Source organism: Sphingomonas sp. CFBP 13714, from assembly GCF_014842205.1.
GTDB lineage: Bacteria > Pseudomonadota > Alphaproteobacteria > Sphingomonadales > Sphingomonadaceae > Sphingomonas > Sphingomonas aerolata.
The window spans coordinates 57,672-172,298 of record NZ_JACYVG010000004.1 but is presented as its reverse complement, the minus strand read 5'-3'; the positions used below and the strand labels follow the sequence as shown (position 1 = coordinate 172,298).

Sequence of the window (114,627 nt, the reverse complement as noted above, 5' to 3'; positions counted from 1 at the left end):
AACTGCCCGTCGAACGGTGGCGGTCAGCCGAGCCGGCCGAGCCGGTGATACAGCGCGCTCAGGCGGCTCAATTTGACGTCGTCGACCGAAACCTTGGTGATCAATTCGCCAATCGCTTCCTTGAGCAATTCGAAATCTGCGGTCGAGAAAACGGCGCGGGCGCGCATTGGTTCGGTCGTCATGCCCATCTCCTTCATGGCGAATGTGTCTCCCCGTTTACAAACTCGAGCAGCCGGGGCGGCGATGGCATCATAAAGCCTGAGGTTTGCGGGGTTTGGAAGCATGATCGGCAGCCTGGCCGGGTTGTGCTGTCGTTGGGCGTTGCGCGGACCCTGTCTCTCTGTAACTATCGTGACAAGGACGGGGAGGCGGAATGGCCGAGCGCAAACTACTGGCAGGGCACGCGATCAGGCGGCTGCGACGCGGTGCCGGACTGACCCAGGCCGCGATGGCGGAGATGCTTTCGATCAGCCCGAGCTATCTCAATCTGGTCGAGCGCAACCAGCGGCCGATTTCCGCAACGCTATTGATCAAACTCGCGGAAAGCTTCGACTTCGATCCGCGCACCCTGGCTGCGGCCGAACCGGGCGGCGGTTCGGAGGCGATCCGCCGCCGTCTGGCGCATCCCATGTTCGCCGACCTGGCGATCGACCGCAACGAGGTCGAGGAATGGCTGGCCAGCGCGCCCGGTGGTGCCGAGGCCTTTGCCCGCGTGTTCGACCGGATGGGGGAGGGGGATGGTACGATTGCCCCGTCCGACGACCCGGTCGCGCTGGTGCGCCGCGAGATCGAGCGGTGGCGGAATCACTTCGCCGATCTCGACGCCGCCGCCGAAGCGCTGGCGGACGAGCTGCGGCTGGGTGCCGGCGACCTTTACGGGGCGATCACCGAGCGTCTGCGCGCCAAGCATGGCATCACGATCCGCGTCCTGCCCGCTGACGTGCTGCCCGACACGCTGCGGCGGCTCGATCTCCATGCCCGGCAGCTGCAACTGAGCGAGGTGCTCGATCCCGCCTCACGGACGTTCGCGGTCGCGTTCCAGCTTGGCCAGATCGAGGCGCAGGCGGAGATCGATGCGCTGGCCAAGGCCGCAGGCTTCACCGACCGGGCCGCCGAGCGGCTCTATCGACGCCATCTGCTGAGCTATTTCGCGGCGGCGGTGATGATGCCCTATGCGCGGTTCCTGCGCGGCTGCGAGGCGACCGGTTACGACATCGAACTGCTGCAGCGACGGTTCGGCGCGGGGTTCGAACAGGTCGCGCACCGGCTGACGACGTTGCAGCGGGTGGGCGCGCGGGGGCTCCCCTTCTTCATGATCCGGATCGACCGCGCCGGGCAGGCGTCGAAGCGCTATCCCGGCGCGAGCGGCGCGGCACTGGTCGAGGCGGAAGGCCGGTGCCCGCTGTGGCAGCTCCATCACGCGTTCGATCGTCCGGGGGACCTGGTCGTACAGCTGGTCGAGATGGAGGATGGTGCGCGCTGGCTGACGATGGCGCGGACGGTGCGTCCGCAGGGGCGCCGCTTCGGGGCGGTGCGCGCGGAGTTTGCGATCGGACTGGGGGTCGAGGCGGCACTCGCGCGCGGGCTGGTCGCTGCGAGCGGTATCGATCTGACGGGCGCGGCTATGCCGATCGGCATCGGCTGTTGCGGATGCTTCCGCGCGGATTGCCCGCAGCGTTCCGCAGCCCCCGCAGGCCGCGCGTTGATCGTCAACGAACGCGAGCGTCGCACCTCGGCCCTGACGTTCGTCGGCGACTGAACGGCCGATACGGCTGGACGCGCCAGGAATGCGACAGGGCGCATGTGATGCGACGAAAATCGGCGTCGGCGATGCGTCCGAATTCGCCGCCGACCGTTCATAGCGGGTTCGCGCCTCACGCGTCCCGACCTGCCTCAGGCGGACCGATCGTGAGCCGACCCTGAATTTGTGTATGGGGTTTCCATTGTTCGCACCGCCATTGATCAGACGCCCCGCTGTGGGGATCGTTCTGATTGTCGAAGATCATCTGCTTGTTCAAATCACCGCAACGGCGCGGATCGAGGATGCCGGACTGTCGACGCTCGTCGCAGGCGATGCGGACGAGGCGATGGCGATTCTCACGTCGCGTGACGATGTCGCGGCGGTCTTTACCGATATCGACATGCCGGGCTCGATGGACGGGCTGGCTCTCGCCGCGATCATTCGCCGGCGCTGGCCGCAGATCCAGGTCGTCGTCACGTCCGGCCAGCGGCCGAGCAAAGCCGCAGGTCTGCCCGACGGCGTCGCCTTCTTCCAGAAACCCTACGACTATTCGAACCTGGTGAACCATTTCCGCTGAGGCATAGACCGCGCCCGGTCACCCGGGCGCGGGACGCATCACGCCCCCGCCAGAGTCAACGCCGAAAGCTGCGCATCCGAAAGCTCAAGCGTCATCGCGGGCAGCAGATCCTCGATCTGACGCGCGCTGGTCGCACTCGCGATCGGTGCGGTGATCCCGGGTTGTGCCAGGAGCCACGCGAGCGCGACCTGCGCGTGGCTGGCGCCCGTGTCAGAGACGACCGCATCCATCGCCTCGAGGACCGCCTTGCCCTTTCCGTCGAGGAGGTCGCGCATGCCACCGCCGCGAACGCTTGCGCCCAGATCGTCGGGCGTGCGGTATTTGCCGGTGAGGAAGCCCGATGCGAGACCGTAATAGGGAAGAACGCCAATATTCTCGGTCACGCAATAGTCCTGCAATTCGCCTTCGAACTTCTCGCGGCTGACGAGATTATATTCGGGCTGGAGGACATGATAGCGCGGCAGGTCACTGGTCTTTGCGGCGTCCACCGCGGATTTCAGGCGTGCGGCGTGGAAGTTCGACGCACCGATCACGCGCACCTTCCCGGCATCGACGAGCTTACCGAAGGCCTCGAGGACAGCCTCCTGCGGCACCGTGTCGTCATCCTGATGCGCGTAATAGAGATCGATGCGATCCGTGCCGAGACGCCTGAGCGATGCTTCGGCCGCTGCCGCGATGCGCGCCGGCTGGAGTTTTTCGCCACCTTCACCCGGCAACATGCCGACCTTGGTCGCGATCAGCACGTCATCGCGCCTGCCGCTCGTCCGCAGCCAGTCGCCGATCATCGTTTCGGATTCGCCACCCTCATGACCGTCCACCCATGACGAATACATGTCGGCGGTATCGATCATCGTCCCGCCACCCGCGACGAACGCATCGAGGACCGCAAAGCTGGCGGTCTTGTCCGCTGTCCATCCGAACACGTTCCCCCCGAGAACGAGGGGGGCGATCTTGAGATCGGTCGAGCCGAGGCGGCGATTCATCATTGGAGCTGGTCGCTTTGCGAAGGGGAGGGGGACGGTGTCTTGCCGTTAGCGGTCGAGTTGCCAATAGGGGGCGGGCCGTCGGGGCGCATGCTGTTCGCATCGAGCATGGTCGCGGCATCGTTGAGTTGCGCTGCCTCGTCCCGCGTAACCGCGCCGGGTTGTTCCGGAGTCGGGGAACAGGCGCCCAGCAGGGCCAGAGACAGAACCGCCCCGAGCCGGCCGCCAGACGCGAATCCCGTCGATAGTCCGCGTCCCGACCAGGCAGGCCGGGAGCGTAGGACCATCGACCGGATCGCGGTCGAACGACGCGGTGCGGGGCGATCCGTGACGGGGATCAGTCCTTGATCGCGTTGCCGGCGCGGGTCAGTGCGTTACCCGTGGCGTCTGCTGCGCGATCGGCACTGTTGTTGATCGCAGCACCCGCACGGTCTGCATTGGCCTCTGCGCGCTCACCGGCGCGGTCGGCACTGGCGTCAAGACGGTCAGCGGCGTTGTCCATGCGCGCACCGGCATTGTCGAGCGATGCTTCAGCCGAGCCGAGCGCACGATCGCTGGCGGCATCGACATCGGCAACCGCATTCTGGGTCGTTGCGCTTGCGTCGGCCGCGATGGCGTTCGCCGCTTCCGCGGTCTCGTTCTGCGCATTGTTGCTGCACGCTGCGAGGCCGGCCGTCAGGACCAGCGCGGGGATCAGAAACTTCTTCATGAATAACACTCCCATCATCAAATTCGGCGTCGATCCGGACGGACCTGGCGCTTGTGAGCCGGATGCTTTCCAGTTCATCGCGTGTTCGAACGCGGACCAAGCGTTTCCGATCCGTCGACGTTGGGACGACCCTGGGGTCAGCATTCCTCCAGCGACACGCTACGGCCTGCGTTGACCTCATATAAAGAATTCTTTATATGACTGCCCATGACGATGGCGCTCGAAATCTTCCGTGCGATGGCGGATGCGACCCGATTGCGTATTCTCGCGCTTCTGCGTCGCATGGAGCTGTCGGTCGGCGAACTCGCGCAGGTGCTCGGGCAGAGCCAGCCACGCGTGTCGCGCCATGTGAAGATCCTGTGCGATGCCGGTCTGGCGGAGCGTCGCAAGGAGGGCAGCTGGGTGTTCGTCGCGCTGGGGCGCAGCGATGTCGTCGACCCTGTCGCCACCGCTCTCGATAGCTGGGCCAGGGCAGAACCCGATCACTGGGCGGTTGCCGACGCGGCACGGCTTGCCGCGGTGCGCGCCGATCGGGCCGCGAGCGCGGCGGCGTGGTTCGAGGGGCATGCCGACGAGTGGGATGCGATCCGTTCGCTGCACGTCGCCGAAAGCGAGGTCGAGGCGGCGATGGCGGCGATGCTCGGCGATGCGCGGGTCGGTACGTTGATCGACATCGGCACGGGGACGGGTCGGATGCTCGAGCTGTTCGGTGGACATGCCCGACTGGCGCTGGGAATCGATCGCAGTTCGGAGATGCTGCGTCTGGCGCGCGCCAAGCTGCACGACATGGCGCATGCCGAATTACGGCAGGCGGATCTGTACGCCCTGCCGCTCGACGACGGGGCGGCGGACGTCGCGATCCTGCATCACGTGCTCCATTTCGCGCAGCAGCCGGGCGCCGCGGTCCGCGAAGCGGCACGCGTGCTGGCGCCAGGCGGCCGGTTGCTGATCGCGGATTTCGCGAGCCACGACCGCGAGGAATTGCGGTTGAGCGATGCGCATACGCGTCTCGGCTTTGCCGACGATCAGATGACGGCTTGGTTCGACGCGGCCGGTTTGCAGACCGCGCGCGTCGAGACGCTCGAGGGCGGTGAGCTGACGGTGAAATTATGGCTCGGCCGCAGGATTGGCCTGAGTTTGCGTGAGGTGAAGGCGGCATGACGACAATCACTATTCCCCAACTGGCTGAGGCGCGGCGTGCGCTCGAAGAACCGCTCTTTGCCGACCTTGCAGGCGACGTGGGGATCAGTTTCGAATTCTTCCCGCCCAAGAGCGACAAGATGGACGCCCAGCTTTGGGACGCGATCCGTACGCTCGAGCCGCTCGGTCCCGATTTCGTGTCGGTGACCTATGGCGCGGGCGGGTCGACGCGCGAGCGGACGCACGCGACCGTTGCGCGGATCCAGCGCGAAACGTCGATGAACGCCGCCGCGCACCTGACATGCGTCGAGGCGACCAAGGCCGAGATCGATCAGGTTGCCGAGGAATATTGGGCGGCAGGCGTACGGCACATCGTCGCGCTGCGCGGCGACATGCCGACGCTGGGTCAGCCCTATCAGGCGCATCCCGGCGGGTATGAGAATGCGGCCGCGCTGGTCGCCGGACTGGCGCGGCTGCACCCGTTCGAGATTTCGGTCGCGGCCTATCCGGAATGCCACCCCGAATCCGGCGGGCATGACGTCGATCTCGATAACCTCAAGCGGAAGCTCGATGCGGGCGCGACTCGGGCGATCACGCAGTTCTTCTTCTCGCCGGAAGCCTATTTCCGGTTCCGCGACCGGGTGGCCGCAGCGGGAATCACCGCGCAGATCCTGCCCGGTATCCTCCCGGTCTCGAACGTCGCGCAGACGCGCAAGTTCGCGAGCGCGTGCGGGGCGGAGATCCCGGCCTGGATGGACCGGCTGTTCGAGGGGCTCGATGACCACCCTGCGGCACGACAGCTGGTCGCGGCGACGATCGCGGCCGAGATGTGCCGACGGCTTTATGCGGGGGGCGTGAAGGATTTCCACTTCTACACGCTCAACCGCGCCGAACTCGCCTATGCTATCTGTCACATGCTCGGCGTCCGCGCGAAGCCGAGCGAAAAGGTCGCCGCGGCATAATTCATCACCCCTCCCGCAGCCGGGAGGGGCCGGGGGTGGGCTCGCGTTCGCCCCCAACGATACCGCCCGAGGATAGCGGGCGCCCACCCCCGACCCCTCCCGCTTGCGGGAGGGGGGAGTCCAATCGATGACACCACGTGAACGTTTCAACGCGGAAGCCGCCAAGCGCATCCTGATCACCGACGGCGCGTTCGGCACCGAGATCCAGAACTGGAAGCTCGACGAGGCGGCCTATGCTGGCGACCTTGGCCTGAGCCACGACCAGAAGGGCAACAACGACATTCTGGCGATTACCAGGCCGGACGTGCCCCAGACGATCACGCGCGAATATCTCGACGCGGGGTCGGACATCGTGTCGACCAATACGTTCAGCGCGAACATCATCAGCCAGGCGGATTACGGTGCCGAGCATCTGGTCCGCGCGATCAACGTCGAAAGCGCGAAGATCGCACGGGCGCTCGCGACCGAATATGAAGCAAAGGACGGCCGGCCGCGGTTCGTGGCGGGTGCGATCGGGCCGACCAACAAGACGCTGTCGCTGTCCCCCGACGTCAATGATCCGGGCTATCGGGAGATCGACTTTGATTATCTGAAGGGCGTCTACCGCGAACAGATCGACGCGCTGCTCGAAGGCGGCGAGGGGGTCGGCGTCGATTTCATCCTGATCGAGACGGTGTTCGATACGCTCAACGCCAAGGCCGGGATCATGGCCGCGATCGAGGCGGGCGACGATCTCGGGCGCGACGTGCCGATCATGCTGTCGATGACGCTGACCGATCTGTCGGGCCGCAACCTGTCGGGGCACACGGTCGAGGCGTTCTGGCACGCGGTGCGGCATGCCAAGCCGATCACGATCGGGCTCAACTGCTCGTTCGGTGCGGAGCAGCTGCGGCCGCATGTGAAAACCCTGTCCGGCATCGCCGACACGCTGATCATGATCTACCCGAACGCCGGGCTGCCCAACGAACTCGGCGAATATGACGAGATGCCGGCGACGACCGCCGGGCTGGTCGGCGAATGGGCGGTGGCCAAGCAGGTCAACGTACTCGGCGGCTGCTGTGGCTCGACCCCTGCGCATATCAAGGCGATGGCGGACGGTGTGCGCGGGCTGGAACCGCGCGCAGTCTCGCGGCCCGAGGTGCGGACCAAGCTCGCCGGGCTCGAACCGTTCACGATGGCGGCATAGTCACTGCTCCCTCTCTCCGCCGGGGAGAGGGCCGGGGTGAGGGGCGCCGCGAGCGCTGCCCTCCCCAACGACCCCTCACCCCAACCCTCTCCCCGGAGGGGGGAGGGGGCCAGAAGAATGAACCGATGACCACTCCCTCCTCCACGTCCTTCGTCAACATCGGCGAGCGTACCAACGTCACCGGCTCGGCCCGCTTCAAGAAGCTGATCATGGCGGGCGACTATCCCGCCGCGGTCGAGGTCGCGCGCCAGCAGGTCGAGAGCGGCGCGCAGGTGCTCGACGTCAACATGGACGAGGGGCTGCTCGACGCGCACCACGCGATGACGACGTTCTTGAAGCTGATCGCCGCAGAGCCTGACATCGCGCGCATCCCGTTCATGGTCGACAGCTCGAAATGGAGCGTGATCGAGGCGGGACTGAAGTGCGTTTCGGGTAAGCCGATCGTCAATTCGATCAGCATGAAGGAGGGCGAGGAGCAGTTCCTCAGCCAGGCCAAGAAGTGCATGGCATACGGCGCCGCGGTGGTCGTGATGGCGTTCGACGAGGTCGGGCAGGCGGACACCAAGGACCGCAAGGTCGAGATCTGCGAGCGCGCCTACAAGCTGCTCGTCGGCATCGGCTTTCCGCCCGAGGATATCATCTTCGACCCCAACGTCTTCGCAGTCGCGACGGGGATCGAGGAACACGACAATTACGGCGTCGACTTCATCGAGGCGTGCCGCGAGATCAAGGCGCGCTGCCCGCACGTCCATATCTCGGGCGGACTATCGAACTTCAGCTTCTCGTTCCGCGGCAACGAGCCCGTGCGCCGCGCGATGCACAGCGTGTTCCTGTATTATGCGATCCCCGCGGGGATGGACATGGCGATCGTCAACGCCGGGCAGCTCGACATCTACGACGATATCGATCCCGAGCTGCGCCAGGCGGTCGAGGACGTCGTGCTCAACAAGGATCCCGAAGCGGGTGAGCGGCTCGTCCAGCTCGCCGAGCGCTATCGCGGCACTGATGTCGTCGCGGAGAAGGCGGCCGCCGAATGGCGGTCGCTGGGTGTCAACAAGCGGCTCGAATATGCGCTGGTCAAGGGCATCGACCTGCACGTCGTCGAGGATACCGAGGAAGCGCGGCTGATCATCGACGGCAATGGCGGTCGTCCGATCGAGGTGATCGAGGGCCCGCTGATGGACGGGATGAACGTCGTCGGCGACCTGTTCGGCAGCGGCAAGATGTTCCTGCCGCAGGTCGTGAAGTCGGCGCGCGTGATGAAGAAGGCGGTCGCGCATCTGCTGCCGTACATCGAGGCGGCGAAGGAGCCCGGCGCGCGCGGCAAGGGCAAGATCATCATGGCGACGGTCAAGGGCGACGTGCATGACATCGGCAAGAACATCGTCGGCGTGGTGCTCCAGTGCAACGGGTTCGACGTGGTCGATCTGGGCGTGATGGTGCCGTGGTCGAAGATCCTCGAGGCCGCGAACGAGAATGACGCGGACATGATCGGGCTGTCGGGCCTCATCACCCCGAGCCTCGACGAGATGGTGACGGTTGCCGAGGAGATGAAGCGCGCGGGCATGACGATGCCGCTGCTGATCGGCGGGGCGACCACCTCCAAGGTCCACACCGCGCTGCGTATCGCGCCCGCCTATGACGGCCCGGTCGTGCATGTGCTCGATGCGAGCCGCGCGGTGGGTGTCGCGTCGACGCTCGTCAGCGACACGATCCGCGACGAGTTCGTGACGAAGACCGCGGACGAATATGAGGCGGTGAGGGTGGCGCGGGCCAACAAGGGCCAGAGCGAGCTTATCCCGATCGAGACGGCGCGCGAGCGTGGGTTCGTCGCGGACTTCGCGTTAAAGCCCGGGGCGCCCGCGAAGCCCGGCGTCCATGTGTTCGCGGACTGGGACCTGACCGATCTGCGCGACTATATCGACTGGACGCCGTTCTTCCGCGCCTGGGAGCTGGCGGGCAACTTCCCGGCGATCCTGACCGACGAGGTCGTCGGCGAGAGCGCGAGTTCGCTCTATGCGGACGCGCAGGCGATGCTCGACACGATCGTCGCGGAAAAATGGCTGACGCCGCGCGGGGTCGTGGGGCTGTGGCCGGCGCGGCGCGAGGGGGACGATGTGGTCGTCTCGCACACGCGCGGCCACGACATGCCGCACGAGGACGTGCGCCTGCCGATGCTGCGCCAGCAGATTTCGAAGCGCGAGGGGCGCGCCAACATGTGCCTCGCCGATTTCGTCGATCCCGCGGGCGATTGGTTCGGGGGGTTCGCAGTCGGCATCCACGGGATCGACGAGCATATCGCGCGGTTCAAGGCGGGGCATGACGATTACAACGACATCCTGCTGAAGGCGCTCGCCGATCGCTTTGCCGAAGCCTTTGCCGAACGGCTGCACAAGCATGTCCGTCAGGAGCTGTGGGGCTATGCGCCCGAGGAACAGCTGACCAACGATGCGCTGATCAAGGAGCAGTATCGCGGCATCCGTCCCGCGCCGGGTTATCCCGCATGCCCCGATCACAGCCTCAAGCCGATCCTGTTCGACCTGCTCGATGCCGAGACCGCGACCGGGCTCGAACTGACCGAGAGCTTCGCGATGTTCCCGACCGCGGCCGTCTCAGGCTTTTATTTCGGCCACCCGCAGGCGGAGTATTTCGGTGTCGCCCGCGTCGGCCGCGACCAGCTGGAAGATTATGCGGCGCGGCGCGGCGTCGACCTGCCGATCGCGGAGCGCTGGTTGCGTCCGAACCTGGACTGAACCCCGAACCGTGACGTCACCCCGGCCTTCGCCGGGGTGGCGCCATGCTTATGGCTGTCAGGCGCTACGCCCGACCAATGCCGCAAGCTTCTTCAATTTCGGTGCGACCATTGGCACGGTCAGCATCGTGCTCGCCAACGCCATCAGCAGCAGCGCGGTGAAGGTTTCGTTGGTGATGATCGCCTTGTCGAGCAGGATGTTGACGAAGATGATCATGATCAGCGCCTTGGTCTGAAGCAGCCAGCCGATTGCCGACGCCTCGCCCGGGCGCCATTTGAGGATCCGCCCGGCGGCGTGGACCCCCGCCAGCTTGCCGCCGACAGAGGCGAACAACAGCAAGGCCGCGGCGGCGAACACCGCAATCCCGCCGACCGCCCATTGCGTCTTCAGGCCGGTCGACAGGAAGAACACCGGCATCACCGCGAGCAGCACGAAGCGGCGGAAGTCGTCCATTCGGACCTGGTCGAACCATTTCGCGTCGAGCACCGCGCCCGACAGGAACGCGCCGACCATGAAATGCAGCCCCGCCCAGTCCGCCGCGAACCCGCAGCCGGCGAGCCAGATCAGGCTGACATACCAGCGATCGCGCTCCGGGATCCGCGCCATCAGTCGGCGAACCAGCAGGGTGGCGACCGCGAAGCCGACCAGAAAGCCAGCCTGCCGGCCAACCCGCTCCCAATCGAGCAGGATCAGCGCGAGCACGCCCCAGATCGCGATATCGTCGAGGCTGGCATAGCGGAGGATGCGCTGGCCGATCGGCTCCCGCAGGACCTCGAGCTTTTCAAGGAACAGTACGAGGATCGGTAGCGCGGTGACCGCGCAGGCCATGCCGATGCCGAGAATGACCTGCCACTGCGCGCCCGACACGCCCGCCCAGCCTGGATAGCGCAGCATCAGCACGGCAGCGATGCTGCCGGTCGCGAGCGGCACCGCCAGCGCGAGGCCGGCGGTGACCGCGGTCTCGCCGCGATGTCGCCATGCCGCACCGAGATCGAGTTCGATCCCTGCGACCCACACGAACATCATGACCGCCCACCAGGCGACGCCGTTCAGCGATCCGATCGTCGCAGGGGTGAAGATCGTCGCGTAATACTCAGGGAAGAGCGCGCCGAGCACGCCCGGTCCGAGCAGGATGCCGCCAAAGATCTGCACGACGACCAGCGGTGCCCAGTAATCGGTCCGGCCCAGCCGCCAGACCAGATAGGGGACGCTGAAGATGATGAGCATCGCAAGGAGGAAGACCTCCGTCGGTGTCATGGCGTGCATGCATTCCCCCTCTCGCGCGGTCGGGGCCCCCCCGCCGGCTCTATGCTGCGGGGTGGTATGCGGCCGGGCAGGCGGCGGCAATATGCTTCGCTACGGTCGAACCGGAGTCGATCCGTTTGCAGGCTGCGCCATTGCGGGACGCGGGGCGGGCCCCCGCTATCGGCAGCCGGGGCGCATCCGCGCTAAGGACGGGGCGTGGCGGCGCAATCATGGCTGGCCGATGAGGGAGTGCCCTGCTTGAACCGATCGCTCTTATTGCTCGTGCTGGTCGCCGCGTCCGCCTCGGCTCAGGCGCCGGTGAGCCGCGCGGCGCCCTTCACCGTCGACGGGCAGGGTTTTGCGACGCTGCAGGAGGCGGTCTCATCGATCCGGCTCGGCACCGCGACGATCCTAATCGCGCCCGGCACCTACCGGCAATGCGCGGTGCAGGCGGGCGGGCGGATCACCTTCAAGGCGCTGAAGCCTGGCACCGCGATCTTCGAAGGCGTGGCGTGTGAGGAGAAGGCGGCGCTGGTGCTGCGCGGGCAGGGATCGGTCGTCGATGGCCTGGTCTTTCGCGGCTACAGCGTTCCCGACGGCAATGGCGCGGGGATCCGCACCGAGATGGGCGACCTCAGCGTCGTCAACGCGATGTTCCTCGACAGCCAGGAAGGCATCCTCGGCGGCGAGCCAAGCGAGCAGCGGATCACGATCGACCGGTCGACCTTTTCGGGGCTAGGCCAGTGCGACCAGTCGCCGAGCTGCTCGCATGCCGTGTATCTGGCGAACCAGGGCAGCGTGACGATCACCCGCTCGCGGTTCGAGCGCGGGACCGGCGGGCATTACGTCAAACTGCGCGTGCCGACCGTCTCGATCACCGACAACAGCTTCGACGACAGCGCGGGGCGCAAGACCAACTACATGATCGACCTGCCCGAAGGCGCGACCGGGCTGATCGCGCGCAACACCTTCGTGCAGGGGCGGAAGAAGGAGAACCACACCGGTCTGATCGTCGTCGCGGCGGAGGCGAAGACCTATCGCTCGACCGGGTTGCGCGTCGAGGACAATGACGCGCGACTGGCGCCGGGCGATGCGACCAGCCCGGCGTTCCTGGCGGATTACAGCCATGACCGGCTGGCGCTGGGGGCGAACCGGCTGGGGCCGGGGTTGCGGGCGTTCGAGACGCGGTAGTTGGGCCACCGCGATCGGAGGCGAGCGGGTCGATAGCGCGGGCGCCTGAAACCCCGTCACCCCAGCGAAAGCTGGGGTCTCCCTGTTGGGACAGCGAGTGGCCGTTACGGGAAGATCCCAGCTTTCGCCGGGATGACGGAAGGTGCGGGGAAGCGGGCCCCCTCAGCTCGGGCAGGTGCTCGCCGCGCCCGCGTCGAGGTCGAGGCAGCGGCCGTCGAGCCCCGATACCGGCAGGCCGATTGTCGCGGCGAGCGTCGGCACGATGTCGACGGTTTCCACCGACAGCGGCTGTTCGAACCCGGCGATCCCCTTGCGCCAGAACAGCATCGGCACGCGGCGATCATAGTCCCACGGGCTGCCATGCGTTTCGACGTAGCCGCCGGCGGGCGACACGATCGTCGTCACGCGCGGCTTGAGGAGCGTGACGAACTGGCCCGAGCGGCCCTCGGCAAAGGAGGCGCGCGCGCGTTCGATCAGCGTCCAGGTCTCGGGCGGGGTGGTCGGCATCGGCGTCGCCATGATCTCGGCAGCCGAGAAGGCAGCGGCGACCTGCGGCAGCGCGCGATAGCGGCGCAGCGCCTCAGTCAGCACCTTGGCGCGTGTCTTGGCGGGCAGCGCATCGTCGATATAGACGTCGCCCTCGGTCCCGAGCAGGACGCTGCCGGGCAGGCCCAGATCCTTGGCGATCGCGGTGCCGACCTGCTTGGCGAGCACATTCTCGTCCATATGCGCCTCCATCGGCATCGCGCGCTGCTGCTGCCGCTCGGTCGCGTCGTGCGCGCCGTGATCCGCGGTCAGCACGACCTCGTAATCCACGCCGGTCTCGTCCAGCACCGCGAAGAAGCCGCCGAGCGTCTTGTCGAGCTCGGCCATCTGGATGCACATCTCGGACCCCTGCGTGCCGTAGGTGTGGCCGATATAATCGGTCGCCGACGCGCCGATGTCGATGATGTCGGTCTGCGGCCCCTGGCCGAGCTTCATGTCCTGTACCAGCGCCGCCGCCATCGCGAACACCGCGGCATCGGACGCCGGCGACACGCGGAAGCCCTTGGCGTCGCCCGCCTCGCGCTCGAAGCGGCCCTGGCCGTACGTCTTGCCTGCGATCACGATCGGGTGGTTCACGCCCGTGCAATAACCGGGCAGCGGCAGCGCGGCCTGGGGCAGCGCGATCAGCCCGGCGACAGCGGTGCGCGTGCGCTGCACCGCCGGCGGTACCGCGCGGCCCGCATAGGAGACATAGGTCTTGCCGTCCCACCACCAGAGCTCGTCGACCTTGTGGCCGCCCATCATCACCGCCGCGCGATCCTTGCCCGCGACCGAGACCGAGCGGGTGCGCGGATCGCGCGCCTTCATCATCTCGCCAAGCGTCGGCACTTTCAGGTGCATGTCGGACACGGTGTAGCTGTCATGCGTGCTGCCGGCGACGCGCTCGTCCTCCGAGCAATAGACGATCTTGTCGGGGCGGCCGGCGCGCTGGTCGACCCAGTTGTTCGCGATGATCCCGGTATGCGCGGGACGCATGCCCGTCAGGATGGTCGAGTGGCCGGGGCAGGTCTCGGTCGCGGCATGGCTCTGATAGCCGCTCGGAAACACCACGCCGTTCAGCAGGCGGGTGAAGCCGCCGGTGAAGTGGTTGCGATATTGCTGGAACAGGTCGGCGGCGAACTGGTCGACCGAAATCGCCACGATCAGCTTGGGCGGCGTGGCGGGGGTCGGTGCCGCAACCGCGGGGGCCGGGGCCGGGGACGGAGCGGTCTGCGCGGACGCGGTCACGGACGCGGCCGGGGTCAGGAGCAACGCGGCGATAAGTGCTTTCACGGACAGTCCTTTGACGAGCAGCGGCATGACTGCTTTCGGATGTAATGCGGTGTCGTCCTCGCTATGGCTGTGGCCGATGAACGAAACAAGGATGGCCATGCGCAGTTTACGTTGCGTCCTGATGACGATGCTGCTCGCGCTGTGCAGCCTCGTGGCGACGCCGGCGCTGGCGGACTCGCTCGACGGGTCGAGCCGGCATCTGAGCATGCGCCTCGTTGCCGAAAGCGACCATCCGAAAGCGGGCGCACCGCTGACCATCGCGATCGCAACGACTCCCGATACGGGCTGGCATGGCTATTGGGCCAATCCGGGCGATGCGGGGTTTCCCGCGACGTTCGACTGGACGCTGCCGCGCGGGGCGACGGCGGGGCAGCCCGAATGGCCCGTCCCGACGACGCTGCTGATCGCGGGGCTGATGAACTATGTCTACGAGGCGCCCTATGCGCCGCTCGTGACGATCCAGGTGCCGGCGGGGCTGGCGGCGGGCGCCAAGCTGCCGATCCGGCTGAAGACGTCTTATCTGGTCTGTTCGGCGACGATCTGCGTGCCCGAGGAGCAGGCGCTCTCGCTCGACCTGACGATCGGTGACGGCGCGCCGTCGCAGGCGAGCGCCTTTGCCGACTGGCGGCGGGCGATCCCCAAGCCGCTCGATGCGGGCGCGACCTATGCGGTCGACCAGGGCGTGCTGCGTGTCGCGGTGCCGTTCCCCGCCGGGGCCAGGGCAAAGGACGCCTATTTCTTCCCCCTCACCACCGGCGTGATCGACAATGGCGCGCGCCAGACCGTGACGCGGTCGGGCGATACGCTGACGATCGCGACGCGACTGGCGGCCAATGGCAAGGCCAATGCGCCGATCGAGGGTGTGCTGCGGATCGGCGACGCGCAGGGGCTCGCGGTCAGCGCCGCGCCCGGGGTCGTTGCGGCGGGGCCATCGGATAATGCGGGCGGGGTGTGGGCGACCGCACTGGTGGCGTTTGCGGGCGCGGTGCTCGGCGGGCTGATCCTCAACATCATGCCCTGCGTCTTCCCGATCCTGAGCCTGAAGGCGCTCAGCCTCGCGCGCGGTGGCGCCAGCGAACGCGAGGCGCGGCACGAGGCGCTCGCCTATACCGCGGGCGTCGTGCTGGTGTGCCTCGGCCTTGGCGCGGCGATCCTCGCGCTGCGTGCGGGCGGGTCTGCGGTCGGCTGGGCGTTCCAGTTGCAGCATCCCGCGGCGATCATCGTGCTGCTGCTGCTGAGCACCGCGATCGCGTTCAACCTGGCCGGGCTGTTCGAGGTGCCGACGCCCCGATTCGCGGGCGAGAGCGGTGCGAGCGGCGCGTTTGCGACCGGCGCGCTGGCCGCATTCATCGCGACGCCGTGCACCGGGCCGTTCATGGGTGCAGCGCTGGGCGCGGCGCTCGTGCTGCCCTGGCCCGCGGCGATGGCGGTGTTCGCCGGGCTGGGACTCGGGCTGTCGCTGCCGTTTCTCGCAATCGGCTTCGTACCCGCGTGGCGGCGCTGTCTGCCCAAGCCCGGCGTCTGGATGGAGACGTTCCGGCATGTCCTGTCGGTGCCGATGTTCCTGACCGCGATCGCACTCGCCTGGGTGCTGGGCCGCCAGACCGGCGTCGACAGCCTGACGCTCGCGCTCGTCGCAGTGCTGGCGATCGGCGCGGTGCTGTGGGTTGGCGGCACCCGGCAGCGCAAGGGCAAGGCGTTCGGCGCAGCGACGCTTGCCGCGCTGGCGATCGTGTTCGTCGGCAGTGCGGTCGTCATCGCCCGCGCGCCGCCGGCCGCGGCCAAGACGGCGGTCGCCGGCGACGAGGCGTTCAGCGAGTCGAAGCTTGCCGCGCTGCGCGCCGAGAAGCGCGGTGTGTTCGTCTATTTCACCGCCGACTGGTGCCTGACGTGCAAGGTCAACGAGAAGGCGGCGATCGAGACCGCCACGGTTCGCGACGCGTTCGCCAAGAACAAGGTCGCGGTGCTGATCGGCGACTGGACCGATGGCGACCCCGTTATGGGCCGCTTCATCGAGGCGCATAACCGCGCCGGCGTGCCGCTCTATCTCTATTATGCGCCGGGAGCGGCCGAGCCGACCGTCCTGCCGCAGGTGCTCACCCCGGCGCTGCTGGCGGGGCTGGGCGTCTAATCCGGCTTGTGCAGCGCGGTGAAGCGTTGCAGCATGGAACCGCAACGCTTGATGGGGAATTTACCATTTCGATGGGGAAACAAGCGTTCGACGAAATCATGGGGGCACCGGGTGATACCCGCGTCCGTCCCGAACTGGCCGCTCTGGGCCGCTGGATCGAGGAGACGCCCGACGCCGAGTTGCGGCGTCGTCAGCAGGCGGCTGAAACGACGTTTCGGCAGCTCGGCATTACCTTTGCCGTCTATGGCGAGAACGAGGCGGCCGAGCGGATCATCCCGTTCGACATCGTACCGCGGGTGTTCCTGCATGACGAATGGACGCGGCTGTCCGAAGGGCTCGTCCAGCGCGTCGAGGCGATCAATGCGTTCCTCGAGGATATCTATGGCGAACGGCGCATCCTGAAGGAAGGGATCCTCCCCGAGGATCTCGTCATGGGCAATGCGCAGTTCCGTCCCGAAATCGCCGGGATGCGCCCGCCGCACGGGGTTTGGGCGCATATCTGCGGGATCGATCTGGTACGCACCGGGCCCGACGACTTCTTCGTGCTCGAGGACAATGCGCGGACGCCCTCGGGGGTCAGCTACATGCTCGAGAATCGCGAGGCGATGCTGCGGCTGTGCCCCGAGCTGTTCCGCGAGTTCCGCGTCGCGGCGGTCGACAGTTATCCCGATCGGCTGCTCGAGACGATGAAGTCGGTCGCGCCGCACGGCGTCAGCGCACCGACCTGCGTCGTGCTGACGCCGGGGCATTATAACTCGGCCTATTACGAGCACAGCTTCCTCGCCGATACGATGGGCGTCGAACTGGTCGAGGCGGCTGATCTGGTCGTCGACGACGATGTCGTGTGGATGCGGACGATCGCGGGCCGCGTGAAGGTCGATGTGATCTATCGCCGGATCGATGACGATTATCTCGACCCGCTCGTGTTCCGTCCTGACAGCGCGCTTGGCGTGCCGGGGCTGATCGCTGCCTATGCCGCGGGCAATGTCGCGATCATCAACGCGCCGGGCAACGGCATCGCCGACGACAAGGCGATCTACAGCTACATGCCCGACATCGTGAAATTCTATTCGGGCGGCGAGTGCAAGCTGCCCAATGTCGAGACGTGGCGGTGCCGCGAGCCCCAGGCGCTGAAATATGTCCTCGACAATCTCGAGGACGTCGTCGTCAAGCTGGTCGACGGTTCGGGTGGTTATGGCATGCTGGTCGGACCGACCGCGACGAAGCAGGAGATCGAGGATTTCCGTGCTGCGCTGATCGCCGAGCCGCATCGCTATATCGCGCAACCGACGCTCGCGCTGTCGACCGTACCGACGATGGCCGAATCCGGGCTGTGCCCGCGGCATGTCGATTTCCGGCCGTTCGTGCTGACCGGGTCGAAGGGCGTTCAGGTCGTGCCTGGCGGGCTGACCCGCGTCGCGCTGAAGCAGGGATCGTTGGTTGTGAATTCAAGCCAGGGTGGCGGCACGAAGGACAGCTTCGTCCTGATGGCGGATCAATCGCAGCGCATGGGGGGGGGCGGCATGACGCAGACGCTGGGCGGGATGACGCAGACCCTCGGCGAAGGCATGCCCGGGCCGGAGGCACAGTCCTGATGCTGTCGAGGACCGCCTCGTCCCTCTATTGGCTGGGACGCTATTTCGAACGTGCCGATTTCATCGCGCGGTTGGTCGAGGCGACGGTGCGCCTCGACGTGCTGTCGTCGCAGCCTGCGGGCGAGGCGGCCTGGGCATCGGCGCTGGCGGTCACCGAGACCGACGAGGCCTTTGCCAAGACCGGGGTGCCGGTCGGGCAGCGCGACGTGGTGCGCTTTCTGACGCTCGACGCCAGCCATCCGGGATCGATCGTCCGCTGCCTCGACATGGCGCGCAACAATGCCAAGGCGGTGCGGACCGCGCTGACGCGGGAATCATGGACCGCGATCAACCGTGCGTGGCTGTTGTTCGAAAACCGCGCGACCCCCGGCAGCACGACCGCGCAGCTCAACCTGGTCGAGGCGGTCAAGACCGAGACGCGCGGGTTCGAAGGTGCGATCCACCGCATGCTGCGCAATCAGACGACCTGGTTCATCCGGCTCGGCCAGGCGGTCGAGCGCGCGGACAACACCGCGCGGCTGCTCGACGTCAAATATCATATTCTGCTGCCGGAGGGACAGAAACTGGGCGGCGCGATCGATCGCGACCAGTGGACGACCATATTGCAGACGGTGTCGGCGGTGACCGCCTATCGCTGGATGTACAATGACGGCCTTCGGCCGGCCGACGTGATCGATTTGTTGCTGGCGCGCGCGGAGTTGCCGCGTAGTCTTGCAGCCTCGGTCGAGGAGACGGTGGACGTGCTCAATCTGCTTGCGAAACGCACCGGCCAGCATGGCGAGGCGGACCGGATGGCGCGGCTCCGTGCCTCGCGGCTGGGGCGAACCCGATCCGGCGAGGTGATCGCATCCGGCCTGCACCAGTATCTGCAGGCCTTCATCCAGGAAAATGCGCTGCTCCACGGCGCGATCGGCCGGCAGTTCAAGTTCCTTTGATGCGGTTGTCGGTCGATCACCGCACGATCTATCGCTTCACCGAGCCGCAGAGCCGCCTCGTCCAGATGCTCCGCATGACCCCGCAGAACACGCATGACCAGACGGTCGCGCAGTGGCGGATCGATATCGACTGCGATGCCCGGCTGCGGCAGGGGCGCGACGGGTTCGGCAATGCCATCACGATGCTCTACATCGACGGGCCGATCGACGGGATCGAGATCGATGTCACGGGCGAGGTGTTGACCAGCCATTCCGACGGCGTCGTCCACGGCGCTTATGAGGTGCTGCCGCCGGCGCTGTTCCTCCGGCCCACCGAGACCACCGCGCAGGACAAGGCCATTGCCGACTTCGCTGCACGCGTCGCGACGCCCGCGCAGGGCCGGATCGGCGCGCTGCACCGGGTGAACGAGGCCTTGCACGAACGCTTTGCCGCCAATCCCGGCCGTCCCGAGCCAAACCTCGGCGCGGCGGCGGCGTTCCGGCTCGACAGCGCCACCTCGCGCGACTTTGCGCAGATGTTCATCGTCGCCGCGCGTTCGCTGGGGGCGCCGGCGCGCTATGTGTCGGGCTATCTTCTGACCGAACGCGAGGATGATCACCGTCCGACGCCGCATGGCTGGGCCGAGGCGCATGTTGACGGGCTGGGCTGGATCGGTTTCGACCCGTTCACCGGCGACTGTCCAGAAGAGCATCACGTCCGGGTCGCGGTCGCGCTCGATGCCGCAGGGGCCGCGCCGGTGGCAGGCTCGCGGCTGGGCGAGGGCGGCGAGCGGTTGGAGGTCGATGTCGTCGTGTCGCGGGACGGCCAGTAACCGTCGGCGACTAGTCCTCGCGCTGCCCGGGGCCCGGCCCGGGGGCGGCCGCCAGCAGGTCCTCTTCGCTCAGGCGGCTCCATCCGCCCGGGCCAAGCGCCTCGATCGGGCGGTACCGTATCTTGTATTCCATCCGGCCCGATCCCTTCACCCAATAGCCCAGATAGACATAGGGTAGCCCCGCACCGCGTGCGCGCAGGATGTGGTCGATTATGATGTAGTTGCCGAAGCCCGGCCGCGATGCGTCGTCCGCTGCGAAGAAGCTGTAGATCATCGACAGTCCGTCGGCCTGGCGATCGGTAAGGCAGGCGCCGACCAGCCGGCCCGGGGCGCCGCCGATGCCCGGTTCGCGATACTCGACGATCAGCGAGTCGACGGGCGAATGCTCGACCATGTCGGCATAATCGTCCTCATCCATCCCGGCCATGCCGCCGTCCGGGTGACGCGCCGACAGATAGCGGCGCAACAGCTGGAACTGCTCGTCGGTCGCCCATGCGCGGCAGATGGTTGCGGTGATGTCGCCGTGCCGCTTGAGCATCTTGCGCTGCGTCGCGTTGGGCGTGAATTCCGGCGTCACGACGCGCACCGATACACAGGCGCTGCAGCCGGTGCAGCTCGGCCGATAGGCGACGCCCTGGCTCCGTCGAAACCCGATCCGGCTCAGCGCGTCGTTGAGCTCGACCGCATGCGGGCCGTTCAGCTCGGTGAAGACCTTCCGCTCCTCCCGATCGGGCAGATAGGGGCAGGGGCCGGGGCTAGTGACGAAGAACCGGGGAAACCGAAAAGGCGCAGTCATCGCGAAGTGCCCCTCTCTCGGCTTCAGCGCTCTCAAGGCGCGGGCGGTATATGATTCCTGTGCGGGCCGCTGGAAAGTGGGGCGGCCCACGGTGGTAAAAGAAATTCCGGCGGCGTTGGCCGGGGATCAGGCCAGTTCGACGGTGCTCGTCTCATAGCCCGCCGCCTTCAGCGCGGTGACCAGCCGATCGAGATGCGCACGATCGCGGGCCTCGCATTCGATATCGGTGATCAGCCCCTTTGCCGGCAGCGTCGTGAAGACGCGCTGATGATACACCTCGATGATGTTCACCCGCTCCTGATCGAAGATCCGGGCGACGTTGTACAGCGCGCCGGGCTGATCCTGCAGGCGGATGCGCAACCGTGCGAGCCGGCCCGAGCGTGCGAGATCGCGCAGCAGGACGTTGGCGAGCAGCCGCGTGTCGATATTGCCGCCGCACAGGATGATCCCGACGGTCCGCCCCTTGAAGCGCTCGGGATGCTGGAGCAGCGCGGCGAGGCCGGCGGCACCGGCGCCCTCGACCACGGTCTTCTCGATCTGGAGCAGCAGGCTGACCGCCATCTCGAGGCTGCGCTCGCTGACCAGGACGATGTCGTCGACGAGTTCGGCGACCATCTTCGAGGTGATGCCGCCGGGCTCCTTGACCGCGATCCCCTCGGCCAGCGTGTCGCCGGCGCAAGGCATCGTCGTCCCGTTGATGCGGTTGTACATCGACGGGAACAGCTCGGCCTCGACGCCGACCACCTCGATCGCGTGACCGCCCTGCGCGGCATTCGCCCGCGTCACGGTCGCGACGCCCGAGATCAGGCCGCCGCCGCCGATCGGGACGACCATCATGTCGATGTCGGGCACGTCCTCGAGCATCTCGATCGCGGTGGTGCCCTGGCCGGCGATGACGCGGGCGTCGTCGAACGGATGGACGAAGGTGAAACCGCATTCGCCCTCGAGGATGCGGGCATGCGCATAGGCGGCGTCGAAGGTGTCGCCGAACAGCACGACCTTGGCGCCATGCCCTTCGGTCTGCGTGACCTTCACGGTCGGCGTGTTGGTCGGCATGACGATCGTCGCGGGGATTCCGAGCCGGTTGGCGTGATAGGCAAGACCCTGTGCGTGATTGCCCGCCGACGCGGCGATCACGCCCTTTGCGCACGCTTCGGGCGACAGCTGCAACAGCGTGTTGAGCGCGCCGCGTTCCTTGTAGGCCGCGGTGAACTGAAGATTCTCGAACTTCAGATAGACCGTCGCGCCGGTCATCTGGCTCAGCGTGCGGCTGATCAGCGTCGGCGTGCGGACGATCGAGGCGCGGATCCGGTCATGCGCGGCGCGAACGTCGTCGATGGACACGGGAAGGGTGGGTGCCGCTACGGCAGCGAGGGTAGCCATAGGCGTTGCGCTAGACCATCTGGCGCGCAGGGGAAACACCGCTTATGCGCTTGATCCATGGCAAAACTGGCATTCATCGGGACTGGCGTGATGGGCGCGCCGATGGCGGGGCATCTCGTCGCGGCAGGGCACGACGTCACCGTATATAATCGCTCCCAGGCCAAGGCTTTGGCATGGGCCGATAAATATGGCGGATCGGTCGCGGGCACGCCTGCTCTGGCGGCGCGCGATGCGGATGCGGTGTTTACCTGCGTCGGCAATGACGATGATCTGGCGGCAGTGACATTGGGTGAGGACGGCGCGTTCGCGGCGATGCGCGACGATGCGGTGTTCGTCGACCATACGACCGTCTCCGCCGCGATCGCGCGCCGCTTGGCGGACGCCCGCGCGCTTGTGGTGGATGCGCCGGTGTCGGGCGGGCAGGCGGGGGCCGAGAACGGCAAATTGTCGATCATGTGCGGCGGTTCCGCCGACGCCATGGCGAAGGCCGAGCCGTATATGCAGGCCTATGCCGCGCGCATCGTGCATGTCGGCGACGCGGGCGCGGGCCAGACAACCAAGATGTGCAACCAGATCGCGATCGCCGGGGTGATCCAGGGCGTGTCCGAATCGATCCGCTTCGCGCAGAATGCCGGGCTCGACCTCGACAAGGTGTTCGAGGCGATTTCGGGCGGCGCGGCGCAGAGCTGGCAGTTGGTCAATCGCTGGCCGACGATGGCGAAGGAAGACTTCGACTTCGGCTTTGCGGTCGACTGGATGCGCAAGGATCTGGGGCTCGCGCTCGACGAGGCGCGGCGCAACGGTGCCGTTCTGCCAGTCGCGGCGCTGGTCGATCAATTCTATGCCGATGTGCAGGCCATGGGCGGCGCGCGGCAGGATACGAGTGCGTTGGTGCGGAGATTGCCGAAGTGAAGCCTGTCCTGTTCGCAAGTGCCGCCCTGTCGCTGTTCGCCACCCCGGCGCTGGCCGACGGGATCGTCGACAACGTCAACGGCCTGACCATCACCGAGGGCGGCAAGATCGTTCGGTTCAAGGCGATCCTGGTCGACAAGGACGGCCGCGTCACCCGGCTGGTGCCGCCGGGGGAGGAGCCCCCCAAGCTCAGCCGCAAGGAATTGAAAAAGAATGCGGGCAAGCCGCTCTATGACTGGCGCACCGACATGGGCGGCAAGACTGTGCTGCCCGGCTTCGTCGATGCGCATGGCCATGTGATCGAGCTTGGCTTCGGCGCGCTGTCGCTCGATTTGTCGGCCGCGACCTCGCTCGACGACGCGAAGTCGCGGATCGCGGCCTATGTCGCGGCCAATCCCGATCGCAAATGGGTGCTCGGCCGCGGCTGGAACCAGGAAGCCTGGGGGCTCGGGCGGTTCCCGACCGCCGCGGATCTCGACTCGGTGTCGGGCGGCCATCCGATCTGGCTGTCGCGCGCGGACGGCCATGCCGGCTGGGCGAACCGTGTCGCGATGCGCGAGGCGGGAATCACCGGCGCCACGGTCGCCCCGGCGGGCGGGCGGATCGAGAAGAGCGGCGGCGCGCCGTCGGGCGTGTTCGTCGATGCCGCGCAATCGCTGGTGGAGAAGGTCGTGCCGCAGCCTTTGCCCAAGGAGCGCGATGCGGCCTTCCTGACCGCGCAGCGGATCCTGCTGGGGTACGGCGTGACCGCGGTCGCCGACATGGGCACCACGCTCGACGACTGGCTGACCTATCGGCGGATGGCGGATATCGGTGGGTTGCGCGTCCGGATCATGAGCTATGCGCTCGGCGTCGAGACCGCGGGGCGGATCGGCGGCAAGGGGCCGACGCCGTGGCTGTATGACGACCATCTGCGGATGGGCGGGGTGAAGCTCTATGCCGATGGCGCGCTCGGCTCGCGCGGCGCGTGGCTGCTGAAGCCTTATGCCGATGCGCCGGGGCAGACCGGGCTGGGCTTCCTGACCGATGCGCAGCTCCAGAACCAGATGAGCCGCGCGGCGATGGACGGGTTCCAGGTCGCGGTGCATGCGATCGGCGATCGGGCGGACCAGCAGGTGCTCGACGCGATCCAGGTCGAGAGCGAGACCTACAAGGGCGATCGTCGCTGGCGTGTCGAGCATGCGCAGATCGTCGATCCCGCCGACCTGCCGCGCTTCGGCAAGTTCGGCACGATCGCCTCGATGCAGCCGACGCACCAGACCAGCGACCGGACGATGGCGGAAGCGCGGCTCGGGCCAGGGCGGCTGACCGGCGCCTATGCATGGAAGTCGATGCTGGCGAACGGGTCGAAGCTCGCCTTTGGTACAGATTTCCCGGTCGAGAAGCCCGATCCGTTCGCCACCTGGGCCGCGGCGTTCACCCGGCAGGATGCAAGCGGCCAGCCGCAGGGCGGGTGGCAGCCGCAGGAGCTCGTCTCGCGCGAACAGGCGTGGTGGGCGATGACCGGCGCCGCCGCCTATGCGGGGTTTGCCGAGACGAAGTTCGGCGCGCTCGCCGCCGGACAGCGCGCGGACTTCATCGTCGTCGACCGCGATCCGATGATCGCTTCACCGACCGAACTGCGGGCAATCAAGGTTGCCGAGACCTGGATCGGGGGCGAGAAGGTCTGGGTTCGGAAATAGCCGGCCGGTAGCCTCAAAGGTCGCCGCTGGCGTCCTTCGATGCGCGCGCGTTGATCCGCGCCCAGACCGCCTTGTGTTCGGCCTTCGCGTAGAGCGCAGCCCGCTGGCGGGGCGGTGCCGCTGCGAGAGTGGTCGGCAGGTCGGGGAAGGTCGCCAGGACGAGCTGCAACCGCGCCTCGCGCTCGCGTCGCATCGTCGGCGTGATCGACGGGGGCGAAATGTTCGTGCGCGGCGTCCAGCCGGGATTTCCGGGAAACGGCGCGCTGGTACCTATCAAGCCGCTGGGGCCAGGAACGCCAAGTTGCGCAGAAGCAGCCGCAGAACAGGCAATCAGTGCGACAGCGAGCAGGATAGTCTTCATGGAACACCTCCGATGAAGACTAAACTGACACCATCAGGCAAGGTTGCAAGCCTAAACCTGTGGAGTGAAGCGGCGCGACCTTGGCCTTTGGGTCGCGCAGCCGAGCAGATCAGGCGACTTGCGCTTCGACCATCTCGTCGGGTTCGCGCAGGACGTAGCCGCGGCCCCAGACCGTCTCGATGTAGTTTTCGCCGTCGCACGCCAGGCTGAGCTTCTTGCGCAGCTTGCAGATGAAGACGTCGATGATCTTGAGTTCAGGCTCGTCCATCCCGCCATAGAGGTGGTTGAGGAACATTTCCTTGGTGAGCGTGGTGCCCTTGCGCAGCGAGAGCAGCTCGAGCATCGCATATTCCTTGCCGGTCAGGTGGACGCGGCTGCCATCGACTTCGACCGTCTTGGCATCAAGATTGACTGCGAGCTTGCCGGTGCGGATGACCGACTGCGAATGGCCCTTCGAACGGCGCACGACGGCATGGATCCGCGCGACGAGTTCTTCACGGTGGAACGGCTTGGTGACGTAATCGTCCGCGCCGAACCCGAAGCTGCGAACCTTCGAGTCCATTTCGTTGACGCCCGACAGGATCAGCACCGGCGTCGCAACACGCGCGACACGAAGACGCTTCAGAACATCATAGCCGTGCATGTCGGGCAAGTTCAAATCGAGCAGGATGATGTCGTAATCATACAGCTTGCCAAGATCGAGGCCCTCTTCGCCCAGATCGGTGATGTACACGTTGAAGCCCTCGGTCGTGAGCATAAGCTCAATGGCCTTGGCGGTGGTAGGCTCATCCTCGATCAGCAGCACGCGCATGGGTTGTCCCCCGTTTAGCGAAAACGCCAGCCCCTGCTAAGCGATCCGCCGTTGATTCATTAACCAAAGAACATCTGAAAGCAAAAGGTTAATTCCGTCTTAAATGAGAGCGTTATACGAACTCTTGGTACGGAACCGACCAAAACTCCGTGATCAGAGCCCGGCAAGCGAGTCGCGGCGCGGGCTCACGTCTTCGCCGGGTCGAGTGTGTGCCAGGCAAACCCGTCGCGCGCGAGCAGTTCGTCTGCCGCCGCCGGTCCGGTCGTACCCGCGGCGTAAGTGTCGGGTGCGCCTTCGCTTGCCCATGCGTCGAGAAACGGCTGGACCGCGGCCCATCCCGCCTCGATCGCGTCGGCGCGCTGGAACAGCGTCTGGTCGCCCGCGAACAGATCGTGGATCAGCGACTCATACCCGGTCATCGCGCCGATATCGAACGAGTCGGCGTAGCGGAAATCCAGCGCGATCGGCGCGGTGTCGACCTCGAGCCCGGGGCGCTTGATGTTGATGTCCATGCTGAGCCCCTCGTCGGGCTGAATCTGGATGATCAGGCGGTTGGGCGGCAGCTTCTCGGCGGCGGTCGCGTGAAACTGTGCGAACGGCACGGGCTTGAAGGTGATCACGACCTCGGTATCGCGAATCTCCATCGCCTTGCCGGTGCGAAGGTAGAAGGGCACGCCCGCCCAGCGCCACGTGTCGACCATCAGCTTCAGCGCGACATAGGTCTCGGTGGTGCTGTCGGGGGAAATGTCGGGCGATGCAGTGAAGGCGGGGACGGCGCGCTCGCCGATCGTCCCCGCGCCATAGGCGCCGCGGACGCCGTTGCGGCGTGCCTTGGCGGGTGAATAAGCCCGAACGGCTTTCAGCACCTTGCCCTTTTCGTTGCGGATGGCCTCCGCGTCGAAACTCGCAGGGGGCTCCATCGCGACCATCGCCAGCAACTGGAACAGATGGTTCGGGACCATGTCGCGCAATGCGCCCGTCGCGTCGTAGAACGCACCGCGCGTGCCGACGTCGACGGTCTCGGCGGCGGTGATCTGGACATGCGCGATACAGTCGGCATTCCAGACCCGTTCGATCATCATGTTCGCAAAGCGCGCGGTCATGATGTTCTGGACGGTTTCCTTGCCGAGGAAATGGTCGATCCGGTAGATCTGCGTCTCGGCGACGTGCGACAGGATGCGCGCGTTCAGCGCCTGCGCGGAGGCGAGGTCGTGGCCGAACGGCTTCTCGATCGCGATTCGGCGAAACGCCGATTTGCTCTCATGCGTCAGCCCGTTGGCCGCGAGCCGATCGACGATGTCGCCGAAGAATCGCGCGGGCACCGCGAGATAGAAGGCGGCGTTGCCCGAGAGCCGGTCGCTCAGCCGTGCATAGACGTCGTCCTGCGTGAAATCGCCCTGCATATACTGGACGCGCGCCTGCAACCGGTCCCAGGCGGCCTCCTGCTCGGGCGAGGCATGCGCCGTGGGAGCGCTGGCGCGAAAGGTGGCGAGCGCGGTGCGCAGCGTGTCGTCGTCGCCGGGTTCGATGCCGATCCCGAGAACCGAGAAATCGTCACCGATCATGCCGAGCCGGGTCATGTTGGTCAGCGCGGGCATCAGCAATCGGCGGGTCAGGTCGCCCATCGCACCGAAGATGACGAGTGTGGTCGGCGGGGCGGGATGGATCGCGCCGGTCATGCGCGGCGGGTCCGGGGCGCGGTCTGGTAGGGGAGCATCGACATCCTTCCGTGGTGACGCACAGCAATAGCCTGGCGACGGGCATTGTTCCGTCGGGGGTTTCGTCGGGGGTTCCGTCGGGGTCCAGCCAGCGCGGTTCAGCCGGGGTCGCGAAGCCGCGCGCCGAGGAACGCGATGAGCGCCTCGACCCGGGCCGGGCGGAGCGGACTGGGTGGGGTGAGCAGGTGGAGGCCGATCGGTGCGGGCGCCCAGTCGTCGAGCAGCGTCACCAGCGCCCCGGACGCGAGCTGCGCCTCGATGATGAAATGGGGCAACCGCGCGATGCCGAGACCGGCGACGAGCGCCGGGACGACCGCCTCGCCGCTATTGGCGGTGAGCTGACCCTGCAGCCGTACCGAAACGTCGCTTTCACCGGGGCGCTGAAACCGCCAGGGACCGACGACGTTCGAATAGCCGATCAGGCGGTGCTCGCCGAGCTGCGCGGGATGCGTCGGCGTTCCGTGCGCCGCCAGATAGGCAGGCGCGGCGACGGTGTGCGCCTGGATGCTGCACAGCCGTCGCGCGCGCAGCGAACTGTCAGGCAGCTCGGCGATCCGCAGCGCCACGTCGAACCCTTCGGCGACGATGTCGACTCGCGCGTCGGACAGATGCAGGTCGATCTCGATGCCGGGATGCGCTGCCAGGAACTCGGCCAGCAGCGGCGCGACATTGGTGATGCCGAAACTCATCGGCGCCGCCAGCCTCACGCGACCCGTCGGCGCGCTTGCGGCATCGTTCGCCGATTCCTCTGCGAGGCGCGCTTCGCCGAGGATCCGCGCGGCGTGCTCGGCAAGCGGCTTACCCGCCTCGGTCAGCGCGAGCCGGCGCGAGGTGCGATGAAACAGCGACTGGCCGAGATGCGCCTCGAGCCGGGTAATCGCCTTGGATACGGTCGCCTTGCTCAGTCCGATCGCGTCGGCGGCGGCGCTGAACGAGCGATGTTCGACGACGCTGGCAAAGATCGCCCAGGCTTCGAGGTCGGGAAGGCGCATCATTCACTCTCCGCAGCGGTCACGTTTGCTAGCAATCGAAACGATCGGTTTCCAGCGTTTCTATTTACGGTGCGATGCCAGTGTCTATCTTGGTGGCAACAAGTGGAGACCTCTCATGACGACCACGACTCTCAATACCGTAGACCGCCGCCCCTTCGACAGCCTGGGCCATGCCGATCATGGCTGGCTGAATGCGCGGCACCATTTCTCGTTCGCGAGCTATTATGACCCCGCCCGGATGGGCTGGGGCGCGATCCGCGTCTGGAACGACGACCAGATCGCCGCCAATTCGGGCTTTCCGCCGCATCCGCACCAGGACATGGAGATCATCACCTATGTCCGTAGCGGTGCGATCACGCATCAGGACTCGCTTGGCAACAAGGGCCGCACCGAGGCCGGCGACGTCCAGGTGATGAGTGCCGGTTCGGGCGTCCGCCATGCCGAATATAATCTGGAGCCCGAGACGACGACGATCTTCCAGATCTGGATCGAGCCCAGCCGCAAGGGTGGTTCGCCGAGCTGGGGTGCAAAGCCGTTCCCCAAGGGCGAGCGCTCGGGGCAGTTCGTGACGCTGGCAAGCGGCTTTGCCGACGACGGTGACGCGCTGCCGATCCGGGCGAACGCGCGGGTGCTGGCCGCGACGCTGAAGGCGGGCGACAGTGTCGACTATGCTGTGGGCGAGGGGCGTCACGCCTATCTTGTCCCGGCGACCGGCGCGATCACGATCGACGACGAGACCATCAACACGCGCGACGGTGCGGCGCTTTCGGGCGGCCGGACGGTGCGGATCACGGCACTCGACGAGGCCGAGATCGTTCTGGTGGATTCCGAGTAATTTTACCGATCATCCTATGACCATTCCGGCCTGTGCCGGGATGGTCTGCCTTTGAGGAGACTGACATGACCAAGGTTCTGGTTCTCTATTATTCGTCCTACGGCCATATCGAGCAGATGGCGGATGCCGTCGCCGAAGGCGCGCGCGGGGGCGGCGCGGAAGTCGACATCCGCCGGGTCGCCGAGACCGCACCGCAGGCGGTCGTCGAGTCGGCGCATTTCAAGACCGACAGCGCGCATGCCGAGATCGAGGGCCCCGATGCACTGAAGGACTATGACGCGATCATCGTCGGTGCACCGACCCGGTTCGGGCGGATGCCTGCGCAGATGGCGTCTTTCTGGGACACGACCGGTGGCCTGTGGTTCTCCGGCGCGCTGGTCGGCAAGGTCGGCGGTGCGTTCACCTCGACCGCGAGCCAGCATGGCGGGCAGGAGACGACGTTGTTCTCGATCCTGACCAACCTGCTCCATCACGGCATGACGATCGTCGGTCTGGACTATGGCTTCCAGGGGCAGATGGGCGTCGACGCGGTCAAGGGCGGCTCGCCCTACGGCGCGACGACGATCTCCGATGGCGATGGCAGCCGGATGCCGAGCAGCGTCGAACTCGACGGTGCGCGCTATCAGGGCAAGCGGATCGCCGAGACGGCCGCGAAGCTGAAGTAAGCGCGAACGTTCCCTCCGGGCGACCGGAGGGATCAGCGCTTGCGGCGTTTGCCCTTTTCGAGCGGGAGCACGGGCATGGGCGCGACAGGCACCGCGGGTGCGACGACCGGCGGGGGCGCGGGCGGCAGGATCGCCGGGTCGGCGGGATAGAACCGCCGCGCCCTGGCGAAGACGAACCGCGCCTTTGCCGCGCCGGGTGCAGCGGCGGTCACGCCGACCCAGCGCCAGTGCCAGGGTTCCCATTTGACGTTCTGCTTGTTGCCGCCGGGAAAGGATTGTTCGAATCCGAACCGCGTCGCGTTCGCGCGCAGCCAGCGCGCGGCGGGGGTCGCCGCCATGCACGCCTCGGCATCGCGACAGCCATTGGCAGGACGGATGGCGAAGTCGACGACATAGCCGGTCGAATGTTCGCTATAGCCCGGCGGCGCGACCGAGATCGCCCGCTCGGCCGCCGATGTCCCCGACTCGCGGCAGAACACGCTGCGCTGCTGCGCGATCGAACGCTGGCACGACAGGCCGCGCAACTCGCCCATCACCGCCGGGTCCGCTTTGGCTGCGGCGAGCAGGCCAAGCAGGTCGGGCAGCATGTCGCGGCGGACCACGCAGGTCTGGCGGATGCCGAAGTCGGACGGGGCGGCGACCAGCTCGGACGGGGCGGCGTCGCCGTAAGGCAGATGCCCGAACGCGCGACCATCGGCGGCGATCGCCGCGCTCTGTCCGGCACAGAGTTGCGCATTGGCGGCGGCCGGGATCAGCAGAAACGAAAGAACTAGGGGGCTACGCAACATCGTGCGGGCTCTGGCATGCGGGCGCAGATGCTGGCAAGGGCGGCACATGCATGGTGAACGCGTACTTTTCCTCGACGGCGAGGCCCTGATCATCGACAAGCCCGCTGGGCTGCCGGTCGATCCTCCTCGTGACGGCTCGCTGAGCCTCGAGAATCATCTCGAAAGTCTCAAATTCGGATTCCAGCGCTGGCCGATGCCGGTGCATCGTCTCGATCGCGACACAAGCGGCTGCCTGTTGCTGTCACGCAATCCCAAGGCGCATGCGCGGTTGCAGCAGGCGTTCGAGCAGGGCCTGGTCTCGAAGCGCTATCTCGCGGTGCTCGATGGTGTTCCTGCCGAGGAAACCGGAACGATCGACATGCCGCTCGGCAAGATCAGCAGCGCCGAAGAGGGCTGGCGGATGGTCGAGGACGCCAAGGGCAAGGCGGCGCGGACCGGGTGGCGCGTGCTCGCGACGCGTGACGGACGCTCGCTGGTCGAATTCATCCCCCAGACCGGGCGGACGCACCAGATCCGCGTCCATGCCGCGCTGGGCCTCGGCGCAGCGGTCGTCGGGGATCCGGTCTATGGCCAGAAGGATCGCCTGGGGATGATGCTCCACGCGCAGCGGCTGGTCGTGCCGCGGCCGGGCAAGGCCGATGTCGTCGGTATCGCGCCGCTGCCCGAACGGTTCGCGACCGCGGGCTTCGGCGAGGAACCGGGCGTCGAGGCGACGCCGTCCCCGCATGAGGCACCCGCGCCGGATCCGCGTCCCGAACCCGATAATGGCTGACGTGATCGACGCCTCCCTGCTTGAGGGGGCGATCGAGGAGAAGTTCCTCGCGGCCTCCGGGCCGGGCGGGCAGAACGTCAACAAGGTGGCGACCGCGTGTCAGTTGCGCGTCGACATATTCGCGCTGGGCCTGCACCCCGAAACCTATCGCCGGCTGAGGCTGGTCGCGGGCAGCCGGATGACCGCGGCGGGGGTGCTGGTCATCACCGCGCGCCGGTTTCGCACGCAGGAGGCCAACCGTGCCGATGCGCGCGACCGCGTACTCGAACTGATCGCGCAGGCGCAGCACCGCGACGCGCACCGGGTCAAGACCAAGCCCTCCCGCGCCGCCAAGGCACGGCGGGTGGATACGAAGAAGGTCCGCAGTTCGGTCAAGGCCGGGCGCGGGCGGGTTCGCGAAGACTAACCGCAGACACGAGGCGACGATGTACCAGTTCGATATTTCCGGCGGTTCGAAGGCCGATCTGTACCGCGACCTGCTCGCGGCGCTCGACGCGCTGACCGTGGACGAGCGCGATCCGATCGCGAACATGGCGAATGCGGCGGCGCTGGTCTGGGAATATCTGCCCGATCTCAACTGGGCGGGCTTCTACCGTGCGGTCGAGGGCGAGCTTGTCCTGGGGCCGTTCCAGGGCAAGGTCGCCTGTATCCGGATCGCGATGGGCAAGGGCGTGTGCGGCACCGCGGCGGCAGAGCGGACGACCCAGCTGGTCGAGGACGTCCATGCGTTTCCCGGACATATCGCCTGCGACGCGGCGAGCCGGTCCGAACTCGTCGTGCCGGTCGTCAGCGACGGGCGGTTGATCGGCGTGCTCGATCTCGACAGCCCCGAGCCGGCACGGTTCGATGCCGAGGATGCAGCCGGGTGCGAAGCGCTGGTCGCGTTGCTGGCGTCGCGGATCGGCTGACGCCCGGACCTGACGCCTGCTCCGAATCGGGACCGGGTTGCGGCTGGCCGTGCCAGGGCGGCTTTGGTACGCACTGCGTCAGCATAGGACGCGGCCCTGAAGCGTACGGTGCGTCAGGGGAGAAGATGTCATGCGCATGAAGGTGATCGTCGGTCTCGCACTGATCATGTCGGCGGCGGGCACGACTGCCGAGGCGCAGCGGCCTCCGGACGGGGCATCGCGGCCCGGTGCGACCTATTCCGTTCCTGCCCGCAGCGCGGTCAGCGTAAGCCCGGAGCCCGCCGCGTCCAGCGACGCGCGCCGGGGCAGCAGCGTCGATGGTGGCTGGTCGGCCGGGGCGAACGCGCCGGGCGGCTGGAGCGGCTATCGTCGGCCGTACCGCGGCTGGGCGCTGCCGGCCTATTGGGTCGCGCCGCGGTTCGGGATCGTCGACTGGCGCGCCTATGGGCTCGTGCCGCCGCCGCCGGGCTATCGCTGGACGCGCTATTTCGACGACGCGGTGCTGATCGATGCGCGGGGATCGATCTTCGATACGCGTGCCGGGGTCGAATGGGACGGCGCCAATGGAGGCGATGCCGCCCCGCGCTATGACGTGCAAAGCTTTGACGGGCGGGCGGACGACCGGGTCTATGCCCGCCGCCAGCCGCGGCCGGTAACGCGGCGGACCTATGTGACGACCCGCGTCGAAGCGGCGCCGGACTTTGCAGGGGCCGCCTATCGCGACCAGCCATTGCCGCCCGTCCAGCAGCGTGGCGGGACATGGGTGTCGCCCGACGGGATGACCACCGTGACGACCACCGGCGGCGGCTATCACGGCAGCGACGCCTATGCCGGCGACGGGACGACGACGGTCACCGTCCAGTCGGTGCCGGTCACGACGACCACGACGACGACCGAATATATCACCGAACCCGTGACCTATCGGCGGACGACCCCGCGTCGCGGACCGAGCCGGACACGGGGCGGCACCCTGGGGTCGGCGCGATAGCGCTCAGCGGCGGCGTTCGCGGCCTGCGAAACTGACGACGCTCTCGCTGCCATCCGCGCCGAGTGCGGACACGCCGACGAAATGGTCGTCGACCGGAGTCTGGGCGAGCAGCGTCTCGGTGCCGGTGACGTCGCGCACGTCCTTCCAGTCCTGCGTGTCGTTGCGCCGCCAGCGGACGCGGTAGCCTGCCGCACCGGGCACCGCGGCCCATTTGACTTGGGTGTCGCGCGACAGGGCGCCGGCGATCGACACGTCGCCCGGTGCCGCGGGCGCGGCGGCGAGGCGGGCGATCGTGGCGATGTTGATCGCGGTCACCTTGGCCAGATAGGGGAAGTCCATCCCGGCGATCGTGTCGCCATAGTCGACCCCGTTTTCGGTGCGCAGGTCCTGGTGCTGGCGATCCCAATTCTCCGCCGCGACCGAGAAGCGGACGGCGGGATAGCCGAGCTTCAGAAAGGGTTCGTGATCGCCGCCGCGGCCGAACCGGTCGGGGCGACGGTCGAGCATCACGTCGAGCCCGCCGGGAATCGTGCCCGCGACGCCGTCGATCGTCTTGGCGAGCGCGCGGCTGGGGCCATCGTCCTCGCCACCCTCCGCGCGACGACCGATCTGCGCGGCAAGGTCTTCGGATGCGCGAATGCCCTCGGAAAAGACGCGGACGCTCGACGCCATGCGGACGCCGCCCTGGCCGATCGTGTTGCCGACAATGTCGTTGTTGAGCATCGCGGTGACGGTCCAGCCGCGCGCCTTGGCGGTGTCGGCGAGCAGCTCGGCGCCCCACAGCCCCTGTTCCTCACCCGAAAACACCGCATAGACGATGGTCGCGTCGAACTGCCGCTTTGACAGCGCGCGGGCGGCTTCGAGCACCAGCGCGACGCCCGAGGCATTGTCGTTCGCGCCCGGCGCGTCGCTTGTCACGTTCATGACGTCGGTCACACGGCTGTCGATATGCGCGCCGACGATCACGACGCGATTCGGGTCGCGCCCCTTCTGGATGCCCAGCACGTCCTCGACATAGACGCCGGTCGGCGCGCGCGGCCCCGACACGGTGCGGCCGATCCGCTCAACCGTGACGCAGCCGCCACAGGCGCGGCCCATCTCGGTGAAGCGCGCCGCGGCCCAGCTGCGTGCGGCACCGATGCCGCGCTTCGGATCGGTGGTGGTCGATGCGGTGTGGCGCGTGCCGAACCCGACCATCGCGGTCACATCGGCCTTGAGGCGGGTGGCGGAGGGCGCGGGAAGCGCGGCGGCGGCTGCGGCGAGCAGCGGAAGGGCGAGGATCGGCATCGGCGTCACCGTGGCGGCTTCGGCCGGGGAGCTCAAGCGGGGAGTGTTGGATTTGCTCGGTTTAGCGTTTTGCTTTCGTCATCCCCGCCACCGTCAGCTCAGCCGGTCGATTGCCTCGCTGGTCAGCGACCCCGGGATGATCATGACCGGCACGGGCAGCGCTCCCGCGTCGGTGCCCGAGAAATGGGTGATGAGATCGCCCGGCGCACCGCTCGCCGCAGCGCCGAGCACCAGCGCGGCAATATTGGGGTTGGCGGCGATCATCTCGCGGATGATCTTGGGGCCTTCACCCTCGCGCACGGTGATCGATGGGCGCAGATCCGATTCCTCGATCAGCGTGCCCGCTGCGGCGGCGACGAGGCCCTCGGCATGCAGCCGCGCCTCCTCTTCGATCGTCGCCTGGACACCGCCGAACGCGATGAATTCCTGCGGCGGGATCAGCGTGAGGATCTCGACGCCGCCGCCGGTCTTCACCGCGCGCCGCGCCGCAAAGCGCAACGCGATACCCGCCTCGGGCGACTCGTCGATGACCACGAGATAGACACGCATCATATTCCCCTGTTTATCGGGCTTAGGTGCCGTGCAGATGCGGTTCGCGCAAGGGGAAGGCGGCTTCGCGGGGTTGACCCGGACGGGCGGGGGCGCGAGTAGGCATGCCGTTACGTAACGCCCTGGGGACCTCCATGTCGATCGAGATCAAAATGCCTGCCCTGTCGCCGACCATGGAGGAGGGCACCCTCGCCAAATGGCTGGTGAAGGAAGGCGATACGGTGAAGTCCGGCGACATCATGGCCGAGATCGAGACCGACAAGGCGACGATGGAATTCGAAGCGGTCGACGAAGGCGTGATCGCCAAGATCTTGGTGGCCGAGGCGACCGACAATGTGAAGGTCGGCACCGTCATCGCGATCCTCGCCGAGGAAGGCGAGGATGCGTCCTCGGTGTCCGCGCCGACCAAGAGCGAGACGCCCGTTCCCGCGGCCAAGGAATCGGAGGCCAAGCCCGATCCCAAGGATCCCAACGACACCGGCAGCGAGGCCAAGCCCGTCGCCCGGACCGAGACGTCGGCCGAGGATCATGGTCGTCCCGCCGATGCGGGCGCCGCATCCGAGTCCAAGCCCGAGTCAAAGCCCGCCAGCGGTGACCGCGTGAAGGCGAGCCCGCTCGCCCGCCGCCTCGCCGCCGACAAGGGGATCGACCTTGGTTCGGTGTCGGGGTCGGGGCCGAAGGGTCGCATCGTCAAGGCTGATGTCGACAGCGCGAAGCCCGGGGCGGCACCCGCCGCCGCGACCGAAGCCGCCGCACCGGCCGCCTCCGCTGCCGCGCCAGCACCCGCCGCCAAGCCCGCGGTCGTGCCGGATATCCCGCACGAGGCGACCAAGCTCAGCAACGTACGCAAGACGATCGCGCGCCGCCTGACAGAATCGAAGCAGACCGTTCCGCACATCTACCTGACCGTGGACGTGCGTCTCGACGCGCTGCTCAAGCTGCGCGGCGAGCTGAACAAGAGCCTCGAAGCGCGCGGCGTGAAGCTGTCGGTCAACGATCTGCTGATCAAGGCGCAGGCCGTCGCGCTGATGCAGGTCCCGACCTGCAACGTGATGTTCACGCCCGACCAGCTGATCAGCTTCCAGCGCGCCGACATCTCGGTTGCGGTCAGCACGCCGTCGGGTCTGATCACGCCGATCATCGTCGGGGCAGACACGGCCTCGCTGTCGTCGATCTCGACGCGGATGAAGGACCTTGCTGCCCGCGCCCGCGACGGCAAGCTGAAGCCCGAGGAATATCAGGGCGGTACCGCCTCGATCAGCAACATGGGCATGTTCGGCATCACGCAGTTCGATGCGGTCATCAACCCGCCCCAGGCGATGATCCTCGCGATCGGTGCGGGCGAGAAGCGTCCCTATGTGATCGGCGACGAGCTCACCGTGGCGACCGTCATGTCGGCGACCGGCAGCTTCGATCACCGTGCGATCGACGGCGCGGACGGCGCGCAGTTCATGAAGGCGTTCAAGCATCTGGTTGAGAACCCGCTGGGCATGCTGGCGTAATTCGAAAGACATGGACTCCGCCTCCCCCACGCCGTTCGTGCTGAGCGAAGTCGAAGCACCCCCTGCGCGTGCCCTTCGACTTCGCTCAGGGCGAACGGATGTGGTGGGCGGTGCTGTTTCGTCATGACCAGGACGCTCATCGAGATCCTGCATATCCTCGTCGGGCTCGGCGTCGCGGTCGCGATCACCTGGGCGGCGGCCTGGTCTTATCCGCTCGGGCAGGACGTGATCTGGTGGTGCGGGGCGGCGGCGATGGTCGTGACCGTGATCATGGGAATCGGGCCGCTGCGGCAGGCCCGCATCCGCGACCGACAGACCAGCAGGAGCCACGCGTGACCGACCTGCCCCCCGACAAGGCGCCGACGATTCGCGTCACCGCGATGCCTGCCGATGCGAACCCTTACGGCGACATCTTCGGCGGATGGCTGATGGGGCAGATGGATCTGGCCGCCGGTTCGGTCGCCTCGCGCCGCAGCGGCGGGCGTGCGGTGACCATTGCGGCGGACGCCATGAAATTCCACATGCCCGTCGTCGTCGGCGACGAGGTGTCGGTCTATGCCGAGCTGATCGCGGTCGGTCGCACGTCGATGACGATCGAGGTCGAGGCATGGCGCCGCGCGCGGCACAGCAACGACAGCTGCAAGGTGACACAGGCGCGCTTCATCTTCGTCGCGGTCGGCGACGATCGCAAACCGCGGCCCGTGCCGCCCGCTTCCAACTGATTCACTTGAAGGACTCTCCACGTGGCTGACACCTATGATCTGGTCATCCTTGGTTCGGGCCCCGGCGGCTATGTCGCGGCAATCCGCGCGAGCCAGCTCGGCCTCAAGGTCGCGATCGTCGAGCGCGAGCGCCTGGGCGGCATCTGCCTCAACTGGGGCTGCATCCCGACCAAGGCGCTGCTGCGCACGTCGGAAATCTATCACTACATGCAGAATGCCGAGAGCTATGGTCTGAAGGCGGACAATGTCGGGTTCGACCTCGCCAAGGTCGTCGACCGCAGCCGCAAGGTCGCGGGCCAGCTGAACGCGGGCGTGAAGGGCCTGATGAAGAAGAACAAGGTGACCGTCGTCGAAGGCGTCGGCACCGTGACCGCAAAGGGCAAGCTGAGCGTCAAGCAGGGCGACAAGACCGTCGAGCTCGAAGCCAAGAACATCATCGTCGCCACCGGCGCGCGCGCACGCGACCTGCCGTTCGCCAAGGCCGACGGGAAGACGATCTGGACCTATCGTCACGCGATGGTGCCGACCGAGATGCCGACCAAGCTGCTGGTCATCGGATCGGGCGCGATCGGCGTCGAATTCGCCAGCTTCTACAACGACATGGGCGCCGACGTGACGATCGTCGAGATGCTCCCGCGGATCCTGCCGGTCGAGGACGAGGAAGTTTCCGCGTTCATGGACAAGGCGCTGACCAAGCAGGGCATCAAGCTCCTGACCGGCACCGGCCTCGAAGGCCTGGCGCCATCGGGCAGCGGCGTCACCGCGAAGATCAAGCACAAGGACGGCAAGGTCGTCGAGGAGACGTTCAGCCACGCGATCGTCGCGATCGGCATCGTCCCCAACACTGAGAATATTGGGCTGGAAGCGCTCGGCGTCGAAACCGACCGCGGGCACATCAAGACCGACGGCTATGGCCGCACCAATGTCGACGGCATCTGGGCGATCGGCGACGTCACCGGCGCGCCGTGGCTCGCGCACAAGGCCAGCCATGAGGGCATCATCGCGGTCGAGAAGATCGCGGGCGGGTCGCCGCACCAGATGGACAAGGCCAACATCCCCGGCTGCACCTATTCGCGCCCGCAGGTCGCGAGCGTCGGCATGACCGAGGCTAAGGCCAAGGAAGCCGGGTACGAGCTGCAGGTCGGCAAATTCCCGTTCATTGGCAACGGCAAGGCGATCGCGCTCGGCGAGGCCGAGGGCTTCGTAAAGACGGTGTTCGACGCGAAGACCGGGGAGCTGCTCGGTGCGCACATGGTCGGCGCGGAAGTCACCGAACTGATCCAGGGCTATGTCGTCGCGCGCCAGCTCGAGACGACCGAGGCCGAGCTGATGGAGACGGTGTTCGCGCATCCGACGCTCAGCGAGATGATGCACGAGAGCGTGCTGGGCGCCTACGGCCGCTCGATCCACTACTGAGCCCGACCGCGTGACGTCACCCCCGCTTCGGCGCGGCGGGTGGCGGCACCGTCTACGATGCGGCGCGCGATCAGACCGATCGTGCGCCGTTTTGCCGTCGCCCCGAGACGGTTAGCGTCCCGACCAAATTGGACCAATGAATCGACTTGCCGTTTATCGATAGGACCCATATCGTTTTGCAATATGCAGGCGGGGGCGGCGATGAACAGGGATCGGGTTCTTTGGGGGGCGACGGGGCTGCTTCGGCTGATGCTCGTCCTCAATATCGTCTGCGCCGCGGTGTTCGCGCTGGCATTGCTGCTGTCTTGGCCGATGCAGGACATGTTGAGCGCGCGGCTGGCGCATAAATACGGCGCGCTGCTCGATCTGGACCAGGCGGTGCTGGCGATTCGCATGATGCTGTTCGTCGGCATTGCCGGCGGCGTCGCGCTGCATCCGATCTTCTCGAACCTGCTCCGCATCGTCGCGACGGTCGAGGCGGGGGATCCGTTCGTCGACGACAATGCCACGCGGCTCGCGCGGATTGGCTGGGCGCTGCTGGCGCTGCAATGCCTCGATCTCGCCTTTGGCGGCGTCGTCCGCTGGATTTCGCTGCTCAAGCTCGACGTGACCGGATGGACGCCGTCGCTGGGCGGGTGGATCGCGGTCGTGATGATCTTCGTGCTCGCGCGCGTCTTCCGGATCAGAGCGCGGATGCGCGACGACCTGGCGATGACGGTCTGATGTCGGTCGCGGTCAGCCTGGACGCCATGCTGCATGCGCGGCGGATGACGCTGACCGAGTTGTCGGAGGCGGTCGGCATCACGCTCGCCAATCTGTCGATCCTGAAGACGGGCAAGGCCAAGGCGATCCGCTTCACGACGCTGGAGGCGATTTGCCGCGTGCTCGACTGCCAGCCGGGCGATCTGCTGCGGGTCGTCGACGAGGATGAACGGGGCGAAGACGGAATTTAAACGGGGGGATGGTCCGATGGACGCACTGGTTCTGGACGGGGTGACGAAACGGTTCGGGGAGCGGACCGCGGTCGACGCGCTGAGTTTTGCGGTAAAGCCGGGGGAAATTTTCGGCTTTCTCGGCGGGAATGGCGCGGGCAAGACGACGTCGCTGCGCATGGTGCTCGACATCGTGCGGCCGACGGCGGGACGGATCTCGGTACTCGGCTGTCCGCCCGGGCGCGAGAATGCCGCCGATTTGGGCTTTATGCCCGAGGAGCGCGGACTGTACCGCGGGATGAGCGCGATCGACACCGTCACCTATTTCGGGCGGCTGAAGGGCATGTCGGCGGCCGCGGCGCGCGCGAAGGGCCATGCGCTGCTCGACCGGTTCGGCCTTGCGGCATCGGCCAAGATGCAGATCGACAAGCTGTCCAAGGGCATGGCGCAGAAGGTCCAGCTCGCCGCAACGCTGGTCAACGGCCCGAAGCTGCTGCTGCTCGACGAACCCTTTTCCGGCCTCGACCCGGTGAACCAGGGGCTGCTGGAACATGAGATCCTGGAGGCCGCACGGGGCGGGGCGACCGTCGTGTTCTCGACGCATGTGATGCAGCATGCCGAGCGGCTGTGTGACCGGCTGCTGCTGCTCTCGCAAGGGCGCAAGGTGTTCGAGGGCACGCAGGCGGAGGCCCGCGGGCGGTTGCCGGCACGGCTGACGATCGTCGCGCGCGATACGCCGATGCGGTGTCCCGGCGTCGAGCGCGCGGAGCCCGGCGCGGCCGATGCGCAGGGCTGGCGCGACTATGACGTGACGCTGGCCGAGGGGATCGATCCTGCCGACGTGCTGCAATGCCTGACCGAGCAGGGCGTGACGCTGCGGCGGTTCGACCAGCACCGCGTCAGCCTGCACGACGTCTTTCTCCATCTTGTCGGCACCCCTCCAGCCGGGCTCGCCGACCCGGCTATGGCGGAGCATGCAGCATGACCCACAATATCCTTCTCGTCGCGATGCGCGAGTTCCGACAGATTACGGGCATGCGCAGCTTCTGGCTGACGCTGCTGATCCTGCCGCTGGCGCTGGCGGTCGGGCCGATCGCGAGCCGCCTGACTCAGTCCGAAAAGACCCAGCGCGTCATGCTGATCGATGCCGATGGCCGTGCCGCGGCGGCGATCCGCGCGCGGATCGATACCGAGCACCAGCGCCGGATCCTGACCGCGCTGTCGCGTTACGCGCAGCGCTACGGGCTCGATCGTGCCGTTCCGAGCGCGCTGTGGGCGCAGCATGACCGGTTGTTCGGTGATGCCGATGTCGCGACGTTCGTAAAGGCCGGCGGCCTGCCTGCCGCGCTGGCGGCGATGCGGCCGGCGACGACCTCGGAAACGCCGAAGTTCGACGCGCCCGACGCCGATTTCGTGGTCCTGCCGACGCCGCCCGCCATCGCGCGCGCGGCGCCCGGCGCGCTCGATGCGCAGCTCAAGCCGCTGCTCCAGCCGGGCGAATTCGGCAACAAGACGGCCAAGCCGCTCGACTATGCAGTCTATATCCCACGCGGCTTCGGCGTGCAGACCGCCGATGTGCGTCTCTGGTCGAGCGAGCAACCTGGCGCGAATTTCGTCCAGCCCTTGCAGACCGTGCTCACGCAGGACCTGCGCACCGCCTATCTCGAGTCGACCGGGCTCGCGCGCGATCAGGCGCGCACCGCGACCAGTCTGGTCCCGGCGATCGCGGTTTCGACCCCGGCGCCTGGGGGCGGGCGCGAACGAATGCTGGTGCGATCGGTGGTGCCGTTGCTCAGCGCCTATATCCTGCTGATGTCGCTGCTGTTGTCGGGCAACTGGATCCTGCAGGGGCTGGTCGAGGAGCGCTCGAACAAGCTGATCGAGACGGTACTCGCCTGCATCAGTCCCGACGAGCTGCTCTATGGCAAGCTCGCGGGGACGGTCGCGGTCGGGCTGACGATGGTCCTGGTCTGGGGGCTGTGCGCAACCGGCGCCGCGGTGGCGACGCAGGGGGCGGTCGGCGCGTTCCTGCACGTCGCACTCGCGCCGCTCGCCTCGCCCTGGATCATCCTGGTGATGCTGTATTTCTTCCTCGCAGGCTATCTGATGGTGTCGATGATCCTGCTGGCGATCGGTGCGATGAGCGATTCGATGCGTGATGCGCAGAGCTATCTGACGCCCGTGCTGCTGGTCATCGCGATGCCGTTCACGGTCGTCGCGCAAGGCGTCCTGTCGAACAGCGGCGCGACCGCGATCAAGGTGCTGACCTGGATCCCGATCTACACGCCGTTCACGATGCTCGCGCGGCTCGGCAGCGGGGTTTCGACCATGGAGATCGTCGGCAGCGGCCTCATGCTGGCGGTGTTCATCGGCATTGAGTTCGTCTTGCTCGCGCGTGTGTTTCGCGCCAGCCTGCTCAATGCGGGTCAGAAGCCCAACCTCGCCGCACTGGCCCGGTTGATGCAGCGTACGCCCGCCTGACGCATGCGTACCGTTCATATCATTTCGGGGATCCAACCCCGGTTTTCTGGAGGAGCTATGATGTCGTTCAATCGTATTTCGCGTCTGTCGCTGGGGGTGGCGCTGCTTGCCCTGTCCGCACCTGGGCCGGCCCAGACCGGCGCGCCGGGCGGCGCGCGCTATGGCAGCTTCGGGATCGACCTGACCGCTGCCGACAAGGCGGTGAAGCCGGGTGACGATTTCTGGACGCACGCCAACGGTGCCTGGGACAAGCGTACGGCGATCGCACCGGATCGCACGTCCGCGGGCGGCAGCGTGATACTGGCAGATCAGGCCGAGCAGCAGGTCCGCGCGATCCTCGACGATGCCGCGCGCGATCCCGCTGCGGTCGGCGCCGGGGCCAAGCAGTTCGGCGATCTCTATGCGAGCTTCATGGACGAGGCCGCGATCGAGCGCGCCGGCGCCGCACCGCTCAAGCCCTATTTCGCGAAGATCGACGCCGCCAGCGACAAGCAGAAGCTCCAGACCTTGTTCTCGACGGTCGGCTATGCGTCGCCGGTCGAGGTCGGGCAGCTGCCCGATCCCGCCGATCCGAAGCGCTATGCGGTGGCGGCGGGGCAGGGGTCGCTGGGCATGGGCGGCCGGGATTATTATCTCGAGCAGGGCGCCAAATACGACACCTTCCGCACGGCCTATCGCGCCTATGTCGAGAAGATGCTGACGCTGTCCGGGGTGACGGATGCGTCGGCCAGGGCGGACCGGATCGTCGCGCTCGAAACCGCGATGGCCAAGGTCCAGTGGTCGCCGGTCCAGTCGCGCGACCTGCAGGCGATGCTGAAGCCGATGGACGCGGCGGGCCGCAAGGCGCTGGCGCCCGATTTCGACTGGCCGCTGCTGCTGTCGACCGCGGGCTATGCCCAATTCCCGGTCGTCTACATGACCAACTCGACCGCGCTGACCGAGCTCGGCAAGATCTTTGCCGCGACGCCCGTGTCGACGTGGCAGGACTGGATGAAGTTCCGCCTTGCCTCGGCAAGCGCCGGTGCGCTGCCCAAGGCGTTCGATCAGGCAACGTTCGATTTCTACGGCAAGACGCTGGCCGACCAGCCGGAACAGCGTGCGCGGTGGAAGCGCGGCATCGCGCTGGTCAACGGCACGATGGGTGAGGCCGTCGGCGAAGTCTATGTGAAGCGGCATTACCCGCCCGAGAGCGAAGCGAAGATGGGCGAGCTGATCGCCAACCTGCGCGCGGCGTACAAGGAGCGCATCACCGCGAACAGCTGGATGGATGCCGCGACCAAGACGCAAGCGCTGGCCAAGCTCGCCGCGTTCGATCCGCGGATCGGCCATCCGGTCAAATATATCGACTATTCATCGCTCAACGTCGTCCGGGGCGATCCGGTCGGGAATGCGATGCGTGCGGGCGAATTCCAGCATCAGCTCGACCTCTCGCGGCTCGGCAAGCCCGTCGATCGTACGCTCTGGGGCATGACGCCGCAGACGGTGAACGCCTATTACGACCCGCTCAACAACCAGATCACCTTCCCCGCGGCGATCCTCCAGCCGCCCTATTTCGATCCCAAGGCGGATGCGGCGGTCAATTACGGCGCGATCGGCGCGATCATCGGGCATGAGATGGGGCATGGTTTCGACGACCAGGGCAGCCAGTTCAGTGCGACGGGCAAGTTCGAGAACTGGTGGACGCCGGCCGCTCGCACCGCCTTCACGCAGCGCACCGCCGCGCTGTCGAAGCAGTTTGACGCCTATGAACCGATCCCGGGTGTCCGCGTGAAGGGTGCGTTGACGCTGGGCGAGAATATCGGCGATCTGGGCGGCGTCGAGACTGCCTATGCCGCGTATCAGAAGTACCAGGCGGAGCATGGCAAGGCGCCCGTGATCGGCGGGCTGACCGGCGACCAGCGCTTCTTCCTTGCTTACGCGCAGGCGTGGCAGGCGAAGCTGCGTGAAGGCGCAGCGCGCGCGCGGCTGCTCACCGATCCGCACTCGCCGCCCTTCTACCGCGTCAACGGGATCGTCCGTAACGTCGATGCCTGGTATACGGCGTTCGGGGTCAAGCCCGGTGACGCGCTGTATCTAGCGCCCGGCGACCGCGTCCATATCTGGTAACATCTCGCGGGGCGTGTGGCCTTCCACACGCCCCCTATTTTCTGGCACGCACCACGCGCGACCCGGCCGTGATATCGCTATCCGAGATAGCGCCCGACTGCGACCCGAAGGCCGTTGCACCCGACGAGGCCAGTGGATACGGGACCAGACCAGCCTGACGAGCAGGCGGGCTCTCAGCAACAAAGGTAAGCTCTCGTGTCGCAAAAGTTGGCTCGCAGCTACTGGTTTGCTTAAATTTAACAAAATCAATTTATGATTTGATTGCTTTCGTTTGAGTCTCACATCCTCGCTTTGTCTCTATTGTCTTCTAAATCAGATCAGCCTAACGGCGGTAGCGGTAGCATTCGTTTACAGATGCGCCGTTGCTGATGTGGTGCGTCTGATGCGCTGCGGCATGGGGAGGGGTTATGAAGGCGTTCGTTCTGAATTCGGGGCCACGTGGGCGTGTGGCGATCGCGATGCGGGTCGGTGTGTCGCTTGCGGCGCTGCTGGCAGCAGGCGCGGGCAGCGCTGCATGGGCGCAGGCGGAAACGCAGACCGTGTCGCCCGACACGACCCAGGCTGCGACGCCGGGACAGGAGGTCGGTCAACCCGCGGCCGATGCGACCGGGGACGGTGATATCGTCATCACCGGCCGTCGCGCCGCGCTCGAGGCGGCGGACGAGCGCAAGCGTCGCAGCGAGACGATCGTCGATTCGGTCGTCGCCGATGATGCCGGCAAGCTGCCCGACAACTCGATCACCGAAGTCCTGCAGCGCGTCTCGGGCGTCTCGATCGTCCGCTTTGCCGCACTCGGCGATCCCGACCATTATTCGGTGCAGGGATCGGGTGTGCAGGTCCGTGGCCTGACGGGCGTCGCGTCGCGGCTGAACGGCCGCGAGATCTTCAGCGCGAACAATGGTCGCGCGATCCTGTGGAGCGACGTCACGCCCGAACTGATGGCGGCGGTCGACGTCTACAAGGCATCGACGGCCGACCTGATCGAGGGCGGCACCGGCGGCCAGATCGACCTGCGCACCAAGATGCCGTTCGACTTCAACGGCAAGTTCCACATTGCTGGCACCGGCGAACTCGCGCTCGGCGACATGGCGAACAAGGCGGATCCGTCGGGGTCGGTGCTGATCACCGATTCGTTCGATACGCCGATCGGCCGGATCGGCCTGCTCGGCGACGTCGCGTTCAGCCAGTTCAGCTCGCTGTCGCAGTTCATCCGCGTCAGCCCGTATTTCAAGACCAAGCTTAGCGATGGCAACGAGCGGTACGTCCCCAGCGGCTTCGCCTATGGCGACGAGGCGTTCCAGTACAAGCGTTACGGCATCTATGGCGCGGCACAGTGGCAGCCGGCCGAATCGCTGACCTTCACCGGCAGCTTCTTCCAGTCGCGGTACAAGAGCCAGTCGAGCGATTACGGCACGCAGCTGGATTCGCAGACGCTGGCGGTCGATCCGGCAAGCAGCTCGTTCGACAGCAACGGCCTGCTCACCAAGACGAGCGCGCTGTTCAACCGCGACACGGCGACGTTTGCCCCCACGGGTGGGTCGGTCAACAGCAGCGGCAACAAGGGGTTCGTCGAGAGCAACACGCGGACACGCGATTATTCGCTGTCGTTCGTCTGGGCGCCCACAGACAGCCATGTGTCGCTGAAGGGATCGCTGCAGCGCGTCGATTCGCGCCAGGTCTATGATCGTCTCGACATCTTCCGCGACGTCGGCTTCGGCCAGAGCTTCGGCATGGACCTGACGGGCGACCTGCCGCAGATCACCGTCAGTCCTGCGACGCAGGCGTCGTTCGCCGATCCGGCCAATTATTTCTGGACGGCGTCGATGCCGCACAACGAACGGAACAAGGGGCGGCTCGATTCGGGGCAGCTCGATGCCGAATATACGTTCGACAACAGCTTCTTCCGGTCGGTCAAGGTCGGCGGCCGCTATGCCAAGCGGACCGAGCGCGATCTGTCGAACGGCTATAACTGGACCGCGCTGGGTCGCGGCTGGAACGGCGATCCGCAGCTGACCTATGCCAATGCAGCGTCGGGCGACGTCGCCAGCCACGCATTCAAGGACTTCTTCCGCGGCAACACGTCGCTGCCAGGCAACCTGATGTTCGCATCGGAGGATTTGGCGTCGCGGTTCAATGAAAATCGTACCGGACTGGTGACGGCACCGCCTGCCGGCTTCTGCACCGGCAATGAATTCAACTGCTCGGTTGCGGGGCAGCTCCCGGTCACCGGCTATGGCGGGCAGTTCAACCCGGACGGCACGCTGGCGATCCGGCCTGTCGGGTTCGTCCTGCCGGGCGATCAGGTGAATAACCGTACCGAGAATATCGCGGGCTATGCACTGCTCCGCTTCGGGCCCGAGGAAGGCGCACGCGGCATTTCCGGTAACGTCGGCGTGCGTGTCGTGCATATCGAGAATGAAGGCAGCGGGTTCATCCAGCAGAATGGCGGGACCGTCTTCATCCGCGACGGCGCGCAGGTGACGCTGGCGAACACGTTCCTCGCCCGCGGCGGCAAGGCGGACTTCACGCGCGTGCTGCCGTCGATCAATCTCGAATATTCGCCGACCGACCGGATCAAGGTCCGCGGCGGGTACAACATCACGATGGATCTGCCGAGCTTCAACGCGCTGCGTGCGTCGGGTTCGATCGGCGTGGCAACGACCCCCAGCCAGACGCCCGGCGGGATCGGCACGTTCAACAACTTCACCGCGGACACGGGCAATCCGTTGCTGAAGCCGACGCTGTCGAACAATGTCGACCTCTCGCTCGAATATTACGGGCGGGCGGGCACGTCGTTCCATCTGGCCCCGTTCTACAAACGGCTGACCAACCTGCCGATCTATGCGCTGACCAGCCGGCAGGTCACGATCCAGTTCACCGACGGTACGACCGAGAATGTGGCGGCATCGGCCACCGACTACGTCAACTCGACCAAGGCGGCGACCGTCAAGGGCGTCGAGGCCGGTGGCCGCTTCTTCCTCGACATGCTGCCCGGCGCGCTTGCCGGGATCGGGTTCGAGGGCAATTACACGTTCATCAAGAGCAGCAATCCGGGCGACGTCTACCGCGACATCACCGGTGCCGCTCGCAACGATGCGCCGCTGGTGGGTCTGTCGAAGCATAATCTGAACGCGACACTGTTGTACGAGCGCAATCCGATCTCGTTGCGCGTCGCCTATTCCTGGCGCTCGCGCTATCTGCTGTCGACGAACAGCAACGGCACGAACGGCACCTATACCTATTATAGCGCGCCGGGTGTCGTGACCAATCAGGATGGCGGCCTCGATGCGTCGACGCAGATCGCGTTGCCGATCTATGGCGGCAATTATGGCTCGGTCGATGCGGGTGTGCGGTTCAAGGTGAACGACCAGTTCTCGTTCGGCGTGCAGGGGACCAACCTGACCGCCGCGACGCAGCGGACGCTGATGGGTGGGTATCCCGGCGGCAAGCTGGTCGGGCGCAGCTGGTTCCAGGCCGATCGCCGTATCAGCACTGGCATAAACCTCGCCTTCTGACGATGATGCGTCCCCTGTCGACGCGCTGTCGGCAGGGGACGGAGCGGAGCGCGTGATGCGGAAGAGGATCCTGATCGTTGGCGGCGGTACCGCCGGCTGGCTGACCGCGGGCTATCTGGCGAAACGGCTCGGCGCCGATCTGGCGGGCGGGGTCTCGATCACGCTGGTCGAATCGCAGGACATCGGCATCCTCGGCGTGGGCGAAGGGACCTTCCCGACGATCCGGCGGACGTTGGCGACGATCGGCATCGACGAGGCCGAGCTGATCCGGCGATGCGGCGCGACGTTCAAGCAGGGGGCGAAGTTCGTCCACTGGCGTCACGCCCCCGGGCAGGGCCGCACCGATCATTATTCGCACCCGTTCCAGGTCGCCGATGCGAGCGACGGTCTCGACCTGCTGCCCTATTGGCTGCTGGGGCATGGCGGCGCGGAAAATTGGGACGAGGTCTCCAATCCGCAGAAAAAGGCCGCGGACGCGATGCGCGCGCCCAAGCTGGCAACCAACCCCGATTATGTCGGGCCGCTCAACTACGCGTTTCATTTCGATGCGGTGGCGCTCGCCGGGCTGTTGCGCGAGCATGCGGTCAGGAACGGTGTCCGGCATCTGACCGACACCGTGTCCGAGGTGCTGCTCGCGGAAGATGGTGCGATCGGCGGGGTGCGCACCGAGCGGAACGGGATGCTCGACGCGGATCTCTATATCGATTGCACAGGCTTTCGTGCCGAACTGATCGGCAAGGCGATGAAGGTGCCGTTCCGGTCGTGCCGCGATGTGCTGTTCTGCAACCGCGCGATCGCTGCGCAGCGGCCCTATGCAAAGCCCGGCGATCCGATCGCGTCCTATACGATTTCGACCGCGCAGGAGTCGGGCTGGATCTGGGACATCGGGCTCGATCGCAGGCGTGGCATCGGGCATGTCTACTCGTCCGACCATAGCGACGACGAGACTGCCGAGCGCGTGTTGCGCGGCTATCTGGGCGCGGGCGGCGACGAGGCCGAGGTGCGCCACTTTAAGTTCGATGCGGGGTACCGCGAGGTCAACTGGGTCAAGAATTGCGTCGCGGTCGGGCTGTCGAGCGGGTTTTTCGAGCCGCTCGAGGCGACGGGGATCGCGTTTGCCGAAGTCTCGGCGGGGATGATCGCGAACCTGTTCCCCTGGGGCGGCGATTACGAGACGTCGGCGCGCCAGTTCAACGCCAACATGCTGCGCCGCTACGAGCGCGCGCTCGATTTCATCAAGCTGCATTACTGCATCTCGGAACGGCGCGACACGGCGTTCTGGCGCGACAATGTGGCCGACGCTTCGGTCCCCGACAGCCTGCTCGAGCTGCTCGACCGGTGGCGGTTCCGGCCGCCCAACGAGCTCGACATCGACGGGCAGGTCGACATCTTCACCGATGCGAGCTGGCAATATGTCCTGTACGGCATGGGCTGGAAGACCGACCTGAGCGCAAAGGCCGGCGCGCTGCGCTATGCCGAGGATGCGCGGCGTGCGTTTGCCGAGGTCCGGCGTCAGGCCGACTATGCGGTCCGCAACCTGCCGTCGAACCGAGATCTGGTCACCTATGCGCAGCACCATCATTTCGGTGCGCGAGCGGCGGCGTGACGGATCCCGGCCCGGCCCGCATCACCCGGATCGTCATCGTCGGCGGGGGGACGGCGGGGTGGATGGCCGCCGCCGCGATGGCGCGGCTGGTCGAGAGCGGCGTCGCGGTGACGTTGGTCGAATCCGAGGAGATCGGCACGGTCGGGGTGGGCGAGGCGACGATCCCCTCGCTGCTCGACTATAACCGGATGCTCGGCATCGACGAGGACGACTTCGTCCGCGCGACGGGGGCGACGTTCAAGCTGGGCATCGAGTTTCGCGACTGGGGGCGGCTGGGCGACGCGTATTTCCACCCGTTCGGCACGCATGGCCGCGACGTCGAGGGGGTGGCCTTCCATCAACTCTGGCTGCGTCAGGCCCGGCTTGGGCGAGCCGACATGCCGGGGCCTATCGGCGACTATTGCCTGTCGGCCGTGGCGGCGCGCAACGGGCGTTTCACGCGACCGTCGGCCAATCCGCAATCGGTCCTGTCGACGCTGTCCTATGCCTTCCACTTCGATGCCGCGCTCTATGCCAGATATCTGCGCGACCGTGCCGAGGCCGCGGGGGTGGTGCGGATCGAGGGGCGCGTGGCGGCAGTCGATCGGCATGCCGGGACCGGCTTTATCGAGGCGGTCCGGCTCGCGGACGGGCGCGCGATCAACGGGGACCTGTTCATCGATTGCAGCGGGTTTCGATCGCTGCTGCTCGGCGACGCGATGGACGTCGGGTTTACGAGCTGGCAGCACTGGCTGCCCTGCGATCGCGCCTGGGCGGTGCCGAGTGCGCCCCGCGACGCGCCGGCGCCGCATACGCGCGCGACCGCGGAAGCAGCCGGCTGGCGCTGGCGGATCCCGCTCCAGCACCGCGTCGGCAACGGCCATGTCTATGCGAGCGACCATGTCGACGACGAGACCGCGCTGCGCGTGCTGCTGAGCGGACTGGACGGCCCGCCGCTCGCCGATCCGCGCCAGTTGCGGTTCGTCGCGGGGCGGCGCGACCGGCTGTGGGAGCGCAATTGCGTCGCGATCGGGCTGGCCGGCGGCTTTCTCGAGCCGCTGGAATCGACGAGCATCCATTTGATCCAGTCGGGTATCGCGCGGCTGATGAGCCTGTTCCCCGATACGGGTTTCAGCGCGGTGGAGATCGCCGAATATAACCGGCAGATGCTCCGGGAGTATGATCAGGTCCGCGACTTCATCATCCTTCACTACCATGCGACGACGCGGACGGATTCGGCGTTCTGGCGGCATTGCCAGAGCATGACGCTGCCGCCGTCGCTGCAGGCCAAGCTTGATCTCTGGGCGGGCCGGGCGCGGATCTTCCGCGAGCAGGGCGAATTGTTCACGCCCGACAGCTGGATCGCGGTCCTGCTCGGGCAGGGCATCTGGCCGGCGTCGGTCGATCCGCTGACCGCGGGGCTACCGGTGGCGGAGAGCGCCATGTTCCTCGACCATGTGCGGGAGATGGTCGCCAAGACCGCCGAGGCGATGCCGCGCCACGCTGACTTCATCGCCCGGCATTGTGCGGCACCGCTGCGGACCGCGGCATGATACGATCGGCACGTATCGGCGACCGCTAAAAAGCTTATTTGTCGGACAAAGCTTGCCCTTCCGCCTGATCGCGCTACCATCGGGGCAATTCGTATAAGAACGGGAGCGGGTATGCGGTGGGCGTCGAGCGCGGGAATGGCTGCGTCAATAGTCGTAGCGTTGGGCACTCTGCCGGCTGCAGCGGCCCCCGCTGCCCGTGGGGGCGAACGGCGCGTCGTCATCGATGCCGCCAAGGCCGCAGGCCCGGTCGATCGATCCTTCGACCTGTCGATCGGCTCGGATTTCCCGGGCACGCTGATCCGCAGCGACAGCCAGGCGCAGCTCAAGACCGCGGTCGACGAGCTTGGTTTCCGCTACATCCGTTTCCACGACATCTTCCACGACGTCCTCGGCACGGTACGCAAGACCGATGCGGGGATCGTCTATGACTGGACGAAGATCGACCAGCTCTATGATGCACTGCTCGCCAAGAAGATCCGGCCCTTCGTCGAGCTCGGTTTCACGCCCAATGCGATGCGGACGTCGGAGCAGACGATCTTCTACTGGAAGGGCAATACCTCGCATCCCGATCCGGCTTTGTGGCGTGGGCTGATCGATGCCTATGTCCGCCATGTTCGGCAGCGTTATGGCGCCGACGAGGTTCGCCGCTGGTATTTCGAGGTCTGGAACGAGCCCAATCTCGACGGCTTCTGGGAAAAGGCCGATCAGAAGGCGTATTTCGATCTCTATGCGGACACCGCGCGGACGATCAAGGCGATCGATCTGGCGTTGCGGGTCGGTGGGCCATCGACCGCGGGCGCGGCCTGGGTGCCCGAGCTGCTCGCCTTTACGAAGCGGAACGCCGTGCCGATCGATTTCGTGACGACGCACACCTATGGCGTCGAGGGCGGATTCCTCGACGAGGAGGGCAAGCAGGACACCAAGCTGTCGGCGTCGCCCGACGCGGTGGTCGGCGACGTGCGCCGCGTTCGCGAGCAGATCGAGGCGTCGGCCTATCCGGGGCTGCCGCTCTACTTCACCGAATGGAGCACGAGCTACACGCCGCGCGACTTCGTCCATGACAGCTATATCAGCGCGCCGTACATCCTGACTAAGCTGAAGCAGTCGCGGGCCTATGCGCAGGGCATGAGCTACTGGACCTATACCGACCTGTTCGAGGAGCCGGGCCCGCCGCCAACGCCCTTCCATGGCGGGTTCGGGTTGATGAACCGCGAAGGTATCCGCAAGCCGGCCTGGTTCGCGTATAAATATCTGAACGCGCTGAAGGGCCGCGCGATACCCGTGGCGGATGACACGGTGCTCGCCGCCGCCGATGGTCAGCGGATCGCGGCCGTGGTCTGGGACTGGCAACAGCCGGTCCAGACGCTGAGCAACAAGCCCTTCTACACGCGGCAGGTGCCCGCGGTCGCGGCCCGGCCGATCGCCCTGACCTTCGATCACGTGCCCGCGGGGACGTACCGGCTGACCATCCGCCGGACCGGCTATCGCCGGAACGACCCGCTCTCGCTCTATATCGACATGGGCATGCCCGCGTCGCTCGATGCCGCGCAGCGCAAGGGGCTCGAGCAGGCGACGCAGGACCTGCCCGAACAGGCGCGGACCGTCCGGGTCGGTCGCAGCGGATCGACGCGCGTCACGGTGCCGATGCGCAGCAACGACATCGCGCTCGTCACGCTGGAACCCGCAGGCACCGCGGGCATCGAACGATAATCGGGCAAAAGGGGAAAAGACATGGCCGGATTTAGCAAGCGCGATGTGCTGACCGCACCGCTGCTCGGCGCGCTGGGGGTCGGCGCGGCGCGGCTGGGGGCTGCGGCGGCTCCAGCAGGCGCAGCACGCGGCGGCCCGGCAATCCCCGCGGGACGGTTCGATGCGTCGGTCGCCTCGCTCAAGACCTATCAGACGCCCGACTGGTTTCGTGACGCGAAGTTCGGGATCTGGGCGCATTGGGGCCCGCAGGCCGTACCCCGCCAAGGCGACTGGTACGCCCGCTTCATGTATGTCCCCGGCCACCCGCATTACGAGCATCATCTCAAGACCTACGGCCATCCGTCGGAGCACGGCTATAAGGACCTGCTGCCGTTATGGACCGCGGACCGGTTCGATCCGGACGCGCTGATGGACAAATATGCCGCCGCGGGCGCCAAATACTTCGTCTCGATGGCGGTGCATCACGACAATTTCGACCTCTGGCGTTCCAAGCATCAGCGCTGGAATGCGGTGGCGATGGGGCCGAAGCGCGACGTGGTGGGGGAATGGAAGGCCGCGGCCACCCGGCGCGGGTTGCGCTTCGGCGTGTCCGAACATCTCGCTGCGAGCTATACCTGGTGGTATCCGAACCAGATGTACGATCAGTTCTGGCCGAAGCTCGGGCTGGACTATGACGGTGCCGATCCCGCCAACGCGGATCTCTATCACGGCAATCGTAACGAGCCCTACCGCAACACGCCGGCCTCCTGGTACACCACGAACGCCGCCTATCAGCGGCACTGGTTCGACCGGATCGTCGATCTGGTCGACAACTATCAGCCCGACCTGCTCTACTCGGATGGCGGGCTGCCGTTCGGGGCCGTAGGCCGCGCCCTTGTCGCGCATCTCTACAATGGCAGCATCGCGCGGCGCGGCCGGCTCGACGCGGTCTATACCTGCAAGAATTCGGGGTCGGGGGAATTCCATCGCGAGGCGTCGGTCGAGGATGTCGAGCGCGGGGTGCTCAAGGGCATCAACGCGCTGCCGTGGCAGACCGATACGTCGAATGGCGACTGGTTCTTCAATGACCGCCACCCCTACAAGACGACCAGCCAGATCGTCACGATGCTCGCCGATATTGTGAGCAAGAACGGCAACATGTTGCTCAACGTCGTGATGTACCCCGATGGCAGCCTGCCGCCGGAGTCGGAGACGTTGCTCGCCGAACTGGCGCCGTGGATGGCGGTCAACGCGCCGGCGATCCACGGCACGCGGCCCTGGAAGATCTTCGGAGAGGGGCCGACCGAAACCGCCGCGGGCATGTTCTCGGAAAAAGCGGATTACACGCCGCGCGATATCCGGTTCACGACCAAGAAGGACCAGCTGTTCGCGATCACGCTCGGCGAGCCTGCGGGGACCGTGGCGATCGCCGCGCTGGCGCTTGGCAATCCGAACGAGCCGCGCGCGGTGCGGGCGGTCCGCCTGCTGGGCCATCGCGGGCCGATCCGCTTTCGTCAGACCGGACAGGCGTTGGAGATCGACGTGCCCGCGACACTCCCGACCCGCCACGCCAGCGCGTTCCGGATCGACTTTGCCTGAGCGTGAGGTCCCCGCGTCACCGATCCACGCATTCGCCAGCTTGGCGCAGTACCGGCGCCCCCCGACGGTGGGCAACGCTTCGATAAGGACGACCATCTCCATGCTACGCCGCCGCGCGCAATCCATTGCCCTGATGTTGACCCTTGCAACGGCCGCGCCGGCGCTGCTCGCGGTCCCCGCGGGTGCGCAGAGCGCCGCCGGCCATCCCGGCTGGCCCGGCAAGGGGCAGCTGTTTGTCGGCACCTGTTATCAGCCCGTCGACCGCAGCCCGGCGCAGATCACCAGCGATATCGCGGTGATGAAAGCGGCCGGGTTCAACATGGTCCGGATGGGGGATCTGGCCTGGGACTATTTCGAACCCGAAGAGGGGCGGTTCACCTTCGAGCGCTTCGACGATGTGCTGCGTCAGATGCAGGCGGCGGGCATCCGGGTCATCGTCGACATTCCGGGCCAGCCGGCACCGATCTGGCTGCACAAGCGCTATCCCGGTGTCGACATCGTCACGCAGGACGGGGTGCGGGTCAACGCCGCCTCGCGCTACTGGGACAATATCAGCGACCCCGATTATCGCCGCCTCGCCGGTCGGCTCGCCGAGCGGATGATGCAGCGTTATGCCAAGCATCCCGCGGTGATCGCGCTGGGCTATGACAATGAGATCGGCAATGGCCAGATGTCCTATTCGGCGGCGGACCGGGATCGGTTCGTCGTCTGGCTGAAGCAGAAATACGGGACGGTCGACGCGCTCAACACCGCATGGGCGACGCAGCGCTGGTCCCGCCGGATCGGCGACTGGGATCAGGTCGACCTTCCCTATGGCCGGGGTCCGGGGCCCAATGAGCGCTATCTCGACCTGCGCCGCTTCTGGTCGGACGACACGATCGGCGCGCTGAAGGACCTCGAATCCATCCGCAAGCGCTTTGCCCCGAACCTGCCTGTCGCGTCGAACTTCTGGCCGACGGCAGGGACCAAGGGGTTCGATTATCTCCGGTCCTGGGAAGATGTCTCGACCTATGGCGCGCAGGGATTTTATCCCGGCGACCCGCTCGGTGCGGGGTTTGAGGTCATGATGAACCGGGCCGGGCACCAGACGCCGGTCTGGTTTAACGAGTTCACCGCGGGTGGCGGGGGCTATTACGGCACGCCTGGGCGGTCGCGGATGTGGGCGTATTTCGGGCTGCTGCATTATGCACAGACGGTCCTCGCCTGGACCTTCAATTCTCATCTCGGCGGAGAGGAGCAGGCCTTGTTCGGGCTGGTCGACCATGACGACCGGCCGTCGTGGAAGGTCGGCGAATTCGCGCAGATCGCGCGCGAGTTCCGCCAGCTCCAGACGATGGGTTTCCCCCGCTACGACCCGCCGCAGGTCGCGGTGCATTATTCGTTCGACACGATGTGGCTGACCAGCCCGCCGCCGGGGCCGAACACCACGCCCGAATATTTCAAGACCGACTACACCACCGCGGTAAAGGCGGCCTTTGCGCCGCTCTACCGCGACAATATCGATGCGGCGGTGATCGACATCGGCCACGACCCGATCGACGCCTATAAGCTCGTCATCGTGTCGAGCGCGTATCTGGTCGATACGAAGATCGCGGCGGCGCTTCGCGGTTACGTCGAGCGGGGCGGTACGGTGGTCATGACGGGCTATTCGGCGAAGGTGGACGCGACCGGGAAATGGTTCGGCACGCCGTTGCCGGGCGGCATGACCGACGTGTTCGGGCTGTGGACCAACGCCTTCTACCGATCCGAACAGCCGCTCCGCGTCCGCTTCGAGGGCCGCGAACTCAGCGGTACGGACCCCTATTACGAGGTGCTCGAGCCGAGCACGGCAAAGGTCCTCGCGCGGTTCGAAAACACGCCCGACAAGAGCCCGGCGATCACCGTCAACACATTCGGCAAGGGGCAGGCGATCTATCTCGCGACCGCGGCGCAACCGGGGTTGATCGATCCGCTGATTCGGTCGCTCTACGCCCAGCTGAAGATCCGGACGGGGCCGGCAACTCCCGACGGGGTGGTCGCGCGCACGGTCGAAGGACGGACGCTCTACGTCAATACGACGTCCGGTGCGCTGAGCGTGGCGATGCCCGGCGCGAAGTCGGGTACGGCCCGCGACGTTCTGACGGGACGCAAGCTGCCCGGCGCGCTCGACCTCGCGGGCTATGGCGTCGCCCTGGTCGAGTAAGGGGCGTCGCGCTGGGGGCTCGAGGCTGATGCTTCGAGCCCCAGCGCGACAACACTCGTCAGGCGGGCTGGCCATTGCCGCCGGTCGACCCGAAGATCTGCCCGGTCGAATAGCTGAGCGACGGATCAGCCGCTGCGACATAGAGCGCGGCGATTTCAGCCGGCTGGCCCGCACGCGCCATGGGCGAATCGCCGCCGAAGCTGCGCAGTTTTTCAGGCGTAGCGCCGCCGCTGACCTGCAACGGTGTCCAGAACGGGCCCGGCGCGACCGCATTGACGCGGATCCCGCGGCTGGCGACCTGCTTTGCCATGCTCTTGGTGAAGTTCAGCACCGCCGCGCGGGTGAGTGCATAATCGACGATGTCGGGCGACGGGTTGCCGGCCTGCTCCGAAGAGGTGTTCACGATCACCGCGCCTGCACCCATCCGCTCGAGCGCGGCCTTGGTCAGCCAGAACGGCGCATAGACGTTGGTCTTCATCGTATCGTCGAAATCCTGGCTCGAGATATCGGCGATGCCCGGGCGGGTCTGCTGGCGCGCGGCATTGTTGACGAGGATGTCGAGCCCGCCAAGCTGTTCGGCGGCCTGTTGCACCAGCTTGCGGCAGAAGCGTTCGTCGCGCAGGTCGCCGGGAATCGCGACGGCCTTGCGTCCCTCCGCCCGGATCAGCGCGACGACTTCGCGCGCGTCGGGTTCTTCGGCCGGCAGGTAGTTGATTGCGACGTCCGCGCCCTCGCGCGCATAGGCGATCGCCGCGGCACGCCCGATCCCGCTATCGCCGCCGGTGATCAGCGCCCGCTTGCCGGTCAGCTTTCCCGACCCCTTGTAGCTCGTCTCGCCATGATCGGGCCGCGGCGTCATCTTCGACGCGAGACCCGGCCAGGGCTGACGCTGGACGGGATAGGGCGGCTTTGGATAGGCCGCAGCGGCCGGCGTCGGTGCCGCGGCGGGCTTGCCCCCACCCTGAGCCGCAGCGGCAACGGTGGTCGCGGCGAGCGCGCCAGCGGTGACGGCGGCGCCCGACACGAAGGTGCGGCGTGTTGGATCGGTCATGGTTCAGCTCCCGGGATGCGTGACATCCAAAGCGCCAACCGACTGTGTCTGTTCCGGATCCTACCGAGATTGTTTCAGGGGGCGGACCGCGGTGCTTTGCGCAATTCTTAAGTCGGTATCGCCGAGTGAAACACGCCGACGACCAGCAACACGAGCACTAGCGAGACGGCGCTCGACAGTGCGACGAGGACGGCAGCGGCCTTGCGGTTCGTGTCGAGCAGGGTTGCGAACAGCGTGACGTTGCTCGCGATCGGGAACAGCGCGATCAGCCCGACGATGACGCGGTCGCGGGGTTCGAGGATGCCGATGAACGCGGCCTCGAGCGCAAGTGCGGTGGCGATCAGCACGAGTCCGCTGGCCTGCCTGACGCCGAGGATCCGCGTCATCAGGCGGGGCCGCCAGTCGTCGCGGCCGGTCTCGGCGAGGTTGAGGCCGATGACCGCCATGCCGAGAACCGACACCAGCGTACCGGCGACCGACAGGATCGGTGACGCCGCCTCGGGCATCGTGACACCCGCCGACTTTGCAATGATCGCGCCGACGATCACATAGACGACGGGCACGCGCAGCGCCTTGGTCGCGGCCTTGCGCGTACCCTCCTTGGTCCGCGCAATCAGGAAATAGCCGATCGTGTCGCCGTACAGCGCGCTGCCGATATAGGCGCAGATCACCGTCGAGACGCCGACCTCGCCGAACAGCGCCTGGCTGACCGGCACGCCGAAGAATGCGACGTTGAAGAACGAGAAGGAGGCAGACAGCAATTTGGGATCGAAATCGTCGCCAAGCCGGTTGGCCAACCGGTGGGCAGGGATGCTCATCAGCGCGGCGACCGCGAACATCAGCGGGGGGATCACCAGCAACTGCTGCGTTTCCGCGCCGAGCACCTTGTCGATGACCAGCAACGGGATGAGGCCGAAGACGAGGATGGTCGAGAACAGCTTCGCCGCCCAGGGCACACGCGCCCCGACGCCCCAGGCGAGCAGGATCACGCCATAAAGCGGCAGCAGTGCCACCGCGATGTTGCCGAGCGCGCTCATTGCTGGCGCAGGATATCGTCGATGGCGCGGCCCGCGCACTCGACATTGAACCAGACCGCGTTGGTGTCGCGCAACTCGCCGTTGAGCAACTGGCCGAGCGCGTAGACGCGTGGTGCGTCTCGGCTCGCGGAGATGATCCGGCAGGTCGCGCGGTGGGCGATGGCACCGCCGACCGGGTGTGGTTGCAGCCAGTCCTTGGCGAGCAGATCCTTGACGAGCGCTTCCTTCATCTCGGCGAGGGTGGTCGCCTGGCCGGTGGCGTTGACGACGACCGGCGTCTCGAGCGTGTCGCCCGTCGTGAACCGGACGACGAAGCCGGTGCCGGTCGGGCTAGCGACGGTTTCATCGACCCGCCCGCGGACGCTGAGCTGCCCGCGCGTCATCGCCTCGGCGAGGCGCCGCGCGTTCACCATCGGCGTGACGAACCGCGCCGCGGCGAAATGCGGCGCCAGCCATTGTCCGAACCGTTTCTGGTCGGCGGGTCGCAACAGGTTCCAGATCGCGGTCGAATCATGGCGGGCGGCGGTCAAGATGCGCTGGAACGGTTCGTCGCCGGCGTCAGCCGCGGCGATGTCGTGGAGCAGGGCGGCTTGGGCGTCACCGTCGGCGCGATCCTCGGCCTGCCAGTCGATCGTCCGTCCCGCGGCAGTCTCGGCCTCGATGCGGAAGAGGCGGAACAGGTCCATGACCGAGAAGGCGGCGCCGCGTTCGCGGATATGCCGGTGGACGTTTTTAAGCGTGAGATGCTGACGGTCATACCCCGTCTCGGGTGCGGGAATTTCGACCCGCGGCAGCAGGCCTTCCTTCGAAATCAGGTGGATATGTCCGCGGTGCTCTTCATCGAGCAGCGTCATCACCGCGTCGATCGCGCTGAGACCGCTGCCGAGGATGACGACGGACTGATCGCTGTCGATCCCCCTGATCATGCGATCGGCGGGGTAGGGCGAGTCGAAATAGCCGGGTTTGCCGTTCAGGGTGCCGAACCGGTCGGGATCGGGCGTGCCGATCGTCAGTAGCACAACGTCCGTCGCGATCGTCGATCCGTCCGAGAACGCGACGGTCGCCGCATCATGGTCGCCCTCGATGCTGACGGCTTCCTGATGGTGAATACGAACGTCGATCCTCGCGCGCCGGGCCTGGTCGAGCGCCTGGTCGAGGACCTCCTGCATGTAGAGGCGATATTCCCGGCGCTCGGGATATTCGACGCCATCGGGGTCGAGCGGAGTCCCGGCTGCCGCGCGCCGCGCCTCGAGCCAGGTCCGGAAATGACCCGGCTCGCGGTCATAGAGCCCCATGAGACGGGATTCGGTATTCAGACGATGCCCCGGCTGTTCCGTGCCGAACGCCAGGCCGCGCGCAAGCTCGTCGTCCCGCTCGACCAGATGGATGACCCATCCGTCGCCCGGATCATAGCATAGTCGCGTGACGGCTTCGGCGAAGGCGGCGACGCCACAGGCCCCCATGCCGATAATAGTCAATGTTTTCGGCATGATATCCCATTCGCTGACGAACGGCGACAACGCGCGGGCGCTATATGGTGCCACGGCCGAGATGAAAATTTTGTCATGTCGGCGGCGCCTCGTTCCGGCGGTGGTTCGGTGGTTTTGTGGTGGTCACCAAGGCTGTTGCCGAGGGGATTGGTCGCGACATCGCCAAATTAATCCGCGGCGCTGGCAGCCTCATGGATATCGTTGATTGTGAGAGGGTTACACTCTTGTCATGTTCCGGGAGACATTATGAGGACGATCCTTGCCGCCGTCAGCGCATTGGGTTTGGCAGCTGGCGCGATGGCCCAGACCCCACCGCCGGTGCTGGGTGTGAAGACGCAGGCCGAGCCCTATGCGACTGCGTCCGTGGTCAACCATCCCAAGACGATCGGCTGGCCCGACGGGCGCAAACCCGTGGCGCCGCGAGGGTATGAGGTCATCAAGTTTGCGGGCGGTCTGGACTATCCGCGTCAGGCGCTGCTGCTGCCCAACGGCGACATGCTGGTCGCGGAGGCGCGCACGAAGCCCAAACTGGATGCCGAACCCGATGTTCAGCGCGGTCAGGCGCTGTCGAAGACGACGGGCTTCAGCGCCAATCGTATCACCCTGTTGCGCGACGCGGACCGCGATGGGGTCGCGGAACAGCGTTTCGTGCTGATCGAGGGGCTCAACCAGCCGTTCGGGATGCAATATGCGAACGGGCGGCTTTACGTCGCCAATACCGACGGCGTCGTCAGCGTTCCTTTCTCGCCCGGCCAGACGCGGGTAACCGCAGCGCCGCAGCCGCTCGTGTCGCTGCCCGCGGGGGGCTACAACAATCACTGGACGCGCAACCTGTTGCTGAGCCCCGATGCGCGGACGCTGTACGTATCGGTCGGTTCCGCCTCGAATGTCGGCGAGCATGGCATGGACGAGGAGAAGCGACGAGCGGCCATCCTCGCGATCGATCTGCGTACCGGGCGGGAGCGTCTTTACGCGTCGGGGCTTCGCAACCCGGTCGGCATGGCCTGGGCGCCCGGCACGAACACTTTATGGGCTGCGGTCAACGAACGCGATCAGCTCGGCGACGATATCGCACCCGACTATCTCGTCGGCGTTCGCGACGGCGGGTTCTATGGATGGCCTTACAGCTATTACGGCAAGCAGGATCCGCGTCACGCCAATACCAAGCGCGAGTTGCTGGCGACGACGTTGCTTCCCGATGTTGCCGTCGGGCCCCATGCCGCGGCGCTGGGCGTGGCGTTCGCCAAGGGAACGTCCGCCGCGCAACAGGTCGCCTATGTTGCGCGGCACGGATCGTGGAACCGGTCCGCGTTCATCGGCTATGACGTCCTCGCGGTCCCCTTTGCCAATGGCAGGCCGACCGCCGCGCCGCAGCCGTTCCTGACGGGGTTCGTTGCGAACGAGAAGACGGGCGAAGTCTATGGTCGACCGGTGAGCGTGCAGACGCGCGATGATGGCGCGATCTTCGTCGTCGACGATGCCGGGGATACCGTCTGGCTGGTGCGACGCACCGCGTGACCGCCAAGGCGCTGATCGTTCTGGCGGCGATGTGTGGGTGTTTCGACGCGTCCCGGGTGTCGGCGCAGACCGTGCCGTTCATCGATACCGAAGACGCGACGCTGTCGGAGGTCGATGTCGGCGACGGGACGGTCCATCCGATCGTCACGGTCGACGTCCGCAACGGCGATTATGCGCGCGGCGCCTATGACGACGATGATGCCGGCCTCGCCAGGGTCCCGGTCCATCTCTCGGTCGGTGGTGCCGCCGTGCTGACGCGCCGCGCGGACGGGCAGGGGACCTTGTTTCTGGTTGGGCAAAGTTCGAACGGCTTTCACGCACCGCGCGCCGATGAGCGGTCGCGCCCGCGCAGCTGGTATGAAAGCAACACGATCGTCGCTCTTGCATGGCGGCCTGTCGATGGGCTCTCCGCCGCGGCGGCCTATGCGATCAAGGCCAGCCCCAACGGGGTGGCGAACACGACTCACGAGGCCAGCCTGACGATCCTCTACACCGGCGATAACGCAGTGGGATTTCTCGCGCCGCGTTTCGCCGCGACGAAGCGGACCAAAGGCGAGGGGGGCTTCTACACGATCGCAGGCATCGCCCCCGCCTTTGCGCTGACACGCGCAAAAGACGGTCCGACGCTCACGATGCCGGTCTCGGCCGGCGTCGGCTGGCGGGGCTTCTATGCAGCGGACAGCGGCGACAGGGTATATGGCAGCGCCGGGGTGGCGGTCGCGCAGCCCGTCAAGATCGCTGGTGCGGCGGCATCGTTGCAGGGCGAAATCCTTGCCGTGGTCCGTGACCATCAGCTGGCCCGGCTCGACGCTCCCGGTGGCACGACCGCCGATGTCGTGCCCTTGGCGACCCTGTCGATCACCATGGCCTGGTGACTTCCGCGCGCAAGCGGTTGCAGCCTCCCATTTTGGCGGCAAGGCTCGGGCGCCCTGTTCACGGGTGAAGGCTCCGAGAGCGTCAGTGCATCATCATACGCGCAGCAAATTGAAATTCACAATTTGCGGTTAATGCACTTTAAACCGCTTGCAGTCGCAATTACGAAATGAATTTGCTGCATATGTCTCCTTGTCGAAAGACAGACACTTTTTCAATGAGGGGGATTCACATGCGCTACTGGCCAATCGGCAAGCCCATCAGGGGCTAAACAGTCAACAGCCTGTGCTCTTATATTCTTCTAATTAACGCATCCTGCACGGCATAATGCAATGTGTTACTAGGGAAATAGTAAGGCGTACAGGAGTGATGACTGGCAAATATTGTCATGAATAAAATCATGAGCCAATTTGCGATATTGGAATACCGTGAAGCCCTATAACGGCTGAACTCGAAAATGCCCGGCTTTCCAAGCCGGGCATTTTTTTGCCATCAAGACCTGGCCATGGCCTTTACCGGCATCTCAAAGGTGAAGGCCCGAGGAACAAGCCCAAGTACTTTTACAGCCTTTTGCATGGCGTCGTTATGCGTCGATATCGTGAAGTGGATTTCGGTGAACCAACCGTTCAGATGAGTTTTCCGAAATCGCGACAGCACGGCAGCAAAGGCTGCGGGAGCGGTAGGCGAACCCCACGCGAACGTGATCGTGAGCGTTCGATCATCATGGTCCTCGCCCCAATTGATACCGCCAACGCACGTTCCGCTTTCGTCAAAAGCGAGAATTGCGGGATGATCCCATTTGCATGGGGGATATCTCAGCCAGCCATTCTGCTGATGATCAACACCCGCGGCGTAGGCCGCTCTCAGGCCTTCTTTGCTGTGTGCAAGTTTGGTAACATGCTCCAACCGCAAACTCATGTTACAGCTCTCCGCCTGTACTTGAAGATCAAGAGATTGCAGAACGGCGCACACAGGTGCTCATTGCCAGTCCCAGCCGCGTACGGGGCTTGGAGCAGTTGTCGACCGATGGGTGCCGATACCAGGCTTTGTGCTCGGTAACTGGTGACATCCATTCAGGCGCGTTCGCGATCTCGGGGTTTGTGCCTTTGGGCGCAGCATGGACCATCCCGCCTGCCCAAGTATCGATCAACGGCGCTGGTCGCGCCGCATGGATCCTTTCGTCGACCCGTCCGCGCCGTAGACTAAACAAAAACAGCCGCCAACCCCGAAAGGTTGACGGCTGCCTTCACACAGATGGACACTGAGACCAGCTGTGAAATGCGCTTAGGCGAATGCGATCTTCGCCTGGCGACGACGAACGCGCATCGATGCGCCGATGCCGCCGATACCGAACAGCATGATTGCCCAGGTACCAGCCTCGGGAACTGCCGAAGGCTCAAAGGTTGCGGTGCCGGCATAGGAGCCGTTGCCACGTGACATGCCGTTCACGACGATCTTGTTCGTCGCACCCGATGTGATCGCGACGTTGTTGATCTCGAAGAACTCGGCGTTGCCGACGATGGTCTTCGTGGCTGCGAAGCCATTGATGAACACCGACAGGATGTCGAGGTCGGTCGAGCTCGTCAGGCGCGTGGTGTTCGTGCTCAGCGTGCCGCTAGCCAGACCAGTCTGATCGATGATGAAGTTGAAGGTATCCGTGAACATGCCCGACGCAATGCCCGAACGACCGAAGTCTGCCGAAACAGTACCGTCCGTGATGTCACCGCTTACGGTGAACTCGGGGTTGCCCGGAACGAAATCCGCTGCGTGAGCTGCAGGGGCCATCGCGAAAGCCGATGCGAATGCCATGGTCGAGAGTAGTAGACGCTTCATGATGGTTCCCTCTATTTGATACTTAACAAGCTGTTACCGGGGGGCATGGCGATTCGCAAACCGATATAACGCTGAGATTCCCCCATGATCTCAATAATGTCCAAGTTTGGGACAATCGGCCTTCCTTCGTCGCAGACGGGGCCGGAAGGCACGTTCCGCTTCAAGCACCGCTAGGCCTTATGCTCTTCTGGGGGCCGGCCCCCAGGCAGCCGGAAAGCGCGATTTCGGCGCATGGGCGCGCGCTGCTTGATAGGGGTGGTATGGCCTCGCCTTGTCCCGGGGTGGTACGGGTGGCCTATCAACGGTGCGGGCGATGGCATTCTCGGCGATCGTGGCGATGGCTTTGAATATTGGGTAAAAGACGCTAGCTTTACCGCTCATAAGTCGTCGGGAGAAATGCGTGATACGGGTAGAGGCGCGGCCGCAGCCAAGCGGGTCGTGGACTGACGTCGGTAGCGGCCTGGCGCGCTGGACAGCGCGGTGGTGGCCGCTTCTGATAGGATTGGCGTGCCTCATCCTGCCGACGCTGAGCCGGCTGGCGACCGTCAGCTGGTCCACCGAACAGGGCGCGCACGGGCCCATTATCTTCATTTCCGCGCTGTGGCTGATCTGGCGCGCGCGGCCGTGGGAGGTCGCCAAGCGCCAATCCTTCCTTCCTGTCGGCTTGCTGCTGATCCCCGCGCTGCTCCTCTATTCCGTAGGGCGAATTACCAGCATCTTGGCGATCGAGGCCTTGTCCCTCTACACCGTGATCGTAGTATTATTATGGACTTATCTCGGTAAGGAGGCACTCAAGAGGCTGTGGTTCCCCTTGGTGTACCTGCTGTTCATCATCACGCCGCCGGAGAACTGGGTTTTCGTCGCTACGCGTCCTATCAAGGACTTGATCTCCGATGCTTCCGTAAACTTGCTGGCTGCATTCGGTCTTCCCATCGGGAGTACCGGAACGGTCATCCAGATTGGCGGATATCAGTTGCTGGTCGCAACGGCGTGTTCCGGGATAAATTCCCTGATCGGTATCTGTGCGTTGGGCGTTTTCTATGTCTATCTGCGGCATGGCAATGCGCCGCGCTACGCGCTCTTGCTGATATCGCTGATGATACCATTGGCTATAGCGGCAAACTTTCTGCGTATCATCATCTTGGTGCTAATGACCTATTACATCTCGGAAGAGGCCGCGCAGGGCCTGGCGCACGAGCTGGTCGGCATGGGCATGTTTATCCTGGCATTGCTTATGCTGCTGGGACTGGATGCGGTGCTGCATCCTATTGTTTCACGTTGGGCCCGAAAGTAACGACATGACAATCGCTCGATTTACTCGACGAGAAGCTGCCCTGGGTCTCGCCTTCGGCATAACCGCAGGCGTCACCTATGCTCGACGCCCTACCGAGCTCGTCGTTGCCATTCCTTCCGGAAACCTGAACGACGCCATTCCAAAGAAAGCAGCACCTTGGGCGATGGTGCCGGATGTCAGCTTTGTTCTACCCCCCGAGGATGAAGCAAAAGCGGCAGCCGTCTATGAGAAGCAGCTGATGCGCAGTTACGGTGCCGATGGCGCTCCGCCGATCATGCTTTTGATCGCCTATGCGTATCGGCAGAGCGGCATGTTGATGGTGCATCGTCCTGAGTCCTGCTACCCCGGATCCGGTTTTACCATCACCGATATACGAGACGTGGATATTCCACTGGGCAAAGGCATCAGTGCACCAGGGCGCTTCCTAACGACCGTGCGCGATACCCGTACAGAGCAGGTTCTTTATTGGACTCGACTGGGGAATCGTTTCCCGGTGTCGTGGGACGATCAGCGACGGTCCATCGCAATGCAGAACCTGGCCGGCCTTGTCCCAGATGGGGCGTTGATACGATTTTCGATCATCGATCCGGATGCCAAGGCTGCAGAGGCAACCATGATGGGCTTTGCGAAAACATTGTTCGAGTCCTGCGGCCCCTCCGGCCGCGCACTTCTCGCTGGCCCGATCAACGCATAGGCGATGAGGGTCGCAAGGCACTGAATATATCGTCAAGTCTCGCCGCGACCATAATATGGTGGGAGCGGCAGCGCCCTCATTGCCACGTCACTTGCTCAGCGAGCACAGCAAATAGCACCACACCGTTTCAACCGGCTTTTCATCTATCGATCGTCGCAGGTATAAAACGCGCAAGCCCTGCAAAAATCACGACCCTTAACCAGTTCTATACGGTTCCCATCTCGTTTCCTTCTGCATTATGTCTAAGGTAATTGCTTATGTCAGCATCCTCCAGGTTCCTCATCACCAAGCGGCAAACCCTGTCTGCCGCAGCACTCGCACTCACGCTGGCGGCAGCGGCCTGCAATAAGGCCGGACCGAGCGGTCAGACGGTTGCTACGGTCAATGGCGAAGCTATCACGCAAAGCGAACTCAATTTCGAGCTGGGGTTGAGCGGGGCCAACGCGCAAAACTCGAAAGACCTTCAGCCAAAGGCCCTGCAGGCCCTTATCGATCGAAAGCTGGTTATCCAGGCCGGCGAGCGTGATGGTCTTTACAAGAAGCCGAACGCCGTTCTTGCCGTGGAGCGTGCCAAAAATATCGTGATGGCGAACCTTGCGCTGCAATCGGTCGCAGCAGGTGTACCTCAACCGGTCACGACGCGCGATGTCGAGACGTATCTAGCGAAGCATCCCGAACTGAGTAGGGAGCGCCGGACATTGTCGGTGGAACAGATTCGTTTTCCAGCACCAAATAATCCGAGCCTGATCGCGGCTATGAAGCCGGCAAAGACACTGGCGGAATTGACAGCAGTTCTGGATAGCCGGGGCGTGAGCTATCAGCGGGCAACGGTGGAACTCGACAGCGCAAGTCTGGATCGTAACGCACTCGGTCGATTGATGACGACGGTGAACGGTGAGCCTCTGGTTATTCTCGAAGGTGCAACGGCGATCGCCAATCATGTCATAAGCGTCCGTCCAGCCGAAGCAAGCTCTGCTGCTATCAATGAACTCGCCAAGCAGGGGATCGCACGTGACCGCATCCAGGCAGGCATCGTTCAGCATCAGGCGGCGCTGCGGAACGCGGCGAAGATCGAGTATGCCAAACCCCTCGATCCTAAGGCGAAGGCTTCTCAGTAATTCCTATTGAAGGCTCTTTCGATTGGCGCCCGTTGGCGCGGAGCGCGTTAGCCTCCGCTACAACGGGCAAGGACGTGCCGCTGACGTCGGCGACAGAGGGGACTCTGCGGATCTGACATGCCGCTGGGTGAAGTTTCGTCTGAGGGCGGCAGCGTCGCGGACGCATGTGGGCGCGGCCGCGATGATGCCGTGTCGACTCTATGTCAGGCAAGTGTCGCCGGCTTGGATAGGACCGGCCGACGTATCGCGGGTTGCACCGTTTGCCAGTGGACGTCCCGGTGCGATCAGGCCGTCGTTCACGCCGCCGCACCGACCCGCGGCGCGATCGTAATGCGTACCATGATGACTGGGTATCGCCCAAGGTCTGGTGAACTGACCGCTTTACGCTCAGTAAGGTCGCGCCGGTGCGGACCAGGCCTGCCTCGCCACGCTTGTGTACGAGGTTGCCTACGCGCTGGAATGCAGTGGAGACTTGTTCTCGGTGCGTCTCGAGCTGTGTTCAAGTGCGGCGTTTACGCTGTCCAGCAGCGTCAGCCACCTGACAGCATCTGCGATTATCATTGGGTGAAGGGCCCTAAAGAGAGCCATCGGCGCCGGCATTCGGCGCTAAATTACTACCGGTTACTGCGCAATGTGGGCAGCAGGAGGTAAAGATGATTTAGATTATGGTCGGCACAGCATGTCTCATGCCTGGCGCCAACATATTCGGCATGATCACAGCAACCCTAAGGCGGCTGAAAACCGTCAGACAGGCTATTCCGATCCAAAAGTCATCCGGGATAAGAACTCAGAAGCCGTCGCTTGTCGCAAGAATAAACATTTTCCAGTCGATTCACCATAACGTAAAAAAACTGTAACAATTTTATCAATGCCGTAGCATGCAAAAACAAAGGACGACCCACTATCAGATAGCGAGTCGTCCTTTATGTTCGACTTAACCCTTGAAAGGCTTGCCGTTCTGCCAATAACGCATAAAATTTCCTTTGAGTTAAATGGATTATGCTGCCGCCCCGCGGCAAGACCGTCCTGCCCGGTCGTGGTTAATATGGCAATCTACTAAAACTGAGTCGGGATCCAATATTCGTTGAACAGAGCGTTTTGGCCGACGAATCGGTGGAACTCCCGTTACTAGGGTGACGACTCGTTGATCAGTGTTACACCAAGCCCGTGGTGGCGAGGTCGATTGCGGAGAGGAAGGCTTTCGGGCATCGATCGTCGCGACTGACGACGCCGCGCCCGTCTCTCAAACGACCGAACATGGCCTCGATACGGCTCCGGCTTCGGCAGCAGCGCCGGTGGTATCTCGGCCTGAGGGTTATAGGGCTTGGTCGACGGCAAGGCCGCTCTTAGGCATCAGGAATGCGGCTAGCTACATTTCCGATCCGTGCCCTCACAGGCGTATTGATGCTCGTAACCGGGCTCAGCATCATCGAGTCCAATGAATGGTGGATCAGGATCTGGGACTTTCCCCGGGTGCAGATACTCGGCCTCCTGCTGCTGGGCGGAGGCCTGGCGCTGTGGCTGGATCGGCAGGCAGGACGATGGATCGCGTTGGGCTGCGCCGTCGCAGCCGGGTGGCAACTCTATCGCATCTATCCGTATACACCGCTTGCCAAGACGGAGCTGGCCTTTGCGGATGATGCCGCAACCGCGCAGAGCCGGTGTTTCGGCGTCCTTTCGCTGAATGTGTTGGAGTCCAATCGAGACTATGGGCGAACGGCGCGGCTGATCGATCGGGTTCGGCCCGATATCCTGCTATTGATGGAAACCGACCAGCGTTGGGCCGATGCATTGGCCAAGCAGCTTGCGCGCTATCCACACCGGCTCGAACAACCGATCGGCAATACCTACGGCATGATCTTCGCCACGCGGCTGCCGATGCGCGATGGGCGGATCGAAACGATCGCCCAAAAGGATACGCCGTCGGTCCATGCGGAGCTGACGGCCGGTGATCGATTTCGCGTGATAGCGCTTCACCCGCGTCCGCCCGTTCCGGGACAGGATACCGAGGCACGCGACGCTGAGATCGCGATCGCGGCGAGTCGCGCCGCCCGTACGAAGCTACCGGTATTGGCGATCGGCGACTTCAACGATGTCGCATGGTCGCACACCTCGCAGCTGTTCAAACGCGTCGGAGGTTATCTCGACGCTCGGATTGGTCGGGGCACGTTCGCGACCTTCCCCGCGCGCACGCCGCTGCTCGGTTGGCCGCTCGACCACATGTTCGTCACACCCGAGTTCAAGGTGCATAGCCTGGAGGTGCTGGAAGATGTGGGTTCAGACCATCTCCCGATACATTCGCGTCTTTGCCTGACCGGCCGGTCCGGCGCCAACAAGGCGCCTGACGCAGTGTCGAACGAAGACCGCAAGGACGTGAAGGAGGTCCTTCAGGAGTATCATGAGGACCAGCGCTAGCAGTAAGCCAAGCTCACCGATTTGACGTACATGATTGGGGCCGAGCTGTTGCACGACGACCAGCTCAAGACATTGGTATCTGACGAACGGCTTTGGCATCGCATGACAGGGTAGGGGGCACAGAGATGGCGCCGATCAACTCGCCCGTCCTTCGCGCTGCTTCACCAGCGATCCCTCGCCCGGAATGGCGCAAACGGCACGGCGGTAACGCGCATGACGTACAAGGGCTGACCGGGGTGCCACCTCCGTTTAACAGGGATCCGGCGATCAGATGGGAATGACGCTGTGATTGTCGGGTGACCGACGCCGACGAGATGGCATTGGAGAACCGGTTGGAACATGATGCCTGGTGGCAGACCTATCTGGATCAATGGGCGGCTCTGCCGTTTCATGACCTGATCGCGGCTGTCGCAATCCTGAGCACGGCCCTGCTGTTGGGCATCGTCGCAGCGCGCCTTGCCTGTAGATACCTCCTGCCGGCCTTGGCGCCGCGCCACGCCGACGTGGTCGCGCCGCGCCTGATGGCGATTACCCGCGCCGGCGTGACGGCGCTGGTCCTGACGGCGTTTCTTGGCGTTCGGGGGCTCAACCCCGGCGCCGATCTTCTGCTTGCTGCGGGTCTCGGCATCGCGGTCGCGGCGCTGGCCTATCAATTCGGCCGTGCGCTTGGCCTGCAAAGCCGACCCGCGTCACTGATTGCCGCCGCCTTGTTCCTCATCGTGCTGGCAAGTCGACTGGGCGGTCTCGCTCCGTTGATCGCGGGGCTGGACCGCGCGAGCATGGGGGTCGGCACCCGGCGTATTTCGCTGCTCGACATCGTCAACGCGGTCGGCTTGTCGCTCCTGCTGTTCCTCGCCGCGCGTGCGCTCCTTGGGCTGATCCTGCGCTGGATCGGGCAGGCTCGACTGCTCGACGCGGCGCAACGCGTGCTGTTCCAGAAACTCGCGCAGATTGCGGTCGTCACCGTCGCGATCTTCGTCGGTATCGATCTTCTCGGCATTGATCTCACGGCGCTGGCGGTGTTCTCCGGCGCGTTCGGGCTCGCGATCGGTTTCGGCCTGCAGAAGACGCTCGGCAATCTGATCGCGGGCCTCATCCTGCTGCTCGACCGATCGATCAAGCCCGGCGACGTCATCGCGGTCGGCGACACCTTCGGCTGGGTCAACAAGATCGGCGTGCGCGCGGTCTCGGTCCTGACCCGCGATGGCAAGGAGCATCTGATCCCGAACGAACGGCTGATGACCGACGAAGTCGAAAACTGGTCTTTCTCGAGCCGGGACGTCAGGGTTCATGTCGGATTTCGGGTGTCGTTCGATTGCGATCTGCGACTGGCGCAAAGGCTCGCCGTCGAGGCCGCGTCCGTCTCGCCCCGTGTGCTGACCGAACCCGCCCCTGTCTGCTGGATCAAGGAATTCGGCGACAATGGGGTGGAATTCGACCTGCGGATCTGGATCGACAGCCCCGAGGCGGGGGTTGGGAACGTCACAAGCGACGTGTTCTTTCGCATCTGGGACCTGTTCAAGGAACACGGCGTCACCATCCCGGTGCCTCAGCGCGATCTCCGTTTTCATTCTCCATCGGGCGAGCAAACGTCCCCGGCCTAGGCCACCGCCGCAGTGATCAGGGTGTTCGGCTGATGATGGAATGAGACAGGGTTCGCCGGGTGTCCGTTCGATGAAGCGGGGCACTGCTCCGCGGCGTACGGCCCGGATCCTGCTCGGGATCCTCATGTCGATCCACCGTAAGCGATTGCAGACAGGCGCTATCGAGGGTTTGTATCCTCCCCAAATGCCAACCAATCAAGCGGATCACCGAAAGACTTCACAGCGGCACTGCGGATGGGCAAGAGACGGCATGCACACTGACGATGCAGACACGGTGCACTATCGCCTGCGCCGCCAGAGCCGAACCCCGGCGTGGCTGGCCCTGTCCTGGCGGGCGCTGGTCGCGTTGGCGCTGATCGGCATTGCGCTCGCAGTGCACTGGTTCGATCGCGGCGGTTTGCGGCAGAATTCGGGCGAGCCCGTGACCTTCGCCGACATCCTGTATTTCACGATGATTACCGTGACGACGGTCGGCTATGGCGACATCGTACCTGTGACCCAGCAGGCGCGGATGTTCGATACCTTCGTCGTGACGCCCATCCGGCTCTTCGTATGGCTCATCTTTTTAGGTACCGCATATGATTTTCTGCTCAAGGGCGTCTGGGAGAAATGGCGCATGTCGGTGATCCAGCGACACCTCGAAGACCATGTCGTGGTCGCCGGTTTCGGTACGAGCGGGTCTGAGGCCGTCAGCGAACTCATCCGTCGCGGCGCCGATCCAGGCATGATCGTCGTCGTCGACGAGCGCGCCGCGGCGTTACGCACGGCGGAGAGTTGCGGCACGACGGTGATGGAGGGAAACGCCACGCGCAACGCCGCGCTGGAGGCCGCCCGACTCTCCAAGGCCCGCGCGCTCATCGTTTCCGCCGGCCGCGACGATACCTCGATCCTTATCGTGCTGACGGCGCGGCGGATCGCGCCCGATCTGCCGATCAGCGTGGTGATCCGGTCGGAGGACAATGAAGCGATTGCGCATCAGGCAGGCGCAAACGTCGTCATCAACCCGGCCAGCTTCGCCGGCCTTCTGCTCGCCGGGTCCACGCACGGCGCTCACACCGCCGAATACATGGCCGATCTTGCCGCGTCGGGCGGGCGTGTAGTCCTGCGGGAACGCGAGGTCGCTGCCGACGAGGTCGGCAAACCGCTTGCCGCCATCGCCACCGGACTCGGCCACCGCATCTATCGTGGGCATCAGGACTTCTGCTTCTGGGAACCCGAGGCCGCCCGTCTGGAAGCGGGCGATATTATCGTTGAGGTTGTCCCCCGGCGCTAAATTACCGCCACGTGTCCGGCCAGAGCCGTTTTTTGCGGGGGCACCTCGTCTACCGGATCCATGGCGTTCTTCATCAAGATTGGGTGAGGCCTCGTTTCGATCGCCTGACGGCCGAACCGAAATCGTCGCCGGTCGGCTGAAAAATGGCGGATTGGCCGTTCGGATCCGGCATGATGATCGAGATGTCCTTGTTCCCTCGGACGTCGGTTTGCGGCCAGAGCGCGATGCGTACGGCCCCATGATCATCGAAGGCTCAGAGGCTGTTGCGTCGGTCAACGACGATGAAGCGCGACACGGGGAATTGCTGGTCAGGGGGCGCGAACTCAATGGCGGTAAACGGGCACTTCTGCTGCGCTTGCGGGCCTAGGATCAGGGCGCAGCGTTTAGGCTGGAGATTCCTGCCGAGCCAAGACAGGGAGAAATACGGCTTTCGTCCGAGACGACCGCGCTTCGCTTCCCGCGCGATTACGCATGCCGAGGGCGAGACGTATCGATAACAGGTTCCCGACACCGTCCATCGCCTGTCGAGCTCGATCGACGCGCCGGCATAGAGGTCGGTTTCGTAACAGCCCGGCAAGGCGCCATCGTTCGGCTGGCCGAGCCCGGGCTTCGACCCCTGGATACTGTTCCATGTTCCGGCAAGCACACTGGCCTTCTTCTCGGCCGGCAGCATCGTCTCGGTCGGACGCTCATCGCTTTGCTTAACCAGGCGTCCTGCGCTGTTGCCCCCGACGACAGCACCACCGACAGGGCGAGGCCGCAAGCGAGACCGGGTCAATCGTTTCCGCATCGTAACACTCGTTCGCAACTGACAAGGCTCAGCGTCGTTCCATTCACTGGACAGGACATTAACCATGAATAGGAGGTACATTGACCGAGCCGTTACCGAATGATGCGCGACAGCCAGCCGCGGGACGCAAGGCGGAGATCAATCCGCCTGTATTCTTCGTTTCGGCAGGCCTGATCCTGGCCTTCGCCCTCTTCGGCGCACTCGCCCCGGAGACCGCGAACCGGGTGTTCACGACCGTGCAGGCGCTGATCGTCGCGGATTTCGGCTGGTTCTACATCGCCGCGGTCGCGGGGTTCCTGATCTTCGCCATCTTCCTGATGTTCAGTCGCTATGGCGATGTGAAGCTCGGGCCCGACGACAGCGAACCGGATTACAGCTACCTGTCCTGGTTCGCGATGCTGTTCAGTGCGGGGATGGGTATCGGCCTGATCTTCTTCGGCGTGGCCGAGCCGATCCAGCATTACGCATCGCCACCCGTGGGTGAGGGCAAGACGATCGCGGCCGCACGCGAAGCGATAGTCCTCACCTTCTTCCACTGGGGCCTGCACGCCTGGGCGATCTACATCGTGGTCGGGCTGGCGCTTGCCTATTTCGCGTTTCGCCGCGGACTACCGCTCACCATCCGCTCGGCACTATACCCGCTGATCGGCAACCGGATCTACGGCCCGATCGGCCACGCCGTCGACATTTTCGCGGTGCTGGGCACGATGTTCGGCGTTGCGACGTCGCTTGGTCTCGGCGTGCTCCAGGTGAATGCCGGGTTCAATCACCTGTTCGGCCTGCCGACGAGCATCCCCGTTCAGCTCGTCCTGATTGCCGCCATTACCGGCATGGCCACGCTGTCGGTCGTCGCCGGGCTGGACAATGGCGTGAAGCGCCTGTCCGAACTCAATATCATCCTGGCCGGACTGCTGCTCGCCTTCGTCCTCGTCACCGGGTCGACGGTGTTCCTGCTCCAGGCCTTTGTGCAGAACATCGGCACCTATCTCGGCGAAGTCGTGCCGCGCACCTTCCGCCTCTACGCCTATGAACCCAACCCGTGGCTGGGCAATTGGACCTTGTTCTACTGGGGTTGGTGGATCGCCTGGTCGCCCTTCGTCGGCATGTTCATCGCCCGCATCTCGCGTGGGCGCACGATCCGCGAATTCATCGGCGGCGTGCTGCTGGTGCCGACCCTATTCACCTTCCTCTGGATGACGGTGTTCGGCAACACTGCGATCGCGCTGGACATGGCGGGTACGGCCGCCATCGCCGACACCGTTGCCAACAATCTGCCGGTGGCGTTGTTCGAGACACTGGAGCAGCTGCCCTTCGCAACGATCGTCTCAGGTATTGCGACACTCTTGATCATCACCTTCTTCGTCACGTCGGCGGATTCCGGGGCATTGGTCATCGACATGATCACATCGGGCGCGGCGGAGAACCCGCCGGTGTGGCAGCGTGTATTCTGGGCGGTATCCGCGGGCGGCGTCGGTGCAGTGCTGCTGGTCGCCGGTGGGCTCCAGGCCCTTCAGACGGCCGCGATCGCCAGTGCACTGCCATTCGCGGTGGTGATGGTGTTCATCTGCTATGGGCTGCTGCGCGCCCTGCAGACCGAGGGTCAGGAAGCGATGGACCTGTCCGCCGCAGGTTCCGATCCGATCGCCGAAACGCCGTTGAGCTGGCAGCAGCGCCTCGCGACCATCACGCGCTTCCACGACAAGCGTGAGGTTGCGGCGTTCCTCACCGATACGGCAAGCCCGGCGCTCGACGCGGTGGCGGCGCAGATGCGCGACAGCGGCCTTTCGCCAACCCTCGTTCAGGACGAAAACCAGGTCGAGCTTCGCATCCCGCACGGCGAGCGTGGCGAGTTCCGCTACGGGGTTCGCGCGCGCGGCTTCCGCCAGGCAAGCTTCGCCTGGGCGGCATCGCGCAAGGCGAACGAACAGGAGCGTCTCCACTACCGGGCGGTGGCGCATTCCTCGGAGGGAGAGCCGGCGCATGATGTGACAGGCCTGAGCGACGAACAGCTGATCAACGATCTCCTCAACCGGTATGCCCGGTTCCGCCACGCCCGGCGGATGACCTGAGCAGGGGCTGTTCGCTGACCAGGAGCCGCCGCTGCCGAGAATGACTTGCCGAACAGAGAAAAGATCACGGACAGTGCCAAAGAGCGCGCCATCGACGAGCCGATTGCCGGCACCGCGCAAGGCCTCCTCGATGACGCGCTCTCGCCTGGCGAGGACCTTCCGGAGGAGCCAAGCGACGAGGACGTTGCGTGGGTCGCGGCCAAGCTCGGTGCGCCTGACCAAACCAATAATTTCCTAGGTCTGCGATAGGCCTGGTTTTTCCGGGTCAATCGGCGTGACTTCGTCGGCAGGTTCGAAGCGCAGGGTCCACCGGGGGTAGCCTTCCGGTGAAATCTCGATGTCGGGCAGGCCGACCGGGTCCGAGCCGGTTTCTACCCATCCAGCGCCATGGCACCGATCGCAGGCAGTGCGCTTGCAGCGGAAGCTTACGAGATCAATCTCGGTATTCCATTGGCCCCGGCCTTTGCACAATGGGCACATTGCATCCAAGCTCCCCTTACGGGGCTGGACCGGAACGATGTCAAAGGCGTGGGGGCTGTCTGGACCGTCGCAATAGACGATGTTGCTGGCGTGAGGCATGCGCCGCAGTCGCGGAACAGCCGTCTCAATGCAATACGGCCTTGGTGCGCTCAGCGACCATTTGTCGGGCGGTTATCCCGTCTCGCGCTGCCTGATCTCGCCAGGCATCCGATATCCAGCACGGCGCGTTTCCCATGCGCCAGAAACGGGTCGGTGGTTCTCAGACACCCTGTCGACGCCGTATTGCCGATGACCCCTCGGACACCCTCCGCAACGATCATTCGAAGCTGCGACAAACACGATCTGCCGCGCTCGACGGAATACGGTATGCGACGCCGCCTGTAGCACTGGGCGCCTCGCGGGGCGGGGCGTTGATTCTATTGATATTTCGCCGATCTCAAACGCTTGGCGATGAGATGGTGACCCCTACGGGAATCGAACCCGTGCTTCAGCCGTGAAAGGGCCGCGTCCTAACCGCTAGACGAAGGGGCCTGCGTGGTTGGAGGCGCCTAAGGCCAAGTGGCTGGCCCGTCAACCCTTCAATCGGCCCAGGCGGCATCTTCGACGTGCAATTCTGCTGCAGGGCGCGATGCCCGGTCGTCGATCTTGGCGCGACCGGCGAGCCAGAGCTTGCGGTGCGGGGCCGCGCCGAGCAGCGCCTGGCCGAGCGGCGTCTCGGCGGCGCGGAACGCCATCGCCTTGACGCTGCGGCCGTCGTCGCCCGCGACGATCGTGCGGACATGGCCATTGCCCACCACATCCGCCTTGATCACGCGGACCGGCCCCATCGCGACGCGCGGTGCGGGCCAGCCCATCCCATAAGGGCCACCTGCGTCCATCGATTCGACGAGCGCAGGATTGACCCCGCCCGCGGCAAGAACAGCATCGAGCAGCAGCGCGCGGCCGTCATTCGACTGCGCGACCGCCGCGGCGAGCCGGTCCTCAAGGAAATCAGCAAAGGCCGGGATCGCCGCTTCGGCGATCGTCAGGCCGGCCGCCATCGCGTGGCCACCCCCGGACACGAGCAGGCCCTGCTCGCGCGCCGCCATCACCGCCGCGCCGAGATCGACGCCCGGGATCGACCGGCCCGATCCCTTGCCGATGCCGTGTTCGTCGATCGCGATGACGATCGCGGGCCGACCGAGCTTTTCCTTCAGGCGACCCGCGACGATGCCGATGACGCCGGGATGCCAGCCATGTCCGGCGACGACCGAGACGCTGCGGTCGCGGCTGGCGAGCAGGTCGGCGGCCTCCTGCACCGCGGTCTCGATCGCGCGGCGTTCCTCGTTGAGACGGTCGAGCTCCTCGGCAATCCCGCGCGCCTCGTCGGGGTCCTGCGTGGTCAGCAGGCGGACGCCGAGATCGGCGCGGCCGACGCGCCCGCCGGCGTTGATCCGCGGGCCGAGCGCGAAGCCGAGATCGGTGCAGGTCGGGTTGCGCGTCAGCCGCGACGCCGCGATCAACGCGGCGACGCCGATGTTGCGGCGCGCGCCCATGACCTTCAGCCCCTGCGCGACGAACGCACGGTTGAGCCCGCGCAACTGCGCGACGTCGGCGACCGTGCCGAGCGCGACGATGTCGAGCAGGTCGATGAGCTTGGGCTCGGCGCGGTTTTCAAAGAAGCCGCGCGTGCGCAGCGTGCGGACGAGCGCGGCGGCGGCGAGGAAGCACATGCCGACCGCAGCGAGATGGCCGTGCGCGGCGCCCTCATCCTCGTCGAGCCGGTTGGGGTTCACCAGCGCCAGCGCGTGCGGGAGTGCGGTCGAGCATTTGTGGTGATCGATCACGATCACGTCGACCTTCGCATCGCGCGCGGCATCGAGCGCGTCGAACGCCTGCGCGCCGCAGTCGACGGTGACGATCAGCGAGGCGCCTTCGCCCGCGAGCCGGACCATGGCCTCGCCCGACGGGCCATAGCCTTCGAGCAGGCGGTCGGGGATATAGGCGCGTGCCTCGATCCCCAGATTGCGGAGCACGAGGATCATCAGCGCGGCGGAAGTCGCGCCGTCGACGTCGTAATCGCCGAAGATCGCGACCTGTTCGCCCGCCTGCACCGCATCGGCGAGCCGGTCGGCGGCGCGGTCCATGTCGCGGAAGATCGACGGGTCGGGCATGAACGCGCGGATCGACGGCGTGCGGTGCGCGTCGAGCGCTTCGCGCGGGCAGCCGCGTGCGAGAAGGAGCTGGGTCACCAGATCGTCGCCGCCGAACCCGTCGCGCGCGTCCGCGGCGAGCGAGCGCCAGCGCCAGGGCTGGCCGAGGATCGAGGAGGTTACGCCGAGAACTGTCATGCGCCGGAGGTAGTGGCTGCGGGGGGATTGTCGAGCGGGTTCACCGAAGCCGGCAGGCGATCCTCCCCCGACGGGGGAGGGGCGTCACTTGATCCAGGGGCGTTCGCGAAACCATTTCGTGACGATATATTTGACGCCCTCGACCACCGGCATGCCTTCGTGGAGCGTCAGGCCATTGGGGCTGCCGTCGGGGCTCATGTTGTTCCACGCGAGCAGCAGCCCGCGCTTGGGCGCGACCTTGACGCCCGCCTGCGGGAACCACGTTGCGCCACCCTCGGGCACGTCGTTCAGATAGACCATCGCGGTCCAGGTGCGCTGGCCGCCCTGTTCCTGCATCTTGTCCCAATAGCTTTCGCTGGCGTGGAAATAATCGTGATGCGCGCGGAATTGCTGGCCCGGGGCGTAACGCTGCCCCTGCATCGTCTCGCCATGCGGCAGGTCGATGCCGAGCAGCGCGGCGATCGCCTCGTCGGTGGGTTGCACATCGGGGGACCAGCGATCCATGTCACAGCTCTCCGACGTGCGGAAACTGCTGTTGGGGCGGTCGGACAGCAGCGTCGACGGCCGCCGCTTCGAATCGATCAGCGCGATGAGCGCGCGACAGGTCGCGGCGTCGAGGAAGTTGGCGTGGTGATAGAATTGCACGCCGTCGATCGCGACCCGCTGGACCTTCGGATTGGCGTCGAGCCGCGCGGCGACGCTGGTGCCCGCCGCCTGCCGTGTCGGCGCCATCGGATCCTGCGGCTTGGCTTTGGTGAATAAACCCATGGATCCGAATTTGCGCAGCCGTCCGCGAAACGCAAGGGGCGCGCAACTGGGACGGCACGACGGGCGGGGTCGCTCGTCGTGCCGCGATGCGCCTACCAGAAGATATCGTAGACCGTGTCGACCACCCGCCCGCTGTCGAGATCGACGAGCAACGCGTCGTTGTAATAGCGGACCCAGCGATACGGCCCATAGGCCTCGGGCAGGCGATAGGTGTAGGGATCCTGGATCCAGTAATTCTGGTTGTACAGGATGCTGTTCAGCGAAAAGCCGATGCCGAAGCGGCGATAGCCCGAGCCCCATCCGTTCGGCGCATAATAGCGCGGCAGGCGGTAGGCGCCGCGGTTGCTCGCGCGATAGTCGCTCCAGCCATAGCGATTGTCACTGCGCCAGCCGCGGTTCCACGCGCCGCGCTGGCCATATCCGCTGCGGCCATAGCCCTGGACGGTGCCGTAGCCGCCGAAATGCTGGCCGCTGCGATAGCCGCCGCGGTCCCGATCGCCGTCGCGTCCGCGCCAGTCGTCACGCCCACGCCCATCCGGGCGGCCGCGAAGGTCGTCGCGCCCGCGTGGATCGTCACGATAGCCGCGGTCCTCGCCGGGGCGCCCATTGAACCGCCCGTCAAAGCGCGCGCGATCGGGCTGACCGCGGCGGTCGTTTCGGACGTCCTGGCGGGCGGCATCGCGCTGCGCATTGCCGCGGACCCAGTTTTCGCGAACCTGGTCGGCCTGTCGGTCCGACGCCACGCGCGCATTCCAGTCCTGGCGGGGGCCGTCCGGTCGGCCGTTGCGCCCATAGCCGCCGTCACCGCGTGCCTGGCTCTGCACGACCGCGCCCTGGTCCGCACGTTGCGGACGATCGCCCCGATCGCCCCGATCACCACGCATCTCGCCATTCCCCGGCGCCTCGGCACCGAACCGCTGCGCCTGTGCGGCAACCGGCACCAGTGCGGATGCCACGAGCAAGATCTTCAGGAAACTCCGCGTCATTGCCGTCGTCCTCGACTGCCGGCGCACGAGCCGGCTCCTATGGTGCACCCCGTCTAGCCTTACCGGCGTGAGGCGACGCTGAATGGCTTGGTCAGCGATCCGACAGGATTCGTGCGCGGGCGGCCTAGCGCGCGGGCGGCGGGACGAGCGCGGGGACGAGCCGTGCGGAATCCGCCGGGTCGATCCCGGGGCGCGGGCCGGCGGGCAGGACCTCCTCGCCGCGGGTCGCGCGGCCCGCGCGCTGGATCGCCTCGACGACGCGCGGATAGGCCCCGCAACGGCACAGATTGGTGATCTGTTCGCGGATCACCGCCTCGCTCGGGTTTGCATCGCGTTTCAGCAGTGCGGCGGCGGCCATGATCATGCCGGGGATGCAGAAGCCGCATTGCGGCACCGCTTCGGCGATGAAGGCGAACTGCAGCGGGTGGTTGCGTTCGTGCGACAGCCCCTCGATCGTGGTGACGTAGCGTCCCTCGATCGACCCGATCGGCACACGGCAGCTGCGCACCGCACGGCCGTCGATATCGACCGTGCAGGCGCCGCAATGGCCGGTGCCGCAGCCATATTTCGTCCCCGTCAGGTTCGACGCATCGCGCAGCGCCCAGAGCAGCGGCGTCGCGGGATCAAGCCGATATTCGATCGCCTGGTTGTTGACGGTGAAGCGGGTCATCCCCGCGCGCTAGCCGATCCCCCGGGCGGAGGGGAGGGGGCTATTGCCGCCAGCTCGTGTCGCGCTTGTCGACCAGCCGGACCATCGCCTCGAAATCCGCCTTGCCCGCGCCACCGGGCAGCGAGACCTTGCCGAGATCGCGCTGGTGCACCTTGACGACATCGTCGGGGATCAGGATCGGCGTGCCCATCGACGCCGTCGCGACCTGGATCTCGCAGGCGCGCTGCAGCGACCAGTGCTTGATGAACGCCTCGGGCAGCGTCCGACCCATGACCAGGATGCCGTGATTGCGCAGCAGCATCACGCGCTTGTCGCCGAGATGCTCGATCAGCCGTTCGCCCTCTTCCGACCGGACGCTGACGCCCTCGAAATCATGATAGGCGATCTGGCCGATGAAGTTGCACGCATAGAAATTGGTCGGCTGCAGCCCGCCCTCGACCGCGCTGACCGCCATGCCCGCGGTGGTATGCGTGTGCATGATGCAATGCGCGTCGGGCAGGTGTTTGTGGAACAGCGCGTGCTGCGTGAAGCCCGCGAGATTGACCGGATAGGGGTTCTGGTCGAGCTTGTTGCCGTCGATGTCGATCTTGACGAGGCTCGACGCGGTCACCTCGCTGAAATGCAGCCCGAACGGGTTGATCAGGAACGCGCCGTCCTCGCCGGGGATCTTCAACGTGATGTGGTTGTAGATCATCTCGGACCAGCCGAGCATGTCGAACACGCGGTAGCAGGCGGCAAGCTGCTGGCGCGCCTCCCATTCCGCGGGTGAAACCGTCGAATTGCGCAGCGCTGCGGTCGCCATCTCATGCTCTCCCTTGTCGCGTTTGCAAACGGCATACCCGAAGCCCGAAAGCGCGGCAATCGACGGGTGGCACGCCGCAGCCGGGCGCGCGAACGCGCCTCTGCCATTGCCACGCGCGGTCGCCCCGGCTTATGCCGCCGCCCAACAAGACCGCGAGAGGGCGCAATTTATTATGCATGTCGACACCCATCACACCGCCGCCGCGGGAGGCGCCGCCGCAGAGGGCGATGCCAATCACGGTTACGACGCCCCCGACCTGCGCGTCTTCGTCTTCGCCCTGTTCTTCATCTTCGGCGGCATCACCTCGCTGAACGACATCATCATCCCGAAGATGAAGGAGCTGTTCACGCTCGACCATGCGACCGCGATGCTGGTCCAGTCGGCCTTCTTCCTCGCCTATGCGCTGTTCTCGATCCCCGCCGCGGCGATCGTGCGCAAGGCCGGCTATATGCGCACCGCCTCGATCGGGCTGGTGACGATGACCGTCGGGTGCCTGTTGTTCATCCCGGCGGCGGGCAAGGCCAGCTTCGAGATGTTCCTGTTCGCGCTGTTCGTGCTGGGCGCTGGCATCACGGTCGTTCAGGTCGTCGCCAACCCGCTGATCTCCGCGCTCGGCGCGCCCAAATCGGCATCGAGCCGGCTGACCTTCGCGCAGGCGTTCAACTCGCTCGGCACGACGATCTTCCCCTATGTCGGCTCCGCGGTCATCCTCGGTGGTCTCGCGACGGTGGATTCATCGACGCTGACCGGCGCCGCGCTTGACGCCTACCGGACCGAATCGTCGCGGACCGTCGTGCACACCTATATCGGCCTTGCCATCGCGCTGCTGATCGTCGCCGCCGTCGTCTGGACGCGGCGGAACCGGCTGAACGAGGAGCAGGAGCAGACGGGCAGCATCCTCCACGCCTTCACGCTGCTCAAGCGCCCGCGCTTCGCGATGGGGACGGCGTGCATCTTCCTTTATGTCGGCGCCGAGGTCGCAGTCGGCTCGCTGATCGTCAACTACCTGATGCAGCCGAGCGTGATGGGCCTGAGCGATGTCGCTGCCGGTCAGCACGTGCCCTTCTATTGGGGCGGCGCGCTGATCGGGCGGTTCATCGGGGCCTATGTCCTCAACAAGGTGTCGCCAGGCAAGGTTCTGGCCGGTGTCGCGACCGGGACGCTGGCGCTGATCCTGATCTCGGCGAATACCGAGGGTGCCGTGTCGGGTTGGGCCTTGCTGTCGATCGGGCTCATGAATTCGGTGATGTTCCCGACGATCTTCGCCTTGGCATCCGAAGGCCTTGGCAAGCGTGCGGCCGAGGGGTCGGGCGTGATCGCCACGGCGATCGTCGGCGGCGCGATCATTCCCTATTTCACGGGCGTGCTCGCGGACTCGTCGGGCAGCCTGCACTTCGCGTTGCTGCTCCCGGCGATCTGCTACGCGCTGATCCTTGCGTACGGGGTGTATGCGCGCAAGCCGGTGACGGCCGTCGCCTAATCCCCGTCGTCATCCTGGGCTAGACCCAGGATCCAGAGCCACGACCGCTACCGTCCGTGGCTCTGGATCCTGACTTTCGTCAGGATGACGGGTGTTTTGGCAGCATTGGTGCCGCGCGCCCGGTCGCGAGATCGGCATCCGAGAAGCGGATCGGCGTGCGGAGACCCGGGACGGTCGATCCATCCGGACGCACGACGTCGATCGCCATGCCGCGCGCGATCACCTGTGGATCGTCGAATGCCTGCGCGACGGTGTTGATCGGCCCGGCGGGTACGCCGACCGCCTCCAGCCGCGCGAGCAGCTCAAGTTTAGGCACCAGCGAGGTCGCCGCCTCGATCCCTGCAAACAAGATATCCTTGAAGGCGAGCCGCCCGGCATTGGTCGCGAACCGCGGATCGTCGCGCATTTCAGGTAAGCCCATCGCATCGCAGAACCGCCGGAACTGCCCGTCATTGCCGACCGCGAGGATGAACCACCCGTCGCTCGTCGGGAAGACGGCATAGGGGCATACGTTCATGTGGGCGTTGCCGACCCGCGTCGGCGAGACGCCGCTCGCGAACCAGTTCATCGCCTGGTTCGCCAGCACCCCGGTCATCGTGTCGAGCAGCGCCATGTCGATCTGCTGCCCCCGGCCGGTGCGCTCGCGCATGGACAGCGCCGCCTGGATCGCAATCACCGAATACAGCCCGGTCATGATGTCGGCGAACGCGACGCCGATCTTCTGCGGGGCGCCACCAGGCTCGCCGGTGAGATCCATTATCCCGCTCATGCCCTGGACGATGAAGTCATAGCCCGCGCGTGGTGCGTAGGGGCCGTCCTGTCCGAAGCCGGTGATCGAGCAATAGACGAGCCGCGGATTGATCGCGGCGAGCGTCGGATAGTCGAGCCCGTATCTGGCGAGCCCGCCGACCTTGAAATTCTCGATCACGACATCGGCGTCGGCGATCAGCGCACGGACTGCGGCCTGTCCCTCGGGTGTCGTGAAGTCCGCGACGACCGAGCGCTTGCCGCGGTTGGCGGCGTGGAAATAGGCTGCGTCGCGGGTGCCGTCGGGGTTGTCGATGAACGGCGGGCCCCATGTCCGGGTATCGTCACCCGCCGGGCTCTCGACCTTGGTTACGTCGGCGCCGAGGTCGGCGAGCACCTGGCCTGCCCAGGGGCCGGCGAGGATGCGGGCGAGCTCGACGACCTTTAGGCCGGCGAGGGGTGTAGGTTTGCCTTCCACAATTAAATCACCACCCCGGCGGAGGCCGGGGCCCAGTTGGAAAGATTGCAGTGACGACACGCAGGATCAGCCAAGGCGCGTCCCCCAACTGGGCCCCGGCGTTCGCCGGGGTGGCAAGCGAGCACGTGGCCTATCACTAGAACGCCGCGATACCCGTGATCGCGCGGCCGAGGATCAGCGCGTGGACGTCGTGCGCGCCCTCATAAGTGTTGACCGTCTCGAGGTTCATCATGTGACGCATCACCTGATATTCCCCCGAAATGCCGTTGCCGCCGTGCATGTCCCGGCTCATCCGCGCGATGTCGAGCGCCTTGCCGACATTGTTGCGCTTGACGATCGAGACCATCTCGGGCGCGAACCGCCCCTCGTCCATCAGCCGCCCGACGCGCAAGCTCGCCTGGAGCCCGAGCGCGATCTCGGTCTCCATGTCGGCGAGCTTCTTCTGATAGAGCTGCCGCCCGGCGAGCGGGGTGCCGAACTGGTTGCGATCAAGGCCATATTGTCGCGCGGCGTGGAAACAGAATTCGGCAGCACCCAGTGCGCCCCACGAAATCCCGTAGCGCGCGCGGTTGAGACAGCCGAACGGCCCCTTCAGCCCCTGGACGTCGGGGAGCAGCGCGTCCTCGCCGACCTCGACCTCGTCCATCAGGATCATGCCCGTGATCGACGCACGCAGCGACAGCTTGCCCTCGATCTTGGGCGTCTCGAGCCCCTTCATACCGCGTTCCAGGATGAAGCCGCGAATGCCGCCGCCATGCTCGTCGGACTTCGCCCAGATCACGAACACGTCGGCGATCGGCGAATTGGAGATCCAGGTCTTGGCGCCCGAGATGACATAGCCGTTCGCGGTCTTCTTCGCGCGCGTCGTCATGCCGCCGGGGTCCGAACCCGCATCGGGCTCGGTCAGTCCGAAGCAGCCGATGAACTCGCCGGTCGCGAGCTTCGGCAAATATTTGCGCTTCTGTGCTTCGGAGCCGAACGCATTGATCGGGTACATGACCAGGCTCGACTGGACCGACATCATCGAGCGATAGCCCGAGTCGATCCGCTCGACCTCACGCGCGACCAGGCCGTACGCGACATAGGATGCGCCGACGCCGCCATATTCCTCTGGGATAGTCGGCCCGAGCAGGCCGAGATCGCCCATCTCGCGGAAAATCGCGGGATCGGTATGTTCGTGCTGGAACGCGTCGATGATCCGCGGCGCGAGCTTGTCCTCGGCATAGGCGCGCGCGGTGTCACGGATCATGCGTTCGTCTTCGCTCAGCTGGTCGTCGAGCAGGAACGGATCCGCCCATTCGAACTTGCCCATTCCGGCGCCGGTGCCTGCCATCGTCATCTCCTTCATTGGCCGCCGACTTCGTGTTTCCAGGGCCGAAAGTCCAGCCCCAAGGCATGGCTATGCGTCGATCAGCGTCAACGCCGCGATGGTGACACGCAGCCGCGACCCGACCAGCTCCACTGCGTCGATCGCGAGATCGGCGAGGATGTGCCCCCGCAGCGGCAGCTCGGCATCGGGCAGGGCGGCAAGCCAGAATCGAAAACCGGGTATGGGATCCGCCAGGATGACCAGATGATGTTGCTCGCCCGAGAAGGTCGCGCTCGCCCATGGGCGCGAAACCGTCTCGATCAGCTCGAATGCCGTGCCCGATGCTGCGGCACTGGCGTGAAGTGCGCGGATCAACCGCGTCGCGACATCGGGGCCGCGCAGGGGGTCCATCCTCACGACCGGCCGCGCCCGGACGTGTTCGCGATGAACGCCTCGATCCGCGCGACCAGTCCCGCGCGTGGCTGGCGACCGCGTCTGAGATCCGCGACGAGCCGGGAATCATTCACCGCACGCCGTCCGAAGGTGGCCGCCCCCATGTCGGTCTGCCGCAGATATCGGTTGATCTTGACCAGTACGGACATCGTTTGCTCCTCGTGATTCCTTGTGTACGTTCACGATCTGTTCCCTGAAATCCAACTTGTCTAGGATTTTTCCTGCGCTATGGTCTCACCATGTCCGATCCCGATCCCCGAGCAGCGCTCGCACGGTTTGCGGCTGCGCGCGGGGACAGTCTGGCGGCCCTGTCGGCGATGCTGGGACGCAATGCGGCCTATCTGCAGCAGTATGTGAAGCGCGGGTCGCCACGACGATTGGCGGAGGACGATCGCCGTCTGCTCGCGCAGTATCTCGGCGTCGAGGACCATGTGCTCGGTGGGAGCGGGGGGAAGACGGGGCAGAGTCCCACCGGATTCCAGATCGCCCGTCTGGCGGTGCAGGCGTCGGCCGGGCCGGGTGCGCTGGTCGATGACGAGGTGTTGCTGGGCACCGACGTGATCGACCCGGCGCTGGCGCGGCGGCTCGGGCTGCGCGACGGGCAGGCGGCGATCATCCGGGTCCGGGGGACATCGATGGAACCCGGCCTGCAGGATGGCGATCACATCATCGTCGATATGGCGACCACGGTGCCGGGCGCGCGCGGACGGCTTCACGTCATCCGGGTCGATGGCCTGACGATGGTTAAGCGGGTCGCGTTGCGGGATGGGACGCTCAGCGTGTCGAGCGACAATCCTGCCGCGCCGCCTGTACCCGACGGCCCGGTCGACATTGTCGGCCGCGTCGTCTGGCAGATGCGCGAACCCGCCTAGCGGCGGTCGCGAATCCAGACGAGGAGCGCGGCGGCGACGCCGATCGCGGTGCCGATCAGGAGGCCGGGCGTGGCCTGGCCGATCGCAAATCCGACCCCGGCACCGCCAAGGATGCCGAGTGCGATCAGGAAGCCGCCAGCAGCGGTCGGACGTTTATCAGCCATGATCCGCACCTGCCACGTCGCGCGCACGGACGCCAGTGCCGGACGTCGACGCGGACGATGCACCGTGCAACGCGCTGATTGTCCGGCAGAGTATTTCGATGTCATGACGAAACGTGGCGAAAATGCGTCACGAACGACTGTCGCGGGGGGCCAAGCCCGGCTAGGAGGCGAGCATGGTGTACCGCTTCGGGTGGGTCGGGATCGGTACGGCCACCGCCGTCCTTGTCGTGCCGATGCTGACGGCGCCCCCGCGCGCCGCCGCCCAGACACGCGTGTCCACGCCGCAGGAGGGCGCTGCGGCCGCGGACGCGCCGGTGTCGCTCGATCCCATGTCGCCGCTCGCGCCGCTGCCCGATATCGGCGTCGCCTGGCCCGATCTTGCCGCCGCCACCGATGATCCAGTCACCGTCGCGACCAACACTGATGCGACGACCGAGACGCGCTATTCGTGGCGGCTGGAAGGGATCGACTCGGTTGGAAACGCGCTGCTGAAACAGCGGTTTGACCAGCTCTCGACGCTCAACGCGAACGACGGCGAGGTCGCCAACGCAGCGCAGCTCGATCGCCGCGCGCGCGAGGACGGCGACCTGCTCAACAGCCTGTTGCGCGCCGAGGGCTATTATGACGCGCGTGTCACCACCCGGGTCGAGCCCGGGCAGAAGCCGCTGGTGATTGTCTCGGCCGAGCCCGGCACGCGCTACACCTTCACGGGCGTGACGATCGACGGTCTGGCGGCGGCGGGGGACAAGGCGCCCGCGCTGGCCCAGGCCTTCGGCATCAAGCCTGCCGACCCGGTCAATTCGGACGCGATCGTTGCGGGTGAGGCCAAGCTGACGACCCAGATCGGGCGTGAGGGCTTTCCGTTCGCCAAGGTCGGCGATCCGGCGATCGTCGTCGATCATGCGACACGCACCGCCACGCTCGACCTCTCGATCGTCCCGGGCGGCCAGAAGCGCTTTGGCCGGATCGTCGCGCTGCCCGGCAACCGCGTGTTCGATGCAGACCATGTGCAGGAAATCGCGCGGTTTTCCCCCGGCCAGCCCTATGATGCGGGCGAGCTGGACGATCTGCGCCGGGCGCTCGTCCAGACCAGCTTGGTGTCGTCGGTCGAGGTCAGGCCGATCCCGGGCAGCACCGCCGACAGCGTCGATATCGGCGTAAAGCTCGACCGCGCGCCGCCGCGCACGGTCGCGGGCGAGCTTGGTTATGGCACGGGCGAGGGCGCACGCGCCGAGGTCAGCTGGACGCATCGCAATCTATTCCCGCCCGAGGGCGCGCTCACGCTGCGCAGCGTCATCGGAACGCAGGAGCAGCTTGGCGCGATCGTCTATCGCCGCAACAACTTCCATGCGCGCGACCGCGTGCTGACCGCGCAGGTCTCCGCGGTGCATATCAACCGCGATGCGTATGAGGCCAAGACCTTCACGCTCGCCGGCAGCATCGAACGCCAGACGAACATCTTCTTCCAGAAGACCTGGACCTGGTCGCTCGGCGCGGAGCTGATCGCGTCGGACGAACGCGACGTGATCGTGTCGACCGGCGACCCGCGGCGTCGCACCTTCTTCATCGGCGCGCTGCCGACCACGCTGAATTACGACGGATCGGACGACCTGCTCAACCCGACGCGCGGGTTCCGGCTCGGCGGGCGGCTCAGCCCGGAGGCCTCGTTCCAGGGATCGGTGTTCGGCTATGCGCGGACGCAGATCGACGCGAGTGTGTACAGGACGATCAGCGACGGGATCGTGCTGGCGGGGCGTACCCGGCTCGGCACGATCGTCGGCGCGCCGCGCGATCAGGTGGCACCGTCGCGGCGTTTCTATGCCGGCGGCGGCGCGTCGATACGCGGCTATGGCTATCAGTCGATCGGTCCGCGCGATCCGAACAACGACCCGATCGGCGGTCGCAGCCTGACCGAATTCTCGATCGAGGCGCGGATCAAGGCGTTCGGCAATTTCGGGGTCGTGCCGTTCCTCGATGCGGGCAACATCTACACGTCGCCGCTGCCCAAATTCACCGGACTGCAATATGGCACGGGGATCGGGGTGCGCTATTATTCGAACTTCGGCCCGATCCGCTTCGATGTCGGGACGCCGATCAACCCGCAACCGGGCGACAGCCGGATCGCGGTCTATGTATCGCTGGGACAGGCGTTTTGACCGACGCCGCGACCGAGACGACAGAGCCGGGCCGGCCTGTGCCACGGCGCCGCTGGTGGCGCTGGCTTGCGGCGGCGTTCCTTGCCCTGGTGGCGATCCTCGGCTCCGCGCTGCTGATCGTCGATACCGATATCGGCCACCGCTATGTCGCCAATAGGGTCGGCGCGATCCGCGCGGCCAACGGGCTGCGCTTCACGATCGGGCGGATCGACGGGTCGCTCTATGGCGATACGCGGCTGACCGATCTGCGCGTCTATGATCTCGACGGGCTCGTGTTCCAGGCACCGCGCGTCGCGCTCGACTGGTCGCCCATCCGCTGGTTTTCGAACCGGCTCGAGATCCGCCGGCTCGCGATCGATCGCGCGACGCTGTTCCACGTCCCGCGCACCCGACCGTCGAAGAGGCGCACGCCGATCCTGCCGGATTTTGACATCCGAATCGGGCGGCTCACGGTCGGACGCCTGCTGCTCGAAACCCGCGTGCTCGGCACCGCCCGCGTCGCGCGGCTCGACGGCCGTGCCGATATCCGCTCGGGACGCGCGCTCGTCGATGTGAACGCGCTGGTCGCGGGCAGCGACCGGCTCAAGCTGCGGATCGATGCGGAGCCAGCGCGCGACCGGTTCGATCTGGACGTAGCGGCGCGCGGGGCGGCGAACGGGGTGCTCGCGCGGATGGTCGGTGCCCGGAGCAACGTCGCGCTCGTCGTCACCGGTGACGGCCGCTGGGCGCGCTGGACGGGCCGCGCACAGGGTAATGTCGGCACGGCACGCGCGGTCGATCTCGCGCTCTCACAGGCGAGCGGACGCTATACGCTGTCGGGAACGCTCGCCCCCTCGGGGCTGCTCAGCGGACGGCTCGGGCGGCTCACGACGCCGCGAGTTCTGGTCAATGGCGCCGCGACGTTCGCGGAACGCCGGCTCGACGGGCGGCTGTCGCTGCGGTCGCCGGCCGTCTCGCTCGACACGACAGGTATCGTCGATCTCGGCGCGAACGCGTTCCGCAACTTCCGCGTGAAGGCACGGCTGCTGCGGTCGACGGCGCTGATCGGGACGATGGGGGGCAGCGGCATCGAACTGCGCGCCATTCTCGACGGTGCTTTCGCGACCGCCAGCTTCGACTACCGCCTCGATGCGGCACGGCTGGCCTTCGACAAGACCGGATTCGATCGCGTGCGGATCGCCGGCAAAGGGCGATTGTCTGCAGCGCCGGTCACCGTCCCGATCCGCGTCACCGCCGCCCGGGTGACCGGGGTGGGCGATGTCGCCGGGGGGATCCTGCGCAACCTGTCGGTCGATGGGCGGCTGCGGATCACGCCTGCGCTGTTGACCGGTGACGACCTCGTGCTGCGCTCCGACAAGCTTAACGGACGGATCGGCATCCGGGTCGATCTGCGCACCGGACGGTTCGACGTCGGGGTGAATGGCCGGCTCGGTCGCTATCTGATCCCGGGGCTGGGAATCGTCGACGTCACGTCGACGCTGCGCGTCGTTCCGGGGCCGAACGGCAAGGGGACGCGCGTGATTGGGCAGGGCGCGGCACAGGTGCTGCGTCTCGACAACGCCTTCTTCCGCAGTCTCGCAGGCGGTCTGCCGCGGCTCACCGCCAATCTCGAACGGACGACGGACGGAGTCCTGCATTTCAACAATCTCGTCCTCGTCACGCCGCAGATCCGGTTGAGCGGCAACGGCTACAGACGGCGCGACGGCAGTTTCCGGTTCGAGGGCGGTGGCCGTCAGCAAAACTACGGGCCGGTCACGCTGATGCTGGACGGCAGGATCGAGCGGCCGACGCTCGACCTCGTCCTCGCCAGCCCCAGTCCGGCCCTGGGGCTGACCAACGTGCGGGCGCATCTCGATCCGACCGCGCAGGGCTATGCCTTTGCCGCTGCGGGTGGCTCGCGGCTTGGCCCCTTTACCGCGGCCGGAACGCTGCTCCTGCCGCGCGGCGCGGGTGCCACGATCGCGATCGCCGCGCTGAACGTCAGCGGGACCCGCGCGACGGGGACGCTCGCGATCGTCGATGGCGGCTTCAACGGGCGGCTTGCGGTGGCGGGCGGCGGTCTGGGAGGCGAGCTGCTCTTCCGACCGGTCGGCGAGAATCAGCGCGTCGAGGCGCACCTCGATGCGCGCGCGGGGACGCTTGCCGGCTGGACGCTGCGGCGTGGCCATATGGACCTCGTCACGATTCTCGACCCTGCGGGCACCTCGATCGAGGCGACCGCGACCGGCGCAGGCTTGCAACGCGGGGCGCTCAGCATCGGGCGGCTGACGGGCAGCGCGTCGCTGCGCGGCGGGGTGGGGCAGATCAAGGCGTCGATCGCCGGGTCGCAAGGACGCGCGTTTGATATCGAGAGCGTGACCGACGTGACCGCGGACAGCTATCGAATCGCCGCGCAGGGCACGCTCGACCGGCGACCGCTCCGGCTGCTGAGCCCGGCGATCGTGACCCGCGACGGCGATGGCTGGCGCCTCGCACCGACGCGGCTGAGCTTCTCGGGGGGCGAGGCGCAGATCGGCGGACGCTTCACCGGATCGACCAGCGCGATCGACGCGAGCATGACGCGGATGCCGCTGGCCATCCTCGACATCGGCTATCCCGGCCTCGGGCTCGGCGGTCTGGCATCGGGGACGTTCAGCGTCGCGACGAGCGGCGGCAACCCGCCGACGGGCAAGGCGGACGTGACGATCCGTGGCCTCAGCCGTGCGGGGCTCGTGCTGTCGTCGCGGCCGATCGATGTCGGGGTCGCAGCGCTTCTGTCGCCCGACAAGCTCGGCCTGCGTGCGGTGATCGCCTCGGGCGGCAAGACGATCGGTCGCGCACAGGCGCAGCTCGCACCGCTCGGTGAGGGCGACCTTGCCACGCGGATCGCACGCGCGCGGCTGTTCGGACAGCTGCGCTACAGCGGGCCCGCGGACACGCTGTGGCGGCTGACGGGGGTCGAGCTGTTCGACCTGTCGGGACCGGTGGCGATCGGCGCGGACGTCGTCGGTACGCTCGAAGCGCCGGTAATCCGCGGCGTCGTCCGTGCGACCAACGCCCGCATCGAAAGCGGCACGACGGGGACGATCCTGTCGAACGTCCAGGCCAGCGGCCGGTTCGGCGGCTCGCGTCTGGTGATCGACCGTTTCGCCGCGGACGCGGGCAAGGGCGGCCGAGTGACGGGGGTTGGCCAGTTTGATTTCGCGGCCAGGAACGGGCTCGGCATCGACCTGCGGCTTCAGGCCGCGAACGCTGTGATGATCAACCGCGACGATATCGGCGCGACCGTGACGGGGCCGCTGACGTTCACGTCCGACGGGATAGGCGGCGTGATCGCGGGCGACGTGGTGATGAACAAGAGCCGCTACCGGCTTGGCCAGGCGACCGCGGCGAGTGCGGTGCCCCAACTCAACATCCGGGAAATCAACCTGCCCGAGGGCGGCGAGGAAAAGGCCGCGCCGACACGCCCCTGGACGCTGGCGATCAAGGCCCGCGCGCCGAACCAGGTCATGGTCAGCGGGCTGGGGCTGACGAGCGAATGGTCCGCCAATCTCCAGATCGCCGGTGAGCCGCAGAACCCCGCGATCACGGGCCGTGCGACGCTGATCCGCGGCGATTACGAATTTGCCGGGCGCGAATTCGAATTGGCGCGCGGCGTCATCCGGTTCGACGGCGGCGTGCCTGCGAACCCCGCGCTCGACATCGAAGCGAACGCCGATTCGACAGGGCTCAACGCTTCGATCCGCGTCACCGGCTATGCGCTCAAGCCCGAGATCGGGTTCACCAGCACGCCCGCGCTGCCGCAGGACGAACTGCTGTCGCGCCTGCTGTTCGGGACGTCGATCACCAACCTGTCCGCGCCCGAAGCCCTGCAGCTCGCGGCGGCGGTGGCGGCGTTGCAGGACGGCGGCAACGGGATCAACCCGATTAACGCGGTGCGGCGTGCGGCGGGTCTCGACCGGCTGCGTATCCTGCCCGCCGATCCGCAGACGGGGCAGGGCACGTCGATCGCCGCGGGCAAATATGTGACGCGGCGGCTCTATGCGGAGATCGTCACCGACGGCCAGGGCTATAGCGCGACGCAGGTCGAGTTCCAGGTGACGCGCTGGCTGTCGCTGCTGTCGAGCATCTCCACGCTTGGCAGGCAGAGCGCGAACGTCCGCATTTCGAAAGACTATTGAACCGGCGGCAAACGCCGGAGGACCCCTTGTCGTGGGAACCAGGCCTGTCGGGCATGGTTGATCGGCCGTTACATATCGAGGCCAGATGACCCTTCCCCAATCTCTTTCGATCGCCACGCTCATCGGCATGATGATGCTCTTCATCTGGGGACGGTTTCGCTATGACGTCACCGCCATCCTGGCGTTGCTCGCGAGCATCGCGCTGGGAATCGTCAGTCCCAAGGACGCCTTCAAGGGCTTTTCCGACGACATCGTCATCATCGTCGGTTCGGCGCTCGTCATCTCGGCGGCGGTTCAGCGCTCGGGGGTGATCGAACTGGCGCTGGCGAAGCTTGCAAAGCGGGTCACGCGGGTGCGGTCGCAGCTTGTCGTGCTGACGGCGTCGGTGGGGTTCTCGTCCGCGCTGGTCAAGAATATCGGCGCGCTGGCGATGCTGATGCCTGCGGCGTTCCAGATGGCGAAGAAGAACAACACCTCGCCATCGGTGTTCCTGATGCCGATGGCGACCGCGTCGCTGCTAGGCGGTCTCATCACCCTCGTTGGTACCTCGCCCAACATCATCGTCAGCCGCGTCCGCGAGCAGATGACCGGGCAGCCGTTCGGGATGTTCGATTATACCCCGGTCGGGCTCGGGCTGACGGTGATGGGGCTGATCTATCTGCGCTTCGCCTATCGCCTCCTGCCGCGCGACCGGCGGGCTGCGCCAACGATGGGCGAGGCGCTCGATATCAAGGGGTATATCACCGAAGCCGCGATCCCCGAGACGTCCCCCGCGGTCGACGAGTCGGTCGAGGATTTTCTCGCACGGCACGACGGCGAGGTGTCGATCACCCGGATCCTGCGTGCGGGCATGCGCAGCGCGCCGAACGAGCATACGCACCTGAGGGCTGGCGACGTACTCATCCTCGGCGGCGAACCCGATGCGCTCGAACGCGTGATCGCGCGCGACCGGCTGAAGCTCGAAGGCGAGGACCGCGAAAAGGCGGATCAGGCGGACGACGATGAAGTCGGTGTGATCGAGGCGGTCGTCAATGTCGGTTCGCCGCTGGCGGGCCGGACCGCGGCGCGGCTCGCGCTGCAGGCGCGGTTCGGGGTCAATCTGATCGCGATCTCGCGACAGGGCGAGCATCTGTCGCGCAGGCTGGCGAATATCGAGCTACGCGCGGGCGACGTGCTGGTGCTGCAGGGGCCGCTCGAACAGCTGCCCGGCAAGTTGCGCGACCTGGGCTGCCTGCCGCTGGCACAGCGCGAGATGCGACTCGGCGTGTCGAAGCGTAGCTGGCTGCCGATCGGTATCCTCGGCGTCGCGATGGGGGCAACGGCGATGGGGTTCGTGCCCGTGGCGGTGGCCTTCTTCGCGGCGGCGGGTCTGATCATGGCGACCGGCGTGCTGCCGGTGCGCGAGGCCTATGACCATGTCGAATGGCCGATCCTGATCATGCTCGGCGCGTTGATTCCGGTCAGCGACTCGCTTCGCACCACCGGCGCGTCGGATGTCATCGCGACCTGGCTGTCCGCGACGGCATCGACGCTGCCGCCCTGGGGCGCGGTCGCGCTGATCCTGGCGGCAGCGATGGCGGTGACGCCGTTCCTGAACAATGCCGCGACCGTTCTGGTGATGGCGCCGATCGCGGCGACGTTTGCGGGCGATCTGGGCTATCGGCCCGAGGCGTTTCTGATGGCGACCGCGGTCGGGGCTGGGTGCGACTTCCTCACGCCGATCGGCCATCAGTGCAACACGCTGGTGATGGGGCCGGGAGGCTACAAATTCAGCGATTACGCCCGGCTCGGCGCACCCTTGTCGCTGCTGGTGCTGCTGGTCGGCACGCCGCTGATCGTCGCGGTCTGGCCGATGCACTGAGCCCCCTCCCGCGGGGGAGGGGGCGTCGGCGGCATCAGCCAGGCAGGCCGACCACGGTCTTCACTTCCATGAAGTCGGTCAGCCCGTAGCGGCCATTCTCGCGGCCATTGCCCGATTGCTTGTAGCCGCCGAACGGCGCGCCGATGTCGGGGCTCCACGAATTGATCGTGACCAGCCCAGCGCGCAGCTTCGGCGCCACTTTCGCTGCGGCGGCCGGGTCGCCAGAGATCGTTGCAGACAGGCCGTATTCGGTCGCGTTAGCGATGCGGATGCCCTCCTCCTGGTCGGCATAGGCGGTGATCGTCGCGACCGGGCCGAACGTCTCCTCCTGCGCGATCCGCATGTCGGGGCGGACATCGGTGAACAAGGTCGGCTGGATGTAATAGCCCGCGTTGCGCCCGTCGGGACGCCCCACGCCGCCCGTGACCAGCGTCGCACCCTCGTCGATCGCCGACTGGATCAGCCCCTGGATCTTGTCGAACTGCGCCTTGTTGACGACGGGGCCGATATGCTGGCCCATTTCGGCAGGGTCGCCCACTTTGGTCTGCTCCATCATCGACTTCACGATCGCGGTGGCTTCGGCGACCTGGCTGGCATGGACCAGCAGCCGGGTCGGCGCGATGCAGCTTTGCCCCGAATTGGCGAGCACGCCCGCCACCGTCGGCGGCAGCACTTTGGCAAGGTCCGCGCCTTCAAGTACGAGGTTGGCCGCCTTGCCGCCAAGTTCCTGATGGACGCGCTTGACCGTCGGAGCGGCGGCCTGCGCGACCGCGATGCCCGCGCGGGTCGAGCCGGTGAAGCTGACCATGTCGACGTCGCGGTGGCTCGACAGCGCCACGCCGACGCCGGGGCCATCGCCGTTGACGAGGTTGAACACTCCCGCCGGGACGCCCGCGGCATCCATGATCTCGGCGAGGATGATTGCGCAGGAGGGCGCCTCCTCGGACGGCTTCAGGATCATCGTGTCGCCCGCCGCCAGCGCTGGCGCGACCTTGGCGCAGATCTGGTTGAGCGGCCAGTTCCAGGGCGTGATCATCGCGACGACGCCGAGCGGTTCGTGCACGACGGTCGCCTTGCCGATGACTTCGGAGAATTCGAACGCCGCCAGCGCCTTGGCGGTCGCGGAGAAATGCGCGAGGCCGGTCGGCGCCTGTGCCATCGATGCGAGCGCCATCGGCGCGCCCATCTCCTGCGACATCGCCTTGGCCAGATCGGGCATGCGCGCCTTGTACTCGGTCATGATCCGGCCGAGCACGTCGAGCCGCTCCTGAACGCTCGTCTGGCTCCAGCTTTCGAACGCGGCGCGGGCGGCGGCGACCGCCTTGTCGACATCGGCCGCGGTGCCGAGCGTGATCTCGGTACAGGGCTGTTCGGTCGAGGGATCGATGACCTGGTGGATCCGGCCGCCGTCGCTGTCGACCCAGGCGCCGTCGATATACTGCTTCAGATAGCTCTTCATCATGCCTCTCCGCATCGTGTTTTGCAGAGGAATGGGCGTCGGGCGGATCGGTTGCAACCCGCAACGCGGAGCCTAGTTAGGGTCATGACCAACAGGAGACGGGCATGGCACGCGTAGCGACAATCAGGACGACCGGTGGCCCCGAGGTGATCCAGTGGGACGACGTCGACCTGCCCGCGCCGGGCAAGGGCGAGGTGTGGATGCGCAACACCGCGGTCGGGCTGAACTATATCGACACCTATCACCGCAGCGGTGTCTATCCGGTAGCATTGCCCTCCGGGCTCGGCAGCGAGGCGGTCGGCGTGGTGATGGCGGTGGGCGAGGGGGTCACGGGCTTTGCCCCGGGCGACCGCGTCGGCACCTTCGGCCCGACCCGCGGGGCCTACGCCACCGAGCGCAACGTGCCCGCGGGCGAGCTCTTCCACCTGCCCGACACGCTCGACGACCGCACCGCCGCGGCGATCCTGCTGAAGGGCTGTACCGCGGAGTTCCTGATCGAACGCTGCGCGCGCGTCGAGGCCGGGCAGACGGTGCTCGTCCATGCCGCCGCGGGCGGGGTCGGGCATATCCTGGTCGGCTGGCTGAAGGCGATCGGCGCGACCGTGATCGCCAGCGTCGGCAGCGAGGCAAAGGCCGAGCGGACGCGCAAGGCGGGGGCCGATCACGTCATTCTCCACCGGTCCGAGGACATCGCGGCGCGGGTGCGCGAGATCACCGGCGGGAAGGGCGTGCCCGTGGTGCTCGACGGCGTTGGCGGCGCGACATGGCAGGCGTCACTCGACAGTGCGGCGAAGCGGGGTCTTATCGTCAGCTTCGGCAATGCAGGCGGCGTGGTCGATGGCGTCAATCTCGGCGTACTGGCCGCCAAGGGGTCGCTGTTCGTGACGCGCCCGACGCTGTTTCATTATGCCGAGCACCGGCAGGCGATGGTCGATCGGGTGTTCGCGATGCTCGAGCAGGGCGCGTTCAAGCCGGAGATCGGCCAGACCTTTGCGCTGGAAGACGCGGCGGATGCGCACCGGGCGCTCGAGGCAGGAGAGACGTTCGGGAGCAGCGTGCTGCTGGCCTGAGCGCGCTGAAGTCATGGTCTCCCGCGAAGGCGGGAGCCCAGACTGTGTCCCCGCCTTCGCGGGGACACATGGGCATAGAGCAGAACGCAATTTGATCATCCCGTGCAGGGCAGAAATCGCGGGATGCTCAAACGAAGAAAGGGCGCCCGGATTGCTCCGGGCGCCCTTTTTACCGTCAGCGCCGTGGCGAAGCCACGTCGTCAGTCGTCGCCATAGGCGACGCCGGCCGACAGCGGCTAAGCTGCCGGCACGGCGGATTAGCCGCTGTAGTACATGTCATACTCGACCGGGCTCGGCGTCATTTCCCAACGCGCGACTTCGGCACGCTTGATCTCGACATAGCTCTCGATCTGATCCTTCGAGAAGACGTCGCCCTTCAGCAGGAAGTCGTGATCCGCGAGCAGGCAGTCGAGCGCCTCGCGGAGAGACCCCGCGACGGTCGGAACCTGGGCGAGTTCTGCGGGCGGCAGGTCGTACAGGTTCTTGTCCATCGCTTCGCCCGGATGGATCTTGTTCAGGATGCCGTCCATGCCCGCCATCATCAGCGCCGCATAAGCGAGATACGGGTTGGCCAGCGCGTCAGGGAAGCGCACTTCGACGCGCTTCGCCTTGGGGCCGGTGCCGTAGGGAATGCGGCACGATGCCGAGCGGTTGCGCGCCGAATAGGCGAGCAGCACAGGCGCTTCGTAGCCGGGGACGAGGCGCTTGTAGCTGTTGGTCGTCGGGTTGGTGAACGCGTTGACCGCCTTGGCATGCTTGATGATGCCGCCGATGAAATACAGGCACATGTCGCTGAGGCCCGCATAGCCGTTGCCCGCGAACAGCGGGGTCTTGCCATCCCAGATCGAGAAGTGCGTGTGCATCCCCGAACCGTTATCTTCCTTGATCGGCTTGGGCATGAACGTCGCTGTCTTGCCGTATGCGTGCGCGACCTGGTGGACGACGTACTTGTAGATCTGCATGCGATCCGCGGTCTGCGTCAGCGTGCCGAAGGTCAGGCCCAGCTCATGCTGTGCGGCCGCGACTTCGTGGTGATGCTTGTCGCAGGGCAGGCCCATCTCGATCATCGTCGAGACCATCTCGCCGCGGATGTCGACGGCGCTGTCGACCGGCGCGACCGGGAAATAGCCGCCCTTGGCGCGCGGCCGGTGGCCAAGATTGCCGCCCTCATATTCGCGGCCCGAATTGCCCGGCAGCTCGATGTCGTCGATCTTGTAATAGCTGGTCGAATAGCTGTTCTCGAACCGGACGTCGTCGAACATGAAGAATTCGGCCTCGGGGCCGACATAGACGGTGTCGCCGACGCCGGTCGTCAGCAGATACGCCTCGGCGCGCTTGGCGGTCGAGCGCGGATCGCGGGCGTAGAGCTCGCCGGTCGACGGATCAGCGATGTCGCAGATCAGGATCATCATCGGCGTCGCCGAGAACGGATCGACATAGACCGCGTCGAGATCGGGCTTGAGCGTCATGTCGCTCTCGTTGATCGCCTTCCAGCCCTCGATCGACGAGCCGTCGAACATCAGGCCGTCGGTCAGCTCGTCTTCGCCGATCAGGCTGGCGACCATCGTCAGATGCTGCCACTTTCCCTTGGGATCGGTGAAGCGCAGATCGACCCACTCGATCTCCTGGTCCTTGATCATCTTCAGGACGTCGTTGGCCGAATTTGCCATGATGCTAAGCCCTCTTTGCTCGATAGGTCGGCAGATATGCCGGAAATGATAGTGCGGCGCAGCGCGCTAATTCCACAGATTGTTGCGCCGCGTCAAATGAAGTCGGTGTCAGTAAGGCCGTTAAATCGCGTCGTCGTCGCGCTCGCCGGTACGGATACGCAGCGCGCTTTCGACCGGGATCACGAAGATCTTGCCGTCGCCGATCCGGCCGGTCTGCGCGGCCGCGGCGATCGCCTCGACGACGCGTTGTGCCAGACCATCCGCGACGACGACCTCGAGTTTCACCTTGGGCAGGAAGTCGACGACATATTCGGCGCCACGATACAGCTCGGTATGGCCCTTCTGCCGGCCAAAGCCCTTGGCCTCGGTCACGGTGATGCCGCTTACGCCGATCTCGTGCAGCGCTTCCTTCACCTCATCAAGCTTGAACGGCTTGATGATGGCTTCGATCTTTTTCACAGGTACGCCCCCGATTGTCGTTGAAACCAACGCCCTACAGGGCGCCTTGCACCAAACGTGCCAGTTGTCGCCACTTCGGGCAACGACCGATTCACCCGTAAACCCTGCTCGAAAATACAGCATCCGGAAGGGATGTGCACGATGCGGGGGCAGTGATCACAGAATTTCGTGCAGCCGCGCGATGGGTCGTCCGAGGCGGACGCCTTTGTCGGTCTCGACCAGCGGGCGCTCGATCAGCAGCGGATCGATCATCATCGCGTCGAGGATCGCCTCGGCGTCGCCATGCTTGACCGCCTTCGCGCCGTCTTCTGCCATGCGCAGACCTTGGCGCGGCGTCATGCCTGCGCGCTCGTAGAGACGGACGAGTTCGGCGCGCGACGGGGGAGTCTTCAGATATTCGACGATCGTGACGTCCGCGCCGGCCTCTTGCAGCAGCGCGAGCGCGTCGCGCGACTTGGAGCATTTCGGGTTGTGGTAGATCGTCGCCTTCACGAATGCTCCGTCGTCATTGGACTAGCCTCGGCCAGACCATGTGTCCCGCCCGGTTCTTGTTCTCCCGCCTTCGCGGGAGAACATTCTAAGTGGCAGGAGTGTTACGCCCCTTGCTTGGCGAGCCACTCTTCCAGCCACTTGATCGTGTACGCGCCTTCCTGGAATTCAGGATCGTCGAGCAGTGCACGGTGCAGGGGAATCGTCGTCGTGACGCCCTCGATCACCATCTCCTCGAGCGCACGCCGCAACCGCCGTAGCGCGCCCTGACGCGTCGCGCCGTAGACGATCAGCTTGGCGACCATCGAGTCGTAATAAGGCGGCACGCGGTAGCCGGCATAGAGCCCGCTATCGACGCGGACATGCATCCCGCCCGGCGCATGATAGAGCTTCACCAGCCCCGGCGACGGCGCGAAGGTACGGGGATCCTCGGCATTGATGCGGCATTCGATCGCATGGCCGCGGAACTGCACGTCTTCCTGGCGCAGCGTCAGCGGATGCCCCTCGGCGATACGGATCTGTTCGCGCACGAGATCGAGGCCGGTGATCATCTCGGTCACCGGATGCTCGACCTGGAGCCGGGTGTTCATCTCGATGAAGTAGAACTCACCCGCTTCCCACAGGAACTCGATCGTCCCCGCGCCGCGATAGCCCATGTCGGCCATCGCCTTGGCGACGATGCCGCCCATCCGCTCACGCTCTTCCGCGGTGATGATCGGCGAGGGGGCTTCCTCGAGCACCTTCTGGTGGCGGCGCTGGAGCGAGCAGTCGCGCTCGCCGAGATGGATCGCGTTGCCCTCGCCGTCACCGAAGATCTGGAATTCGATATGCCGCGGATTGCCGAGGTATTTTTCCATGTAGACGGTGGCGTCGCCGAACGCGGCCTTCGCCTCGCTGCCGGCCTGCAGCATCTGCGTCTCGAGATCTTCGGCGTCGGTGACGACCTTCATCCCGCGACCGCCGCCGCCGGATGCCGCCTTGATGATCACCGGATAGCCGATCTCGTCGGCGATCCGCTTGGCCTCGGCGATGTCGCTGATCGCGCCGTCCGAACCGGGGACGAGCGGCAGCCCGAGCGCGCCTGCGGTGCGCTTGGCCTGGACCTTGTCGCCCATCGTGCGGATGTGCTCGGGCTTCGGGCCGACGAACAGGATGTTGTGCAGCTCGACGATCTCGGCGAACTGCGCATTCTCGCTGAGAAAGCCGTAGCCCGGGTGGATCGCATCCGCGCCGCTGATCTCGGCGGCGGAGATGATGTTGGGGATGTTCAGATAGCTGTCGGTCGCCGACGGCGGTCCGATGCAGATCGCCTCGTCCGCGAGCCGCACGTGCATCGCGTCGGCGTCGGCGGTCGAATGGACCGCCACCGTCTTGATGCCCATCTCATGGCAGGCACGATGGATCCGCAGCGCGATCTCGCCGCGGTTCGCAATGAGCAGCTTCTTGATTTGCTTCATTATTCGACCACGACCAGCGGCTGGTCAAATTCGACCGGCTGGCCGTTCTCGACGAGGATCGCGGTGACGGTGCCGGCCGAGGGCGCGACGATCGTGTTCATCACCTTCATCGCCTCGATGATCAGCAGCGTGTCGCCCGCATTGACCTTCTGGCCGACGGTCGAGAACGGCTTCGCCTCGGGGTTGGCAGCGAGATAGACCGTGCCGACCATCGGCGACTTGACCGCGCTCGCGCTGATCGCCGGGGCGGACGCGCCGACCTCGGCCTGCGGGATCGCCAGCGGTGCGGAGACGGGTGGTGCCGCAGGGGCGGGGGCATAGTGCGCGACGGGCGCGGCCTGCGCCGCCTTGCGTGCGACGCGGATGCGGCGCGAGCCGTCCTCGACTTCGATCTCGGTCAGCTGCGTGGTGTCGAGCAGTTCGGCGAGCTGGCGCACCAGGGTCACATCGACCTGCATTGCGCCTGTTGTTTCTGGTGTATCGGTCATGGCGGGGCCTCCTGTCAGAACCGTGCGACGGCTTCAAGCGCGAGCAGATACGAAAGCGCGCCGAAACCCGCGATCGTGCCCTTCGCCGCCTGTCCGACCAGGCTGATGTGCCTGAACGATTCGCGGGCGTGGGGATTGGAAAGATGGACTTCGATCACCGGCGTCTTCACGCCCTTGATCGCGTCATGGACCGCGACCGAAGTATGCGTGAATGCGCCGGCATTGAGGATGACGGCCTTCGCGCCGCGCGCCTGCGCCTCCTGGATCCAGTCGACGAGGTGCCCTTCGTGATTCGACTGGCGCATGTCGATCGTCAGGTCGAGTTCGCGCGCGCGATCCTCAAGCTGGCCGGCGATGTCGTCGAGCGTCTCGTCGCCGTAAATCTCCGGCTCGCGCGTCCCCAGCAGGTTGAGGTTGGGGCCGTTCAGGACGAAGATTGTCGCAGGGACGGTGGCAGGGACTGTCGCGGGCAAAGGCTGCTCCTGGTTGCAGGGGCGGCAAACCACCCTCTATATGCACCCCCCTTACCCGTTCGTGTCGAGCGAAGTCGAGACATGAGACCGGCAGCGGACGGGTGGTTTCCCGACTTCGGTCGAAACGAACGGAAAACTCTGCATGCCCCACTCCGACGGCACCGTCTCGATCACCGTGAACGGCGAGCACAAGCGTGTTTCCACCGGCCTCAGCCTTGCGGGGCTCGCGACCGAGCTGGGCCTCATCCCCGAAAAGATCGCGGTCGAACGCAATATGGAGGTGGTGCCGCGTTCGACGCTGGCGGACGTGATGGTCGAGGATGGCGACGACCTCGAGATCGTGCACTTCGTCGGCGGCGGTGATCATGCCGCGGCGATCGACACCGACAGCTGGACGGTTGCCGGCCGCACCTTCCGCTCGCGGCTGATCGTCGGCACCGGCAAGTACAAGGATTTCGCGCAGAACGCCGCCGCGGTCGAGGCGTCGGGGGCGGAGATCGTCACCGTCGCCGTGCGCCGCGTCAACGTGTCCGATCGCAATGCGCCGATGCTGACCGACTTCATCGATCCGAAGAAGATCACCTACCTGCCCAACACCGCGGGCTGTTTCGACGCCGAATCGGCGATCCGGACGCTGCGGCTGGCACGCGAGGCGGGCGGCTGGGAGCTGGTGAAGCTCGAGGTGCTGGGCGAGGCGAAGACGCTTTATCCCGACATGGTCGAAACGCTGCGCGCGACCGAGATCCTGGCGAACGAGGGCTTCAAGCCGATGGTCTATTGCGTCGATGATCCGATCGCTACCAAGCGGCTTGAGAATGCGGGCGCGGTCGCGATCATGCCGCTGGGCGCGCCGATCGGCTCGGGTCTGGGTATCCAGAACCGCGTGACGATCCGGCTGATCGTCGAGGGGGCAGGGGTGCCCGTGCTTGTCGATGCGGGCGTCGGCACGGCATCGGATGCGGCGGTGGCGATGGAACTCGGTTGCGACGGCGTGCTGATGAACACCGCGATCGCCGAGGCGAAGGATCCGCTGATGATGGCGGCGGCGATGAAATCCGCGGTCGAATCGGGGCGGCTTGCCTATCGCGCGGGGCGGATGGGGCAGCGACGTTATGCCGATCCCTCGAGCCCGCTTGCCGGCCTGATCTGACACCATGACGCAAACGTCACGGAACCCTCGATAAAGACGGCCGTTATAGTCTCACAAGTTCAGAGCGGTACGATTGGCGTATCGCACAACATAGTGGAGGCTTTCATGGGCGAATTCACCGATAAGGTCGCAGCCGCAGGCAACAAGGTCGCAGGCAACGTCAAGGAAGCCGTAGGCAAGGCAACCGATAACGATCGTATGGTCGCAGAAGGCGAAGCACAGCAGGCCAAGGGTACTGCGCAGAACGTCAAGGGCAGCGTCAAGGGCGCGCTCGGCGACGACATCTAAGCTTAGGCTTGATGACAGAAATATGGCCGCTTCGGGAAACCGGAGCGGCCTTTTCTTTGGCGTCGCCGTCGCGCGCTGCGCGGGACCTGGTAATGGTGTTGCCGCCGACCAGGACAGCTAAATGATTAAGCGAGATACTCCATGACCCTGCCGACCCGCAGCTACGCCGCCTTCCTGTTCGACATGGACGGAACGATCCTGACGTCGATCGCATCTGCCGAGCGGACCTGGACGGCATGGGCGATTGCGCACGGCCTGGATGTCGCGACCTTCCTGCCGACGATTCACGGCGTCCAGTCGGTCGAGACGGTTCGGCGACTGGGTCTGCCTGGCGTCGACCCGGTCGTCGAAGCGGCTGCGATCACCGCCGCCGAGATGGAGGATGTCGGGGACATTACCCCGATCCGTGGTGCGGCTGATTTCCTCGCGACACTGCCGGCCGGGCGCTGGACGATCGTGACCTCGGCACCGCGCGCGCTGGCCGAGCGGCGTCTTGCCGCCGCGGGTCTGGCGATCCCGGCGCAGTTCATCGCGGCCGAGGACGTCGCAAACGGCAAGCCCGCGCCCGACTGTTTCCTGCTGGCCGCCGAGCGTCTGGGTGTACCGGCATCCGACTGTCTTGTCTTCGAGGATGCACCGGCAGGTATTGCGGCAGCCGATGCCGCGGGATCCGATGTCGTCGTCATCACGGCAACGCATGGCCGCGACCACCGCGTGGACGCAGCGCGGCATGCGATCGTGGATTATGACGGTGTTGAGCTTACGGCCGAGGGTCCTGGTCGCTGGCGGCTTGGCCGCGAATAAGGGCTGGATCATGACATCGTCGATCCGGCCGCATGACGGGTAACTATCCGAGATTGATCTGTTTTCGACGCATTATGGATATACACTGGTAATGAGTTGAGCGCAGGATCGGCGGATGGAATTTCCGGTGCGACCCGCCAAGCTCGAACGCTTCATGGACGACCAGGCCGTACTCGCGCGCATCGCACCGAACCCCGCGGTCGCGCAGATGCACCGCGACCTCGAACGATTTTATCGCGAGCAGCTGGATCAGGCGCTGCGCCTGATCTGATCCAAGAGGCCGCAACCAGCCGGGGCCTGGATCAGAATAATTCGCCCTGCGGGCCCTGTGGTGCGCGGAACAGGTCGCAGCGTAATCCGACCCGTTCCGCGTTCAGTCCGTGCTTGCGCACGGCAATGTCGAACCTCGTCTTCGACAGATCCGCCCAGGGGCCTTGCCCCTTCATCCGGCTGCCGAAGCCCGGATCATTGTCGCGTCCGCCGCGGATCGACTGGATCGTCGCCATGACCTTGCCGGCGCGATCGGGAAAATGCGCGTCCAGCCACGCACGGAACAGCGGCGCGACTTCCCAGGGCAGGCGGACCGGGATGAAGAACGCAAAACGCGCACCGGCCTGCGCGGCGCGCGCGATCAGATGTTCGATCTCGTGATCGGTAATCGCGGGGATCACCGGCGCGATCGAGACATAGACCGGCACGCCCGCCGCCGCGAGCGCGCTGACCGCCGCAAGCCGTCGCTCGGGATGCGGCGCGCGGGGTTCGAGCGTTGCCGCAATCTTAGGATCGAGCGAGGTGATCGACATCGCGACCGCGGCCAGACCCTTTGCCGCCATCGGGGCGAGCAGATCGAGATCGCGGATGACGCGATCCGACTTGGTCGTGATCGTCAGCGGGTGGTTGGTCTCGGCCAGCACCTCGATGATGCCGCGTGTGATCCGCCAGTCGGCTTCGATCGGCTGATAGGGATCGGTGTTGGTTCCCAGCGCCATCGGCCGCGCGCTGTACCCCGGTTTCGCCAGTTCGGCCCGGAGCAGCGCGGCGGCGTCGGGCTTAGCGAAGAGCCGGCTTTCGAAATCGAGCCCGGGCGACAGATCGTGAAACGCGTGGCTCGGCCTGGCAAAGCAGTAGATGCAGCCATGCTCGCAGCCGCGATAGGGATTGATCGAGCGGTCGAAGGGGATGTCGGGCGACGCATTGCGACTGATGATCGTCCTGGCCCGCTCGACCGTGACGGTCGTCCGCAGCCGGGGTGCGGCGCCGTCGATTGCATCGCGCGCATCAAGCCAGTCGCCGTCCGCCTCGGTTTGCGGCAGGTTGAAGCGCGTGCTTTCGCCGTTCAGCGTCGCGCCGCGTACCGGGCGGGGTCTGGTCATCCCCGATCCTAGCATCGGGCGAGGAACGAATAAAGAACAAACGGGCGGCGTCCCCGACGCCGCCCGGTGTCGTCATGCGCGTTCAGAACCTGACGCCGAACCCCGCGATCGCCTGGTGGCGGCTGAAATCGAGGCTGGTCTTGGTCGTGCCGTCGTTCACCTCATAGCCGTTATAATCGGTGTAGACGTACTCGAGCTTGCCATAGAAGCGCGATGAGAACGCGGTCTGGATACCGGCACCCGCGTGGAAGCCGCTGAGCGAGTCGGACCCCGCGACGTTGTTTTCCTCAACCGTCGCGTTGCGGTTGCTCAGGCGCAACCGGCCACTCGAAAAGCCGCCCTTCACATAGAGAAGCGTGGTCGGGGACAGGAGATAGCCGCCGCGGGCGCCGACGGTGATGTTGCGGTTGGCGGCGATGCAGGTGCGATCGCCCACGCTCACGATGTCGTTCTCGCACTCCTTCGCGCTCGACCCTTCGAGGCCGGCATAGACGCCAAGCACCGCGCTGACATTGACCTGCGCGTCATAGCCGACCTCGCCGCCATAGGTGACGCCGCTCTTGCCGACGCGGACGCTTGCCGAGTCGTCCGCCGTGTCGACGTTCAGCTCGGAAATGACGCGTTCATAGCCGATCCGGGGTTCGACCCGCAGGCCCGACACCTGGCTCGCCGGATTGCCGCGCGAATCGCGGTCGAATCGATCATAGGCGCGACCGTCATAGGTCCGGCCGTCGGACGACTGCGCCACGACCGGCGTGGCGGCCGTCCCGGCTGCGACGAGCGCGAGCAGGTAGATGTTACGCATATTGATACTTCCCCCTTGCCGCCCGTCGTCGTCGACGGGCCGGTACCTGGCTGGTATCGCGCGGGAATGCTGACAGGACGTTAACCGGAAGCGCGGCAGGCCGGGTAAGGCGCCGCGGATGGTCGCGGGGCGGTTTTGCGCGTAGAACGGGGCATGGCAGAGAATCTGACGACGGTGGAGCGGGCCTTCGAACTTGCGCGGTCCGGCGAGTGCGATTCGGTCAACGGTCTGCGCCAGCGACTACGCCGCGAGGGGTATGACGCGGTGCATCTCCACCTCCACGGCGCGGCGATCAACAAACAGCTCGTCGATCTGATCCACGCCGCGAGAGGCTGAACGTCACGATCATTTCTGGGCGAGGATCAACTCCTTCGGCATGTCGAGGCCCGACGCGGCCCAGGCGGATGCGGTGCGGCAGGTGATCCGGTCGATGCGGGTGCCGGTGACTGCGGGTTCGGTCAGGCAATATTTGCGCGACTTCGCATCATATTTCAGCGTCGTCATCTGGGCCTGTGTCGCGCTTCCCCGCGGTGCGGCGTTCGCGATCGTCGGGCTGACGGTCGTGGCGATGGCGATCGTGATGAGGGTGACGGTGCGGCCGAGCGTACGCGTGGTTGGCAGAGCGGGCATGATGGTGTGTCCTTCCAGAAGATGAGGTCGAGCCGCCCGGGGGCAGCGTGAAGACCAATGCATCTGGCGTGCCAGTTGACTACTACACTAAGACACTTCGCTTCGGTGCTCTAAAACCTCGTCTTTTTTGTTCGCAGCGGCGATCAGCGCGATCCACGCCCAGCGGAAATCGCGCCATCAGTTGGGAATCGATGCCGAAACATGGCCCGTCGACGTGCGCGGTCAGCGCTCGAGCAGGCGCGGCATCAGTTCGACGAAATTGCAGGGCCGGTGACGGCTGTCGAGCTGGTCCCGCAGGATCCCGTCCCACCCGTCCTTCACAGCGCCGGTCGAACCCGGCAGCGCGAAGATATAGGTGCCGTGCGCGACACAGGCGCAGGCCCGCGACTGCACCGTCGACGTGCCGATCGTCTTGTAGCTGAGCATCCGGAACAGCTCGCCGAACCCGGGGATCATCTTTTCGGCGACGCGCTCGACCGCCTCGGGCGTCACGTCGCGGCCGGTGACGCCGGTGCCGCCCGTGGTGATGACGCAGTCGACTTCCGGATCATCGATCCAGGCGTGGAGGCGGGCGACGATCGTCTCGACGTCATCCTTCTCGATCCGGCGGTCGGCGAGCACATGCCCTGCCTCTGCCAGCCGCGCGACGAGCGTATCGCCCGAGCGATCCTCGGCCAGCCCGCGCGTGTCGGACACCGTCAGCACGGCGATCCGGACCGGCAGGAAGGTCCGGCTCTCGTCGATTGGCATAAAAGATCAGTCCGCGCGTGTGACGGTGGAGGATTGCGCGCCAACGCTCGCATTGACCGCGATCATCGGCTGATGCGCGGTGAGGCTCGCGCTCGCGCGCGCATTCGGCCGGGCGTTCATGCGGATCGCGGTCGCGCCGGGCAGGCCGGGGAAACGCGGCCACATGCCCTGCGCCAGTGCGTTGCGGCTGGTCGAGGCCTTCCGCCCACCCTGCGCCTCGTACATCCAGTAGTTGCGCAGCACGGTGGTGACGTAGCCGCGCGTCTCCCAATAGGGAATGCTCTCGATATACAGCAGCGGATCGCCATTATCGTGGACGATCGCGTTCCAGTCGCCAACCGGGCGCGGGCCCGCATTATAGGCTGCGATCACCTTGGGCAGCAGCCCGCCGGTAACGCCTGCCATGTCGCGCAGCCGTTCGAGATGCCGCTGGCCGATGTCCATATTGGTCGACGGCTTGGTCAGCGCCTTGAGGTCGATCGACGTGCCGCGTTCGCGCGCAAAGTCGGTCGCCGCTGCTGGCATGATCTGCATCAGACCATAAGCGCCCGCGGGGCTGCGCACCGTGTTGCGGAAGCGGGACTCCTCGAGCGTGTGCGCATAGACCAGCGCCTTGTCGATGTGCCAGCCGCTGTCGGGCGTCCAGTTCGGCGTCGGATAGCGCGCCTCGGCCGCGGTGGTGATCCCTTGCGGACAGTTGTGGGCGAGCCAGACGGTCGTCGCGGGCAGGCTGAGCGCCTCTGCGACCCGGACGAGATTGCGGAATTCGCGGGGATCGCCGATCTTCGCCTGCTGGCGGATGACGGTATCGGCCAGTTCGGTCTCGCCGACCTCGACGAGCGCAGCTGCGACGCGGACATTGGGGCGCTTCTCGACGACCTTCCAGTCGCGCGCGATCACGCCGCCGGGACCGCTGCCGCCGACCCGCGCGGGATCGGCCATCGCGAGCTGCTGTCGTGCGAGCTGTCCGTAGAAGCTTTCGCCGAACTGCGCCGCGGCCTTCAGTCGGCCCTGGATCTTGTCGGGACGGGCACACACCATGTCGGCGCGCGATGCCCAGTAGAGCGCCGCCGCGCGCAGGTCGACATCGCCCGCGCGTGCCGCGACGCCTTCGAACCCCGTGCCGGCGTTGGCACAGTCATTCTGCCGCCACGCAGCCAGCGCGCCGACCCAGCGGGCCTGGACCGCCCATTCGCCGACACCGTCCTGGCCCTTGGCGGCCATCACGCGCGCATTGGCGTCGTCACCCTGGAGGAAATAGATCCAGGCGATCTTCTGCTGCCATTCGGTCAGCGTCTCGGGCGTGAGACCGGGCGTGCTGTCGAGCAGCGACTGTGCCTCGCGGCCCATGTCCGCCTTGACGTAAGGCTGCATCTTCAGCGCGAGGTCGGCGGCGATCATATCGCCTTTGAGGCTCTTCGCGCGCACCCGACGCGGCGCGCCGTCCTGCCAGATCAAACGCTGCGCGACGGGCAGGGGAGGCAGATCGACCGCGCCGCGGACCGTGGCGAGGCGTGCAATCTGTTCCGCCTCGGGGAGTTCGGGTGCCTCGTTCAGCAAAGCGACGAGCGGTGCCATCTCGATCCTTGGCGAGCCCTTGGCGACGTACATCTCGGCGCGCGCGATCGCATGGAGCGGGCCGGGCTTCATGGTATCGAGCTGGATCTGCGCATCGGTCCATTTGCCGTCGCGGATCGCGCCGAAGACCGCGCGATAGGCGTCACGCTGCGCCGGATCGAGCTGATCGGGAATCTGTTCGGCGGTCGGTGCACCGGCAACGAGTCGGGCATCGCCCGTACCGCTGTCGGCGATCGGTGCCGCCAGAGCGGGCAGCGGCAATGCCGCACAACCGAGCAGGATTGCGAGCGTGCGGGTCATGCCCGCGTCTCCTGAGACATCTGGCCCCCCATCAACATCTGCAAATCCTTCCAGGCTTCTGCCTTGGCCGCCGGCTTCTCGATCAGAAAGCGCGGGTGAAAGCTGGCGACCACGCCTGCTTCTCCGACCTTATGGCTAATTCCATGTAAACGTCCCCGCGCCGCCTGCAATTCCATCCCGAGGATGGCACGGCTCGCCGCATTGCCGAGCAGAAGCAACCGCTTGGGCGCAACAAGTTCGATGTGATGCTTGGCGATCTCCGCCAGCCGGTCCTCGACCTCGCGCTGGATGCGACCCGCGGTCGGGCGCTTGGCGCAGACCGCGGCGACATGGACCTCCGACCGGGTCAGCCCGATCGCGGCGAGCATGCGGTCGAGCAGGCGACCCGATGCGCCACTCAGCAGCTGTCCGGCGCCGCCATTGTCCGTGCCGTCGTCGCGATCGGGGCAGTCGGCAAGCACCATGACCGTAGCGTCAGCGGGCCCCTCGGCCGCCAGCGAAATGCCGTTCCACTCCGCCTCGGGCACATCCGCGCCGGTCCGCCAGGCCAGGAATTCGGTCAGCGACAGCGGCATCGTGGCGACCGCCACCGGCGGTGCGACGGACACGCCGGCGGGCGCCGGCGGCGCGATAACCAGCGGTTCGGGTGCCGCGAACCAGTCGCGCGGGGCGTCGTCGACGAGCATGTCGACACCGGCATCGTGCCACCAGTCGAGCACGCTGACCGCGGCGTTGCGCCAGTCGATGGTCTGATCCGCCCCCATATGTCTCCTATGCTGCGTGGTTGACGTGGCGGTCAACTCGCGCAATCGCCTAAATAGACGGGACACGGACAAGACGGTGCCGGCCCGAGCCCGAACGAACGGGAGGGGCGGGAAGCCGGGCAGACAGGGACCATCCCCCGGGAGACGATGATGACGACACGTGAATCGATGCCCTACGACGTAGTGATCGTCGGCGCAGGTCCGGCGGGGCTTTCGGCAGCGATCCGGCTGAAACAGCTGGCGGCCGAGAAGGACGCGGACATCTCGGTCTGCGTGCTCGAAAAGGGATCCGAGGTCGGCGCGCACATCCTGTCGGGCGCGGTCATCGATCCCAAGAGCCTCGACGAGCTGCTGCCCGACTGGCGCGAGGATGGCTGTCCGCTGGCAGAAGTGCCGGTGACGGAGAATCATCACTGGATTCTCAGCAAGACGAACAAGAGCGAGATGCCGCACTTCGTCACGCCGTCGTTCATGCACAACAAGGGCACCTATACCGGCAGCCTCGGCAATCTGTGCCGCTGGATGGCGGGCAAGGCGGAGGAGCTCGGCGTCGAGATATTCCCCGGCTTCGCGGCCGCCGAGATCCTGTTCAATGACGACGGATCGGTGAAGGGCGTCGCGACCGGCGACATGGGCGTCGCGCGCGACGGCACGCACAAGGGCGATTATACTCCGGGGCTCGAACTCCACGCCAAATACACCTTCTTTTCCGAAGGCTGCCGCGGTCACCTGACCAAGCAGCTGATCGCCAAGTTCGATCTCGCCAAGGACAGCGACCCGCAGGTCTACGGCCTTGGCATCAAGGAGTTGTGGGACATCGATCCCGCGCTCCATTCGCCCGGCCGCGTCATCCATACGCAGGGCTGGCCGCTCAGCGAAACCGACGGGTCGAATGGCGGCGGCTGGATCTATCACCAGGCCAATGGCCAGGTCTCGATCGGTTTCGTCACCTGGCTGAACTACACCAATCCGCATCTGTCGCCATTCCACGAGATGCAGCGCTGGAAGACGCATCCCGAGATCGCGGCGCTGCTGAAGGGCGCCAAGCGGGTCAGCTATGGCGCGCGCGCGATCAGCGACGGCGGGCTGCAGTCGATTCCGAAGCTCGTGATGCCGGGTGCCGCACTGATCGGCGACAGCGCCGGCTTCCTCAACGTGCCGCGGATCAAGGGCACGCACACCGCGATGAAGTCGGGCATGATGGCGGCCGAGGCTGCGGTCGAGGCGATCGTATCGCAGCGCGGGCATGACGAACTCGCCGCCTATCCGGAGGCGTTCGAGCGCAGCTGGGTGAAGAAGGAGCTGTCGGTCGTCCGCAACGTCGTGCCGCTGGTCAAGAAGTTCGGCGACATGCTCGGGTCGGGGCTTGCCGGCATCACGATGTGGCTGGAACATTGGGGTCTGAAGGTGCCGTTCACGATGCACCATCATCCCGATCACGAAAGCCTGTGGCGCAAGGATCTGGTCAAGCCGATCGTCTATCCCAAGGCGGACGGCGTGCTGACGTTCGACCGGCTGTCGTCGGTGTTCATCTCGAACACCAATCACGAGGAGGACCAGCCGGTCCACCTGACGCTGAAGGACCCGGCGGTGCCGATCGCCTACAACCTGCCGATGTACGACGAGCCCGCGCAACGCTATTGCCCCGCTGGCGTTTACGAGGTGGTGGGCGAAGAGACGGGCGATCCGAAGTTCGTGATCAACGCGCAGAACTGCGTCCACTGCAAGACCTGCGACATCAAGGACCCGACGCAGAACATCAACTGGGTCGTGCCCGAGGGCGGTGGAGGCCCCAACTATCCCAACATGTAAGTCTGTCCTGCTGGCGATCGGCCTGCTGACCGCCCCGACGGCGGCGCTGGCCGACACCGGCGGTCTCTCTGCCTATCTCAAGGCGCGCGCCGCGGATGCGGACGGCCGGGTGACGATTGCCGCGGACCAGTATGCCCTGGCACTGGCGGCGGCGCCCGACGATCCGGTTATCGCGATCCGCGCCTACCGCGAAGCGATCGAGGCGGGCGACATGCCGCTCGTCGCGCGCGCGGCGGGGGTGCTGGCGAAAGCCGGGGTTGCGCCCGCGGACGCTGCACTGTTCCCGCTCGCCGCCGCCGCGCGCAAGGGCGACACAAGGGCGACCCGTGCGGCGATCGCCACGCTCGGCAAGGGCCCGCTGGTGGTGCTCGCACCATCGCTGAACGCGTGGGTGGCGCGTGCCGAGCATCGTGATCCGGGCGCGGCGCTGGCGACCGCGGGCGAGGATCCGGTCGCGCGCCGCTTCGCTGCCGAGACGCGTAAGCGCATCGCTGCCGCCCCCGCGCGCCAGCCACTCGGCCTTGCCGTCGCACAGACACTCGCGGGTCTGGCAGGAGACCTCGTCGCAGGGGCGCCGTCGCCGCTGGCAATCGCGCTCGCCCAGGCTGCGGTGGAGGCCGATCCCGATTATGCGCCCGCGCGGATCGTCCTTGCCGACGCGCTTGCGCATAGCGACCGGGTCGACCGCGCGCTGGCGGTGCTCGACAGGGTCGGTGGCACGTCGCCGTCCGCAGAGGCGGCGATCGCCAAGCGTCTCGAAATCCTGTCGGTTGCCGGCCGTGACGAGGCGGCGCTGGCCATCGCGAGGACGCGCGCCGAGCGGCAGGAGGCGATCGCCGGCGACTGGCAGCGTTACGCCGACCTGTTGCTGACGACCGGCGATGCGGCGGCGGCGGCGCAGTGGTATGGCCGGGTTCTGGCGGCGGACCGCAGCGCGCTGGCGGCCGCGCGCGGAAGCTGGGGGGCGTGGCTGCAATATGGCGGGGCGCTCGATCAGGCGGGGCGCTGGCCCGAGGCGCGCATCGCGCTCCGCAAGGCGGTTGCCCTCGCCCCGACGCAACCGCTCGCGCTCAATTATCTGGGATTCGCGCAGATCGAGCATGGCGACGACATCGCGGGCTCGATCCGCCTGCTCGAGCGAGCGAGCCGGCTCGATCCCGCCAACCCGTCCGTCACCGACTCGCTCGGCTGGGCCTATCACCGCGCCGGTGATACGCGGCGCGCGCTGCCGTTGCTCGAGCGTGCCGCGCAGGCGGAGCCGACCAATGCCGAAATCGGCGATCATCTCGGTGATGCCTATTGGAGCATGGGCCGACGCTACGAGGCGCGCTATGCATGGCAGGCCGCGATCGTCACCGGCGATGCCGAAGAGCGCGCGCGCATCGCCGCGAAGATCGACACCGGCCTGCCGATCGCTGCGCGCCGTTGACCCCTGATCCCGAGACCCCGATGCCGACGACGACCGAAACCGCACCAGCCAAGATCAATCTCGCGCTGCATGTGCGTCACCGCCGCGCGGACGGCTA

General features: G+C 66.0%; 100 protein-coding genes and 1 tRNA gene (1 of these 101 cut by a window edge). 57 read left to right on the top strand and 44 right to left on the bottom strand.

Features of this window, described 5'->3' with window-relative positions; genetic code table 11:
• Positions 1-23: 23 nt before the first annotated feature.
• Positions 24-182 carry a hypothetical protein gene (locus IFT54_RS10965; protein ID WP_166746134.1) on the bottom strand — a complete coding sequence of 53 codons (159 nt, stop codon included), beginning with the start codon at positions 180-182 and terminating at the stop codon, positions 24-26.
• 191 nt (positions 183-373) lie between these two features.
• Between IFT54_RS10965 and IFT54_RS10960 the strand changes: the two genes are divergently transcribed.
• Both IFT54_RS10960 and IFT54_RS10955 read left to right on the top strand, forming a co-directional pair.
• Entirely contained in the window at positions 374-1,759 is a 1,386-nt protein-coding gene (locus IFT54_RS10960) for a helix-turn-helix domain-containing protein (protein WP_192070654.1), read from the top strand.
• Positions 1,760-1,976: 217 nt separating this feature from the next.
• Positions 1,977-2,318 carry a response regulator gene (locus IFT54_RS10955; protein WP_342354808.1) on the top strand — a complete coding sequence of 114 codons (342 nt, stop codon included), beginning with the start codon at positions 1,977-1,979 and terminating at the stop codon, positions 2,316-2,318.
• A 38-nt stretch (positions 2,319-2,356) separates the two neighbouring features.
• On the opposite strand, the gene IFT54_RS10950 is transcribed toward IFT54_RS10955, so the two are convergent.
• Both IFT54_RS10950 and IFT54_RS10945 read right to left on the bottom strand, forming a co-directional pair.
• On the bottom strand, positions 2,357-3,304 hold the full coding sequence (locus IFT54_RS10950) for an aldo/keto reductase (protein ID WP_192070652.1): 948 nt from the start codon (positions 3,302-3,304) through the stop codon (positions 2,357-2,359).
• A 334-nt stretch (positions 3,305-3,638) separates the two neighbouring features.
• The gene (locus IFT54_RS10945) at positions 3,639-4,010 is read right to left on the bottom strand and encodes a hypothetical protein (protein WP_031396521.1); all 372 of its coding nucleotides are present in this window, start codon (positions 4,008-4,010) and stop codon (positions 3,639-3,641) included.
• A 207-nt stretch (positions 4,011-4,217) separates the two neighbouring features.
• Here IFT54_RS10945 and IFT54_RS10940 point away from each other — a divergent pair, with 207 nt between their 5' ends.
• The 4 genes from IFT54_RS10940 (at position 4,218) to metH (ending at position 10,051) form a co-directional block, all read left to right on the top strand.
• Positions 4,218-5,171, top strand: a complete 954-nt coding sequence (locus tag IFT54_RS10940) for an ArsR/SmtB family transcription factor (protein ID WP_192070651.1) — start codon at positions 4,218-4,220, stop codon at positions 5,169-5,171.
• Positions 5,168-6,112: a methylenetetrahydrofolate reductase [NAD(P)H] gene (metF, locus tag IFT54_RS10935; RefSeq protein ID WP_107045344.1), complete on the top strand. Its 945-nt coding sequence runs from the start codon at positions 5,168-5,170 to the stop codon at positions 6,110-6,112. Before IFT54_RS10940 ends, metF begins: the two co-directional genes overlap by 4 nt.
• Positions 6,113-6,239: 127 nt before the next feature.
• Positions 6,240-7,298 (top strand): homocysteine S-methyltransferase family protein, encoded by a 1,059-nt coding sequence (locus IFT54_RS10930; RefSeq protein WP_031396518.1) that lies wholly within the window; start codon positions 6,240-6,242, stop codon positions 7,296-7,298.
• A gap of 125 nt (positions 7,299-7,423) precedes the next feature.
• Complete coding sequence (gene metH, locus IFT54_RS10925; protein ID WP_192003046.1) at positions 7,424-10,051, top strand: methionine synthase; 2,628 nt, start codon at positions 7,424-7,426, stop codon at positions 10,049-10,051.
• Positions 10,052-10,108: 57 nt separating this feature from the next.
• Here the strand turns inward: metH and IFT54_RS10920 are convergent, their stop codons facing one another.
• Positions 10,109-11,317, bottom strand: coding sequence for a cation:proton antiporter (locus tag IFT54_RS10920; protein WP_192070650.1), 1,209 nt, complete (start codon positions 11,315-11,317; stop codon positions 10,109-10,111).
• A gap of 237 nt (positions 11,318-11,554) precedes the next feature.
• Between IFT54_RS10920 and IFT54_RS10915 the strand changes: the two genes are divergently transcribed.
• Positions 11,555-12,487 carry a right-handed parallel beta-helix repeat-containing protein gene (locus IFT54_RS10915; RefSeq protein ID WP_192070649.1) on the top strand — a complete coding sequence of 311 codons (933 nt, stop codon included), beginning with the start codon at positions 11,555-11,557 and terminating at the stop codon, positions 12,485-12,487.
• 162 nt (positions 12,488-12,649) lie between these two features.
• On the opposite strand, the gene IFT54_RS10910 is transcribed toward IFT54_RS10915, so the two are convergent.
• Positions 12,650-14,332: an alkaline phosphatase family protein gene (locus tag IFT54_RS10910; RefSeq protein WP_192070804.1), complete on the bottom strand. Its 1,683-nt coding sequence runs from the start codon at positions 14,330-14,332 to the stop codon at positions 12,650-12,652.
• Positions 14,333-14,402: 70 nt separating this feature from the next.
• Here IFT54_RS10910 and IFT54_RS10905 point away from each other — a divergent pair, with 70 nt between their 5' ends.
• The 4 genes from IFT54_RS10905 (at position 14,403) to IFT54_RS10890 (ending at position 19,778) form a co-directional block, all read left to right on the top strand.
• Entirely contained in the window at positions 14,403-16,436 is a 2,034-nt protein-coding gene (locus IFT54_RS10905; RefSeq protein WP_192070648.1) for a protein-disulfide reductase DsbD family protein, read from the top strand.
• 71 nt (positions 16,437-16,507) lie between these two features.
• Positions 16,508-18,031, top strand: a complete 1,524-nt coding sequence (locus IFT54_RS10900) for a circularly permuted type 2 ATP-grasp protein (RefSeq protein ID WP_192008431.1) — start codon at positions 16,508-16,510, stop codon at positions 18,029-18,031.
• Positions 18,031-18,966, top strand: coding sequence for an alpha-E domain-containing protein (locus tag IFT54_RS10895; protein ID WP_031439469.1), 936 nt, complete (start codon positions 18,031-18,033; stop codon positions 18,964-18,966). The genes IFT54_RS10900 and IFT54_RS10895 overlap by 1 nt, the downstream gene beginning before the upstream one ends.
• Positions 18,966-19,778: a transglutaminase family protein gene (locus IFT54_RS10890; RefSeq protein ID WP_037529934.1), complete on the top strand. Its 813-nt coding sequence runs from the start codon at positions 18,966-18,968 to the stop codon at positions 19,776-19,778. Before IFT54_RS10895 ends, IFT54_RS10890 begins: the two co-directional genes overlap by 1 nt.
• Before the next feature lie 10 nt (positions 19,779-19,788).
• On the opposite strand, the gene IFT54_RS10885 is transcribed toward IFT54_RS10890, so the two are convergent.
• Both IFT54_RS10885 and IFT54_RS10880 read right to left on the bottom strand, forming a co-directional pair.
• Positions 19,789-20,574, bottom strand: a complete 786-nt coding sequence (locus IFT54_RS10885; RefSeq protein WP_192070647.1) for an arginyltransferase — start codon at positions 20,572-20,574, stop codon at positions 19,789-19,791.
• Between the two features lie 126 nt (positions 20,575-20,700).
• The gene (locus IFT54_RS10880; RefSeq protein WP_031396659.1) at positions 20,701-21,957 is read right to left on the bottom strand and encodes a threonine ammonia-lyase; all 1,257 of its coding nucleotides are present in this window, start codon (positions 21,955-21,957) and stop codon (positions 20,701-20,703) included.
• Positions 21,958-22,014: 57 nt separating this feature from the next.
• Between IFT54_RS10880 and IFT54_RS10875 the strand changes: the two genes are divergently transcribed.
• Positions 22,015-22,869 carry an NAD(P)-dependent oxidoreductase gene (locus IFT54_RS10875; RefSeq protein ID WP_192070646.1) on the top strand — a complete coding sequence of 285 codons (855 nt, stop codon included), beginning with the start codon at positions 22,015-22,017 and terminating at the stop codon, positions 22,867-22,869.
• The gene (locus tag IFT54_RS10870) at positions 22,866-24,551 is read left to right on the top strand and encodes an amidohydrolase family protein (protein WP_192070645.1); all 1,686 of its coding nucleotides are present in this window, start codon (positions 22,866-22,868) and stop codon (positions 24,549-24,551) included. The genes IFT54_RS10875 and IFT54_RS10870 overlap by 4 nt, the downstream gene beginning before the upstream one ends.
• A 13-nt stretch (positions 24,552-24,564) precedes the next feature.
• On the opposite strand, the gene IFT54_RS10865 is transcribed toward IFT54_RS10870, so the two are convergent.
• The 4 genes from IFT54_RS10865 to IFT54_RS10850 all read right to left on the bottom strand — a co-directional run bounded on the left by IFT54_RS10865 (position 24,565) and on the right by IFT54_RS10850 (position 28,433).
• Positions 24,565-24,912 carry a hypothetical protein gene (locus tag IFT54_RS10865; RefSeq protein ID WP_192070644.1) on the bottom strand — a complete coding sequence of 116 codons (348 nt, stop codon included), beginning with the start codon at positions 24,910-24,912 and terminating at the stop codon, positions 24,565-24,567.
• Between the two features lie 109 nt (positions 24,913-25,021).
• Positions 25,022-25,723: a response regulator transcription factor CtrA gene (ctrA, locus tag IFT54_RS10860; RefSeq protein WP_031396653.1), complete on the bottom strand. Its 702-nt coding sequence runs from the start codon at positions 25,721-25,723 to the stop codon at positions 25,022-25,024.
• Positions 25,724-25,908: 185 nt separating this feature from the next.
• Positions 25,909-27,402 carry a glucose-6-phosphate dehydrogenase gene (gene zwf, locus IFT54_RS10855; protein WP_192070643.1) on the bottom strand — a complete coding sequence of 498 codons (1,494 nt, stop codon included), beginning with the start codon at positions 27,400-27,402 and terminating at the stop codon, positions 25,909-25,911.
• Positions 27,403-27,539: 137 nt separating this feature from the next.
• Positions 27,540-28,433 carry a LysR family transcriptional regulator gene (locus IFT54_RS10850; protein WP_031396651.1) on the bottom strand — a complete coding sequence of 298 codons (894 nt, stop codon included), beginning with the start codon at positions 28,431-28,433 and terminating at the stop codon, positions 27,540-27,542.
• 115 nt (positions 28,434-28,548) lie between these two features.
• Between IFT54_RS10850 and IFT54_RS10845 the strand changes: the two genes are divergently transcribed.
• Complete coding sequence (locus IFT54_RS10845) at positions 28,549-29,268, top strand: pirin family protein (protein WP_031439462.1); 720 nt, start codon at positions 28,549-28,551, stop codon at positions 29,266-29,268.
• A 65-nt stretch (positions 29,269-29,333) separates the two neighbouring features.
• On the top strand, positions 29,334-29,933 hold the full coding sequence (gene wrbA, locus IFT54_RS10840) for an NAD(P)H:quinone oxidoreductase (RefSeq protein ID WP_192070642.1): 600 nt from the start codon (positions 29,334-29,336) through the stop codon (positions 29,931-29,933).
• A 32-nt stretch (positions 29,934-29,965) separates the two neighbouring features.
• On the opposite strand, the gene IFT54_RS10835 is transcribed toward wrbA, so the two are convergent.
• On the bottom strand, positions 29,966-30,721 hold the full coding sequence (locus IFT54_RS10835; RefSeq protein ID WP_192070641.1) for a M15 family metallopeptidase: 756 nt from the start codon (positions 30,719-30,721) through the stop codon (positions 29,966-29,968).
• 46 nt (positions 30,722-30,767) lie between these two features.
• On the opposite strand from IFT54_RS10835, the gene IFT54_RS10830 reads away from it, so the two are divergent.
• From IFT54_RS10830 to IFT54_RS10815, 4 genes are all read left to right on the top strand, one after another.
• Positions 30,768-31,493 (top strand): RluA family pseudouridine synthase, encoded by a 726-nt coding sequence (locus IFT54_RS10830; protein WP_192070640.1) that lies wholly within the window; start codon positions 30,768-30,770, stop codon positions 31,491-31,493.
• The gene (gene arfB / locus IFT54_RS10825) at positions 31,486-31,899 is read left to right on the top strand and encodes an alternative ribosome rescue aminoacyl-tRNA hydrolase ArfB (protein ID WP_056406103.1); all 414 of its coding nucleotides are present in this window, start codon (positions 31,486-31,488) and stop codon (positions 31,897-31,899) included. Before IFT54_RS10830 ends, arfB begins: the two co-directional genes overlap by 8 nt.
• A 19-nt stretch (positions 31,900-31,918) precedes the next feature.
• Positions 31,919-32,401 carry a GAF domain-containing protein gene (locus IFT54_RS10820; RefSeq protein ID WP_031439458.1) on the top strand — a complete coding sequence of 161 codons (483 nt, stop codon included), beginning with the start codon at positions 31,919-31,921 and terminating at the stop codon, positions 32,399-32,401.
• 130 nt (positions 32,402-32,531) lie between these two features.
• A complete protein-coding gene (locus tag IFT54_RS10815) occupies positions 32,532-33,389 on the top strand; it encodes an RcnB family protein (RefSeq protein ID WP_192070639.1) in 858 nt (285 codons plus the stop codon).
• A 3-nt stretch (positions 33,390-33,392) separates the two neighbouring features.
• Here IFT54_RS10815 and IFT54_RS10810 read toward each other — a convergent pair whose 3' ends face one another.
• Both IFT54_RS10810 and IFT54_RS10805 read right to left on the bottom strand, forming a co-directional pair.
• Entirely contained in the window at positions 33,393-34,676 is a 1,284-nt protein-coding gene (locus IFT54_RS10810) for a M20/M25/M40 family metallo-hydrolase (RefSeq protein ID WP_192070638.1), read from the bottom strand.
• A gap of 93 nt (positions 34,677-34,769) precedes the next feature.
• Positions 34,770-35,225, bottom strand: coding sequence for a universal stress protein (locus tag IFT54_RS10805; RefSeq protein WP_159512752.1), 456 nt, complete (start codon positions 35,223-35,225; stop codon positions 34,770-34,772).
• A 134-nt stretch (positions 35,226-35,359) separates the two neighbouring features.
• Here IFT54_RS10805 and IFT54_RS10800 point away from each other — a divergent pair, with 134 nt between their 5' ends.
• From IFT54_RS10800 to IFT54_RS10730, 15 genes are all read left to right on the top strand, one after another.
• Positions 35,360-36,727, top strand: coding sequence for a pyruvate dehydrogenase complex dihydrolipoamide acetyltransferase (locus IFT54_RS10800; protein WP_192070637.1), 1,368 nt, complete (start codon positions 35,360-35,362; stop codon positions 36,725-36,727).
• Positions 36,728-36,850: 123 nt separating this feature from the next.
• Positions 36,851-37,063: a hypothetical protein gene (locus IFT54_RS10795; protein ID WP_192070636.1), complete on the top strand. Its 213-nt coding sequence runs from the start codon at positions 36,851-36,853 to the stop codon at positions 37,061-37,063.
• Between the two features lie 44 nt (positions 37,064-37,107).
• A complete protein-coding gene (locus tag IFT54_RS10790) occupies positions 37,108-37,449 on the top strand; it encodes an acyl-CoA thioesterase (RefSeq protein ID WP_042466532.1) in 342 nt (113 codons plus the stop codon).
• A 21-nt stretch (positions 37,450-37,470) separates the two neighbouring features.
• Positions 37,471-38,865, top strand: a complete 1,395-nt coding sequence (lpdA, locus tag IFT54_RS10785) for a dihydrolipoyl dehydrogenase (RefSeq protein WP_192070635.1) — start codon at positions 37,471-37,473, stop codon at positions 38,863-38,865.
• A 201-nt stretch (positions 38,866-39,066) separates the two neighbouring features.
• Entirely contained in the window at positions 39,067-39,588 is a 522-nt protein-coding gene (locus IFT54_RS10780) for a DUF2975 domain-containing protein (protein WP_192070634.1), read from the top strand.
• Positions 39,588-39,818, top strand: a complete 231-nt coding sequence (locus IFT54_RS10775; RefSeq protein ID WP_037529777.1) for a helix-turn-helix domain-containing protein — start codon at positions 39,588-39,590, stop codon at positions 39,816-39,818. The genes IFT54_RS10780 and IFT54_RS10775 overlap by 1 nt, the downstream gene beginning before the upstream one ends.
• A 16-nt stretch (positions 39,819-39,834) precedes the next feature.
• Complete coding sequence (locus IFT54_RS10770; protein ID WP_192070633.1) at positions 39,835-40,782, top strand: ABC transporter ATP-binding protein; 948 nt, start codon at positions 39,835-39,837, stop codon at positions 40,780-40,782.
• Positions 40,779-42,278 carry an ABC transporter permease gene (locus tag IFT54_RS10765; protein WP_192070632.1) on the top strand — a complete coding sequence of 500 codons (1,500 nt, stop codon included), beginning with the start codon at positions 40,779-40,781 and terminating at the stop codon, positions 42,276-42,278. The genes IFT54_RS10770 and IFT54_RS10765 overlap by 4 nt, the downstream gene beginning before the upstream one ends.
• Positions 42,279-42,338: 60 nt before the next feature.
• Positions 42,339-44,384, top strand: coding sequence for a M13 family metallopeptidase (locus tag IFT54_RS10760; protein ID WP_192070803.1), 2,046 nt, complete (start codon positions 42,339-42,341; stop codon positions 44,382-44,384).
• Positions 44,385-44,791: 407 nt separating this feature from the next.
• Positions 44,792-47,899, top strand: coding sequence for a TonB-dependent receptor (locus IFT54_RS10755; RefSeq protein ID WP_192070631.1), 3,108 nt, complete (start codon positions 44,792-44,794; stop codon positions 47,897-47,899).
• A gap of 55 nt (positions 47,900-47,954) precedes the next feature.
• A complete protein-coding gene (locus tag IFT54_RS10750; protein ID WP_192070801.1) occupies positions 47,955-49,505 on the top strand; it encodes a tryptophan halogenase family protein in 1,551 nt (516 codons plus the stop codon).
• A complete protein-coding gene (locus IFT54_RS10745; RefSeq protein WP_342354807.1) occupies positions 49,502-51,037 on the top strand; it encodes a tryptophan halogenase family protein in 1,536 nt (511 codons plus the stop codon). The genes IFT54_RS10750 and IFT54_RS10745 overlap by 4 nt, the downstream gene beginning before the upstream one ends.
• A gap of 159 nt (positions 51,038-51,196) precedes the next feature.
• Entirely contained in the window at positions 51,197-52,747 is a 1,551-nt protein-coding gene (locus tag IFT54_RS10740; RefSeq protein ID WP_342354806.1) for a GH39 family glycosyl hydrolase, read from the top strand.
• 21 nt (positions 52,748-52,768) lie between these two features.
• On the top strand, positions 52,769-54,325 hold the full coding sequence (locus tag IFT54_RS10735) for an alpha-L-fucosidase (RefSeq protein ID WP_192070629.1): 1,557 nt from the start codon (positions 52,769-52,771) through the stop codon (positions 54,323-54,325).
• 133 nt (positions 54,326-54,458) lie between these two features.
• Complete coding sequence (locus IFT54_RS10730) at positions 54,459-56,507, top strand: beta-galactosidase (RefSeq protein ID WP_244648847.1); 2,049 nt, start codon at positions 54,459-54,461, stop codon at positions 56,505-56,507.
• Positions 56,508-56,565: 58 nt separating this feature from the next.
• On the opposite strand, the gene IFT54_RS10725 is transcribed toward IFT54_RS10730, so the two are convergent.
• The 3 genes from IFT54_RS10725 to IFT54_RS10715 form a co-directional block, all read right to left on the bottom strand.
• On the bottom strand, positions 56,566-57,558 hold the full coding sequence (locus IFT54_RS10725; RefSeq protein WP_056406115.1) for an SDR family oxidoreductase: 993 nt from the start codon (positions 57,556-57,558) through the stop codon (positions 56,566-56,568).
• Between the two features lie 107 nt (positions 57,559-57,665).
• Complete coding sequence (locus IFT54_RS10720) at positions 57,666-58,595, bottom strand: AEC family transporter (protein WP_192070627.1); 930 nt, start codon at positions 58,593-58,595, stop codon at positions 57,666-57,668.
• The gene (locus IFT54_RS10715) at positions 58,592-60,139 is read right to left on the bottom strand and encodes an FAD/NAD(P)-binding protein (RefSeq protein ID WP_192070626.1); all 1,548 of its coding nucleotides are present in this window, start codon (positions 60,137-60,139) and stop codon (positions 58,592-58,594) included. The genes IFT54_RS10720 and IFT54_RS10715 overlap by 4 nt, the downstream gene beginning before the upstream one ends.
• A 243-nt stretch (positions 60,140-60,382) precedes the next feature.
• On the opposite strand from IFT54_RS10715, the gene IFT54_RS10710 reads away from it, so the two are divergent.
• On the top strand, positions 60,383-61,603 hold the full coding sequence (locus tag IFT54_RS10710; RefSeq protein ID WP_244648845.1) for a PQQ-dependent sugar dehydrogenase: 1,221 nt from the start codon (positions 60,383-60,385) through the stop codon (positions 61,601-61,603).
• Complete coding sequence (locus IFT54_RS10705; protein WP_051916353.1) at positions 61,600-62,478, top strand: hypothetical protein; 879 nt, start codon at positions 61,600-61,602, stop codon at positions 62,476-62,478. The genes IFT54_RS10710 and IFT54_RS10705 overlap by 4 nt, the downstream gene beginning before the upstream one ends.
• Positions 62,479-62,968: 490 nt before the next feature.
• Here IFT54_RS10705 and IFT54_RS10700 read toward each other — a convergent pair whose 3' ends face one another.
• Entirely contained in the window at positions 62,969-63,394 is a 426-nt protein-coding gene (locus IFT54_RS10700) for a hypothetical protein (RefSeq protein WP_192070624.1), read from the bottom strand.
• 366 nt (positions 63,395-63,760) lie between these two features.
• Entirely contained in the window at positions 63,761-64,285 is a 525-nt protein-coding gene (locus IFT54_RS10695; RefSeq protein ID WP_167396671.1) for an FxDxF family PEP-CTERM protein, read from the bottom strand.
• Positions 64,286-64,709: 424 nt separating this feature from the next.
• Between IFT54_RS10695 and xrtV the strand changes: the two genes are divergently transcribed.
• The 6 genes from xrtV to IFT54_RS10665 all read left to right on the top strand — a co-directional run bounded on the left by xrtV (position 64,710) and on the right by IFT54_RS10665 (position 72,707).
• Entirely contained in the window at positions 64,710-65,603 is an 894-nt protein-coding gene (gene xrtV, locus IFT54_RS10690; RefSeq protein WP_166746106.1) for an exosortase V, read from the top strand.
• 4 nt (positions 65,604-65,607) lie between these two features.
• Entirely contained in the window at positions 65,608-66,297 is a 690-nt protein-coding gene (gene epsI / locus IFT54_RS10685; protein WP_166746105.1) for an exosortase-associated protein EpsI, V-type, read from the top strand.
• Positions 66,298-66,554: 257 nt separating this feature from the next.
• Positions 66,555-67,415 carry a hypothetical protein gene (locus IFT54_RS10680; protein WP_031438869.1) on the top strand — a complete coding sequence of 287 codons (861 nt, stop codon included), beginning with the start codon at positions 66,555-66,557 and terminating at the stop codon, positions 67,413-67,415.
• Between the two features lie 1,404 nt (positions 67,416-68,819).
• Positions 68,820-69,830, top strand: a complete 1,011-nt coding sequence (locus IFT54_RS10675; RefSeq protein WP_244648890.1) for an endonuclease/exonuclease/phosphatase family protein — start codon at positions 68,820-68,822, stop codon at positions 69,828-69,830.
• 296 nt (positions 69,831-70,126) lie between these two features.
• The gene (locus IFT54_RS20905; RefSeq protein ID WP_192070621.1) at positions 70,127-71,434 is read left to right on the top strand and encodes a mechanosensitive ion channel domain-containing protein; all 1,308 of its coding nucleotides are present in this window, start codon (positions 70,127-70,129) and stop codon (positions 71,432-71,434) included.
• A 250-nt stretch (positions 71,435-71,684) separates the two neighbouring features.
• Positions 71,685-72,707: a potassium channel family protein gene (locus tag IFT54_RS10665; RefSeq protein WP_192070620.1), complete on the top strand. Its 1,023-nt coding sequence runs from the start codon at positions 71,685-71,687 to the stop codon at positions 72,705-72,707.
• Positions 72,708-72,960: 253 nt separating this feature from the next.
• On the opposite strand, the gene IFT54_RS10660 is transcribed toward IFT54_RS10665, so the two are convergent.
• Positions 72,961-73,380, bottom strand: coding sequence for a hypothetical protein (locus IFT54_RS10660; protein ID WP_192070619.1), 420 nt, complete (start codon positions 73,378-73,380; stop codon positions 72,961-72,963).
• 197 nt (positions 73,381-73,577) lie between these two features.
• Here IFT54_RS10660 and IFT54_RS10655 point away from each other — a divergent pair, with 197 nt between their 5' ends.
• Positions 73,578-75,566 carry a BCCT family transporter gene (locus IFT54_RS10655; RefSeq protein WP_192070618.1) on the top strand — a complete coding sequence of 663 codons (1,989 nt, stop codon included), beginning with the start codon at positions 73,578-73,580 and terminating at the stop codon, positions 75,564-75,566.
• A gap of 936 nt (positions 75,567-76,502) precedes the next feature.
• Here IFT54_RS10655 and IFT54_RS10650 read toward each other — a convergent pair.
• The 6 genes from IFT54_RS10650 to IFT54_RS10625 form a co-directional block, all read right to left on the bottom strand.
• Positions 76,503-76,577, bottom strand: a tRNA-Glu gene (locus tag IFT54_RS10650).
• Between the two features lie 47 nt (positions 76,578-76,624).
• Complete coding sequence (recJ, locus tag IFT54_RS10645) at positions 76,625-78,376, bottom strand: single-stranded-DNA-specific exonuclease RecJ (RefSeq protein WP_192070617.1); 1,752 nt, start codon at positions 78,374-78,376, stop codon at positions 76,625-76,627.
• An 84-nt stretch (positions 78,377-78,460) separates the two neighbouring features.
• A complete protein-coding gene (locus IFT54_RS10640; protein WP_159511217.1) occupies positions 78,461-79,144 on the bottom strand; it encodes a prolyl hydroxylase family protein in 684 nt (227 codons plus the stop codon).
• Positions 79,145-79,236: 92 nt separating this feature from the next.
• Complete coding sequence (locus tag IFT54_RS10635) at positions 79,237-80,130, bottom strand: RcnB family protein (RefSeq protein ID WP_192070616.1); 894 nt, start codon at positions 80,128-80,130, stop codon at positions 79,237-79,239.
• A 124-nt stretch (positions 80,131-80,254) separates the two neighbouring features.
• A complete protein-coding gene (locus IFT54_RS10630; RefSeq protein ID WP_192070615.1) occupies positions 80,255-80,800 on the bottom strand; it encodes a (2Fe-2S)-binding protein in 546 nt (181 codons plus the stop codon).
• A gap of 40 nt (positions 80,801-80,840) precedes the next feature.
• On the bottom strand, positions 80,841-81,602 hold the full coding sequence (locus tag IFT54_RS10625) for a class II aldolase/adducin family protein (protein WP_192070614.1): 762 nt from the start codon (positions 81,600-81,602) through the stop codon (positions 80,841-80,843).
• 172 nt (positions 81,603-81,774) lie between these two features.
• Between IFT54_RS10625 and IFT54_RS10620 the strand changes: the two genes are divergently transcribed.
• On the top strand, positions 81,775-83,082 hold the full coding sequence (locus tag IFT54_RS10620; RefSeq protein ID WP_031438881.1) for a sugar MFS transporter: 1,308 nt from the start codon (positions 81,775-81,777) through the stop codon (positions 83,080-83,082).
• A gap of 79 nt (positions 83,083-83,161) precedes the next feature.
• Here IFT54_RS10620 and IFT54_RS10615 read toward each other — a convergent pair whose 3' ends face one another.
• The 4 genes from IFT54_RS10615 to IFT54_RS10600 form a co-directional block, all read right to left on the bottom strand.
• Entirely contained in the window at positions 83,162-84,307 is a 1,146-nt protein-coding gene (locus tag IFT54_RS10615) for a CoA transferase (RefSeq protein WP_192070613.1), read from the bottom strand.
• A 136-nt stretch (positions 84,308-84,443) separates the two neighbouring features.
• Positions 84,444-85,640 carry an acyl-CoA dehydrogenase gene (locus tag IFT54_RS10610; RefSeq protein ID WP_244648843.1) on the bottom strand — a complete coding sequence of 399 codons (1,197 nt, stop codon included), beginning with the start codon at positions 85,638-85,640 and terminating at the stop codon, positions 84,444-84,446.
• A gap of 66 nt (positions 85,641-85,706) precedes the next feature.
• Complete coding sequence (locus IFT54_RS10605; RefSeq protein ID WP_244648841.1) at positions 85,707-86,027, bottom strand: hypothetical protein; 321 nt, start codon at positions 86,025-86,027, stop codon at positions 85,707-85,709.
• A gap of 2 nt (positions 86,028-86,029) precedes the next feature.
• Entirely contained in the window at positions 86,030-86,218 is a 189-nt protein-coding gene (locus IFT54_RS10600; protein ID WP_031438885.1) for a hypothetical protein, read from the bottom strand.
• 90 nt (positions 86,219-86,308) lie between these two features.
• Here IFT54_RS10600 and IFT54_RS10595 point away from each other — a divergent pair, with 90 nt between their 5' ends.
• Positions 86,309-86,941 carry a S24 family peptidase gene (locus IFT54_RS10595; RefSeq protein WP_192070612.1) on the top strand — a complete coding sequence of 211 codons (633 nt, stop codon included), beginning with the start codon at positions 86,309-86,311 and terminating at the stop codon, positions 86,939-86,941.
• Here IFT54_RS10595 and IFT54_RS10590 read toward each other — a convergent pair.
• Positions 86,938-87,105, bottom strand: coding sequence for a hypothetical protein (locus tag IFT54_RS10590; RefSeq protein ID WP_167396669.1), 168 nt, complete (start codon positions 87,103-87,105; stop codon positions 86,938-86,940). The two genes, IFT54_RS10595 and IFT54_RS10590, sit on opposite strands and share 4 nt — an antisense overlap.
• Positions 87,106-87,278: 173 nt before the next feature.
• On the opposite strand from IFT54_RS10590, the gene IFT54_RS10585 reads away from it, so the two are divergent.
• From IFT54_RS10585 to IFT54_RS10575, 3 genes are all read left to right on the top strand, one after another.
• Positions 87,279-89,261: an autotransporter assembly complex protein TamA gene (locus IFT54_RS10585; RefSeq protein WP_192070611.1), complete on the top strand. Its 1,983-nt coding sequence runs from the start codon at positions 87,279-87,281 to the stop codon at positions 89,259-89,261.
• Positions 89,262-89,299: 38 nt separating this feature from the next.
• Positions 89,300-93,421 (top strand): translocation/assembly module TamB domain-containing protein, encoded by a 4,122-nt coding sequence (locus IFT54_RS10580; RefSeq protein ID WP_342354805.1) that lies wholly within the window; start codon positions 89,300-89,302, stop codon positions 93,419-93,421.
• Between the two features lie 127 nt (positions 93,422-93,548).
• Positions 93,549-95,282 (top strand): SLC13 family permease, encoded by a 1,734-nt coding sequence (locus IFT54_RS10575; RefSeq protein ID WP_244648839.1) that lies wholly within the window; start codon positions 93,549-93,551, stop codon positions 95,280-95,282.
• Positions 95,283-95,316: 34 nt separating this feature from the next.
• On the opposite strand, the gene IFT54_RS10570 is transcribed toward IFT54_RS10575, so the two are convergent.
• A complete protein-coding gene (locus IFT54_RS10570) occupies positions 95,317-96,741 on the bottom strand; it encodes an aldehyde dehydrogenase family protein (RefSeq protein WP_192070798.1) in 1,425 nt (474 codons plus the stop codon).
• A 104-nt stretch (positions 96,742-96,845) separates the two neighbouring features.
• On the opposite strand from IFT54_RS10570, the gene IFT54_RS10565 reads away from it, so the two are divergent.
• The gene (locus IFT54_RS10565) at positions 96,846-97,811 is read left to right on the top strand and encodes a quinone oxidoreductase family protein (RefSeq protein ID WP_192070609.1); all 966 of its coding nucleotides are present in this window, start codon (positions 96,846-96,848) and stop codon (positions 97,809-97,811) included.
• A 257-nt stretch (positions 97,812-98,068) separates the two neighbouring features.
• Here the strand turns inward: IFT54_RS10565 and glnA are convergent, their stop codons facing one another.
• The 6 genes from glnA to aroQ form a co-directional block, all read right to left on the bottom strand.
• Positions 98,069-99,481, bottom strand: a complete 1,413-nt coding sequence (gene glnA / locus IFT54_RS10560) for a type I glutamate--ammonia ligase (protein WP_031394506.1) — start codon at positions 99,479-99,481, stop codon at positions 98,069-98,071.
• Between the two features lie 120 nt (positions 99,482-99,601).
• Positions 99,602-99,940 (bottom strand): P-II family nitrogen regulator, encoded by a 339-nt coding sequence (locus IFT54_RS10555; RefSeq protein ID WP_031394505.1) that lies wholly within the window; start codon positions 99,938-99,940, stop codon positions 99,602-99,604.
• 156 nt (positions 99,941-100,096) lie between these two features.
• Positions 100,097-100,432, bottom strand: coding sequence for an arsenate reductase family protein (locus IFT54_RS10550; RefSeq protein WP_192070608.1), 336 nt, complete (start codon positions 100,430-100,432; stop codon positions 100,097-100,099).
• A 101-nt stretch (positions 100,433-100,533) separates the two neighbouring features.
• The gene (accC, locus tag IFT54_RS10545; RefSeq protein ID WP_192070607.1) at positions 100,534-101,886 is read right to left on the bottom strand and encodes an acetyl-CoA carboxylase biotin carboxylase subunit; all 1,353 of its coding nucleotides are present in this window, start codon (positions 101,884-101,886) and stop codon (positions 100,534-100,536) included.
• The gene (gene accB, locus IFT54_RS10540) at positions 101,886-102,374 is read right to left on the bottom strand and encodes an acetyl-CoA carboxylase biotin carboxyl carrier protein (RefSeq protein WP_107929902.1); all 489 of its coding nucleotides are present in this window, start codon (positions 102,372-102,374) and stop codon (positions 101,886-101,888) included. The genes accC and accB overlap by 1 nt, the downstream gene beginning before the upstream one ends.
• Positions 102,375-102,388: 14 nt before the next feature.
• On the bottom strand, positions 102,389-102,847 hold the full coding sequence (gene aroQ, locus IFT54_RS10535; RefSeq protein ID WP_037527679.1) for a type II 3-dehydroquinate dehydratase: 459 nt from the start codon (positions 102,845-102,847) through the stop codon (positions 102,389-102,391).
• 142 nt (positions 102,848-102,989) lie between these two features.
• On the opposite strand from aroQ, the gene thiS reads away from it, so the two are divergent.
• The 4 genes from thiS to IFT54_RS10515 all read left to right on the top strand — a co-directional run bounded on the left by thiS (position 102,990) and on the right by IFT54_RS10515 (position 105,360).
• Positions 102,990-103,997 (top strand): sulfur carrier protein ThiS, encoded by a 1,008-nt coding sequence (gene thiS / locus IFT54_RS10530; protein ID WP_082451236.1) that lies wholly within the window; start codon positions 102,990-102,992, stop codon positions 103,995-103,997.
• 105 nt (positions 103,998-104,102) lie between these two features.
• Positions 104,103-104,285 (top strand): CsbD family protein, encoded by a 183-nt coding sequence (locus IFT54_RS10525; protein WP_031394577.1) that lies wholly within the window; start codon positions 104,103-104,105, stop codon positions 104,283-104,285.
• A 141-nt stretch (positions 104,286-104,426) separates the two neighbouring features.
• Complete coding sequence (locus IFT54_RS10520; protein ID WP_056406138.1) at positions 104,427-105,089, top strand: HAD-IA family hydrolase; 663 nt, start codon at positions 104,427-104,429, stop codon at positions 105,087-105,089.
• Positions 105,090-105,204: 115 nt separating this feature from the next.
• A complete protein-coding gene (locus IFT54_RS10515) occupies positions 105,205-105,360 on the top strand; it encodes a hypothetical protein (RefSeq protein ID WP_192070606.1) in 156 nt (51 codons plus the stop codon).
• Positions 105,361-105,391: 31 nt separating this feature from the next.
• On the opposite strand, the gene IFT54_RS10510 is transcribed toward IFT54_RS10515, so the two are convergent.
• Positions 105,392-106,462 carry a PA0069 family radical SAM protein gene (locus tag IFT54_RS10510; protein WP_192070605.1) on the bottom strand — a complete coding sequence of 357 codons (1,071 nt, stop codon included), beginning with the start codon at positions 106,460-106,462 and terminating at the stop codon, positions 105,392-105,394.
• An 82-nt stretch (positions 106,463-106,544) separates the two neighbouring features.
• On the bottom strand, positions 106,545-107,267 hold the full coding sequence (locus IFT54_RS10505; protein ID WP_192070604.1) for an outer membrane protein: 723 nt from the start codon (positions 107,265-107,267) through the stop codon (positions 106,545-106,547).
• A gap of 153 nt (positions 107,268-107,420) precedes the next feature.
• On the opposite strand from IFT54_RS10505, the gene IFT54_RS10500 reads away from it, so the two are divergent.
• On the top strand, positions 107,421-107,603 hold the full coding sequence (locus IFT54_RS10500; RefSeq protein WP_031394581.1) for a hypothetical protein: 183 nt from the start codon (positions 107,421-107,423) through the stop codon (positions 107,601-107,603).
• 9 nt (positions 107,604-107,612) lie between these two features.
• On the opposite strand, the gene IFT54_RS10495 is transcribed toward IFT54_RS10500, so the two are convergent.
• The 4 genes from IFT54_RS10495 to IFT54_RS10480 form a co-directional block, all read right to left on the bottom strand.
• Positions 107,613-107,897 carry a hypothetical protein gene (locus IFT54_RS10495; RefSeq protein WP_192070603.1) on the bottom strand — a complete coding sequence of 95 codons (285 nt, stop codon included), beginning with the start codon at positions 107,895-107,897 and terminating at the stop codon, positions 107,613-107,615.
• Between the two features lie 222 nt (positions 107,898-108,119).
• The gene (gene moaB / locus IFT54_RS10490) at positions 108,120-108,647 is read right to left on the bottom strand and encodes a molybdenum cofactor biosynthesis protein B (protein ID WP_031394583.1); all 528 of its coding nucleotides are present in this window, start codon (positions 108,645-108,647) and stop codon (positions 108,120-108,122) included.
• Positions 108,648-108,653: 6 nt separating this feature from the next.
• Complete coding sequence (locus IFT54_RS10485; protein WP_192070602.1) at positions 108,654-110,525, bottom strand: lytic transglycosylase domain-containing protein; 1,872 nt, start codon at positions 110,523-110,525, stop codon at positions 108,654-108,656.
• Positions 110,522-111,289, bottom strand: coding sequence for a uracil-DNA glycosylase (locus tag IFT54_RS10480; RefSeq protein WP_192070601.1), 768 nt, complete (start codon positions 111,287-111,289; stop codon positions 110,522-110,524). The genes IFT54_RS10485 and IFT54_RS10480 overlap by 4 nt, the downstream gene beginning before the upstream one ends.
• 150 nt (positions 111,290-111,439) lie before the next feature.
• Here IFT54_RS10480 and IFT54_RS10475 point away from each other — a divergent pair, with 150 nt between their 5' ends.
• The 3 genes in view from IFT54_RS10475 to IFT54_RS10465 are tightly spaced (at most 20 nt apart) and all read left to right on the top strand, a layout consistent with a single transcriptional unit that may run on beyond the window.
• A complete protein-coding gene (locus IFT54_RS10475; protein ID WP_192070797.1) occupies positions 111,440-113,101 on the top strand; it encodes an electron transfer flavoprotein-ubiquinone oxidoreductase in 1,662 nt (553 codons plus the stop codon).
• On the top strand, positions 113,073-114,530 hold the full coding sequence (locus tag IFT54_RS10470; RefSeq protein WP_342354804.1) for a tetratricopeptide repeat protein: 1,458 nt from the start codon (positions 113,073-113,075) through the stop codon (positions 114,528-114,530). The genes IFT54_RS10475 and IFT54_RS10470 overlap by 29 nt, the downstream gene beginning before the upstream one ends.
• A 20-nt stretch (positions 114,531-114,550) precedes the next feature.
• A protein-coding gene (locus IFT54_RS10465; protein ID WP_192070600.1) for a 4-(cytidine 5'-diphospho)-2-C-methyl-D-erythritol kinase crosses the window boundary here: on the top strand, positions 114,551-114,627 show its beginning. 781 nt of this gene lie beyond the right edge of the window; the window shows 77 of its 858 coding nt (coding positions 1-77); the start codon lies at positions 114,551-114,553; its stop codon lies off the right edge, out of view.

What these genes read in the sequence shown, in the direction of transcription:
- IFT54_RS10965 (WP_166746134.1), bottom strand. Translation starts at nt 182, where the DNA reads ATGACGACCGAACCAATGCGCGCCCGCGCCGTTTTCTCGACCGCAGAT.
- IFT54_RS10960 (WP_192070654.1), top strand. Translation starts at nt 374, where the DNA reads ATGGCCGAGCGCAAACTACTGGCAGGGCACGCGATCAGGCGGCTGCGA.
- IFT54_RS10950 (WP_192070652.1), bottom strand. Translation starts at nt 3,304, where the DNA reads ATGATGAATCGCCGCCTCGGCTCGACCGATCTCAAGATCGCCCCCCTC.
- IFT54_RS10945 (WP_031396521.1), bottom strand. Translation starts at nt 4,010, where the DNA reads ATGAAGAAGTTTCTGATCCCCGCGCTGGTCCTGACGGCCGGCCTCGCA.
- IFT54_RS10940 (WP_192070651.1), top strand. Translation starts at nt 4,218, where the DNA reads ATGACGATGGCGCTCGAAATCTTCCGTGCGATGGCGGATGCGACCCGA.
- metF (WP_107045344.1), top strand. Translation starts at nt 5,168, where the DNA reads ATGACGACAATCACTATTCCCCAACTGGCTGAGGCGCGGCGTGCGCTC.
- IFT54_RS10930 (WP_031396518.1), top strand. Translation starts at nt 6,240, where the DNA reads ATGACACCACGTGAACGTTTCAACGCGGAAGCCGCCAAGCGCATCCTG.
- metH (WP_192003046.1), top strand. Translation starts at nt 7,424, where the DNA reads ATGACCACTCCCTCCTCCACGTCCTTCGTCAACATCGGCGAGCGTACC.
- IFT54_RS10920 (WP_192070650.1), bottom strand. Translation starts at nt 11,317, where the DNA reads ATGCACGCCATGACACCGACGGAGGTCTTCCTCCTTGCGATGCTCATC.
- IFT54_RS10910 (WP_192070804.1), bottom strand. Translation starts at nt 14,332, where the DNA reads ATGCCGCTGCTCGTCAAAGGACTGTCCGTGAAAGCACTTATCGCCGCG.
- IFT54_RS10905 (WP_192070648.1), top strand. Translation starts at nt 14,403, where the DNA reads ATGCGCAGTTTACGTTGCGTCCTGATGACGATGCTGCTCGCGCTGTGC.
- IFT54_RS10900 (WP_192008431.1), top strand. Translation starts at nt 16,508, where the DNA reads ATGGGGAAACAAGCGTTCGACGAAATCATGGGGGCACCGGGTGATACC.
- IFT54_RS10895 (WP_031439469.1), top strand. Translation starts at nt 18,031, where the DNA reads ATGCTGTCGAGGACCGCCTCGTCCCTCTATTGGCTGGGACGCTATTTC.
- IFT54_RS10890 (WP_037529934.1), top strand. Translation starts at nt 18,966, where the DNA reads ATGCGGTTGTCGGTCGATCACCGCACGATCTATCGCTTCACCGAGCCG.
- IFT54_RS10885 (WP_192070647.1), bottom strand. Translation starts at nt 20,574, where the DNA reads ATGACTGCGCCTTTTCGGTTTCCCCGGTTCTTCGTCACTAGCCCCGGC.
- IFT54_RS10880 (WP_031396659.1), bottom strand. Translation starts at nt 21,957, where the DNA reads ATGGCTACCCTCGCTGCCGTAGCGGCACCCACCCTTCCCGTGTCCATC.
- IFT54_RS10875 (WP_192070646.1), top strand. Translation starts at nt 22,015, where the DNA reads ATGGCAAAACTGGCATTCATCGGGACTGGCGTGATGGGCGCGCCGATG.
- IFT54_RS10865 (WP_192070644.1), bottom strand. Translation starts at nt 24,912, where the DNA reads ATGAAGACTATCCTGCTCGCTGTCGCACTGATTGCCTGTTCTGCGGCT.
- ctrA (WP_031396653.1), bottom strand. Translation starts at nt 25,723, where the DNA reads ATGCGCGTGCTGCTGATCGAGGATGAGCCTACCACCGCCAAGGCCATT.
- zwf (WP_192070643.1), bottom strand. Translation starts at nt 27,402, where the DNA reads ATGACCGGCGCGATCCATCCCGCCCCGCCGACCACACTCGTCATCTTC.
- IFT54_RS10850 (WP_031396651.1), bottom strand. Translation starts at nt 28,433, where the DNA reads ATGCGCCTTCCCGACCTCGAAGCCTGGGCGATCTTTGCCAGCGTCGTC.
- IFT54_RS10845 (WP_031439462.1), top strand. Translation starts at nt 28,549, where the DNA reads ATGACGACCACGACTCTCAATACCGTAGACCGCCGCCCCTTCGACAGC.
- wrbA (WP_192070642.1), top strand. Translation starts at nt 29,334, where the DNA reads ATGACCAAGGTTCTGGTTCTCTATTATTCGTCCTACGGCCATATCGAG.
- IFT54_RS10835 (WP_192070641.1), bottom strand. Translation starts at nt 30,721, where the DNA reads ATGTTGCGTAGCCCCCTAGTTCTTTCGTTTCTGCTGATCCCGGCCGCC.
- IFT54_RS10830 (WP_192070640.1), top strand. Translation starts at nt 30,768, where the DNA reads ATGCATGGTGAACGCGTACTTTTCCTCGACGGCGAGGCCCTGATCATC.
- arfB (WP_056406103.1), top strand. Translation starts at nt 31,486, where the DNA reads ATGGCTGACGTGATCGACGCCTCCCTGCTTGAGGGGGCGATCGAGGAG.
- IFT54_RS10820 (WP_031439458.1), top strand. Translation starts at nt 31,919, where the DNA reads ATGTACCAGTTCGATATTTCCGGCGGTTCGAAGGCCGATCTGTACCGC.
- IFT54_RS10815 (WP_192070639.1), top strand. Translation starts at nt 32,532, where the DNA reads ATGCGCATGAAGGTGATCGTCGGTCTCGCACTGATCATGTCGGCGGCG.
- IFT54_RS10810 (WP_192070638.1), bottom strand. Translation starts at nt 34,676, where the DNA reads ATGCCGATCCTCGCCCTTCCGCTGCTCGCCGCAGCCGCCGCCGCGCTT.
- IFT54_RS10805 (WP_159512752.1), bottom strand. Translation starts at nt 35,225, where the DNA reads ATGCGTGTCTATCTCGTGGTCATCGACGAGTCGCCCGAGGCGGGTATC.
- IFT54_RS10800 (WP_192070637.1), top strand. Translation starts at nt 35,360, where the DNA reads ATGTCGATCGAGATCAAAATGCCTGCCCTGTCGCCGACCATGGAGGAG.
- IFT54_RS10795 (WP_192070636.1), top strand. Translation starts at nt 36,851, where the DNA reads ATGACCAGGACGCTCATCGAGATCCTGCATATCCTCGTCGGGCTCGGC.
- IFT54_RS10790 (WP_042466532.1), top strand. Translation starts at nt 37,108, where the DNA reads ATGCCTGCCGATGCGAACCCTTACGGCGACATCTTCGGCGGATGGCTG.
- IFT54_RS10780 (WP_192070634.1), top strand. Translation starts at nt 39,067, where the DNA reads ATGAACAGGGATCGGGTTCTTTGGGGGGCGACGGGGCTGCTTCGGCTG.
- IFT54_RS10775 (WP_037529777.1), top strand. Translation starts at nt 39,588, where the DNA reads ATGTCGGTCGCGGTCAGCCTGGACGCCATGCTGCATGCGCGGCGGATG.
- IFT54_RS10770 (WP_192070633.1), top strand. Translation starts at nt 39,835, where the DNA reads ATGGACGCACTGGTTCTGGACGGGGTGACGAAACGGTTCGGGGAGCGG.
- IFT54_RS10765 (WP_192070632.1), top strand. Translation starts at nt 40,779, where the DNA reads ATGACCCACAATATCCTTCTCGTCGCGATGCGCGAGTTCCGACAGATT.
- IFT54_RS10760 (WP_192070803.1), top strand. Translation starts at nt 42,339, where the DNA reads ATGTCGTTCAATCGTATTTCGCGTCTGTCGCTGGGGGTGGCGCTGCTT.
- IFT54_RS10755 (WP_192070631.1), top strand. Translation starts at nt 44,792, where the DNA reads ATGAAGGCGTTCGTTCTGAATTCGGGGCCACGTGGGCGTGTGGCGATC.
- IFT54_RS10750 (WP_192070801.1), top strand. Translation starts at nt 47,955, where the DNA reads ATGCGGAAGAGGATCCTGATCGTTGGCGGCGGTACCGCCGGCTGGCTG.
- IFT54_RS10735 (WP_192070629.1), top strand. Translation starts at nt 52,769, where the DNA reads ATGGCCGGATTTAGCAAGCGCGATGTGCTGACCGCACCGCTGCTCGGC.
- IFT54_RS10730 (WP_244648847.1), top strand. Translation starts at nt 54,459, where the DNA reads ATGTTGACCCTTGCAACGGCCGCGCCGGCGCTGCTCGCGGTCCCCGCG.
- IFT54_RS10725 (WP_056406115.1), bottom strand. Translation starts at nt 57,558, where the DNA reads ATGACCGATCCAACACGCCGCACCTTCGTGTCGGGCGCCGCCGTCACC.
- IFT54_RS10720 (WP_192070627.1), bottom strand. Translation starts at nt 58,595, where the DNA reads ATGAGCGCGCTCGGCAACATCGCGGTGGCACTGCTGCCGCTTTATGGC.
- IFT54_RS10710 (WP_244648845.1), top strand. Translation starts at nt 60,383, where the DNA reads ATGGCCCAGACCCCACCGCCGGTGCTGGGTGTGAAGACGCAGGCCGAG.
- IFT54_RS10700 (WP_192070624.1), bottom strand. Translation starts at nt 63,394, where the DNA reads ATGAGTTTGCGGTTGGAGCATGTTACCAAACTTGCACACAGCAAAGAA.
- IFT54_RS10695 (WP_167396671.1), bottom strand. Translation starts at nt 64,285, where the DNA reads ATGGCATTCGCATCGGCTTTCGCGATGGCCCCTGCAGCTCACGCAGCG.
- epsI (WP_166746105.1), top strand. Translation starts at nt 65,608, where the DNA reads ATGACAATCGCTCGATTTACTCGACGAGAAGCTGCCCTGGGTCTCGCC.
- IFT54_RS10680 (WP_031438869.1), top strand. Translation starts at nt 66,555, where the DNA reads ATGTCAGCATCCTCCAGGTTCCTCATCACCAAGCGGCAAACCCTGTCT.
- IFT54_RS10675 (WP_244648890.1), top strand. Translation starts at nt 68,820, where the DNA reads ATGCTCGTAACCGGGCTCAGCATCATCGAGTCCAATGAATGGTGGATC.
- IFT54_RS10665 (WP_192070620.1), top strand. Translation starts at nt 71,685, where the DNA reads ATGCACACTGACGATGCAGACACGGTGCACTATCGCCTGCGCCGCCAG.
- IFT54_RS10660 (WP_192070619.1), bottom strand. Translation starts at nt 73,380, where the DNA reads ATGCTGCCGGCCGAGAAGAAGGCCAGTGTGCTTGCCGGAACATGGAAC.
- recJ (WP_192070617.1), bottom strand. Translation starts at nt 78,376, where the DNA reads ATGACAGTTCTCGGCGTAACCTCCTCGATCCTCGGCCAGCCCTGGCGC.
- IFT54_RS10640 (WP_159511217.1), bottom strand. Translation starts at nt 79,144, where the DNA reads ATGGGTTTATTCACCAAAGCCAAGCCGCAGGATCCGATGGCGCCGACA.
- IFT54_RS10635 (WP_192070616.1), bottom strand. Translation starts at nt 80,130, where the DNA reads ATGACGCGGAGTTTCCTGAAGATCTTGCTCGTGGCATCCGCACTGGTG.
- IFT54_RS10630 (WP_192070615.1), bottom strand. Translation starts at nt 80,800, where the DNA reads ATGACCCGCTTCACCGTCAACAACCAGGCGATCGAATATCGGCTTGAT.
- IFT54_RS10625 (WP_192070614.1), bottom strand. Translation starts at nt 81,602, where the DNA reads ATGGCGACCGCAGCGCTGCGCAATTCGACGGTTTCACCCGCGGAATGG.
- IFT54_RS10620 (WP_031438881.1), top strand. Translation starts at nt 81,775, where the DNA reads ATGCATGTCGACACCCATCACACCGCCGCCGCGGGAGGCGCCGCCGCA.
- IFT54_RS10610 (WP_244648843.1), bottom strand. Translation starts at nt 85,640, where the DNA reads ATGGCAGGCACCGGCGCCGGAATGGGCAAGTTCGAATGGGCGGATCCG.
- IFT54_RS10605 (WP_244648841.1), bottom strand. Translation starts at nt 86,027, where the DNA reads ATGGACCCCCTGCGCGGCCCCGATGTCGCGACGCGGTTGATCCGCGCA.
- IFT54_RS10600 (WP_031438885.1), bottom strand. Translation starts at nt 86,218, where the DNA reads ATGTCCGTACTGGTCAAGATCAACCGATATCTGCGGCAGACCGACATG.
- IFT54_RS10595 (WP_192070612.1), top strand. Translation starts at nt 86,309, where the DNA reads ATGTCCGATCCCGATCCCCGAGCAGCGCTCGCACGGTTTGCGGCTGCG.
- IFT54_RS10590 (WP_167396669.1), bottom strand. Translation starts at nt 87,105, where the DNA reads ATGGCTGATAAACGTCCGACCGCTGCTGGCGGCTTCCTGATCGCACTC.
- IFT54_RS10585 (WP_192070611.1), top strand. Translation starts at nt 87,279, where the DNA reads ATGGTGTACCGCTTCGGGTGGGTCGGGATCGGTACGGCCACCGCCGTC.
- IFT54_RS10575 (WP_244648839.1), top strand. Translation starts at nt 93,549, where the DNA reads ATGATGATGCTCTTCATCTGGGGACGGTTTCGCTATGACGTCACCGCC.
- IFT54_RS10570 (WP_192070798.1), bottom strand. Translation starts at nt 96,741, where the DNA reads ATGAAGAGCTATCTGAAGCAGTATATCGACGGCGCCTGGGTCGACAGC.
- IFT54_RS10565 (WP_192070609.1), top strand. Translation starts at nt 96,846, where the DNA reads ATGGCACGCGTAGCGACAATCAGGACGACCGGTGGCCCCGAGGTGATC.
- glnA (WP_031394506.1), bottom strand. Translation starts at nt 99,481, where the DNA reads ATGGCAAATTCGGCCAACGACGTCCTGAAGATGATCAAGGACCAGGAG.
- accC (WP_192070607.1), bottom strand. Translation starts at nt 101,886, where the DNA reads ATGAAGCAAATCAAGAAGCTGCTCATTGCGAACCGCGGCGAGATCGCG.
- accB (WP_107929902.1), bottom strand. Translation starts at nt 102,374, where the DNA reads ATGACCGATACACCAGAAACAACAGGCGCAATGCAGGTCGATGTGACC.
- thiS (WP_082451236.1), top strand. Translation starts at nt 102,990, where the DNA reads ATGCCCCACTCCGACGGCACCGTCTCGATCACCGTGAACGGCGAGCAC.
- IFT54_RS10525 (WP_031394577.1), top strand. Translation starts at nt 104,103, where the DNA reads ATGGGCGAATTCACCGATAAGGTCGCAGCCGCAGGCAACAAGGTCGCA.
- IFT54_RS10520 (WP_056406138.1), top strand. Translation starts at nt 104,427, where the DNA reads ATGACCCTGCCGACCCGCAGCTACGCCGCCTTCCTGTTCGACATGGAC.
- IFT54_RS10515 (WP_192070606.1), top strand. Translation starts at nt 105,205, where the DNA reads ATGGAATTTCCGGTGCGACCCGCCAAGCTCGAACGCTTCATGGACGAC.
- IFT54_RS10510 (WP_192070605.1), bottom strand. Translation starts at nt 106,462, where the DNA reads ATGACCAGACCCCGCCCGGTACGCGGCGCGACGCTGAACGGCGAAAGC.
- IFT54_RS10505 (WP_192070604.1), bottom strand. Translation starts at nt 107,267, where the DNA reads ATGCGTAACATCTACCTGCTCGCGCTCGTCGCAGCCGGGACGGCCGCC.
- IFT54_RS10500 (WP_031394581.1), top strand. Translation starts at nt 107,421, where the DNA reads ATGGCAGAGAATCTGACGACGGTGGAGCGGGCCTTCGAACTTGCGCGG.
- IFT54_RS10495 (WP_192070603.1), bottom strand. Translation starts at nt 107,897, where the DNA reads ATGCCCGCTCTGCCAACCACGCGTACGCTCGGCCGCACCGTCACCCTC.
- moaB (WP_031394583.1), bottom strand. Translation starts at nt 108,647, where the DNA reads ATGCCAATCGACGAGAGCCGGACCTTCCTGCCGGTCCGGATCGCCGTG.
- IFT54_RS10485 (WP_192070602.1), bottom strand. Translation starts at nt 110,525, where the DNA reads ATGACCCGCACGCTCGCAATCCTGCTCGGTTGTGCGGCATTGCCGCTG.
- IFT54_RS10480 (WP_192070601.1), bottom strand. Translation starts at nt 111,289, where the DNA reads ATGGGGGCGGATCAGACCATCGACTGGCGCAACGCCGCGGTCAGCGTG.
- IFT54_RS10475 (WP_192070797.1), top strand. Translation starts at nt 111,440, where the DNA reads ATGACGACACGTGAATCGATGCCCTACGACGTAGTGATCGTCGGCGCA.